This window comes from Desulforamulus putei DSM 12395 (assembly GCF_900129195.1).
In the GTDB taxonomy this organism is placed as follows: Bacteria; Bacillota; Desulfotomaculia; order Desulfotomaculales; family Desulfotomaculaceae; genus Desulfotomaculum; species Desulfotomaculum putei.
The window spans coordinates 1-115,343 of record NZ_FQUY01000002.1 but is presented as its reverse complement, the minus strand read 5'-3'; the positions used below and the strand labels follow the sequence as shown (position 1 = coordinate 115,343).

Below are 115,343 nucleotides of genomic sequence, written 5' to 3'. Positions count from 1 at the left end.
GACTTTATTAACGGGTTCCACGATACCGCAAACGCAATTGCAACCTCCATTTCCACCAAAGCCCTGAAACCAAAAACCGCCATTGTTCTGGCTTCCGTGATGAACCTGCTGGGCGCCCTGACTTTTACCGGCGTGGCAAAAACTGTTGGCGGCAAGGTGGCCAATCCTGCCAATATTGAACACGGGGTGTATGTTGTGGCGGCCGCGCTGGTGGCAGCCATTGCCTGGAACCTGTTTACCTGGTATTACGGTATTCCCAGCAGTTCTTCCCATGCGTTGATCGGCTCCCTGGCCGGATCGGTAATCGCCGCCGCAGGCTTCAGCGCGGTGAACTTTCATGGCTTTCTTACCATCATTGAGGGTCTGATTTTATCCCCCCTGCTTGCTTTTACCGTAGGTTATATCATTATGTCTATCATTCGACTAATATTCGCTAATTTTTCACCCCACAGGATCAATTCAAAGTTCCGCTTTTTGCAGATTTTTACGGCTTCCTTTCAAGCCTTCAGCCACGGTACCAACGATGCCCAGAAAACCATGGGGATCATCACCTTTGCCCTGGTGGCGGGGGGGTTTCAAGACACCCTGGAAGTGGCTCCCTGGGTGAAGGTCTCTGCAGCATTGGCAATGGCCCTGGGTACCTCCGTGGGCGGTTGGAGAATCATTAAAACCGTTGGTTCAAAAATTATAAAGTTTGAGCCTGCCAGCGGTTTTGCCTCAGACCTGACCTCCGCTCTTGTTATCATCGGAGCTACCTTGATTAAACTGCCTGTCTCCACCACCCATGTCATCAGTTCTGCCATCATGGGTGTGGGGTCTGCCAAGAGATTTTCCGCTGTTAAGTGGGGCACGGCCATCACCATGGTCTCCGCTTGGGTCATAACACTGCCTGTTACAATGATCTTGGCCGCCATTTCTTTTATTGTAGTAAGAATGCTCTTCCTATAGCAGAAACGCCTCCATAAACGGAGGCGTTTCTTGTTTTGTCCTGAAATAAAACGCTGCCGATGTCGAAAAACATATATACCAAACTTCTTATGAAAATACCTGTAAATCACTTGACAACTGTTCAAATTTTCTATATATTTAGATCAAGGGGAACGCCTTGGTTTAGCTGTAAGACTACGCGGTTTCTGTTTGATGGTACCCGTTAATAAAACAGTCCGTTATGTACGGTCCGTCAGTGGTTGTTAGTTAAGTCCTGAGTGATTCCCTGCAAATCGGTTGTTTGTTAAACAGGTGTGAACGTTCAGAAGTTAGGTTTTCATCCAAAGGTAGGTTGTGTGTTTGAATTACCCTATTCCCTGACAGGCGTTCCCCTTTATTTTTAGGAAACCCAGGTAAATACCTGGGTTTCCTATTTTGTAAGGGACCTTTAAACATATACGATGGCATTGATGGTACGGTGTTTTCATTAGGATAAAGATTTTAACATTTATTGCGAAAATTATATCAAAGTTAATTTTTGACAAAGGATTTTAACCTAACGGGTTTGAACTCTTATAAAGGAAAACCGGCCTGGCTAAATTCTTCTCTTTTTTGCTAATTAAGATGAGGGGATGGCTTGTATGTTATTGGGAGTTTATTCAGTCGAGGGAACAAGACCATTTGGCTTCCTATTGTGCCGAAACAGAAGTGGCACAGATCGGCAAGAAACATGGGAAAGTGTATGGTTTGGTAGTCCCGGAAAAATTTGAGCGACAGCAGAGAAGGGATTACGTGCAGAGTAAATATTCCACCACGGCACTGTTTACATCCATCTCTCAAAATACCAGTGTATCTACGGAAATATTTGATTTTCCGCAGGAGGATTAAAGGTTTTTGTCACCCCAGAAATTACTGGAAAAGGAAAGGGATTTTCGTGTAGTATTTGGGATTGACTCCACCGCGTTTTCCCTCGCGGCTACTTTGGTTTGGCTAAAACAAAAGGATGAAATATTATGCACCGGCTTTAAATTTAAAGATATCCATCCAAAGGACCCAAAATACTCTAATGGCCCTTGCCTTGAAATACTCAAGGGGCAGATAACTTAATATTACAGAAGTCAATTCTCATTCGGAATGCACAGAACCGAGCTGAGATTGGACCAGGGAGTTGTTTACGATGATTGAAACCTTAGAGATTTTGACCGTTAAGAAAGAAATTCTGATACAAGTCCCTCCTTTTTCTGAGTATAAAGCCGTCATCACAGATATTGAAGAAACCCTTTTCTGGATTGGTCTGCCTAGGCAGGAGGGTCAGGTCTTAGTTTTACAGAAGGACCAGGAAATTCAAATTCGTGTGCCGATGCGGTACGGATTATACAGTGCTGACAGTAAAGTGGTGGCAATCGGTCATGATAGCCAAAGGTTTTACGGCTTGTTAATACCGGAACGCTTCCAAATGCTGAAGGCAAGGCAATTTATGAGGGTGGAACATGCAACGCATGTTTTATTCTCCTCCGGCAACGATACCGCCCAAACAGCAATGCTTAATTTTTCTGAGGGGGGCTGCATGGTTTATGTAACCCCTGCCCTTGAAAAAATGCTGCAGGCCGCCAATGATTTTTCTGTCAGTTTTCAGGTTAACGGAGAACTGATTACAACCACCGCACGTTTGGCCTGGAGGAAAAATACCGATAACGTTCCTTACGCAGGTTTTAAATTCACCAACCTGTTACCCGCTCAACGCCAGAGGCTGGCTGACCTGGCTGCGTTATTCTCAAAAGATTAAGACTCACAGGGACGGTTCTCTTGAATCTATGAGTCACAAGAAAAAAGACTCAAAAGAACCGTCCCCAAGACTCACAAGAAAAAAAGACTCAAAAGAACCGTCCCTGTGAGTCCAGTGTCCCTGTGAGTCCAGTACAAAATAAATGGAGCGGGTGATGGGAATCGAACCCACGTACCCGGCTTGGAAGGCCGGTGCTCTACCATTGAGCTACACCCGCAAAATTTTATCATACAAATCTTTTATTTCGGAACAGATATTATTATATCAAATCAGTTACATTTGTCAATAAGGGGGAAATCAAAATTTAAACGGTAATTGCTTCCTCATTAACCCTGTGTGGCAAATATCATAATATCATACTTTCCCAAAAAAAAAAATGCACTTCTGATGTGCATTTTCCTTCAAACTCTGTTTTTAAGGATAGAAATAATCTATATAAATAATTTCCGCCTGTATATCGTCCCCGTGGATTTCGATTAAGCCAACGGAAGGTCTGTCTTTGCCCCTTGGATGTACCGGGCTACCGGGGTTTAAAATGATAATGTCATCCACCACCCGAAAATCGGCAATGTGGGTATGACCGTAGACGGCAACCCTGGCCCCCAATTGTTTAGCCCGTTCCAGAACGGCATTTGCGTCCCTCTTAACCCCGTGACGGTGGCCGTGGGTCATGTAGATTTTATGACCCGCCACCTCCAGCAGCTCCTCCTGGGGACCGTCGCCGGGGAAATCGCAATTTCCCATGACACCCCGGGCAGGAATTTCCAGGCTATAGGCCAGTTCGTCACAGTCCCGGTAGTGGTCGCCCGCATGCAAAATCAGGTCTACCTCTCCCAATTGCTCTAATACATGGTAAACGGTACCCAGCCTCCCGTGGGTATCCGAAACAACCAAAATTCGCAAAACTAACCCTCCCGGTTGACGTAAAGGCGGTTCAAGATCTCCACAGCCCTTTGCAGGGCTTTGCCCCGGTGACTGATGGAATTTTTCTGTTCTAAATTCAGTTCCGCAAAGGTTTGTTTATAAGCTGGTACGTAAAACAAGGGGTCGTAACCGAAACCACCCTCACCCTTTAATTCTCGCAAAATATTTCCCTCGCAGGTGCCCTCCGCAGTGTGAACCCTGCCACCGGGTTCAGCAATGGCGATGACACAACGGAACCGGCCGGTACGCTTCTCTTCCGGCACATCCTCCAGCAATTTTAGGAGTTTTCGGTTGTTGGCGGCATCATCCCTGGGCTCTCCGGCAAACCGTGCCGAGTGTACACCCGGGGCGCCGTTTAAGGCATCCACTTCCAGGCCCGAGTCGTCCGCCAGGGACAACTCCCCGGTGAACCGGGCTGCTGCCACCGCTTTCTTGATGGCATTGGCCGCGAAGGTGTCCCCGTCTTCCTCCACTTCCTGAAAACCGGGGTATTCCCCGATGGGAACCACCTGCAGGTCCAGGGGGTTTAACATTTCCGCCAGTTCTTTTACTTTTCCTTTGTTGTTGGTGGCCAAAACCAATTTCAACCCTTTACACCTGCCTTATTCTTGCAGATAACCTTTCCCCCAGCACCTGCCGCTGGACTTTATTTAACTCCTGAATACCCGCTGTGGCCAGGTCCAGCAGCCGGTTCATCTCATCCCTGGAAAAAGTGGCTTCTTCCCCGGTTCCCTGGACTTCCACAAAGCGCCCGGAGCCGGTCATCACCACGTTCATATCCACTTCAGCGGCAGAGTCTTCCGCGTAGCACAAATCAATCACCGGTGTCCCGTTGACAATTCCCACACTGGTGGCGGCAATAAAGTCCTTGACCGGTATTTCCTCTAGCATACCCTGTTCCACCAGTTTATTCAAGGCCAAAATCATCGCCACGTAAGCCCCTGTAATGGAAGCCGTTCTGGTGCCACCGTCCGCTTGAATGACGTCGCAGTCAAGTGTGATTGTGCGTTCTCCCAAGGCTTCCAAATTCACCACTGAGCGGAGGGCCCGGCCGATGAGCCGCTGGATTTCCATGGTCCTGCCGCCCGGTTTGCCCTTGGCGGACTCCCGGGTGGTGCGGACGCCGGTGGCCCGGGGGATCATGGCATATTCGGCGGTGACCCAGCCCTTACCCAGCCCCTTTAAAAAGGGCGGTACCTTGTCTTCCACCGTGGCGGTACAGATGACCCGGGTATCCCCCACTTCAATTAAAACTGAACCCTCAGCGTACTTGTTATAATGGGGGGTCATCAATACCGGGCGTATTTGGCCCGGCTTTCTTCCGTCAACTCTTTCCATAAAAAGGAATAGCCTCCTTATGTGATCTCTTTGGAACGCCGGCGGGCCCGACGTATTAACTGGAATTGATCCGGCGGATCTGCCGGGCTGTCGCCCTCCACCACTGGTCCCACCAGGCCCACCAGTACGTAAAGTTCATCAATGGGATCCCACATAAACTCTTTTACCAGTCGAAAATTGGTAATTTCACTGGTTCTTTTAACGTGCAGTCGGGGACCGGTACAGGGATAGGAACCCGCGCCAACCTTAATATGTGTCTCATCGTGATAGTAAATGCAAAGATCTTTGTCTATAATCTCTTGAACCCGTTTTTCCAGGGCATCCAGGTCAATGTTTGGCTTCTCATCAAATTCCAGCACAAAACCATGCTTAATGTCACTGTGTACTTTTGGCTTTTTGATCCCCATTTCATATTCCAGCACCATGCCGGTGATGTCTTCGGCCGTATGGGCCATCTTACGGTATATGAGAGATTCAAAAACAATGTCGGCAATTTCCTGGGGTTTCGGCCCGAAAATGTTGGGACGTGTCACGATCACCTCTTCGCCTATGCCGATGAGGATCTGGGCATTCATTTTCAGCATGGGATACAGCAGGTCGAAGTGCTCCACGATAACCCGCCGGTCATGTTTAATGGCCTCCTGCACCGCTTCAACAATGGTCCAAGGTTGGTTGAAGGCCATTTCAAACCGCATGTCCAGGTGATAGGTACGACTGCGGAAGTGTTTTCTTTCAAAGTCATCCAGCAGCGGCAAAGGCCGCACGTTAATCCCATCATCGTCGTTGGTTAATTCCAGCCCGGGAAACATCCCCCGGATCAGCAGCGATTTTCCCGCGCCGGCATCTCCCACAAAGCCGATCAAATGGTCTTCCGGGCTGAGGTAACGGTGGGCCAAGCTGCCCCCCAGGGCCAGCAGGCGGTAGCGTCCCCTGGGAGCAAAGTAAACCGCATGCATTAAATATTCATGAATAATTGAAACAGGCAAATAAACTCTCCCCTTTTTACAGCTCAAAGGTTGCCCCTTCCCGGGCCAGTTCCACCCTCTGGCCAAAACCTTCTTCCGCCTGTTTTTGCAGTTCAGAGAGGACATATTCGGGGTAGAAGTGTGTAATGATTAACCTTTTCACCCCTGCGGCCTTCGCCAGTTCCCCGGCCTGCCGGGCAGTCAGATGATTCTCCTGCAGGTACTCCGTATCCTGATCCAGCCCGCTGGCTTCACACAGGAATAAATCAGCACCGGTGGCCAGTTTGATCAGTTCCTCCTGGTAGGCGGTGTCCCCGGAATAAACAAACCGTTTGCTTCCCTCAATAGATATACTGTAAGCGGGCAAATTATGTTTACCGGGTGTAAATTTCACCTTGCATCCTGCTATGACGGCTTCCCTGGGCTCCGGCATTTCGTCAATGACGTGGATGGTAAAGGCTTTGGTAAATTCTCTGATCCGGTTGAAGTCCTCCGCCGGGCCGGTGGGCAGGTATAAGGGTACCCGTTTGTCCATGCGTCCTTCCCGGTTGGCGGATTCGATGGCATGTCGCAAAGAATAAATATCCATTAAGTGGTCCGGATGCAGGTGACTCAGCAACACCGCATCCAAGTCCTGAATGTCCATGTGCTGCAACAGGCGGCTCAATACCCCGTTGCCTGTATCAATGAGCAGGCTGCGGCCCTTTTCCTGCAGCAAATAACCGGAACAGGCCCCGCTGACCCTGGGGTAAGGAGCCCAGCAGCCGAGAACGGTGAGTTTCAATTTTTCTGCACCTCCGGTGGTGTTTGTTTAGATTGTCTTACCCCAAAGCATAGGCACAGCAGCCGATGGCACCGTTATACTGGGGATGGGCCGGTACCACCACGGGCACTTTCATTTCAGTTTCTATTATTTTAACCAGCGCCCGGTTGTGGGCAACCCCGCCGGTGAAGACGATGGTGTTGGTGAGGAGCTTCATCAGCATGGGTTTGATGCGTTTAAAGATGGTATAATTGACCCCGGCGGCCAGGGAGGAAACAGGATGCCCCTCCACCACTTTCCCGATGAGCTCGGTCTCCCCAAAAATGGCACAGGTGGAGTTCAGGTCCACCGGGTCTTTATAGTAACTTGCAAGTTCCTCCATGTTAATATCCAGCACGGCAGCCATGTTCTCCAAATAACGGCCGGTGCTGGCGGCACACTTGTCATTGGTTTGAAAATCAATCATTTTGCCCCGGGCAACCAGAACCACCTTGCTGTCCTGCCCGCCCAGGTCCAGCAGGGTAAAATCCTGCAGTCCGGTCTGGTGAATGGCGCCCAGCACATGGGCCTTGATTTCCGGAATGATTTCCGCTCCCTTCAGGTTAATGGTCTGCCGGCCGTAGCCCGTGGCCACCACCTGGGCCGGAACGCCCAGTCCTAGGGCGGCAAAATCCACCTGAAGCTGCCCGTCCACGCTCCGGCCGTGTTCCCGGTAGAAGGAGACCGTGTCATACCTGTGCAGTGTCAGGCTGCCGTCCTCCGCCAGCAAAGCCACCTTAACGTTCCGGCTGCCCAAATCAATACCACATAGCAAAGTCATCACCTCAACATGTCCAGAAAGGCATCCAGCCTCATGCGGGTACGGGCGTCCAATTTGCTGGGTTTATCCCCTTCCAGGGTCAGGATGGGGTATTTTAATTTCTGCCGCACAATCAAATCCTCGATTTGCCGGTAGCAAAAGCTCTGGGCATAGTGGATCACTCCGTCCACCTGCCGCCGCTCCAATTCCCGGCTGATATCTTCCAGGCGGTAAAAAATACCGTAGGGATAACTGTAGGTTCTGTATTGCTCCACAATATCTTTTATTTCAAAGGGCATGGTAAACTGTCGCTGGACTTCGTTAAAGACCACCCGTGCCCCCCGCTCCTCCAGGTAATCATAGAGGTCGTCCACAATGGGAGGAACACCGATATAAGCCAGCCGGAGCCTAGCTTTTATGGGTTCTTTACGGGGCAATGCCGCCAGGTAGGCCTCCGCTCTCCTGGCAAATTGTTCCGGGTCCCCGTCGAAGTCGCTGCAGCTGACTTGAAAAAGGTGGTTATCCCAACCGCTCACTTTATCCCCCTGCCAGGTAAGCCGGTCGATCTCGTGGACCTTGCGCCGGACCTGGTCCAGCCTTTCTTTGGTGCGACAGACTTCCTCCCAGGTGGTTCCCAGGGCCTCAACCAGTTTCTCTATTTGAAGTTTCAATAAATCGTAATCCCGGTCGAAGGGAAAGGCAAAGGGAATGACCTTTACCCCCGCCATCTCCAGGGTCTCCATCAGGGCATGGGTATTGCTGCAATCGCCCTGGGTGACCGCTACAATGGTCCGGATGTCTTCGTTCTGCAGGGTGGTGGCATAAAGGCCCTTGATCCAGGCACAGAGGTTGCGGGGATAGCCTGCCATTTCCGCCTCTTCCACCAGACCCTGGGGATTTTCATGGGTGATAAAAATGTTATTGAGATCCACCGGTATCATGCCGGCAGCGTATATTACCTCCACCGGGATGGTGGTGGTCATTCCTATTTTCTGCATGCTTTAGGCAAATACCCCCTTAGCCCGTAGCAACGCCAGGGTACGGCTCATTTCGTTATAGGTTATCATCAGGCCTTCGTCCACGCCCATGCCCGGTTTGGCCAGAATTTGATCCGGCTGGGTGGCAATGCCGATATGAACACAGACCTGGGACGAGCGGTCGGTTTCGTTGCAGGTCCCTCCCAGGTAAGCCCCGGTGCCCCGCTCCCTGGCATACAGCACTGCTTCGATGGTATTGTTGATGCCGCCCAAGTCGGGGGTTTTTATTTGCACCATGTGCCCGGCCTGGGCATCCACAAATTCCCGGATGTCTTCCAGGGTATTGCACCATTCGTCGGCCACAATCTCCACCCTGATGCCCCGGCTTTCCAGGAGCCGGCGCAGTTCCGCCAGGGCGTTGATTTGCGCCGGCTTGCTGCCCCGGTCCATGGGACCTTCAATGCGGAGCTTCAAAGGGGCAGCGGCCAGTTCCAACTTGGCCAGGTAATCGGCCATGCGATCGGAGTTGTCATCAAAGGCCTGTCCGATGGTTCCGTAAACATCAATATGTAAAATGGGATTGTAATCTTCGCCGCCCAGCCTGCGGGCCCGGTCCCTGAGCCAGGAAACATAATCCAGCAGCTTTTCCCCGTAACGTCCCAGCTTTTCCCGAACATTATTAATCAGCCCGTGGGGCAGCACATCGGCCCGTTTAATGATAATTTTATCGGCATTGGTATAGCGTTCATCGCCGGTCTGGCAAAAGATAGGCACCGGCTTGTCGATCAACTTGCAGTTATACTCCCGGGCCACCACCTCTGCCATGGTGCACCGACCCGCCCTAGCGGCGGCATCCAGCAGGGCCTGGGTGACGCCGTAACGAATGGCTGTGTGCAAGCGGTTCCCCTTGGCATCGGTGAGATGGTCAAATTCCTCCGCCAGTTCCCGGAAACCTGTTACCTCCCGGCCGATCAGCCTGGGCAGCAGGTCCCTTTCCAAGACCGGGATAAAATCTGAAGCCAAAAACAGGGGATCCCGTCCGCCGGCGCCGGAATATTGCACGGCAGCACAATCTCCGAAGGCTACCGTACCGTCCTCCAGCAGCAGCATGACGGAAATGGATTCTCCGCGCTGGCGAACGGCGGAAAAACCAGGGGTGGCAGGCTCGCCCAAGTAGGCAAACCCATCCTGCTCCCGTCCCAATTTAATGGCTTTCTGGTCATCAAAATAAAAGCCGGTCAGTCCCGGTGAAACAATTGCCGCCGTAATTTTCATGTTCTGCCTCCGGTTTGAGATGTGAGATTATTATCTAGGTTTTCCTACCAGCATACCCTTGCCGATGGCGTAAATATCGTCAATCACCATCTGGAAGCTGGGGTCCCTGCCTTCGGCTTTACCCCTTTGTTTTATTTTCTCCCGGTGGACTTCCTTTATTTCTTCCCCGAAGGGTAAGTTGCCGAAATCCAGTAAGCGCACCGCGCCTTGGTAGTCCCGGGCCGGCAGGAGGCGTCCCGCGTTATAGCGGCTGGGGGCAAAGGGCACATCGATAATGCCGGCCTGGAAGCCCCGGACGGTTCCCAGGGCAATGTCTCCATCCCCGAATTCCAGCAACTTTTCCAGGATGGCCCTAGTCTCCGCCTTAATTAACTCTTTTTCACTTTGCAGTTCCTTGAATTCCACCAGGGGCTGGTCCTTTAGCATATTTAAAACCTGCTTGGTGGCGCGGATTCCCGCAGCATTGGCCTCCTTGGTGGGGATGCCCATGGCCTCATGGGGGGTCTTGACAATTACCTTGGTGGCTTTGGCCATGGCGGCGGTGGCCGCTCCCCAGCTGATAACACCAAAGGCCTTGCTTTCATCCTGGGGGAAGCCACCCATCCACTGGTGAAAAACGGTGGTAATGACGACATCATGATAGCCAAAGCGCCCCAGGTATTCCTCTGCCAGTTCCTCCAGGGAACGTACCGCAGCCACATCCTGCGTCAGGTTGCCGCACTGGCCGTAACCCAGGGTCAGGCTTTTGACTCCCTGTTCAGCCGCCAGCAGGGCCTCAATAATGGCGACACTGTGGGAGATGCAAGGGGGTACCAGGGTGCCGGTCAGGGGGCCGAAGGGCTCCCGGTTAATGGAAATGCCCCGTTCCTCGTAATAACCCACCAGCCGGTCCACATACTGCCAGTCCCGGATGGAACGCTCCAGGGGTACATCCTTGGCATAGGGAATGTTATAGGAAATGCCCCCGCCTTCATAGGCCGTAAAACCCCCGGCCAAAGTAATTTCCGTCAGTAACCGGGCATCGGGCGTACCGTGACGGACCTGCACCGGCACCTTCACCGACTCCACCACTTCCCGGCAGGCGGCAACACCATGGTTTACGGCAGGGAAACCGTTCAGCATGGAACGTCCCACCGAGCGGCTTTCTTCAATACCCGACTGGGCTTCCTGGTAGCGGTTTTGCCGGGTGTAGCTGTCGATGGTGGTGGGCAGCAGGTCGGCGCCTCCCTCATCCTGCAGATAGCGCAGCAGTTCGATGTGTTCATGTACCAGGGCAACCCCCGCCCTGGGCTGGGCCAGGGTGATCCCCTCTTTTTTGGCCTGTTCTAACTTTTCGGCAAAACGACGATAGGCAGGAATCCTGGACTGATACGCAACGGCTTCCTCCAGGTCCACTTCCTGTCCCGTGGGCCAACTGTTCAAGACTTCCTGTCTTATTTGCAGGAACTGATCCCAGTCCAGTTTTTTATTGGACAATTGCAAGTGCTTTCATCTCCTTCTATTGGCCATTTATATTTCCACAATATACTTCTTGGCCAACCGCAGCGCCGCGGTTGGTTTTACCTCCGCCAGCAGTCCCACAGCAGCCAGGATATAATCTTTGTCCAGCATCATCCTTGGTGTTTGCGGTCGCAGTATGGTGGGCTGTTCTTGCCTGTACAGGGCCCCCTGTAATATTTCTCGGGGGTTGGGGTGATTCACAATGACCCCGCCGGTGCCGATCAGATAGGGCACCCGGGTCAGGTCCTTGCCATGTTGGATATACATGGCGCCCATGGGGGTCCAGGCGGTTTCCAGCGTGCCGGCGTGCCGTTCCATGGCCAAATCTGCGGCCACCCGAGCCATGGCAGTGTCGATTTTCCACTGATTTTCGTTGGCCGGCAGCAGTTCCACGTTGTCGTGCACTGCATGGACATAGGAAATGACTTCTTCTTCCGGCCGGCCGGCAATTGCCGCCAGTTTCCGGGCGCCCACCGTTTCCAGCAGGGACAGGGCGCTCACCCGCATACCCAGGTCTCCTTCCACCGTGCGCTTGGCAAAAGGTTCCGGCAGCCCTTTAAAGGTCACGCCGGACCGGGTCGGGTATCCTTCGGCCAGGGAGTGAACATCGGTGGTGGCGCCGCCAATGTCCACGATCACCAACTGGCCCCAGCCCGGCTCCTCCCCGGTGCCGGTGGCCAGCAGTTTCGCTGCATTCAGCACCGCCGCCGGGGTGGGCATCAGCACCCCCTGAATATATCTTTCCGCCCGGCGCAGGCCCTTGGCCTCAACAATTTTTTCCAGAAATGTCCTTCGAATGGTTTCCCGGGCGGGTTCCACGTTTAATTTATTTAATTCCGGCAGTACATTGGCAGTGACCCGCACATCTTTGCCGGCCTGGACCAGGATATCCCGGACTTCTTCCGCGGCGGATTTGTTGCCTGCCACAATGATGGTACTGCCGCACCGGGCGGCAGCCAGCATCCTGGCATTGTGCAGGATGGTATCCCTATTGCCGCCGTCCGTTCCTCCGGCCAGCAGGATAATATCCGGGCAGCCGGCATCGATTTGCTCCATCTCCGCTGCCGTCAGCTGGTGGGCAAACACCCCCAGCACCCTGGCCCCCGCCCCCAGGGCTGCCTGCCGGGCCGCCTCCGCTGTAAGTTCCTTGACCAGCCCGATGGCCACCATGCGCAGTCCCCCGGCGGCGCTGCTGCAGGCCAGGCGGTGTTGAAACTCGGGCAGGGCGCCTGCAAAGTGAGGTTTAATCCCCTCCAGGGCCTGCTCCAAGCCCTCCAATATGCTGGTCTCCACGGTGGTAAGCCCTCTGGCTGTGGCAATGACCTCGGCAGACTCCACATCCACCGCCGTGACCTTGGTATAGGTGCTGCCAAAGTCGATTAACAGGGCCAGTTCCATGCCGGTCCCCCCTTAACATTTCTGGGTAAAACCAAAGTCTCTCAACAAATCGTCAATGGCCTGCTGGGGCATGGTTCCGGGGGGATAAGCCCGGTCAAAGCCCATGGCAAGAAATTTTTTCTCCACTTCGGCCCAGTCTTGTTTTCCCACCACCAGGTTGCCGCCCACGTACATTTTAATATTGCCGATGCCTGCCTCTATGGCCTTTTCTCGCAGACCCCGGCAGTCAATTTCTCCGTGACCGTAAAGAGAAGACACCAAAATGGCATCAGCATCGGTTTCTAGCGCGGCGTTGATGAATTCCTCCTGGGACGCCATAACGCCGATGTTTACCACCTTAAATCCCGCCTCGGTGAGAGCATATTCCAGGATGCGGTTTCCCACCGCATGAACGTCCGCCCCGATAACTCCCAAAACTAAGGTTAATTGTTTTTTTTCTTCTTCCAAACGGCAGACCTCCCACGTAGTAACTTAACATAGACAAAGGATTTTTTTTAGTTTCTCCTATTTTGGAAATTGTTCCTCCTTTTAAACCAAATTTTTTTAAAGAGGGTCAGACCCCTTTTGGGAATAATTTACAAATGAACGACAGACCCGGCGAGCGTACTCACCGGGTCTGTTACACTATTGTCCGCTAAAATAAGCGCTGATGCCCCTGGCAATGGCCTCGGCGGCCCTTTGCCGGAAGTCCTGGGAACCAAGCAATGCTTCTTCCTCGGCATTGGAGATAAAGGCCGTTTCTATTAATATGCTGGGCATAACGCTGGTGCGCAGAACCGCAAAGTTGGCCTGCAATACGCCGATATCCCGGCGTCCCACGGCCTCCACCAGTTCCCTTTGCACATCCTCGGCAAGACGCCTGCGGTCATCCCTTTGCTCATACAACATCGGTATGGTAGCCGGTGCATAGTAGTAAGTAGAGGTGCCGCCAATGGCTGTGTTGGGGTTGGCATTGCTGTGAATGCTGACAAAGATATCGGCGCTCTGGTCGTTGGCCATGCGGGTTCGTTCATAAAGATCGATGAAGGTGTCGTCGGAACGGCTCAAGTAAACATTGGCGCCCTGCTTTCTGAGAATTTCAGCCACCTTCAGGGTGATATCAAGGTTGACATCCTTCTCTCTCAGACCATTCTTACCCGAAGCCCCGTTGTCGTAGCCGCCGTGCCCGGCGTCCAGGAAGATGTTCTTGCCTGCCAGCCCGTCACTGTATGAAATCTTACTGATATCCAGCGTCAAGGTCTTTTTATCCTGGGACAATTTGACCGCAACCCGGGCAGACTTCTTCAGGTCCACCACCAGCCGCGAGACGTAGGGGTCCTTGCTGAACCCCGTCCTTATCTGCTGCACCAGGTCGGTATTGGCCTGAATGACAGCCGGTGTTTTATCCAACTGAACATCTTTTAAATTTACCACATATCGGAAAGGATTGGACAGGGTGAATGTATTGTATTCAATGTCATGGTCACAGACGATATTGATGTATGTATGACCCTGCTGCTCGGATATTTGAACATCCACCACTTTGGCTTCAGGAACATAATCTTTGTTTGACTCCGGGGTTGTCCCCTGGTCACCCTCCGGTTGAGTCTCAGGTTGCGGTCCCGGCAGCCAGCTCTTATCGTTCTGCGGCTGGGAGGGTTCCGGTTGATCCACAAAAGAAACCAGCCAGCCTGCCACCCAGGCCGGGGTACCGTTTTCCCGGCGCACCTGCACCCAGTCGCCGGACCGGCTGATGACCGGCAGGCGGACGCCTCTGCTGACCTGTCCGGCAACACTGTGCTGGGTTCCCGGACCGCTCCTCAGGTTGATATTATCTCCGTTAATGACAACCATCTGGGCGCCGGCAACCGGAGCAGTATTGGCCGGCGGAGCGGTGGATTTGGCAGGTGTGTTCTGAGGGGCTTGTACAGATACCAGCCAATTGGCCACCCAGCCGGTGGTACTGCCCACTTGCACTTTAACCCAGGCACCGCTCTGGGCTAACACAGACATCCGGTCCCCTTTTTTCACTTTCCCGACAATACCGTAATTAGTGCCCGGGCCGCTTCTCACATTCAGGCTATCCGCTGTCACCACCGCAACCTTGCCGCTGCCTGCGGCAGCAGGGTTTGCCGGTGTTTTTACCGACGTCACGGGGGCATTTTGCACCTTGACTAACCAGTTAGCCACCCAGCCGGTAGCGCTGCCCGCCTGCACTTTAATCCAGTCACCGCTCTGGGAAAGAATGGGCAATTGGTCGCCCTTTTTTGCTTTCCCGGCAATACCGTAATGGGTGCCCGGGCCGCTTCTTACATTCAAGGTATCTGCTGTCACCACCGCCACTTTACCCTGGGTGTTGGCAGTTGCTGTTCCCCGTGAGGGATTGGTAACATCCTGAACCCCCACCAGCCAGCCTGCCACCCAGGCGGTTTTCCCGCCAACCTGAACCTGGTACCAATCCCCGCTCTTACTGATAACGGGTAACTGGTCGCCTTTATTTACTTGTCCTAGCAGTGCAGTATGGGTACCCGGGCCGCTTCTCAAATTAAGCCTGTCCACATTTACCGTGGCCACCCGGGCCGCCTCGGCCGGACCCGCGTCCCCGATGGGGTTAAAAACAAGGGTTAGCCCCAGCCCCACCAGGACAGTGTAATGAAAAAAACGCTTGCCAAAGTTTAATGTCATGATCCACCACCGCTTTGCCAAATTACATACCCAGAAAAATTTCTACTTAATTGACGAAAAACCTCTTATTTTTGTTACAGACCCAATCGGTAAAAGCAATAGGAAACTCTTCCGTAATTGGGTCTTAAATAATAATTACGATACCTTAATTCTCTTTTGTAGGTTGAAATTGAATTTGTTCCATGCGCATAAGACACTTTGTAAAGGTAAATATTTTTAATAATAACGATGGACCACTTCAACGGAGGGATTTTATTTGAGAAGACTCCTGAAAATCATAACAGGAATTTTTTTTGCCGCCATGCCGTTATTTCTTACCAGCATCCCCTGTGCCGCACAGGAAACAGTTTTAAATTGGTGTCCCTTCAATGAAGACCACGACCGCACGCTCATAACCGGCATCCCGCCGATGCAGGGGGAAGATGTGAAAAATCTGCAGGAGGAATTAAAGGCGCTCCATTACTATAACGGTCCCCTCGACGGCATTTACGGTCCCCTTACCCAAAAGGCGGTAAGGAAGTTTCAACAGGACCATCATTTGCAGGACAACGCGGTGGTAAACTGGGAAACCTGGCATACCCTGGCCCTCAGGATTGAAAAACCTGTGGCCGGTACTGAGAAGATGCCTCCTCCTACAGGAGAGATAGCCATTGTAGTGGACACAACCAAACGAAAGCTGACGGTGATGGCCGACGGCAAACCCTACAAGCAATTTAATGTCGCTTGCGGCAAACCTTCCACCCCCTCACCGGTGGGAACCTGGAAAGTGGTTCATAAGGCAATCAACTGGGGTACCGGTTTTGGCACCCGGTGGATCGGTCTCAATGTCCCCTGGGGTACTTACGGTATCCATGGCACCAACAAACCCTTTTCCATCGGCAGTTACGCCAGTCATGGCTGTATTCGCATGCACAACTCCAGCGTCGAGCAGCTTTATCCTTGGGTTTCCAAGGGAACTCCCGTGTATATAATCGGCAGCCCCTTCGGGGTGCCGGGACAGGGCCACAAAAAATTGGTCCGCGGCGACAGAGGTTCGGATGTTTTTGAAGTACAGCGCACTCTAAAAAGGCTGGGTTATTATGAGGGAGAGGTGGACGGGATTTTTGGCTACGGGATGGAAACAGCCATAAAAAAATTCCGTAAAGCCAACGGTCTGCCCATGGACAATTACGTAGACAGCAAAATGTACCAGGCCTTGGGACTATAAAACAAACCCCGGCGCGCAACCGGGGTTCTCATGTTTAACCCAATTTGTCTGCCGTTTCCGGTTCCGGCAAGAAGGTATCCTTTCTAAATTTTAAAATTTTAGGTTGCCAGTTCAGCTGCTTCAGCAGGCTGTTATAATCCTCCGCCGTGGCCGCCGCCCAGGGTTTGTTCAGCAAAGCCAGGAAGAGCGCCTCCATTACGTTGGTGCCAAAGGTACGCCCCTGAAATTCAGGGGTGGTGGTTACCAGCATACCGGCCCCCCGTTCCATCAGTTCCTCCACATCATCCCGGGTGGTGGTGTTGGTTAAAATTAATTGGCCATTGAGCCTTTCGGGCAGGTATTTCCGGATTAAGTGATAATCCCCCGCCACAACTTCGGCTTCCAGATAGTACCTGACAAACCTGTTGGACCCGGGACGGTGATGTTTCTCCTGCTGCTGGCCGGTGGGGTAAAGTAATTGGAAAGGCAGCCTGGAGACGATAGGCATCAGTTTGGCGGCAATGCTCCGGAGCTTGTCCAACCGGCGGATGGGGATGGGAATGCCAAGGGTAAACATCAGGTCTCCCAGGGTAAGGCGGCACCCGGCCTTCTCCAGGGCCTCGGCCATACCAAAGCGGTCCATGGCGCTGACCATCAAAACCCTGGTGCCATTTCTGATTAATCCTTGTTGGACCAGGCGCTCCACTGCCTGTCTTTCCAGGGTGCTTTTTAAACCGCTGCCGTCAACCACCGGCGTATTTTTCACCGTTTCCAGCAATCGCAAGCCGTCCTGCAATACATAGCGGGTGTTACCGGCATACAAATAAACGTCAATACCGCCCAGCCCGATGGCGTCTACCCGGCCATCCAACTCTTTCAAAATGGAGATGGCCTTATGAATGTCGCCGTCGGTTCCCAGGCGACTGATTTCAAATTCCTCTCCCAGCAATTCCACCCGAACCATATGATTTCGTTTGGATGAACCAAGACTGACGCTGACAACCTTTTTCACGCAAGTCCCTCCGTAATCAAACTTTTAAAGTTCAGTGTAACCAAAATTATAGACAACCAAACCAAAACCTCAATACTGGGATATGCTGGAAAAAGGGGTCTGACCCCCCAAAAAAAGACCGCATTTAGCGGTCCTTCCACTTGTATTTGCCCTTTGTCACAGTGATGTCATGTTCCTCCAGCAGGTCCAGCGCCTCATCATAGCTGTCGACGTACTTTGAGTTAAAGGCAGCTGCCTGCAGGTCCGTGAAAGCGCTTCTGGGAAATCCTGTCCGGGGCGCTGTGGCTTCCACAAGGTCTCTGACCTGATCCTTTTCCATCACGACACCTCCCTGGATTCAAAGTGTTAGAGCGAGCCGCCGTGCTTTGCCAGCACCCGGGCAGCCTTATCACCCATCTCATCGGTGGTTACCACCGTCACAAGAAAGGCTTTGCCCCCGGCCACCCCGTAATCGTCCGCTGCCATTGCGTAGTTGGAGGGATCGGCAGACATCAAAATCCTGGCATCCGCATCCATCAGCCTGCTGGTGTTGGCGGAAAACAACGTCAACCCGGTCAAGGTTTCGGCATCATTGACGGGATTGTTCAGCGCCGCATTGGCTGTGGCGCCATATCTGGAAACTCTGTCCAGGGAAACTTCACTGATGCCCATCCTTTTCAGTTCCTGAACAGCCGCCTCCGCCCTGGTACTGGAAGGAAAATAAGCGAGCAGGGAACGCATCCCCCGGGGTAATGTCATGCTGAGACCCCCTGTCATTGGTTTTCTCTATTATTTCCTTATGCATAACATTTAATGCTAAAAATATTCTTCTTAAATATTTAAGTTTTTTGTTACAAATTCTCAGACAAATACGTCTAAAGATAAAGGGAAAATTATGGTTTTCCCGTCCTGGTGTGGGTGAAAGCCGCCACTGTGGAAAATTATGTTAAAGGAGGACTTGCAAGGTGTTAAAACGCAGTCTGGTATTGTTGCTTTCTCTCTCTATCCTGCTGACTTTGTTTGCTTCTTCAGTCTTTGCCGGGGAATTGCAAAAAACTCTGCTGGATAAGCTGCCACAGCCGGGCGACAAACTAACCCGGGCGGAATTCGTTTCAATGCTGGTGCAAGCTGCCGAGCTGCCTGCACCAGCCAAGTCGGTGGCTTTACCCCTGGATGTACCCGCCGACGCCTGGTATGCCGGCGACATGAAAACCGCCCTGGCAGCCGGTATCATCAGCGGCACTGCCAAGAATACCGTCAACCCGGACCAGCCCGTTACCCAGGCTCAGGCAGCGGTTATGTTGTCTCGGGTTCTTCGTACACCGGACGTTGAGGCCCCCGGCCCGCTGCCCACCCCGGTACCAAACAGCCACTGGGCCTTTGTTCCCTTTACCTGGTTGGTTAAAGAGGGTATTGTGGAACCCACCGTCAAACCCGATGCTTTCCTGACCCCCGCCGAAGGAGCGGCGCTGCTGGATAGGGCCTTTGGCACAGCCAAAGAAGCCAAAGAAATTATGGAAAAAAGCCAAGCTGCCCAGGCTGCCGTTAAAACCCTGCGTGGTACCGGCGATATGTCCATGAACATGAAAGCCAACCCGGCCGTACCCGTGCAAGGCGTGCCGTCCTATATCGGTATGAAAGCCAATGTGGCCTATGAAATGAACCTGGACCAGGGCCTGCACCAGCAGTTTACCATGACCATAACCGGTCTGCCCCAGACCATACCTCCCATGGAAGTGGAACAGTATATGGTGGCCGACGGTATGTACATGAAAATGAAAGACCCCATGTCATCCCAAGTAAAATGGGTGAAAATGCCGGCGGGTTCTGTACCTGATTTTGTCGAACTGATGAAACAGCAGACTAAATTTATGCAGCTTCCCAAGGAATTTGATAAGTATTTCCACTATCGTTTGCTTGGGGAGAAAAAGATCGATGACAAAACTTTCTATGAGCTTTCCTTCTTTGGCAACATTCCAAACCTGAGCCAGTTTATGAACATGGTGGGCTCTCAGGCAGGACTGAGTCAAGATATGCTCAAAAGCCTTGAACAGTCCGGCAGCATGGTTCGCGGCATCAGCATGGTAGGTAAAATCCTGATTGATCAGGAGAAATTTTATGCAGACCAGTTAAATGCCTCGGCAGTGATTGTCTTTGCTGACAAATTTGAGGGTAAGCCCTTCCCCATGAAGTCCCTGACCGCAACATTTAACTTCTTATATAAAGATTACGGGACAAAGATTGACATTAAGCTGCCTGCTGAAGCAGCCAGGGCCGAAGTGTTACCTTTGGGCCCCTAGGGTACGTTGCCGCCAGCCAGCGTCAACTAATTGAATGCGAACAATCAAAAGAGTGCCGGTACACCTCAGCACTCTTTTCATATGGATAGCCCAGGGTAAATTATGGTAAACTGAAGGTAAAATTTGCCGGAGGTGATTTTTTGAGCAGCGAAGTCAGGCCCACTCCTTCACTGGAGCAGTATATTTTGGTAGCGCTCATTGATATTTACAGGGGGTTAAAGGTAAACCTGCCGGTGGAACTGGACAAAGAAGTACAAAAGAATGTACTGCGGGATGTCCTTTCCTCTGCCATCAGCTTTGCGGAGAAACAGGAAAGCATGCAGGTCATCAGCAATGAATTGTTCAAATGCGCCAAGGAAGGTTGTACCCTGCAGGATCAAATGGAGGTCATTGAAAAACAAAGCCCGGACGTGATAAATGCCAAAATATCCGCAGCGGCTTATCTATTAAAGCTTGTGAATAAAGAAAGGAATTTGCATTAATCACCCTTGTAAGCAGATTACTACAGAGAGACACCCGTCCAAGCAGGTGTCTCTCATCTGTTAATTAACCATTAAATTCTTGCACAAACATCTTGCCGTAAGGGCCGCCGTTTACAACACCGATGCCCACCCTGGTGTATTTATCGCTTAAAATATTGGCCCGGTGAGTGGGGGAATTCATCAGGTTGGTGTGGGCGGTATTGACATCCGGAGCGCCCGCCAGGTTTTCCCCTGCATAGCGGTAGGTGATGCCGTTATTTTTCATCATATCGAAGGGTGAACCGTAGGTGGGAGATTGATGTGAAAAATAGTTTTTGTCAATCATATCCTGGGCTTTCATGCGGGCAATTTGGGTCAGTTTGGCATCCAGCGCCAGGGGCTTAAGGCCCTTGGCAGCACGTTCCTTGTTAATCAGGTTCAACATGGCCTGCTCGTCCGCCGTGCTGATACCGCCGGAAGGCTGGTTGGTTTTTACGGTACTGACAACGGGTTGGACGGTTTTATTGGTAGAAGTTGTTTGGGTGTTGTTGTAATAGTTGTAAGTCCTGTAATTGGTGGTTTTTTCTTTTGTGTAATCCCGGTAGTTTGTGTAGTTGTAGTAATTCCTGTAATTGGCGGCGGCTGGTTTGTAACTGTAGGAATTATAATACTTGCTGCTATAATTGGCGCCGTTACTTTTGGTGTTGTCGTAGCTTACATAGGCTTCGGCGGAACCGGTACCCGGTACAGCGAGGGCCAGCACAAAGGCAAAAGCGCCCAGGACCAGGCCTGAAAACAATTTCAGTGCTGTTTTCATGTTTCTTCTCCTTTCGCTATTTAAATTTGCACTAAAAAAGTGGACTAGCTACGCTATATATTAACTTGTATCAGGCTTCAATGACAACCAATCATATACTGTCTTATATGGGCTTAACCCTGAATACCTTGCCTGGCAAAAAAGAAACCTGTCATATTCATCAAATAACTGACAGGTGGAAATTTTTTTAAATTTTTTTACTTCTCCTGTTAGACTGGCAAACTGTATCAAAAAATCCCCGCCCCGGCCAGCTGCTGCAGACGCTGCCAAAAAGCACGCTGCTGGTGGGGCGGCATCTCCCGGAAACGGGTCAGCAGCCCCTCTACGGCCAGGTCGTCCAACCGCTGCTGCAAAAGCCCCATCGCTTCCCGCACCTCCTGCTGCTGCTCCGGTGTGAGGTAGGCCGGTCTCTTCTGCAAAGCCTGCAACGCCCGGACACAGCGCTCGGCCGACCACTGCTCTATCACAGCGGTTTCCGGCAGGTGGCGCGCCAGCCAGTCCGCCGCCCGCCGCCCCCGCTCGGCCATCAACAGATCCAGCATACTGCTGTATATGGATTCGCTGTCCAGAGGCGGCACGTCACCGGCAAAAGCCTCGGCCAACTCCTGGCGCAGTGACTGACACAAAGCGCGCAGTGCACCATCATCCAGTTGCTCCTGTTCCTGTTCCAGGCGTCGGAAGTGGTCTGCCATCAGCTCGGCCTGGCGCTGCACCAGTTCCAAATCCTCCAGATCCCTGGGGTTGCCGCTGTACAAATGACACAGCGCCGTGGCTTCCCGCACCAGGTTGTACAGGTCGGTCATGCCCTTAACCACGCTGAAGGCAAAAACCTTATTCGCCCGCTCCTTGATGGCCTCTATTTGCCGCAAACAATTCCTTTGAAACTCGGCCAGCTGGCACCTGGCTTCTTCTATTTGGCGCCCGGCAATGTCGGCGCGGCACCTGGCCTGCTCCAGCCGCCCGGCCAGTTCCTGCACCCGCTCCAGCCAGCCCCGCAGGGTGACCACCGTTATCTGGTCGTCAATCTGTTTATCCACCAGACGGCTTATATCCTCCCGCACCCGCTTAATTCTGGCCAGTTCGTGCACATGCTCCTCCACCTGCCGCATATGCTGGACCAGCTGCTCCTTTTCTTCGTCCAGGTCAATACATTCCAAGTTTGCCTTCACATTTTTCATTTTGCTCTTTAACTTCTCTAACTGTACCTCACTGCTGGCGCTCTGGCCGCGCAGCCAGTCCGGGAAAAGCTTCTGCACCAAAAAACGCGCCGCAGTATAGTGCTTGGTCACTTCATCCAGCCGCTGCTGGCCCCAAAAATGCTTGCTGCTGCCCAGCAAGTTGAACAACCCGGCCAAATCGGCGGCTGCCCAAGAAATCTGACTCACATCCTGGCGCTGGCGTCCCTTTTCCAACTTCTCCAGAGCTGTATTCAGCGTGTTCTCAAATTCCACCAGCCTAGCTTTCTGGCGCCTTGTTTTGTCGCGCAAAAGTTCTAACTTATAGAAAAGCTCCCCCGGTGGCGAGGCTTTCTGCTGCAGCTCGACTGCCCGTTGCTCATATACCAGCCAATCATCGAGCGCCTCCACCAGCTCCCAATCATTAAGCAACTTTTCCCATTCAGAAATGTCCTGCTGGGAGAAGCGGCAAAAATAGGTATCCTCCAGCACAACCAGATCGAAAAATTTGCCTGCAAAGGCCCTTGAAAGCCAATCTGCCACTTTCACCGGCTGGCCTTTGTACAGAAGCTGCAAGCTGGTAAGGCGGCGGCTGAAATATAAACCCAGCACCAGCCCGGCCGAAGCCAGATTTAAGCCAAAGGGCGGCGCACAAAACGCCCGCACAGCCTGGCCCAGAGATAGTAAGCCGCCGGTACCTGCACTGTCACTGCCGACCGTCCCCTCCCGTTCACAGGGTCCCACCGGGTCCAAAGACGCCGGGCAGTCCACCTCCCCCTTTGCCAACCAGTTATCCAAACAGTCAAAAAGACGACGCAATGCGGGATGCCCCGGCTTTAATCTTACCTGGCCGGCATCGTCCAACGCCTTCCAAGTTTGAACAAACAGCGTCTCTGCTCGGTTTTTACTATGTCTGACCAAAGCAGCAATCCAATCCCGATTAAAATTGCCTTGAAAAAGCTGGCGGGTAAAAGTAAAGCTGTCGTTGGCCGCATTACCGCGCACCGTGGCAAATCCGTCAAAGGGAAAAGGAATGCGAGCGGGGTAGACGGCAACGAACAAATTGCTCAAGACCTGGAACAAACTGTTTCCAGGCACCGACTCACTGGTAGCCGTCAAAAACTGCCGACACTCCACCAGCCTGTCAAAACAACCGGTCATCTCCTGCAGCAAAGAAGCCTGCCTTTCCCGGATAAAGTGGCCGTAACGGTTCATTTCCTCCGAGCTCATCTCTTCCTGCAAAACCCAGTATTCGGCCATCAGGCGTCCCAGCTCGCCCTGGCTGTCGGGCAAAAATACCACCGCCAGCGGCGCGCCGTAACCGCCGGCGGCACCTGCCCGGGCCAGCAGGGCGTTCAACTGCCGCTGTGCTTCCTGGCGTACCAGTTCCAGATTGCTTTCCGGCCCTACATAACAATAAATCAACCGGCCCTTGCTCTTGTCCGGCGCCAGCGCCTCCTGCCAGGATCCAAAAGCAAACTCTAACTGGGCCCCCAGCAGGGTAATGCTGCTAAACACCACCTCGTACTTAAATTCCGGCGTGGAAATATTGTTTTCCAGGGCGAAATCCACCGGAAGCTCTTTTTTGTCCAGCCAGTTAGCCAGATGACGGTGAAAAATCTCCACCTGCCGCTGCGCCCCCACGGCCTGCGCCCGGCGGGCCATGAGATCCAGAAATGCCTGGCGCGGCACGGCGTCGGCCACAATATCATACTGGCACAAGGCGGCATTCCAGCTCAAGACGCCGTACTCGCCCTGCAGCACCGCCAGCGCAGCCGTCAGCCTTTCCTCTGGCAAGCTGCAGCACTGAGCCAGCAGCGCCAGGTAGTCGGCCTGCTCCACTATTTGTAAGCCTAACCGAGTCACCAGCAGCACGGCCTGCAGCGCCGCGTTTTCTTCCGCCGTAAAGCGCTGCCCATACTTGTGGCAAACCTCCTGGTAAGCTTGGGCCGCCGCTCCCCGTCCGCCTAGGCGCTCGCCGGCCACAAACTCGGCCAGCAAATCCTCGGTGAGCAAATCCACCGGCCGCAGCAGCGCTTCCGCTGGCTGCTCCTGCCCAGCCATAGAGCTATAAGCTCCGGCCAGCAGCGTGATGGCCGAGCGCTGCTGCAGTTCCTTGCCCGCCGCCAGGCGCTGTAAAAGCCAAGTAGAAAGGGGATGCAGCGGCCAGCAGCCCTGGCAGACTACCCGGTAAAAGTCTTCCTGTTCCCGCCAGAGAGAACGGCTAATACCACCCGGCAGCGTTTTTTGCAACAGTCGCCAGCATTGCTCATACACCGCCTGATTCAGGCCCACCCGCCGCTTTAGCTCCGCCTGGTCTTTCTTTTCCAGCAAACTGGCAATTAATGTTTCCAGATTGCTGGAAAGGCGGTAGCGGGACACCCCGTCATAGCGGGTCACATAGCGGTCCAGCTCATCCCGCAGCTCGGGTGCCACGCGGGAAATATAGGCGCGCAACTCATACTGAATGAAAAGCACCAGAAAAACCCGCTCACCGTGAGCCTGCACCGCTTCAAAAAGCTGCTGCAGCACCCCGGAACCGGCCACGTGGGGTTTTTGCACGGCAAACTCCAGATAGCGACCAAACTCGTCAAACATAATCAACAAGCCAGCGTAGGGGCGACCTGGCCCGCAGTAATGTTCCTGCACCACGCGGATGAAATCGGGCAGCGATTCCTGACCCACCGTGTGAATGGACGCCCCCATCTTTTGCTCGTATATCTCATTTACCCGGCGAAAAGCCAGCTCATCCTGTTCCTGCAAAAGAGAAATAATCTGCTCCGCACTGCCACAGGCACCAAAATGAGCGGCAAAATCCTCTCGCAGGTGGATATAAAAAGCCCGCACGAAATTTATGGCGCTCTTAAAGCGGGGCCGCAGATTATCCAGCACCGACGTGCTGATGCCGTCCCGCTGTAAAGCGCGCAGCACCTGGCGGATGATCTCCTGGCCCAGGTCAAAATCGCGCATGCCGTTGATGGCCACCACCAGATAGGGCTGCGCAAGTTCAGCCAGCTGTCTTCTCACCCGCAAGGCCAGCTCCCGGTCTGCTACCTCCATATTGCGCAGGATTGACCCGGCCAGGGACCCCTGGGGCGCAGTCAGCAAAGCGCTCAAGGTTACCGCCAGGTGGGACTTACCAGTACCGTAACCGGCCACGGCCATCATAAATGGGTCGTCGGCTCCACCGCCAGTCAATCGTTCCAGCAACTCGGCCGTAAAACTGACTGTATCGGTAAGGCCGGCGGCGCTGTCGGCCGGACCGTGGAAAATAAAATGCCGCGCTGCCTTTTGGGCTAAAGATGGGTTTTCCTCCCGCCAGCTTAATGCCACCGCCCCGTTAAACAACAGATCCTGCCGTAATAAAGCAACATCCTGCCAGGGCACCACCATCACATCCTTAACACTTTACTTTCCGAAAAAAAATTACTAACCGCCTGCCGGCGCCGCTTCCTCCAACCAGCGGCCCAGCTCCTGCCAGGCTTCTGTGGCAGTCGCCCGCTTTTCCAAAATCCAGGGCCGCCGCTGCCTGTCCAGGGCTAAAAGCCCGGACTGCTCCATCCATTCCAAAGCCTGCTCCAACTCCTGGCAGCTCCACAGGCAAATATCCGGCCAGCCCGTTTCTGCTACCAGCTCATCCACCGTTATCTGCCCCCGGCCGGAGAAAAACCTTTCCCACAGTTCCAGTACAAAGGCGGCATAGGGCAGGGCACACTGAACGTCCAGCGGTGCCCGGCAGCGCACCACCTCTCCCTGGCGCTGGCTCAGAACTCCGGCCCGGCCTAGGGCGGCATCCTCCAGGTAGGTGCGCAGGAGCGGCCCGGTGCGGCTGCGTCCCGGCCCGAAATGCTCCACCAGGTACTGCTCCACCTGGGCGGCAGAAAAGCGGCTGCCCAGAGAAGCGCGCCCGCTGACAAATACCAGGTGCCAGGCCGCCGCTCCACCCCGCGGCAGACAGAGATGCATGTGCGCCAACCACTGTACCAAGGGACGTCCTAAATGGCGGTCGCCGGTATACACCGCCTGACCAAAACCGGTAAGCCGGGGCTTTTTTTTGCCAGACCCGGAAGACCTACCCAGTGTCACCAAATTCATGCCGCGGGCGTAGTCCAAAATAGCCGGCACCTTGCCCGTAGACCGCCCCATGGGTATGCTGGTAGCCTGGGAAATTTCCTGGTAACTGCCCTCCCCGCCTAGTGCGGCGTACTCCAGCAGGGCGGCCAAAAGGCGCCGCTCCGGTAAAAAGGTTTTGTGAAAGTTAATGGGCAACATCCGGCACACCATCATCACCCCTTGCCAAACGCTCCGTCAGAGCGGTCACCTTGATCTTGACATAATGGTTACCCTTCAGTTTACCGTCGCTTTCACGCCAGACATAGCCCAGCGAATAGCACTCGCCCCGGCCCAGGTTGGCCAGCCTGTCCACCCAATCCTCCGGCCGCTCGCCAGTGGCATGGGCAATAATATTTGCAAAAGAGCGCAGCTCGGTATCGGCCGGACGGAAGAAAAGCTTGTGGGCGGCCTGGAACAGGCGGTCGCGCTCCTCCTGCTTCAAGTTGCTCAAAGTCTGGGTGGCCAGCAGCAGAGAAAGGCCAAACTTGCGCCCCTCGCGCAGCATACCGGCCAGCGAACCACCCTCGGCGTGGTCCAGGTTCTGCACCTCGTCCAGCACCACCGGACGAGGCCGGGCCTCATTGCCGCAGGAACGGTAATACCAATACAGATCCAGCAGCACAAATTCCGTGATCAAACGGGCCATATCGGGAGCAAAGCCTACCAGTTGTATTACATGGCAGCGGTTTTGCAAATCGGTAAAAAGTTCCTCCCAGCTGCTGCTGCCCGCCCCCAGTGGATTGGTATCCACAAAGGGACGCAGTAAATTCAACAGGGAGAGGCAATAATTAGCGCCCGTCCCCCCGGTGGCATAGAGTTCCTCCAGCTTTTCCAGTAAACGGGCCAGAGTGAAATTATCCCCTTCCTGCTGCACACCTTCCCGGATCACACTGTGCAAAGTGGCCTTTTGCTGTTCCCCTAAATTGCTGAACAGGGCGGCAAATAAATTAGTGATGCGCTGGGCCACATCGCCGGGGGTATCAAATAACTCAATGCCGTCCATCAAGTAACGCTGGCGGCGGAAGGGGTTGATGGCCAGCGGCTGATGGCGCACCACATGCTGCCGGGGGTTAAAATACTGTACAAAAAGCTTATCCAGCTGGGCATTGGTAAAACCATTGGTATAGTCCACAATCAAACTGCTTACCCCGCACCGGCCCAGTTCGGCCAGCAGACACTGGATGGCATAAGTTTTACCTGTGCCCGAAGCGCCAAAAATCAACATGTGCCGGTTGGGCAAGCCCGGATGGCCGTACTCCCAATACACAGGTTGACCGCCAGCCCTGGTGCCCAGCAATATACGCTGCGGCACGGATGGCTGGTCATATGCCGGCAGCACTTCTTCCCCGGGCACAGCGGGGCTATCCGACGAAGCAGCCACCAAAACAGCCGGGGTTGTAAAATCGGTATATTGGTCGTTATCTACTGCCCCTGCCACCGGATGGCATTCAGTCCCGGCTTTCCTTTCCTGCCCGGAGGATGTTAATGCAGTGTCGGCTTCCATCCCCGGTGGAGCAGGGGGAGCATTCATCCCATCATCCGGAAGCGGGGAAGCCGGGACAGCTGACTCATCAACCGCTCCCGCATCATCCTGCAACGACCGGCCTATAAACCGGCAGGCCGGCCAGTCTGCCAGCTCCGCAGGCCGCTCTCCCTTAAGGCACAGCCGCTGGATGAAATCCCGCCCGCACTGGAAGGCGAGTACAGGCAATATATTGCTGCCCGGCAGTTCCACCTCAAAGAGCACTTCGTGCTGCATTACATCTCCCGGCCGATCGGTCCAAAAAGTGAAAGCAGCCGCCTGCCATTCTATATCAAAAGAACCCTCACTTAAAAGCTCCAGCGCCGCCAGCACTTCATTGTACTGTTCGCCGCTGACCCCGTGACTGGCAATCAAGCGGTGCAACTGCAGCCACCAGTAGCGCTGGTCGGGCCTGTCCTTCACACCCGCCTTCTCACCCGGCGGACATGGCATAAAGCGGCTTACCAAGCGCTGCAAACCATTTCTCAACTGCTCACGGGCCTTAAGTAAATGCTCCTCACTTTCCCCGCCCAGTTTACACTCCAGCAGGCGGGCCCGCACCAACACCCGGCCATTCACAAGACAGGCCCGCAGGTGAAGAAAATCCGGACGCCGGTCATTTTGGGCAAACCAATGATGAAAGGCATCCAGCGAGACCAGAACATCACTGAAAAATCCTTCATCCTGTCGCTTCAGCAACAACCGCACCATACTGCCGGCAATAAACTCGCGGAAAAACTTTTCCGGCCCGGTGGACTTGATTAAGGAAAGCCCGCTCAAATAAGGCCGCTCTTCCGGATCCCGCCAGCATAGAGCCCTGGCTATTTGCCCGGCCTGGATCTCTGTTAAGCTGCCGGGAAACAGCTTCATCACCCAGCGGGCAAGTTTCTTTTGAATTTCGCTTAAATAAAAGCGGGTCGTAGAAATAGTAAAATTTGCTTCGCCGTGCGAACCCACACCGGTGCCAAAACCGATGATATCCGGGCTATTGCCACTGTCGTTCCGCAGAGTAGTAATCACATACTCATCCATGGCCGGGTCAATACATACCACCCACACACTGCAGGTGTGAGCAGTCTTCAACACCTCCTGAAAACCACCGATACGGCGTGTTTCCAATAGCAAAAATCTATCACCTTTACCTCCAAGGTTTTGCAGCCGGGCTACCAACTGACTGTGAGCCGCACCTCGTTTAAAGCGCAGGTTGGTCAGCACCCGCTGCCGCTTATAACCGCTTGCGGCACTCTTGTTCCGGCAGCACACTTTCTCCAAAACTGGAAAAAAGCGGTAGTTTTCCAGCGGCATAGATAATCTCCGGGGCAAAATCAAAAACTCGCTCTCACTGTCCTGGAAAAAGTCACTCAACAAGACTAAATCGAAACTATTCTGCGCCAGCATATTCTTCAAATCTGTGTAATTCTCATCCTCGCCCACCATGCGGTAGTGCAATGTCAAACGACAACGACTTAAATGGTCGCCTTCTTCCTCATCGGCACCCTGATGCCAGCTCTCCTGCCAGGCCTTCAACCAACACCGCACCGCCCAATCGCTGCGCGTGCTGGCAAAAACCGTAATCCGCAAGGCGTACTGCTCCAGCCCATTCTCTTCCCGCTCTTTTAGCAGATCCCGCAAAAAACCGTCCACACCGGCAATGATCTGCTGTAGCGAGTGACCGGCATAAACCGCTAGGGACAGTCCATCACCGGCATAAGGATGCATTTCCCGGTAATCCATTAAAACGCGTTTTATCAGCTCTGCCAACCGGCCCCGGCGGAAAAGCTCTATTTTGCTCTCTTCCTCCTCCGGTATCTCCTCTTCTACAAAATCCAGCAATTCCAGCCCGGCACTGTCCGTACCCCCCCGGCCCAACACCTGTAAGTAAGCAAAATCACGCCCCGCGGTCTCCAGCCGCCGCTGACTGAACACCGCGCCCAGCGGCCGCCGCACCGCCGCCAGCTCCACCATGCGTTCCCAGGTTGCACCCTGCAAATCCACATCCTCGCTGCCGGCAAAAACCTTTTCCATTAGATAACACAGACTTTCCAGTAAAAAACTAAACTGATAATAAAGCATTTCCAGCATCACCGGATGCAGTGGCGTAACCAAGGCGGCAGGCAAATCCTTTTCCCACACCGGATCGGGCTGCTTGAGAAAAGTGCTGTCCACTATTAAAAAAGCCTTGAGTAACAAGAGTGCCGCATCCTTACCGACTGCACTTTCGGTCTCCATACATTCCTCCAGAGCCTGGAGGTAAGCTTTGGCCATGTTTTCATATTCCATGGCCTTTTCTCCCCGCGCGGCCAGCGTGGAAAAAAGTCCCCTCTCATAAGTGGCCACTATAAACCGCCAGTACTGGAGCACCAGAGCTTTCACTTCCTGCCAGGGCTTACCATTTAGCTCCCGACCAACCCCGGCAAGTAGATCATAAACCTGCCTTTGCTCGTGCTGTAGCGCCCGCATCAACATGCGGCAGGCTTCCTCTTCCTGGCGAGCCCGGCCCAAACCGTTTGCCCCCGGCAGAACAAACAGCGGCAGCCCCTGCGCTCGCTCCAAATGTTCATAAGCCCACTCCAGCAGCAATACCAGCAGGCGGCAGGGATGGGTTAAGGGCAACGGCCAAAAAAATTCCCGCTTAAACTCTTCTCTGTCCTTGCTTACAAAAGTACAGGAAAACTGCAGCCCCGGCTGGCCGGTAGCATGATATAGATAGGTCATATGCTGTTCCGCTTTACCGGCCGGGCAAAGGCTGACATCCACTTTCAGTTCCTGGCCGCCTGCGCTCACCTGTAAGCTGTTGGCCAGCCACCCATCTATCCCGCCCAGTAAGCGCTGCAAAAAAGTCTTGGCGCGCCCATCGGTATCTTTTTCTTCCTCATCTTGGGCCGGGGCAAATTCATGCTTAAAGAGCACACTTTGCAAGCTCAATTTATCAATATCCTCCAGCTGAACACTCGGCCACTCTTTTTTCAAATCCCGCAAGGTCAACCAGATAGCGCGCAAAAATACCTCCGGCAAAAGGCCTTCCACCCTGGTGGGCGTTTTCTTCTTGGGAGGTTCAAAAGGCCCCTCTCCATCCTCATCAAGTTTTTTGGCTCTGGGTTTATACTTCAAAATTCCATCGCACAACAGAACAAAGTCCACGCGGCGCAGCTTATCCGCCAGTTCAGGTGAAGGCTCGCCAATGTATTGCGCCACAGCCTGAACCAGCTCTTCTACTTCAGCAAATGCACCCAGTTGCCATTCCTGGACCTGCAAACTCTCCATATCATCCGGCCGGGCCAGCAGCTTTTGAATATTTTCAAGACACTTTTCCCTTTCTGCAGGGGACAAAAACGCCTTATAGCTGAAAAATTCCTGTGCCTGCCGAAAATAAAACCCACACTGCTTACGCCAATCCTGCCGTCTCTTGGACTTCAACCTGGCTTTTAACACCAACCCAGACAGGGCGGGCAATTCAAAATGGGACAAATTGCTAAGCAGCAGCCGACAGGCTTCCTGCCCGCTGCTGGCAAAACTTAAATCCAACCCATCAAGATAAGCGCTGATGCCCGGCAAATCGGCCAGGCCCCGCTCATACATATAGTCCAGTACAGCGCTAGCCAGTTCCTCCCAGACCACCGCCTCGTCGCCCAGACTGCGCGCAAATTTTTCTTCCACCCAGGGGCGGGTACTTTTGGGAAGCGCTTCCCGCCACAACGCCTGCTGATCCAAGTGGTAAAAATCCTGCAGGCTGTGCCGGTCGGTAATATGATCCGCCCCGGCCAGAACAATCAGCAGCAGTTCTTCTGATCCGGGCAACAAATTGCGCTGCTCGGTCAAATTGTCCCCCTCGTTGTACCAGTTCATCTTCCTTATCTGTTCCAGGTCGCTCCGCTGGGCGGGTGTACCCTGTTCCCATTCCTTACCTAAGCGGCAGGCCACGCTGTACTGCAACCGAATGGAACGGGGCTGGCGGGCAACCAGTTCTGTTAGTTGTCTGCCCAAATAAAACAACAAAGAGCTATCCCAGGAAGGTAAAACAAAAATTAACTTATTTTGCTCCGCCGTCACAGCGGTTAACTGCCTTTCCAACCAGTTTAGAACGGTTTTTACCAAAAAATACATGGTCTTTTCTCCTTTTCCCAACGGCTTGACTAAAAAGGATTTACCACCAGCGAAAAAGCATCCGACAGCTCCTCCAAAAAGCCGGCCGCCCGCAGCATGGCTACTGGCCAGTCCTTATCCTGGCCGGCAAAATCATGGCCCACAAACTGGCCTGTAAAACGCAGCGCTTCCAAAAGCTGCCTGCCTTCCAGAGCTATGCCGAAGTGCAAATACACTTGCTGCAAAAATTCCGGATAAGTGCAGCGCTGTCCGGGCGGCAGCACAGTGAGCACCAGCAGGCGCAAAAGCCTCTCCCCCAGCACAAAACGTGCTCCCGGGCCGGTACGGGGCACAATAATGCCCGACTGTTTGCCCAGCGAAAGCAACAGCTTGTAGCCATATTTGTCATCGGCTTCCCGCCACAGCTTGTTCTCTTCTTTCTTTAAAGCTTCCTCATCTTTTTTGCCCATCACTTCTTTAACCGCCCGCTGCACGTATTGCTTAAGAGCAGGATGACGCAGGGCGGTGTAAATCATGGTCTGCACAACTTGCAGGTTGCCCGCCGCCGCCAAACGTAGGGCGGGCGAAGCTCGGCCCGGAGTGAAAAGCCAGGCATAACCCAGAGGGTTGCTGAGGGAAACAGTCTGCCCCTCCCTCCCGCCATAACGGGCACTCTGAGCGCACAGGGTGCGCAGCACCTGCAGAACACAGAGCAGCATGAGCATGTCCAAACGTTCAGCCGGATCCAGAGCGGCCTGCAGCAGGCGATAAAGCTCCACAGCAAACAAGTAGGTTTCCGGCCAGGTTTCAGCCGCACAATATTCGCACTTCAGTTCGGATTTGGAAACTTTCTCCGTCACTTTGCGGCTGGTTGCCGGATCCAGATTTTCAATGTAGTCGGCCAGCTTATGCAGTATTCTGCTCACCCGGCCTTCGCCCAGCTTTTTCAGCTCGCGGCTTAGGTTTTCATGCAGCTTTTCCAGGTCGGCCTCCTCGGGCCGCAGTATCATCAAGGCCCGCCATTCTGCCAGCCAGGTGGCAAAAACGTCCGGGTCGGTGCGAAAAAGGTTGCATAATTGTAAATAAAGCAATTCTCCACCGCGGGCAAGGAAACGGTGTTTTGACACGCTAAAATAGATATTGAAATAATCAATAATATCTTCCCATCCATTAACTTTCTTGGATTTTGCCGTCGAAAAATTAAAAAGTGTTTCCTGCATTAACAGAGCCGGCGCTAAGGGATAAAAGGTGCGGGCCGACCAGACGCGGTCAAAACCTGCCCCCTGCAGTCCGCCCAGAAGTTGTTTCAGTATCTCCACCGCTTTATCCACTTTGCCCCCTTCGGCCAGCCCGGGCTTTTCACGCAATCTGCGGCCCAGCTCTCTGTACTGTTCCTCATGCACCGGGTGGCGCTTATCCGGCGGCGTGAGCCGGAAAAAGGCAAACAGCTTTAAATTCAGGTACACCGGCAGCCGGTAAAAAAGCGCGGCCGCCGCAGGCCAGCTGCGCAAGTCCGACAAAGGAGGCAGCGCGTCAGCGTTCCAGAGCGGCGTCCTGCCTGTTTTCTCGCCTTCCGCTGCAATTTTCTTTTCCGCCAGCGCCACCGCCAAAAACTCAACCAGTAAGTCCATGGCCCGCTGGTCAATAAAAAAGCGTTTGCCAAAAAGGCGCATGGCCGGGTTTTTATTCTCTTTCCACTCACCTTTATCCATCTCCGTTATGGACAGGGTACCGGGAAACAGGGGTGGTAATCCACTCATAAAGACACCTCCAACTCACCGGCCGCAAATTCCAGCCGTACCCTGCGGGTTTTGCCAGCCAGCAGGTACAAAAGCTCGCCCACTTCTAATTCGTCGTCCTCCTCCGCCTGCTGCTCCTGGTAATAACTGATGAGCTGGGATTTAAAACGCTTCAGGCGGTTGGCATAAAAAGCGTGCAAATCGGCCGTCATTTCTCCCCGGTAGCGGCGGGCCACATAATCCAGAAAGGGCAGGCTGAGCTCCAAATCTAAATTCTTGTTCCTTTTCAAGCAGAGGTAAAGGGCTTTTCGGTTTAAAAAATGGTCCGCCCGGAAACCCTCACGCGATTCCACTTCAAAATCGGCCAGGCGAAAACGAGCCAACAAAAACTGCACCACAGCAGCCTGATCGGCCCGGCTTAAGGGAATATACAACCTCTCTCTGTCCCTTTTTTCCAACAAGGGCAGGCCGGCAAAATACTCCTGTAAAACATGCACAATTTTCTTCTTATAATCCACCATTAAGTGATCTGAAGTATTTTCCAGCATATGCAAATAATCAAACAGAGCCGGAGAATCCAGAAAATCGCAGATAAAGTTCTTGTCCGCTTTTTCCTGCTCACCCACCTCACTAAAACAGGTACCCCAGAAATACAGCAGCCTGCGCAACTGTCGCCGGTAGGCGACCTTTTCTCCCTGTTTATTGCTTTTTAATTCTTTGCACAGACTTTCCGCCAAAGCATAATCGGACCATCTGCCTTCCTCCGTCAGCCAGAGTCGTTGTTCCACCGCCGGTTGCAAAACCTGTCCGTAACCGGCCTGACGCACCTGGCGCACGGCATAGAGCTGGCTGGCCGCCCCATCCTCCTGCCAACCGTCATCACCGAAAAAGCGGTTGTAAAAAAGCGCGCGCCAAAGCTTATTCTGACCACTGCCCACCGTCATTTTTGCCACCTGGCGGCAATTGCATCCACCGGTAAGGGCATAGGCCAGGTGGGCAGTCATCTGGCGCATGGTCAGGCGGCAGCCGTATTCATACATGTGCCGGTAAAGCAACCAGAGGCGCTGCCGCACCGTTTTCCAGCCTTGCTGCAACAGCTGCACATTGAAATAAATGGGGCAATCCTGCGCCAGGGCACACCGGCTGCATTTTTGCCAGTTTTCTTCTTCAATCATACGCTGCAGCACCTGCAGCGCCGGCTCAATATTGTTGATATTGCCCACATTAATCAGCAGCAGCCGCTCACCCAGCAGGCCCGGCTCGCCGGCACGCATGGCCGAGAGCAGCTCCTCCCATATGCCGGGCTGGGAATTTTTCAGCCACTGCATTGCTTCCAACAGGGTACCGGTATTGGATACCAGCAAATAGCGCCAGTGTTCATTTTGCCAAATTTCCCGCATCACCTTGCCCCGCTCGTCAGCCGGCAGTTCGCTCATGTCTTTAATCACTGTCAGCTTTTTTTCGGGCAGTTCTATCCGCCAGGACGGCGTGCCTGCAAAACCCAGTTTTTGCAGCACCGCAAAGGCAAGGGTGGTTTTACCGTCACCGGCATTGCCCGTCAGCACAACTTTGCCGCAGCCATTCATTAACTGGTTGTATATATAATCCTCCAGGGGATGTTTCACCTGCACCCTGGGGAAAAAGCGGCTGTTAAGCTGACTTTCCGCCAAGGCATTTTCATTGGCTGCCGTGGTATTGCTCAGAGTATTAAGGTAGTCCACAAACTCATTAACCATATTATAGGACGCAAATGTTTCCGCTACCCCGACCGCAGGGTGGGGCGGCGCGCCGGACAGGTCTGCTTTGGCCTGATCATAAGTGGTCTTATTGCCCATGGGCACCTTGGGACTGTCAAAAGCATGATGTGTAATTAGGGTGGATGCTGGATGAGTTGTCTGTTTTACCAGCGAGGTAGGCGCTGGATCGCTCTGACAAGCTGTTGGCATAATTGAGGGGTCATAGAGCGTGGCTGGTTGGGAAACATTATGAGCATTGTATGCTTGTAAAGCTGGTTCTTTCGTTTTGCTACATAGTATCTTGTACCTCTCAAGAATATTTACAATTCTTTTCTTTAACAATTCCGACTTTATTTGGTCAATAAAATCTCGAAATACAGCTTCATCCAAATAAGCATGCGATACATTTTGAGTCAGTTCATTAGGCCCACCAATTTTTTTCACATCTACAAAATAGGCTTCTCGTCCTTTTATAGGCATTAACTTCCAAAACCCGGTGGATTGTAAATGAAAAAATGGGTTATAAGGCCTGTTGCGGTCGCTTTCATCAGAAAATAAATTGAAATAAAAAGTAAACCTGCTCTTTAGATAGTCATCATAATATATTTCATTAACACGCTTTTCTTTAAGCAGGTCAAGCACAACCAGAAGCATAATTAACTTATGTGGTTTAAAATTACCCCTAATTAATTGCATTTCCATATCATTTAAAAATTTATCTATACCCATTGCAACACCCCTCTTTCAACCAATACTTTTCCCAAAATATTGGATAATTTTTCCACTGACTTATTGTCAGTATCATCTAAGGGAAGCTGACGTAATATTTCTTCTCTTCTCTCCAATAATTCACTCAAACTCATGTCATCACACCATGTGAAACGCACTCCCGCTTCATGTATAACTGTTTCGTAACTCATTGCCTTATAATAAAGTTCCGGGTGATGTTCATATAGCCCCAACCATTCACGTTTGGTTTGGTAAAAACAAAAATAACAACCGGAACGCTTTCTCCATTGATAATAAGCTGGAAAACCTAAACCAGATTTCTCTAGTAAGTGTTTAATATCATCATAAGTTAACCCATCTTCAATAAAAGGGAAACAGGTAAATATTTTTCTATTTTTTGATATCAACCCTTTTCTCTCTCGTTTTTCATCGGCTCGCAAACCAACATAACTTATAATGTTACAACCGGGATAACTACTTTCTATCCACTTTTCATAAGGAATCAACTTTAAAACCTCAGTACACCAGCGCTGTTTCGGCGAAGGTAAATAAGTAAAAACACCGGCTGGTGTTTTCTTCACCTTTACCAACGACCAGTAGCTATCCCAGCTCTTCTCCGGCCTAATCACTGTTATGTCAATATTAAGTACGGCTCGGATGCGGTCCAGGTACTCGTAGGTTTCGGGCAGTTCACAACCGCTGTCGGTAAAGACATATTCCAGGGGCAGGTGGGGATACTTTTCCCGCATATACACGGCTAGGGCCGCGCTGTCCTTGCCCCCGGAAAGGGCCAGAATATGGCGCTCATGGACATTCTTTATCAGCATTTTAATCACCGCTTTCTACTGGCAAAATTTGCTCGGCCAGAGCCAGCAACACGGCCCGGGCCTTTTCCGGCGGCAGGGCCATAATTTCGGCTACTCGGCGCTGCACTTCACCGTCACGTTGAGAGGCGGCAGAAATGAGCTGGCGCCGCATGCCGGAGGGAGTACTTATGCTGAGCAGCACCTGGCCGCAGTGCTGGGGCCGGTCAGCGGCACGCAGCAGTTTCAGCTGCTCCATCCGGGTCGCCAGGTGGGGCAACATTTCGGCAAAGAGCAGCAAATCCTGGTCCTGCCAGCTGTCCAAGGGTTTTTTCAGCACACTGCCGGCAATGCCCCGCGCCCATTTTTCCGGGTCTTCCGCCGGCCGGAGCAGGGCCGCCAGCAGGGGCTTTAGTTCCGGATCCCGGCAAATATCTACCAAACCAATAACTTTTTCCTTCATTATAGCACAAAGTTGCCCTAAATTTTTTGCCGGCCAGGTTTGCAGCAAAATATCCTGCACTTTTTGTTGCAAAATATCGTCGGCCCGGGCCAGTTCCTGCAGGGCGGCCAGCAAACGCTGCTGCAGTTCTTCCACCGCCTGTTCATAGTCATCCTGCCAATCAATTTGCAGGGCAGCAGGCAGTTCATGAAAGAGCAGCTCTAAAGGGTCAGCAGCATTTTGCAGGGCCAGCAGCACGCGGCGGGCGGCGGGGGAAACCTGTCGGGTCTGACGGGCATAGGCCGAAAGACCCTGGGCAAATTTCATCAGCGGTGTCACCACGGTGAGCAGGGACTGGTTGCGCAGCTTTTGGGCGCCGGTTATACTGGCCTGGCGTAAAATATTCCGGTAGGCGGTGAATATACTGCGCTGCAGTTCGCTTACAGCAATTTTTTTCAAAATGAACAGTTCGGGCCGTTTGCTGAGCAGGGACAGAGTGGCGCCGCTCAAGTAAGGCATGTAGTTGTTTTCCCGGAAAACCACTATTTCATCGGCCTTCACCAGTATGTAATGGCAGAGAAAAACGACAGCCGGCCCCTGGCGCAACCCAAAGGGAGGCTGCTGCAGACGCTCCAGGACGGCCGAGGCACTGATGCCCTGAGGATCACCGGATAACATATGTTCTATTTCTTGCCAGAGGGGATACAGGCTGGGGTCGCTGCCCGGCAGGGTGAGCTGCCAGCCGCCTGAACCCAACGGGGGAACGTGCAGGCCTGTGCTGAAAAGCAGGGAGCGGTACAGGGCCACTTCGGGGCCAAATCCTTTCATTCCCAGGTTTTCCAGCTCGGCCTTTTCAACCATGGCTTCCAGCAGTTCGCGGCGGGCTCTGGCCGCGGCGCTGGAAAGTTTGTTATAATTGATCATCTCATTTCTGATGTGCGGGCAGCTGTTGTACACTTTATCGCAGAGGCGGGAAAGCTCCCGGCCCAATTCCCGGCTGCTGTTCAGCGTCACCGGCCGGCCTTCGCTCAGCCACTGGACATGGGGCGAACCGGGAGCATAAGCCTTGGTTACCAGCGTGCGAAAGGCGGTTTCGGCCACCTGCAGGCGGTATTTTATTTCCCGCCGGGCCACGGCGTCGTGGGCCAGTTCTTCCCTTTCCGTCAGCAAGGTTTGCAGGGCGCTGATTTCCAGCGCCTTTTCTTTTATGGCGTTTTTGACGGGGGCGTAGGCCACCAGCAGGGGCCGCCCGTCCCGGCAGCGGGCGGGTAACATTGGAGGCGCCGTAGCCAGGCCGTAACAATACAGCAATAAACCGTCGCAGCCGTCAGCCGGGACCGGTTCCTCATGAACGGCCGCCTCCTCCAGCCAGCGCCGTTCAAAGCAGCGCACAGTGCCCTTTTCCAGGGCATGGCGGGCGGCCACCAGAGGAGAAAGAGGCAGGTGCTGTTGCAGTATTTGCTCCAGGGGTTTTAAGGCCAGGCGCTCTTTTTGCCGGCGCAGAGCATCAGTAATATCAATATCGCTGCCTTCCCAGAGGCGATACTCCGCAGCGTAGGTGCGGTAGAGAAGTTTGCCCGCCGCCACCAGCATGTGCAGGGCTTTTTGCACCTGGGCCGGGGTGGCCTGGCCGGATAATTCCAAGAGCGAGTTTAGGACCTCCGCACTGGCCGGACAAACCGCCCCTTTGCCCAGCAGGTTGAGCAGGCCGATGCTTTTGAGCAGGGCTTGTTCCAGCGGGGGCAGGTCGCCGGCGTTGTTGATCATGTCTTGAATTTCCAGCCAGCGCTGGGCTTCCGGCCGATCCAAAGATGGCAGTGTGGCGCTGTTGATAAAATAGTCATAGAGCGCATCCAGCCCCACGGCAGGCAGAGGGCCGCTGTCCGACAGGGGGGTGCGGTTTAACAGGGCGGGCAGGGCCAGATGATGGCCACTGTTCAAAAAGGAAAAAAGGGTACGGTTGTACTGGGCTAGGCGACGGCAAAGCTCCGCCAGGGCCAGGGCGGTTACGGGCTGCAGCGGGTAAAGCTGCTCTAGGGTGTCCTGATCCTGCAGGGCGGGCAGGTGGGGGGCAAACCGGCGGGCCTGCCCGGCCGCTTGCTGCGCCCATTGCCGCACTCTGTCCGCCAGGTCAGGCGGCAGTTCTTTCTGCAAAGCACGCCGCATGAGCAATAACAAATGGTCGTTGTTTTCCACAAAGGATATGTCTTCAAAGCGTCCCTGGATTTTAGCCCACTCCCGGCGCTGGGCGGGGGAAAGGGCAGCGGCGTATTCTTCAAAGGCCTGGTGCAGGCACACCATGATAAATATGCCGGGGGTTTCGGCCAGTTGTTGCAGAATAAAGAGGTCGCCCCGGTCGGGGTGGTAGGACAGGTATTCTAAGTTCTTGCCGAATTCATCCAGCACCAGCAAAATGGGACGACCGGCCCGCTGCTGCAGTTGCCGGTAACCGTCCAGCAGAGCAGATGGCGCAGCGGCGTTTTGTTTGACCCGGCTGGTTTGGGGCAGGCCCCGTTGCAGAGCAGCCGAGACTGGTTCGTACCCTGCGGTGATGGCTATGGTATAAAGGCCGGCGTCTCCGCATACATTTTGCAGACCGCAGCGCAGTTGGTCTGCCAGGGACGGATGACTGGCACGCAGCCGCTGCCAGGCCACGCGGCCGGGTTCACTGGCGGCCGGACCGCACAGGGCCAGCAATAAGCTGAGCAGAGCAGATTTGCCCATGCCGTAGGGGCCGGTGAGCGACCAGGCGTTTATTTTTTCACCCTGCAGGGCGGCTGCCAGGCGGCCCAGCACCTGCTGACCGGCCGGGCCCAGTTGGTAATTTTGCAGCAAGTTGACAGCTCCGTTGTCCCGCTCTATGTGCACGGAGCGGGCTGCTGCTCCGCCGGAACGGATGTAGTTGCTGAGGAAATTGCCGGATAACGACATTTACTTTGACTCCTTGTAGTATTTTTCCAGGGCCAGCCAGTAGAGCTGGGCGGGGGTGAGATTTTTCTCCCGCAGGTGCAGTTGAAGGTTTCCAGCTATGTGTTCCAAAGAAAAGAAAGGCAACGCCTCTGCCGCCTGCTCCAACAGGCTGCCGACTGCACTTTCGGGTATTTTAAACACCACGCCGGGAGAGTTAAAATCGTAGCTCAGTTTTGCCAGGGTGACGGTGCGCACACCCTCCCCGGCATAGTGGTGCATATAGGAAAAACAGGCGGCGGCAAAGATGAGCGGTGGCAGTTCGGGTTTTTCCGCTATGTTGAAGGTAAAGTGATTGCTTTCCGGCACCCGGCAGAGCAGCCCCAACCGGGTAAAAGGGCTGTCTATATCGCCGTTCGCCCGGTCGTCGGCATACATGCGCAGGATACAGGAGGCATCACGCTCCCAAGTATGGGAGGATATCTCCTGCCAGCGTTCATATGCCTGCCCGGCCTGGTGCAGGAAATGAGCCAGTTGTTTGATGTCAAAGCTGGCGAGCCGGCATTTGTTGAAAGCCAGCGGCCAGGCTACGGCTTCCAGCCGGGGTAAAAAAATTTGCCAGTGCAGCAGCCAGAGGGTGCCTTCGTCCTCCAGATAAGGGTCGTAGGCTTTGGGGCCAGTGAACAGCTTTTGCCCCAGCTCTGTGAGCTGGTAGGCACCACCGTTCGCCGGCTGGATCAGTTTACAGCACAGACACCAGAAGCGAATGGAGGCGACCATGTTTTTACCCACCCCTAGGCGCTCTATGGCGTTGGATGCTTTGAAGATGTGCGGGTCTTCCTGCACGGCCCGGCAGCCCTTCACCAGCCAGCCGTAACGCGGGGCAAAGGTTTCGTGCCGGCCCATGTTGCCTTGCTGCAGGTATTCCGCGGGCGAGAGTATTGCTGCGTTCATGGAAAAATGCTCCTCATAAATATAATTAGGTAATTAGTTTGCTATCCAAACGCATTTTTCCTGCAATGACAACGGACATCTCACAAGAGCAAGCGGTACATTTCTTCTAAATTTTTTAAAATCTTTTTACTTCTCCTGTTACATTTTTTATAATGCAACGTCTATTATTTACCAAAGTGTTCCACCGTTGAAAAATTGTTTTGGGGGGGATTTAATGGATCAAAACGGCAAGGGGAAATATTTTGTCATTTCAGCAGCCCTGCTGGCAATTTCACTGGTTATCTGTTCTTTTGTACTGGCCAAGCCTCTTTCTTATTATGCCGCCAGCAAATCTTCCATCACCGTCACAGGTTCCGCCAAGAAACAAATCTTATCGGATCTGGCCGTCTGGCGGGGTTCCTTTTATCAGGAATCTGCTGCTTTGCCGGAGGCTTACAAGAACTTGAAAAGTGATTTGGAAAAAGTGAAGTCTTATCTTAAAGAGAAAGGCATCCCGGAAGATCAAATTACAGTTTCCTCTATCAGCACAATGCCACAGTATATCTATCATCCCAACGGCACCAGCACCGGCCAAATTGCCAGTTATCGACTTTTGCAAACCGTGGAAATCAAATCCACAGATGTACAGAAAATTGCCGGCATTGCCCGGGAGTCCACCGAGTTGATTGAACAGGGTGTTGTCTTTGAATCGCAGCCCCCGCAGTACTTTTATACCAAGCTCAACGACTTAAAAGTAAACATGCTGGCCGAGGCCACCAGGGACGCCAAACTGCGGGCAGAAAAAATGGCCGCCAGTACCGGAAGCCGCATCGGTGCACTGCGGTCCGCCAAAATGGGGGTTTTCCAAATTACCCCGGTCAACTCCAACGAGATCTCGGACTACGGCATCAATGATACCTCCTCCATAGAAAAAGAAATCACCGCCGTGGTCAATGTAGAGTTCAGTATAAAATAAATGAGGGCAGGCTTAGCCTGCCCCTTTTGTTTTTAGAACACCACGGCCACTTCATCCCGGTCAATGACCCGGCGAATTTCCCGTACCCGCTCCCGCAGGGACGGGTTGCTGTGGCTGGCATCATCGATCTGGCGGAGTAAATCAATGAGTCGCCGGATGATGGACACAATGTCGCCCTCCTGCAGGCTGGTATTTTCCAGCAGGTAATCCAGCCCCTGGCCGGTGTACCAGGCATGGGCCACAAAGCCCGGGGCGCTGGACCATACCAGAAATTGCGGCGGTACCCCGGCTGCCAGCAATTCTTCCCGCAGTTCGTGGACGGGGGTGGGGTCATAGGGAGGGGCCGGGACAAATTCCCGGCGTCCGGGAATATAATCCACCCCGGCCAGGATGCCGGCCACTTGCTCCGGGGCTAAATCCTCCAGGATCCCGGCAAAGGCCAGCTCCGTCACAAAGATTTCCTGCACGTGCAGTTCCAGCGCAAAGTTGCCCCGGGCGAAAAATTCCCGTCCCTTAATATACCCCAGGTTTTCCAGAATACCTTTCACAAAATGATACTCATGGATGTATTTTTGGGACTGCTGTTGAACGGCATTTAGCTGTCCCAGCAGCCCGGCCCGCTGGTATCCCAGGGCCTCCAGCCGGTCCCTGGCATCCGCACACACCTCGTGCAGGCAGCGCTGGCTCTGCTGGTTGGCCAGGATCTGTTTGATCTCCTCAATTCTCTCCCTGGAACCGGGCCGGTTTTTATACTTGGAGGAACGCAGGCGTTTTTGCTCCCGGATCAGTTTGCGCCGCTGCAGGGGGCAGGAGGCTTCGCCCCTCAGTTCACAAAAGATACTTTTGACCTGTTCATACTGCCGGTTTAACTCCTCCAATAACTGGTTGATTTCCCGCTGGGCCCGCCTTTCCTGGTAAGCAGAGAAGTTCTGGGTCAGGAACCGGTCTATCTCCTCATCGGTTTTCCATTTCAACAGGCTCAGTACGGTATTGGGGGAAATGGTCAGCCGGCCATACACCGACTCCACCTGGGACTCGTCAAAAAAACCGGTTTGTTCGGGGAATTTATCATCAATTCGAATGTAAACATGTCCCACCCGGTCAAAGCCCCGGCGCCCGGCCCGGCCCGCCATCTGGAAAAATTCTCTGTTCATGAGGGTTCTAAATTCCTTACCGTCCCACTTGCGGCAGGAATGAAACAACGTGGTGGCGGCCGGGAAATTGACCCCGGCGGCAAAGGTTTCGGTGCAGAACAACACCCAGAGCAGGCGGCTTTCATAAAGACGTTCCACCAAATTTTTCAAAACCGGAGACAGTCCGGCATGGTGATAACCAATACCCTGCTGCAGCAGTTTCCGCAATACCCGGCGGTGGCCCCGCTGAAATATCTCCGGGTGCTCCTTTTCTGTCTCCAAAATGGCCTTGAGGACCATTTCCTTTTCATCCGGGAATAAAAAGTCCCATTCCCGTCCTAACTCGGCCGCCAGTTCCTCGGTACGGGCCCGGCCAAAGACAAAGTAGAGGGCGGGCAGGTGATCCTGCACAGCCTCAATGGCGATCGAGGGGTTTTCTGCTGCGACGCGCTCCACGTCTGTTCCACCTCCTGCTTCTTAGTTCAAACTCCTCTTCCCTGGCAGCCAGACGTTCGGCCTTCCGTTCCTCGCTGCGTTTTTTTACGGCCTGTTCAATATATTCCCGGGCTTCATCTTCATCCAGGATGATGCCCTCCGAACTCAGCCAATTGATGGCCAGCGGTACTGCCCGGTTGGTTTCCACCACCACCTCCACGGGTTCGCCCCGGACCTCACTCATCCAATCAGCAATTTCCTGAATGTTGGGTACAGTGGCTGACAGCCCCAGGAATTTCACATGGGGCGGCGCAAAGATAATACTTTCCTCCCAGGCCGTTCCCCGCTCCGGGTCATCCAAGTAGTGGATTTCGTCAAAGACCACACAGGCCACGTCATCCAGCCCTTCCGGCTCGGAAAAACACCGGTTGCGGAAAATTTCAGTGGTCATGATCAACAGCGGCGCGTAGGGGTTGATGGAAATATCCCCGGTGACCAGACCCACCATCTCGTCACCAAACACATTGCGAAAATCCACAAACTTTTGATTGCTCAGGGCCTTCAGGGGAGAGGTATAAACCGCTGCCTTCCCCCTTTCGATGACTGCTTCAATTAATCGCTCGGCAATCACAGTTTTGCCGGTTCCCGTAGGGGCCGCCACCAGGACATGGCGGCCGGCTAGGGCGGCCCTGACAGCCTGTTGTTGGAAATGATCCAGTTCCAGCGGACCGGCGGGCGGGGGCGGCGGCGTGACGGCCCGGCGGGGGCGTTTTTTACCCGCCGGTGGTTTTTCACGCCTGGCAGCACTTTCCCGGGCGGCCTCCCGCCTTTGTTGCTTGGCGGCCAGGGCCCATTCATGCTCAATGCTGGGAAACCTCTCTTTAATGGCCTGGATATCCCCCCGCCGCACCAAGATGCCCATCCTGCCATCTTCTTTCTCGATTTCCCCGGCAGGGTTGATGTAACCCTCTCTCACCAGTCTGCGAATCCGATCGGGGGTGGTATCCAGCAGGTCCGCTGCTTCCAGGGTGGTTATTTTGCTGGCCCGCTTAACGATCTTATGTAAATCAGGGCGATATTTAATGGCCTTCACTTCATCCCGCCATACTCTGGTGCTGCCGGCCATGCGGAAGGAAGTTAATTCCTCCAGTTCACACAGATTTAAAATATCCTCCATGCCCAGTTTTAATTTATCTGCTGCTTCCTGCACGGTCATGGAACGGGTGGCAATCCATGTCAAAGGCAGGACATCCGGCCCTTCCCGGGCTTCCAGGTGCATACCGGTGAGCCTTTTCAACTCTTGAACAATGAATTTGGGTGAATGGGGATAGGGAGACGTCCAGAGACCTACCCCGTTCATATTGATTCGGTAGGAACCGTCCGATTGAATCATCCTGACAGCCATTTCCCTTTGCTCCGGTGTCTCAAGGATGGAGCCCAGATTGAAAAAGGGTTGCTTCCGGTAAATTTCCTCCAGCTTTTCTTGCAATCCCCGGCTGGCTTGCCGCCGGGCCAGCTCCCCTTGCCCCTCGGGGGTTGTGGAGGTGGTTATGGTACCGTCAGGTAAAATAACAAAGGGAGGGATTTCCTTACCGGCCCGCAGGGCCGCCACCAGGCTGCTGTGTATTCTAAACTTCCTGACAAAATCATCCAGGGTTAAAGGACCGTGCCCGGTCAGGTAATTGGCGGCATCCTCCCAGGCTGCCGGGCTGTCCGCCGGTGCGTAGTGACCGCTGACCAGCCGCACCACCGGAAACTTCACTTTGGGGAGCAGGGGCCCCCCTAGGGCCCGCTCCAGCTCCTCTTTGCCAAGGGAGCGGCCATCGGCAAAAATCTCCCGCAGCTTTTGCTCCTGCCAGGCATGTTTTTCTTTTAACATCTGTTGTTTTTTAAGCTGTTCCTTGTCTTTGACGACCAAGTTTCACACTCCCCACTGCCAATCTCCAGCCAAAATATTACCGCACATAAACTTTACCATATCAGAAGGATTTCGCCAATGTTCCAAGAATTATCATACCCGAATGTTACCGAAATAAAAAATCCCGGGAATACTTTTTATTCCAGGGACAAGGGGCTTTACCCACTTACTCACAGCAGTCATAACGGTTGCGCCCCCGCCTTTTGGCCAGATACAATGCTTCGTCTGCCCTCTGAAGCAACCGGTCGGGGGTATCCCCTTCGTTTAATTCCGCAACACCAATGCTCACCGTAACTTGAACAGGTTCTTCTATGCCGGCCAGCGAAAACTCCGTTTTTTCAATGGACCGGAGCAGTCTTTCCGCCACCACCGCTGCTTCCTTAAGCGAGGTCTCCGGCAAAATGACCGCCAGTTCCTCCCCGCCGTACCGGCAGGCAATGTCTTCATCCCGCAGGTTCACAAGAACTAATTCAGATACTTTACGTAACACAAAATCACCGGATTGATGGCCATAGAAATCGTTTATTCTTTTAAAGAAATCCAAATCAATCATTAGAACACTGAGCGGACGCTTAAATCTTCTGGCCCGGTTAATTTCCTCTTCCAGTCTTGCTTTCATATACTGGTGGTTAAACAATTTGGTCAACCCGTCCAAATACATGGGCTTGCTTAAAACACGGGATGCCCGGTAAAGGATAAATCCTCCCAGGAGAACAATAATGCCAAAGCTTATTATAATGATATTTCTGACATAGTGAACATGCCTGGTAAATTCATGACCGGAAATATCTACGCCCAAAAAACCGACAAACTGACCTTTTTCATTGTACAACGGGGCGTAGCCGGTTATCAGATTGCCCCACTTGCTATTCAAAGGCCGGTCGTAAAAGGGTTTTTTCTCGGCATAGGCCCTTTCCCGCAAAGGGTCGGAAACATCAAAGCGGTCCCGGTTGGTGTAGCTGCTTTCGTCCTCACTGGTCAAGACATAAAAATATTCCATCGGGGTGCCCGGCGGCTGCCCGAATACTTTCTCCTCCTCCGGGCTGACAAAGTAGCGGATTTGATGCCCTTGCAACCTGGTTTCCACATAGATATATTTAATATCATGTTGTTCCAGCAGCGGGGCCATCTTCTTCTTAAATTCCAGGGCAGCCGGGTGATTACGGGAGCTTTTAATATCCAGCCCCAGCATTTCGTCAATCAGTTTTTGGTCAATCTTTACTAAATTAGCTGCCACCTGTGCTGTGGCCTGGGCCCGCAGCCCAAGGTTCTTTGCCAGCAAATCATAACAGGCCTGATAGGCCGCATAACCCAGGGTACCATGGCCACTGTCATAGCAATAAAAGAGACCATAAATATTTGCATTGGTGACGAGATCTTTATTTGGGCCATATTTTCCCCACGCACTTTCACCGTTTTTAATATTTAATATATTTTAATATTTTAACAGATGAAAAATATCAATGACAACGTATAATTTTTTGTCTATCCACCGAAAACATTGTAATTGTTATAAACAGTCTAATTAAAACACACCTCGGATAAATAACAAATAAGAGGAAATCAGCCCGTACATGGTACAGGAGATTTCCTCTATTTATTCTTTCTTTTCATGATGATTTCCCGTAAATGATGCAACAAAATACCGTTTTCTTCCTGACAGCGGACCGCTACCCTGAAGTAATTGCCGTCCAAACCTGCAAAGTTATCACACTGCCTGATAAGAATTCCTTTGGGCCCAAGGCAGCTTTGAATTTGTGCGGCGGTCAAGCCGCTTTCACTGCAGTCAACCAGAATAAAATTGGCTGCGGCAGGCAAGGGCTTCAGGCCCGGGATGGCTGCCAGGCCGGCGGTCAGAAAGAGTCTTTGCAGGTTTATTAATTGCAATGTCCTTTCTATATATTCCTCGTCCTGCAGAGACGCCAACCCTGCCACCTGGGCCGGCACATTCACACGCCAGGGGGGCAGTACGGCAGTCAGGTCTCTGATTATTTCCGGTGCGGCGGCCAGATAACCCAGTCGCAGTCCGGGAATGGCAAAGAATTTCGTTAAGGACCGCAAAACAACCAGAAACGGATTTGCAGGTACATGCGGCAGCAGGGACTGCTGAGGCCGGACAAAGTCCATAAAGGCCTCATCCACCATCAACCAGGCCCCCACTTCCCCGGCCCCCCTGACCAGCGGGTCCAGCTTATGCCGTTCAACCAAACAGCCGGTGGGGTTGTTGGGGTTACAAAGGATCATTAAATCTCTGGGCTGCAGCAGTTGCGCCAGTTCCCCGGGTTCTAATCTAAAATCATTTTCTTTACGAAGAACGACCTCAACCCGTTCAAAGTCCGCAAAACCAACGGCATATTCACTGAAGGTGGGAACCGGCACCAGCACCCGTTGCGGTTTGATCACCCTCCCCAGGGCATAAATCAGTTCCGCAGCGCCGTTGCCAAGGATGATCATTTCCTCCGGCAGTCCCGTTAACCGTGCGATCTCCCGGCGCAGGGATGCAGCCTGGGGTTCCGGGTAATGTTTTATGTTAACCAGTGACTCCTGCAATGCTTCCATCGCCCTGGGGGAAGGCCCCAGGGGGTTGATATTGGCGCTGAAGTCCAGAATACTTTCTTTTTTTATCCCATACATTTGCTCAGCCAACCATATATTGCCGCCGTGCTGCATCACCGTCACCCTTTTAGCGAAGGCCGCCGCTGATCATGGACGTATGCCAGACTGTCCATTCAGGCTTTTTGCGCCGGACAAAGTCCGCTGCTTCCCGGGGGTCCACCCCGCCGGGTCGCAATATCATCCCCATAACAGTACCGCTGTGGGCCACCAGCACTCCCAGGGCCCGCAGTTCCGCAGCCCACTGCCTCCACAGGGCCAAATGCGGTTTTGGCAGTACCACCTGATTGGCCTGGGCGCTGATGGTGGCGCCCCGTCCCATCATCTCCCAGTCCTCCGTCAATAATCCACGGGCCACCAATTCAATGGCCTGCTTTACCATGGGTTCCTTCTGAAAGTTTTTACTTGCCAGGTCCTTCCGGCTGTTAAAAATAATGGTGTCCACCGAGCCCCCGGGGTCAGCAACCACCAGGTCCAAAGGAGGCGCCTGGCCCAGGTACTTCTTTGGTTCACCGGTTAAATGATTGATAATCATAATACCGGGGAACATTTGCCCGTCGCTGGGTTCAATTTGGGCAGCAATTTTAGCGATTACTGCCGGCTCAAGTTCCCGGCCAACAGCCCTAGCGGTGGCCAGGCAGGTGGCGGCGATGTCTGCGGTGCTGCTGCCCATACCTTTACTCTCCGGTAAGACAGAAACCCTTTTTATGGATACGCAAGCATATTCCAACCCCAGGTATTGCAACGTCAGCCTTGCTGCGCGGCAGGATTTGTCCAAGTCTGCACGGGGCTCTCCATAATGGCTAAGCTCAACGGATACTTCGCTCCATAAATCAACCGGACAGGTGATCAGGAAAGGTTCTCCCTGGAGGGTTCCCTGTACAAGCTCACCGCAGGTGCCCGGAGCAGCAGCTCTGCCGCGGAATACTACAGCAGGCCGGCTTGCTGACCCAAAAGGATTATAAATAACGTCCACGTTTCTACCATCTCCCCGGTGGCGCCGTAGGTATCGCCTGTCATGCCACCCAAACTCTTAACAATCATACCCGTACAAACCATCGTAACCAAACCAACTGTCCCCAGGATCACCACCCCCTGCCACCCGACCAGCCAGACAGCGGCTGCCGTCAGGGTTACGCTGGCGATGGCCAACTGGGTGAACCCGGCTCCCTGAAGGCCGGCCCCCAATCCACCGGCCGCCCTGGCATAGGGATAGCGGACAATGCCAAAGGCCATCGCCCAGCGCCCGGCGGCCGGCGCTAAAATAAGGGCCGTCAGTTTTAGCCCCCAATCCAACTCATAAAGAAAGGTTAACTTTAGAAGCATAACCGTGCCAAAGGCCATAACTCCCATGGCTCCTACCCGGCTATCCTTCATGATCTCCAGCTTTTTTCCCCGATCACGTCCGCTCAAGAGGCCGTCAGCGGTATCCATCAGCCCGTCCAGGTGCAATCCGCCGGTGAGTGTGATCATTGTCACCAGGGCAACCGCATCGGCCGCCAGGGTTAAACCAAAAATGCGCAGGAGATAGCACACCCCTGCGGCAGCGGACCCCAACAGCAGTCCCACCAAGGGATAATACGACACCGATCGGGCTAATTCCTGGTTGTTTGCCATTTTTTTGTAGAGAGGAATGATTGTTAGGAAACTAACGGCCAGGCGGAAACCGGTGAACAAGGGGGTACCTCCGTGCATTTAGGATATTATTGGGCCATTGGCCTTTGGCTGTTGGCCATTCTCTAAAACCTGCTTTCAAGTACGAACCTTACTAACACTCCTGCCAGCACCGTCAGGGCAGTCACGCCGTAAGTAAGATGCAGCGCCTGTTGAATGTGACGGTATGTCAGGGGATATTTCTCTTTCCCCATGAAGGGACGGTGTGAAGCTTCACCCCGGTAATAGTTGGTGCCTCCCAACTGAATTCCCAGGGCACCTGCCACAGCGGCCTCAGGGATCCCGCTGTTGGGGCTGGGGTGGGCCGGAGCGTCCCGCAGGACAGCCCGGACAGTGGAAGTAAACCCGCCGGGTGAGCCTATGGAAAGAAAGGAGTAGAAGACTCCCGCCAGCCTGGCGGGAAGATAATTGGCCAGGTCGTCCAGCCTGGCGGCGGCCCAGCCGAGATATAAATAATCCTGATGCCGGTGCCCGATCATACTGTCCATGGTGTTAATGGCTTTATAGGTCATGGCTAGGGGAGCGCCGCCGATAAAGGCATAAAAAAGCGGTGACACGATGCCGTCCACCGTGTTTTCCGCTACCGTTTCCACGGTGGCCCGGGTAATTTCCCGTTCATTTAAATTTTCGCAGTCCCGCCCCACGATGAGGGACACCTTCTGACGAGCGGTGACGATATCCCCCCGGGCCAGGGGTTCTGCCACTGCCCTGGCGTGCTGGTGCAAACTCTTTACGGCCAGGGTGGTGGATAACAGCCACAGGTGGACAGCCAGGCCCAGCCATGGATGGACAGTTCCTGCCAGCCAGATCAGGCCCTGGGTAATGAAATATGTCACCGTGCAAACCGCAATCACCAGCAGAACCCCACCGATCCTTAATGCGGTGGCGTCGGTGGCAGTTTTTCTTATTAGCGCTTCGCATTTTTGAATCAGGGAGCCCATCAGGACCACAGGATGAGGAAGGCAGCGGGGATCTCCCACCAGCAGGTCAATGAGCAGGGCTGCCAAAATGAGCACACTCATGCCTTGATTTCTCCCAAACCCATAATTTTATACAATGTGCCCATGTCCAGGTGCCGGCGAACGGTTTCTGCCAGCCGGTCATATTTTTCATCCCGGTGTACCGGTAGCTGTCCTGCTGTTAAGGGAGAAAGGCCCTTGCGGTTTCTCAGGTAGTTCACCCAATCCAGCAGCAGGCCGCTGTTATCAAAAAGCCCGTGCAGGTGGGTGCCGAAAATCTGTCCTTGTTCAGCCACCGCCCCATCCGCCAGACAGGTGGCAATCCCGGAACGGCTGGTAATATGCAAAAGCGGCTTCGCCCCTTCGCCTAGTTTTACCTGCCCGGTATGGATTTCATAACCCTTTATTTCCCGTTCGGTTTTACACCAGCCAAGTTCCGGGCAGGTGATTCTGGCGCTGCAGCGGTGGGTCTGTTTTGCCGCCGCAAAAGTGGTCTCGATATCCAACAAGCCCAATCCGGGCACATTGCCCAGGCCGGCTTCGGTACCCAGGGGGTCATAGAGCATTTTCCCCATCATTTGATAACCGCCGCAAATGCCCACCAAGGGGACGCCCCTTTGGGCCAGGACCATGATTTCTTTGTCCAAACCCTTCTCCCTCAGGTAAAGCAAATCCGCCACGGTATTTTTGGTGCCGGGGAGAATCACTGCGTCCGGCTGACCCAGGGCATCTGCGGGGCCCACAAAGCGGAGGGCCACACCCGGTACCCGTCCCAGAAGGTCAAAGTCGGTAAAATTTGAAATCCTTGGCAGCTGAATAACGGCAATATCCAGTTCGGCCCCGGCCGGGTTTTTGGGTGTCCCGGCCAGAGAAACGGAGTCTTCCTCTTCAATACCGTGCCCATGCAGATAAGGCACGACCCCCAGCACCGGTATGCCGGTGCGCTGCTCCAAAAATTCCAGGCCCGGCCGCAAAAGTTCAAGGTCGCCGCGGAATTTATTGATGATAAACCCCGCCACCTTTTGACGCTCCCAGGGTTCCAAAAGTTCCAGGGTTCCCACCAGGGAAGCAAAAACACCTCCCCGGTCGATGTCGGCAGCTAGGAGCACCGGCGCCTCCGCCAAAAAAGCGGTCCGCATATTGACAATGTCCCGGTCCTTTAAGTTTACCTCAGCGGGACTGCCTGCCCCTTCGATAACCAGCACGTCATATTGCCGCCGCAGGTCCTCCAAGCATTGTTTCACCAGACTGACCGCCCGGGGCAAAAAATGCTGCCGGTAGTCCCTGGCGCTCATATCTGCCAGGGGTTTCCCCAGTACCACCACCTGGGCATTTAAATCCTGCTTTGGTTTTAACAAAATAGGGTTCATTTGCACCGTGGCCGTTACACCGGCAGCCTCCGCCTGGGCCCCCTGGGCCCTGCCGATTTCGCCCCCGTCCAGGGTGACATAGCTGTTAAGGGCCATGTTTTGGGCCTTGAAGGGCGCCACCCGGAAGCCATCCTGTTTAAAAATCCGGCAAAGGGCGGCACAAAGCAAACTCTTTCCCACATGGGAAGAGGTGCCTTGAATCATAATTGTTTTTGCAAGAGCCAAGGAGGGTTCCCTCCCATCAGGAATGGTTTTTATTTAGTCAATATACAACAAGGCATTAATAGTGGCGGCCGCCAGGGGGCTGCCCCCTCTGGTGCCCCGGATGGTGATATAGGGGACGTCCGCCTGCATTAACAATTCCTTGGACCGGGCCGCCCCCACAAAGCCCACCGGCATACCCACCACCAGGGCGGGTCGCAGCCCCCGGCGGATCATCCCCAGGAGGACGAACAGGGCCGTCGGGGCATTGCCGATGGCCACCACCTGGCCGTTCAATTTTTCGCCAAACCTCTCCATGGCCACGGCGGAACGTGTGATTCCCCTGGCCTTTGCCTCCGCCACCACTGCCGGGCTGTGCACGGCACAATGCACAGCCCCGCCCCACCGGCTCAGCCGGCTGCTGTTAATGCCGGCCCCCAGCATGGTGACATCGGTATAAACATGAGCGCCCCTTTTTAAAGCCGCCACCCCCGCTTCCACCGCCCGGGGATGAAAACGGACCTGCTTTGCCAAATCCGGGTCGCCACTGGTATGTATGATGCGGCCCACCACCGCCTTCTCGCCCGGTGACAGCCGCAAAGGCCGCAAAAATTCCTCCACCAGGCGCATGCTTTCACGTTCAATTTCCCTGGGATGCCAGAGAACACCTTCAAAAATATCCAATGTTATATTTCACTTCCTTGCTCCATGCGGTCTATGACAATTTCGGCGATCCGGCGGTCAGCGCCCAGGTGAGGCGCTAAAACAAACGTAATATGGGGGTAAAGTTTTTTTTGCTGCCGCAGCAAGGCCGGCAGGTCCGCCTGAATGTGGCTGCCCACCACCAGCAGCAGTGGAATGACGGTTATTTTTTTCACACCGGCCCGGTTCATTTTCTCAATGGCCCGGGGCAGGTCAGGTTCTCCGAATTGTAAAAAGCAGGTTTCATAAAGAGCCTCCCGGCCTGCGGCCTTGACCTGCTCGGTAATCTCAAAAACCTCCTGGTTGGCCTCCGGGAGACGGCTGCCATGTCCCAGGATAATAATGCCTTCCTGCATGAACACCCTCCTTAAGAACCTTGTGCCGCTGCATTACCCCTTTGGTAGATGGTTTAAGCAATATTGCAGCACCTCTTCCGGCCTGTGCAAGACCAGGGGGTAGTCCAGCCCCGGCCTCTGCCACACCACCACAGGTATGCCCGCTTCAATGGCCGCGGCAACCTTTTCTTCCACACCCCCCGTACTGCCGCTGTCCTTGGTCAGTACAACTTCCGCCTGATACTGCCGGTATAAGGCAATGTTTAATTCCACACTGCAGGGTCCCTGCAGGGCAATGATTTCGCCGGGGTTTAAACCCAGTTGCAAGCAGTGCAGGATAACCTTGCTGTCCGGCAACACCCTTGCGACCACCTTCGCCCCGGCCTGGCGGGCGGCTGCCAGCAGGGAGGACAGGGATTTGCTGCCCAGGGTGGAAAACAACACCTTCCCCAGAGACAGGGCCTGGCCGATGGTACTTTCCAAATCCTTCGCCCTGTAAACCAGGGGATGGGCCGGCAGTTCGGCGGCCGGTCTTTCCAAGCGCAGGTAAGGAACCCCCGCGGCCCGGGCCGCAGCCATGGCAGTACGGGAGGCCAGGGCAGCAAAGGGATGGGTGGCATCCACCAGCAGCCGTATCCCCTGGCGAAGAATGCCGGTTAACGCGGCTTCATCCAGGGCGCCTGTCAGGATGCGGGTCAGCCCCTGTTTTTGCAGCAGGTGGCAGCCATAGCCGGTAACCGCCGAAGCCGTTACGTTAAATCCCGCCCGCTGCAGCAGGGCGGCGGTATCTCTTCCTTCCAGGGTGCCCGCCAGCACCAGGATCACAGTCTATACCCCCTGGGTGTTACCATAAAATCTCCCTCCGTCCGGGTCTGGGCATTGCCAATGATGACGGTGGTTAACATATCAATTTCATGGTTTAACATGTCCCCCAGGGTGGTGAGGGTTTTTTGCTCCTGGCCCCGCCGGGCCTGGCGCACAATCCCCACCGGGGTCGCAGGTGATTTATATTTTAGCATAATCTCCCGGGCCGTCTTGATATGGTCCGGGCGCCCATGGCTGCGGGGATTGTACAGCACGATGACAAAATCCCCCGCTGCCGCAGCTTCAAGCCGCTTCAGCATGGTTTCCCAGGGGGTCAGCAAATCACTTAAACTGATGACGGCAAAATCGTTCATCAGCGGCGCCCCCAGGCTGGCCGCCGCCGCCGAGGCTGCGGTTATGCCGGGGATCACCCGGACCGGCACACGGCCCCCAGCCGCTTCAATGATAAGGCCCGCCATACCATAGATGCCCGGGTCGCCGCTGCTGACCACCGCCACGGTTTTCCCTGCCGCGGCCAGTTCCACCGCCTGCCGGGCCCGCTCAACCTCCCCCCGCATAGGAGTGGCTACTTTTTCTTTATCCTGGATTAAATCGGGTATTAAATCCAAATAGGTATGATAACCCACCACCACCTGGGCAGATTTTATGGCCGCCAGGGCTTCCGGGGTAAAACAGTCCCTGTTGCCGGGTCCTAATCCCACCACCACAATTTGGCCTCCGCGATGGCCACTGTAACGGGTCCCAGCTTCTGTTTTGCTACCTTCAGCCGCCCCATGGCACTGGCTGTTATGGCAGCCGGTTCGCATACGCCACCAACTCCTATCCGATCCTTCACAAAATCTGAGGGTGTAAATTGCCCGGCCAAACGTTCTATTTGCTGCCGGGTCACTTCCACCAGGGGAACGTTAAAGTATCTGGCCGCCTCCAGCAGCCCCGGTTCCCGCATTTTGAGATCCACTGTGGCCAGTGACTTGAGAGACAGCAGGCTAAAGCCTCCCAGCTTGCAGGCTGCTTTTACCGCAGACACCACCTGCTGCCGGCTGACCCCTTTGCGGCAGCCCACACCGGCCACCAGGTTGCGGGGCCGCAGCATCATCCTGGGCCCCTGCGTTGGCTGCACCAATTGATTGGTTATGTAAACTACAGGCCCGGTTACCCCTGCTTTTTCCCCCTCTATGTAAGTAAATCCCACCCTATATTCGGGCTTCAGGCGCCAGCGGGAGCAAAGGGTTACCCTTTCTCCCTCTGCCAGCAATCGGTTAAACAGCTTAATCCCTTTCGCCGGATAAATTTCGCAGTCCAATTCACGGGCCAGCAATTCCACCGCCGGCACACCGTTCACATCGGTGGCGGTGGTAATGACCGCCGTCCCCCTTAAAAGCCCGGCCACCCTTTGGGCCAACTGATTGGCCCCACCCAGGTGTCCGGCAAGCAAACTCACCGCAAACCGCCCCTTCTCGTCCAAAACCAGCACCGCGGGGTCGGTTTTTTTAGATTGGACCAGCGGCGCCAGTGTCCGCACCACAATACCGGCGGCCATGATAAAAATTAACCGGTTATACCGCTGAAAGGCCTCCGTTGCCGCCTGCTGCCAGTTGTCAAAATAACGGGTGTCAGGCGGCAGGCTTGCGCTGTACAGCCGCCCGGGAATATACAGTTGAACATCCCCCAGCAGCTTACATAAAGTACCGGCCAACCGGGCGCCTCCTTTTGTAAGGGCCAGTATGGCAACCCTATTCTCCCTCACGATATCCATGTACAAACCCCGCATCATAGAGTAAAGACCGCCCCCGGGAGACAAGAAAATCCCCCACCAAAATCAAAGCGGTGCGGGTAATGCCCGCCTCCTCAATCAGCCGGGCCAGCTGACCCAGGGTTCCCTGAACAACCCTTTCTTCCGGCCAGGAAACCCGTTCCACCACAGCCACCGGCGTCGCCGCATCATATCCCTGCAGCAGTTCCTCCTGCACCCTCCGGGCCATCCCCACCGACAGAAAGATGGCCATCGACCCTCTGTGCCGGGCCAAACCGGCCAGCGACTGTTCCGGCGGCACCGGCGTACGGCCCGCCAGCCGGGTGATGATCACCGTCTGAGACCCGCCGGGCACCGTATACTCCCTTTTCACCGCCGCTGCCGCCGCCAAAAAGGAACTGACCCCCGGCACAATTTCATATGGCACCCCCAGCTTATCCAAAGCCTCCATCTGCTCTCCAATGGCCCCGTACAAACTGGGGTCCCCGGTATGCAGGCGGACTACCAGTTTACCCCGTTGGTGATAGTCCGTCATCATGGCCACAATATCCTCCAACACCATGGGAGCGCTGTCAACCTTCACAGCATCCTCCCGGCAGCAGTCCATCACCTGCAGCGGCACCAAAGAACCCGCGTAAAGCACCAGATCCGCCTGCTTCAGCAGCCGATGGGCCTTTAATGTAAGCAGCTCCGGGTCTCCCGGCCCGGCACCGATAAAGTAAATCATGCAAAACCATCCCCAAATCATAATAAACAAAACGAACCTTAACCAACCTGAAATCACTAGCCTTTCACGCACGGCATACCCTAGGGGCCAGGTGATCCTTAGCGAACGACTTCGCGCAGGACCTCTGTGCAAACCGCAATCGCCTACCCTATTCCGGCTTCTGCCCACTAACCACAACCACAGGATTCTGCCCCTGCCACATATGAGCCTTGCCCGCCTGCCTGGCCTCCGCCACCGTAACGCTGACGGCCTCCACCTGCTGGTACCCCTGCTCCTCCAGGAACTTCAGCACCAGCGGCCCGGTTTCCAACGTAACGGCAGTGGCCGCCAGCCACCCCCCGGGCTTTAATTTCCGGTCCGCGGTCTGCAAAATCTCCGGCAAAGCCCCGGCACTGCCACCAATAAAAATCCGGTCCGCCGCCGGCAGTTTTTCCATGGTGGCCGGGGCCAATCCCGGCACCAGCTTAATGTTGTTCAACCCGAACCGGCGCACATTGGCCTCCACCAGTTCATCGGCGCTGCCGTCCTTTTCCAAAGCATAGACCGTGCCATGCTTGACCTGCATGGCGCACTCCACGGTAATACTGCCGGTCCCCGCTCCCACATCATAAACCACCGCACCGGGAAAAAGCCTCAGCTTCCCCAGCACGATCATCCTGATTTCCTGTTTGGTCATAGGAATCCCGCCGGCTCTTTTAAACAGATGATCCGGAATCCCCGGCGTAACATAGGGCCAATCTATTCTAGACACCGATAACCACCACGCAGTTGAGGAATTTTTGTTTACATTCTTTTAAGGAACGCAAAGTTCCTCTATAAAGCACTTCATCAGCATAAGAAAGATTACAGCCCACGGACACCGGCAGGTCGGAACAGCCGGCCGCCAGCAGTTCCTCTGCCAGACCCTGCGGATTGTTTTTCGCATCCGTCAAGACTGCAACCACCAACCCTGCCCGCACAGCTCCCAGCAAACGATTGTCTTCTCTGCCGTGGCGGCTCAGCACCACCGCATCCTGCCAGGGTATTTTTAACCGGGCAAACATCAATTGGACCGAACTGATGCCCGGGATAAACTCCAAGCGATCCCCGGGGAATTTGCCGGCCAGATAGGAGGCAAAACTGTATAGACCTGTGTCCCCGGACACCAGGACCGCCACCTGTCTTTCTTCATAACACCGGCGGATAAACCGAACGGCTTCCTCGAGGTCCGGTCCCAGAGGAAAAACCTCCTGGTGGGGACGGGCAAAATCCTGCAGCAGGCGCCGGGAACCCACCAGTATGTCGGCTTCCTGCAGCGCGGCAGCCCCGGCAGCGGTTAAAAAATCGGGGCTGCCGGGTCCAACCCCGATTATTTTAATTCGATTTGCCATCCCAGTTGCCCCCCGATCTGCCTGGCCCCTTCATCGTACCCCACAATCTCCCCGCTCAGTGCATACATCAGGGTGCCCACCCTGAACTTATCCCGGACATACCAGGCGGCCCGCCGGCTGGCAGCGGCGGCCAGCCGGTGGAACACCCGGGACAGGCCGCAGTTTTTCAGTATTTCCACCGCTTCGTCCGCCGTATTCATGGTCATCAATGCTTCAATAACATGCCGGGGCGCCCCCTGCAGGGCCGCATAGGCGGCAATGGTCTCCCGCCTGGCGTCGGCCAGCCTGCCCAGCGTATGAAAAATCCCTGCCGCCACCTTTACCAGTTTGCCCAGATGACCCAGTAACAGGACCGCCTCCACCGGTCTTTGGGCACACTCCTCCAGCATGGCGCCAATAAAATTGCTGGTTTCAACGACGGCTGCCGGGGGTAACCCCAATTCCCCGGCTTTATTTACACCCAGCCGGCCGGGTGTTAATACCAGCCGCCGGTACCCCAGGGCCAGGGCCTGGTCAATCTGGGGAACCAGGGAACGGCGGTACGCTTCCTCGGACATGGGGCGCACAATGCCGCCGGTGCCCAGGATGGAGATGCCGCCCACAATGCCCAGCCGGGGATTCATGGTTTGGGCCGCCACTTCCTCCCCGCCGGGGGCGCTGATCACCACCCTGGCACCCCTGCCAGGGCCCAGTACCTCCCGGACCTCCCGCTCAATCATCTGCCTGGGTACCGGGTTAATGGCCGCCTGCCCGACGGGCACCGCCAGGCCGGGTTTGGTGACGGTACCAACCCCCGGCCCCCCTGTAATAAAAATCTCTCCCTCTTGTAAACTAACCTCCGCCGCAATGGTCAGGCCGTGGGTGACATCCGGGTCATCCCCGGCGTCTTTGATAACCTCTGCCCGGCAGCAGTGTTCCCCTATTTCCACCCGGGATACCTCCAGGGTCACCCGCCCTCCCCGGGGCAGGGATATGGTTACATGATGGGCCACCGTGCCGTAAACCAGGGCCAGGGCCGCTGCTTTGGCGGCTGCGGCAGCACAACTGCCGGTGGTATAACCGGTCCTCAACTCAGCGTTCATTTGACTTGTCTCCCAAACTCTTTATAGTTTGCACAGGCAGCAAGCAAATTCCTTGCCGCCTCCTGGTTGTACCTGAAATGCAGGTGCACGTAAGAGGCCAGCAAATTGTCCCTGGCATAGCCTTCGGTGCGACCGTCCTGGCCCCTCCCCCCGCTAAGCCGGTAGGCCGAAAACTCCTCCGGAAAATCCTCCGGGCTGGACCAGTGAAATTCATGTCCTTTAAGTTCCAACCCCGCCCCTCCCAAAATGCCGGGACGGATTATTGTGGCCCTGACATACCCCAGGGCAGCCAGCCGGTTCCCCATCCTGACCCCGGCCGGCACCAGTCCCACGCCGTCATACCGTTCCCCGGATAAAGTACAGACGCTCCGGCAAAGGTACATCAGTCCCCCGCACTCCGCATAAACAGGCATACCGTTCCGGCAGGCCAGGTAAATCTGTTCCTTTATTGAACGGTTGGCGGACAAAGCGGGCAAAAACTGTTCCGGAAAACCGCCGCCGATATAAATGCCGTGTATATTTTCGGGCAGAGCCGCATCCTTCAGGGGGCTGAAGAATTGTACCTCCGCTCCCAGTTCCGTCAGATAGTCCAGGCTGTCCTGGTAGTAAAAGTTAAAGGCCTCATCTCTGGCCACGGCCAGGCGAACCCCGGTAAAGGGTCCGGCCGCAGGCAAAACGGCCCCTGCATCCAGGTCCGGCGCCTGCCGGGCCAGCTGCAAAAGGGCATCAATATCAATTTGTTCCTCGATGATGGTGGCCAACTGCCGGAGTATGTTATGTAAATCGTTGTTTTCCTCTGCCGGCAGCAGGCCCAGGTGGCGCTGGGGCATGACAATTTCCTGCCGGTTGTCCAGGGCTCCCAGCAGAGGAATCCCCAGTTCCCCTGCAATGGTTTCCCGGATCAACTGCCGGTGCCGTTCACTGCTGACGCCATTGGCAATCACTCCGCAAATATTTAACTCCGGGTCAAAGGTCCGGTAACCCTTGACCAGCGCCGCTGCACTGCGGGCCAGCCCTTTGGCCGAAAAAATCAGCACCACAGGGGCCTTTAATACTTTTGCCACCTGGGCGGTGCTGCCGGCCTCCCCCTGCCCCCTGGCGCCGTCAAATAACCCCATGACCCCCTCAACAACCGCAAGATCACTTGCCAGGGCATGCTTGAGAAAGAGCTGCCGGACTTCCTCCGGGGAGCCCATCCAGCTGTCCAGGTTATGGGAAATTTGCCCGGCTGCCGCCCTGTGCAAACCCGGGTCTATATAATCGGGCCCCACTTTAAAGGGCTGCACCCGGAGCCCTCGCCGGCCCAGGGCAGCCAGCAGCCCCAGCGTCAAGGTGGTTTTGCCGACCCCGCTGTGGGTCCCTGCCATCACAATTCTGGGTATTTTCATGGCTTACTCCTGCTTTCAACCTTCTTGCCCCCGGAAAGGGGTCAGAGAAATTATAGTACAACCAAACTGGGAATACAAGGAAGAAATCAGGTCAGCCATGACAATCTTCCTGCTCGTTTCATTGGCAAAGGTACTCCACCGAAATATAAATGATATATTCTTGAGAAATTAGTCTGGAGACGGTTAAAATAAAAGACATGACAACCTGTGAAAGAGCGGTGAATAATATGACCTACTCAGATATCAGCCCGTATATTTTCACCTGGGGCCCCATCACCGTGCGCTGGTACGGCGTGTTGATGATGGTGGCGGTGCTGCTGGGCACCTGGCTGGCCCTGCGGGAGGCCCGCCGGCTGGGAGTCAGGGAAGATGACATCATCGACATGGTATTAATCTGCGCGCCCATTTCCTGGCTGGGGGCCCGGCTGTATTATGTAATCATGGAATGGGACTACTACGGTCAAAACCTCACAGAAATCCCCAAACTGTGGCATGGCGGGCTGGCCATCCACGGGGGATTGATCACAGCCATCCTGTGCGGCTATATCTTCACCAGAGTCCGGGGGTTAAGGTTCTGGCAAGTGGCCGACATCGTGGCCCCCAGCTTCCCCCTGGGACAGGCCATTGGCCGCTGGGGCAATTTTTTCAACCAGGAGGCCTACGGCTATCCCACGGATCTGCCCTGGGCCATGTATATCGACGGGGCCTACCGTCATCCCACTTTCTTATATGAATCGTTGTGGAATTTGCTGGTTTTTGCCATCTTACTGGTGCGAAGAAGAAAACATGCCGAGGGGCAGTTGTTTATGATCTACCTGGCCCTCTATTCCCTGGGAAGATTCTTTATTGAGGGGCTGCGTACCGACAGCTTGATGATCGGCCCCCTGCGGGCCGCCCAGGTGATGAGTGTCCTTCTCATCACCGTTGCTGTGATCGGTTATATCTACCTGGGCAAGCGGACCCGCAACAAAACACAATAGTATAAAACCCTGTGCAGCTCAACCGTCACAGGGTTTCCTTTACTTCCAGCATACAATTATATGCCCAAAAGCGAGTGGTTTCCAGCATTGTCAGAGACATCCTGAAGTTAGATAGGTTTCAATATCTGCCACCAGGCCTTTAATCAAATGCTCTTGGTAAGCGGCCCTGCGCTGCTGCAGCATTTCATTCTTTACCGGGGCCAGCTCTAAATTCGAAATCCCCTGCAATTTCTTTAATCTGGCGTCATCCAGCTCCACTTCCGATATAGCGCCCGTATAATCACGCAAACTATAATGCCAGAGTTTTACCCTTGAACCATAGCGGATGAGCAGTCGTTGCGCCATGAAAAGCCCCTCCGGGTCAAAATCACCGGAATAATATATCATGGCACCGTTTTGGACAAGTTTATCCAACAAAATCAAGGTTGCCAGTTTAATTTGCCCGTGGGTGCAAAGAATCGGCGGCGTTTCCCTGGTCGTAAAATGATCTAACAATTGTGAATAGACACCGGAATTTTCCGACACGAACACAACTTCCTCTTTGTCCGGGTGGTAATAGGAGATGCCGGGCATGAACCGTTCCATTTTAATGATTTCCCGCAAGGGGGCATTCAGCACCACCCCCTCTTCCATGGCGCATCGCCAAAGTAACGCCGGTTCTGTTTCATGTTCCCGAAAACCCAGGATACCTGTGCAGGTAGCAAAATTCAGCAGGTCATCTCTGACGATGCCAAAATGCCCCAGCAGCTCCGTTTTATCCTCGGAACTGAGGGACGGCTGGATGGGGTAGTCCTTATTTTGCTGCCAGCGCAGAAACTGTAACCCGGACAGTAAAAGCCTGCCCTGGTCGGTGTCCAAGTCAAAACCGTGGGGATCGCCGGTAATGCGGCTGGCAAAAAAGGGCAGTCTTTCGTAGCGGACCTCCTTACCGTCCCCGGGCAGTTGGGCCAGCGCCGTTAACACAGCTGCCAGCTGGCGTTTTAACAGCATCGCATCTCGGTCATAGACCCGGTGAATGCCCCGGGTTCCCTTGCCTTTATTTTCAATGTGTCTCAGCCACAGGCGGCAGTTTTCATGGCTATGTTGATCATAGAGTTCTTGCCAGAATTGTTTCTTTTGGCTTTGATAACGAGTTTCCATGTCTTCCCGGGTGAGGATGTCTTGCCCGAAATAACCTTCCAGCAGTTCCTTCAGGCCTACGCCGCTGAACCTTGTTTTTTGCAGGGCTTGCTCAAAATCCTCCAAAGTTACGGTGACAGAATCTTGTTTGCCAAAATCCCGACGCAGCAAGGAAGAAAGGGCCTCTCTTTCTGCCCGGGTTAAGGAGTCAAGCCTTACACTTCCCCCAATTCTGCCCAAAGATTGATATTTTTTTGTAAACAGGTCCAATAACCGGTGAAACCCCTTTTCCTGTTTAAAGTAGGCAACTGCCTGCTGCAGGTTCATAGATTACTCTCCCGTTTGTGCAACAAATGTCTTGCCCTGCCATCCCAGTAATAACGGACTACGCTCACATAGGGAGCGTTTTTGGGCCGCACCAATTCGCAGATGGACAGGGAGGACACCGTGTCGTAGTCGCCCCAGAGGGCCTGGGAGTTCATGATATAGTCGAACCCCAGTTTTTCCACCAGGTCGAACATATCCCGGATATTGTTTTCATCTACCCCGGCAAAGGCTTCATCCAGGGAGATGATGTAAGGGGCGTCTTCCCGGGCCTCCAGGTAGCGGGAGTAGGCGGCGGAAAACAGCGGGATGTACATGGCCATGGCCTTTTCCCCGCCGCTGAAGGTATAAAAAACATTGTTGGTCAGCTCTTTGCGGGGTTCTCCCTCCCGACGGTAGTAGAGGGTAAAAGAAAACCACTGGCGGTAGTCCAGCATTTCTTTAATGATCTGGTGGAAGGATTCGCCGTATCCCTTATCGGCCAGCACTTCTTTGGCCCGGTTCACCTTTGAGCGAAAATGCTGGGTAACCCGTTCCACGTCCTGTTCCTTTAAAAGGCGCGGGTCTGAACGCAGCAGCTCCACCAGGTCCCGGGTGTCCATTTCTTCTTCGTGTTCTGCGGTGCGGGGCTTCCACTGAATGGAAAAGGTCAGCCCGCTGGAGGTATCCCTTTGCTTCATTAATTCGTCAATTTGCCTAACCCATTCTTCGGCCCGGTTTATCCTGCGCTTAATCACCCGGCCCACACTGTTCAAGATGACCTCTTCGTACAATTCCCGATCCTTTTCGTTGAGGATCATTTTCTGCAGATCAATATCTTTGTCCATTTGTTGAAGGACGTAATAAACACTGACCTTTTTACCGTTATACTCCATCAGGAGTACAACCCGGCGGGACTTCTGCCGCAGTTGTTCAAACCGGACCCTCAGCGACCCATCTTCCACTTCCGGAAGGTCTGTAACTTCCAGGCTTTCTTCCTGGGTCAACCGGTATTCCACCAGAACCCCTTGCTCCTGGTAAAAGACTTGATTTAACCGGTTTTCAACTTTGCCCCGGTCGATGGTTTTATCCTGCAGAAGATGCCCGTAGGCCTGCAGGACCTCCTTTGCTTTTTTCATCAGTCCCGCTTCCCCGGTGTCTGTTTCTGCTTCGGCTTCCGTCACATAGCCCAGTTTTAAATCTTCCAGGAATACCCTTTGCCAGGCGCTGTACAGCCTGTTGGTGTAAGACAGGGTTTCCCCTATGGTCGCTATCTCCTTTGCCGCGTCTTCCATATCACGCCGGGTTCCTTCAATCTGCCGGGCCAGCTGCATCAGTTCATCAGGGATTTCCTGTAAACGCTGCAGCACCTGTGCCATGCGGGCGCGAATTTCCTCTGCGCCAAGTTCCTGCAGGCGCTCCAGCACCTGCTTGAGTTTGACTTCATTTTTCTTCAGGTCCCCCTCCAACACATTGAGGTCGCCCTTCAGTTCATCCACATCGGCCATCAGGTCATGGAGTTCCCCTTGCAAGTGGCCGATGTTTTTTTGCAAGTTCATGTGGTCTTTGTGAACCAGTTCCAAATTATGTAGCAGATTTATATAATTTTGCATACGCTGCCAGGCAATTTGATAAGCTTCCTCCGTGGTTGGCAGGTTCATTTCTGCCGTTAACCGGCGCAGCGTGTTTTTAATGTCCTGCAGCTTGCCATAGGCTTTTTTGACCAGGTCATTTTTTCGCTCTACGTCCTCCTGCCGCAGTTTCACCTGCCGGGACATGTCCTGCCGGGTATCGTAAGCGGTTCTGGCATCTCGGAAGGAAGGAAATTGACGGTTCTCTGCCACCAGGCGCTGTTTCCGTTCCGCAAGCTGTTCCTTTTGCTCTATCAGTTTGTTTAATTCCTGCTCCAGTTGAAGAAGTTGGCTTTTTAATTCTTCAATCACTTGCGCGCGATAGCGGCGTCTGGATTCCTGACCGATGTAGATGGATTTAGCCCCGGGGGCATGGCCCTGCAGCAGTGAAAGTTGGTAAGAGCCGTCCTCCCGTACCACGGCCGCTCCCTGGCCGGTATCATCTATTAAAATGCTGCGCAGCACATTGTCAATGTCCTCGGCCCTGACAGCGCTTCCCTCCACCGGGGTGGGGTACAGGAAGTCTGCCAGGGTATAGGCAAAGATATGGGGGGAAGGTTTGATGACCCGGTCATACTCACCCACCCGGTCAAGATAGGCTTCCGGCACAATGAGGGCATCCAACAGACCCATATGAGTAATGGCTGCCTCAATCCGTTCCCGCTGTGCAGGCTGGATATGGTCGTGAAACTCCACCGCTGCGTAGAAGGGCACATGGGGAATTTGTGCTGCCGCCAGTTTCTCCCGTGACGCTGCAGTGTCCGGGTGCCGCTCCGGCTCGGGGTCTTTCCTTTTCTTCCATTCATGTAGTTCCTTTTCTTTGGCGGCAATTTCCTCACGCAGGACGGTAATCTTATGGTCTTGCTGGCTAAGCTGCTCCTGGAGGGCGCCAAACCATTTTTCATAGGCCCTTTGGACCGGCTCCTTGACTTCCTCCCCCTGGTAGTATTCAAATATTTGCATGATCCGCTGGGAAACCACTTGGATTTCTTCCGGGGACAGCAAAAACTCACTGTTTTCCTTTACCCACCGGTGGAACTGCGCCAGCAGGTTGTCCTTTTCTTCCTCAAAAAGCTGGGTCCACTTTCTTTCCTCTTCTTTAGCTAAATCCAGTTTTTTACTGGCTTCCGCCAGCTCCCGCTCGGCCTCTTTGTATTTTTCGCCGGCCCTGGTTTGTTCCCCCAGGGTTTTCAAGATATTTTCCAAAAGATTTTTATAAGCACGGGATTCTTGCTTCCAAAGTTCAAAGCCATAACCCTTTTGATAGTTTTTCTTAAATTCCTCCGCCAGCGGCGGGTGACTGGTAAAGTCAGCCTCCGCCGCGTCCAGTTCCAGTTCGTCCAGCAGGTTCTCCATGTCCCGCTCGGTTTTCTGTACCTGGCTTGTCAGGCCAGAAAGGTTTTCCTGATACTGCCGTTCTTTCCGCTGCTTTTGTTCCAGGCTGTCTTTCTTTTGCTGGATGTTTTTTTGCAGGGAGGATATTTTATTCTCAATGGCTGCCCGTTCTTCTTCGGCATTAAAGGCCTCATGCTCCCGGAGACTTTTTTCTTCCTCCGTCAGGACATCCCTTTCCAGCTTGACCTGCTCCATTTTTTCGTTCAGCCGGTCCAATTGATCCTGCTTTTGTTGCAGGGCTGTTTGCACTTCTTGCCGGCGGTTGAGAAGTTTATCCAAGTCCCGCCGGGCTCTCTGGAGACCATCGGCCTTTTCAGCCAAAACATACCGGTTATACTGATCGTACTGGTGACAAAGCCTTTTTAAAGACCGCTGTTCCCGCATCAGCTGGTCCAACTGCTGCTTGGTTTGATCCATATTCTCAATGGTATCCGTCAGGGGACGTAATTCCTCATCGGAAAGGGGAGGCAGGGCATCGGTTAAAATTTCATAGATGACCGTGGGCTTAAAATCTTTGGACAGTTTGGGACTGCGCAATTGAATTAACAGTTTGACCAGTTCTTCAAAGGCATCGGGGTTTTCAAAGCCAAAGAGATGCTTGTTGACCAGATCCAGGTATTCTTGCTGGGTCTTAACCACCCGCCCGCCGTTCCCCACCCGGTTTTCCAGCTGTCTCCGTGAAAGGGGTATCTTTTGTTCTTTGCCGTCCTCCACACTGAAGACCGTTTCATATAAAAGCAAATCCCGACCAATCCGGCGGTTGTCGAACAAAACGAAATACCAGGATTCCAGGTTGCTGTGCCTTTTGGCCCGAAGACCCATGCCGGTGGTCAGATATTGTTCCAATCCTTCCCGCTTATATTCCAGGTAGAGGTAGCCGGTCCGTTCTTCCCGGTCCACCACTCCTTTTTCACCTAAGAGGTAATCCTCCATTTTTCTTGCCTTGGAGCCAAAGGGGTCCAAGCGGTCGGGGCTTTTTTTACCATCCAGCAACACCGGGATGAGGCTCTGCATGGTCACAGATTTCCCTGACCCGTTGCTCCCTCTGAGCAGCAGTTTGCCATTGGCAAAGGCAAACTCCTCTTCATCGTAGTACCAAAAATTCAAGACACCTGCCCGGTGTAAATGCCATTTATTCTTCTTCATAGAATACCTCTCCTTCCGCTGCCTCGGGCTTGAAGTCCCCGGGGTAGCTGCCGGTGGTTCTTACCAGCAGAGGGTAGAGATAAATGACACCTGTCTCCTCATCCTCCGCGGCCATTTTCCATTCCACCAGCAGTTCCAGCAGTTCCCTGCCCACCTCGGCAATATCCATCTCCCGATATTGTTTGCTCCAACCCGCTCCATACCGGTCCCGGCAAAGGCTCAGCCAATGCAAAAATTCCAGCGGGGTCAGATAGATGCTGCCGTCAGGCAGCAGGGAAAACTTTTCTTCCTCCTGCTGCCGGCGCACCACAGAGGCAAATTGCAGGGCAATGTCACAGATGGCCCGGTTATCGGGAAACAAGGTATAACGTGACTTGCGCTCGGTCAAGGTAAGCATGGCCGTGTTTTTATAGAGTTCAAACTGAAAATCCGTATGCTTCTCAATATCCTCCCGGATACGATGGCGGTAATTGCGCAGGTATAAAAAGTCGGCATCCTCTGCCCCTTTCATCATCATGGCCGGCGATAAGAACAACATCCGGTAAACCCGGTGCCTTCTGGAAGCCCCGGTGGTTTCCTCTTGTCCCATGGTTTCTGCCGCCAGAATTTGCTCAACAGTTTGCAATTGAAATAAATCCCTGGGAAAGGAGCGGAGAAAATAGCGGGCGGTTATGGGAACTTCGTAAAGCACTTCATGGGTCTCGGTATAGCTGAAGTCGCTCACGTCCCCCTCCACCACCTTTACAACATCGTGTTCGGTGGCAAACTGCAGCACCCGCACCAGGGATTTGCGGTGTTCGTAATGGGTCCAGTCCAACCCTTCTTCACCGGGATAAAGCCCCTGCAATTCTTCGCACAGGTTGGAAAGCAAAAATTGTTCTTCCACTGCTTTATTCTCAAGGCAGGCCATCAAGCAGCAAAGAAGGACATAATCCCTGGTATCCTTAAAGGATTGAATGCCCATCCAGGGCTCCGGTTCGGCGGGTACTTTTTCCAGTTTGGCGAAGTGCCGGTGTAAAATTAATCGAAAGCCCATTTTCTCCAGAAAGTAGGTGCGCAATACCTGTTCCCGCTGCCGAACCAGTTGGTATTTGTCCGGTTCTTTATCCCGCAAAATCCAGAATTGCTCCAGCAGGTGTTCCGCCGCTTCTTTGGCTGTTTCATCAAAGGTGTGGTCCCGTTTATCAATTCGCACAATATTCACCCATCACTTGTTTAGTTTAAAAATTGGATCAAGTAGTTTGGCATCCGTAAATCCCCGTCCGGGGACCGCAGGGTGATTTCACGGTCATCGATCAAAGACAGACGGATCAGGCGGCCGTTTTCCGTCTTTCCTGTCAGCTGGGGGTTGGTCATACACTTGCCAATCCAGTTCAGCAAAGTCTTTCTGATAAAGGGGTCTATCTGGGGAAGTTCGGCCGGCACAATGCGGTCCCCCTGGATGATCTGGTCTATCAGCCTTTGTTCCGTTTCCTTTTCCCGCAGGTATTGTTCCAGCAGTTGTTGTTTTTCTTCCTGATGACTCTCCACTGCGCCGGTTTTTGTTTTTTCCCGGTAGGTTCTGACCCTGGGCTTCAAGGTGAGTTCAGTGGGCTTTTCATGCCATATCTCGGCGTAAATATTCTCGGTTTCCTTTACCCCGGCATAGAGATGGCGGCTGTGAAACACGCCAAAAACACAAGCCGAAAGTTTATGGGCTTCTTTTAAATCCCGGCACCTGTTAAACCATTCTGCCAGGTGAAGGTAGTCCCGGCGGCGGCTTTTAAAATTATGGTGTCTTTCCCCCAGCCGCTGGGCAAAGCGCGTAATGCGGCGGATGGTTTCGGTGGTGGCATTTTGCAGGAAGACCAGGTCGCCGTCCCGGCCTTCCCGCCCCAAAAACCAATTTTTAAATCCCTGCCACTGCAAAAGATAGTTTTGTACCAGTTTATCCCTGGACGGTTGTTCTTCCAGCCGCGGGATGCTTAAATAGTGGTCCGCCAGGCGGCCGGCAATTAGTTCAATTAATTCCGCCGGTATACGTTCCAGAAGTACCTCGATGCGAAAGGAGGTGCGCTGTAAGACCGTCATAAAATTCCGGAGATACTCCGTAAGGGCGTCTTTGTAAGCCAGGAACGCCTCCGTCATCATCATTTCTTCTATTTTTTCACTCTGCAGGTAAGCCAAATAGTCGGCGGCATTTTCCGTCAGGTTCTTAAAGTTGCCCTGCAGGTCATCCCAAACCATATTTAATTCTTCATTCGATAACTTGTTAATCTTCCGGTAGATATCTTCACCGGTGTCAGGGGTTAGTTTCAGGAGGGCTTCCAGAATGCGAATAAAGAAGGTCTTTTCCAGGGACCCGCCAAAGGACTGGCCCATTTGCTCCAACCTTTGTACCATCCGTTCAATTTCAATGGTGTAGGGGGTACACTGATAGCGGAATCTTTTCTTTTTAAAATCCTCAATGCTGTATACCTTTCCCGTATCCTGTCGGGGAATAAGGTTCTTCCAATTGACCAGCTGGTTTAAATCCTGCTGCAGGTTTTCTTCGGTGTAATCAGCAAAATGCGGGCTCTCCTTAAGGTATTCCAGCACTTCTTCGGGAAACAAGTAATAGCGTAGCTGCTCATGCTGTAAATAAAAATAGCGGAGTATGGCCCGGTATCGCCAGGCGATGTTCGATGTTAAATAAGTAACTTCCGGTACAGGTTTTAGTAAATTGTCGTCCATGATCATCTCCCCCGCCAAGTGTCTTCTTTAGTACATTTTTGTCATATTTCTACTGTTTCCTGCCGGCCACGTCAACAGACCTGTTGAAAAATTTTGGTTATAAAAAATCGAGGCATTCACCTCAATTTGCAAGATCTGTCTTTTTTTCTAACCGCTTGAGGCGGGTAAACAACAGGCCGGCGGCCAGGGAGGTAACGGGAATGGCCAGGATTAATCCGATGCTGCCCGTTAAGGCCCGGACAATTTCCGTGGCGATCAGGTCAAGGTTAATGACTTTTAAAAAGGGCATGTCGTAGGCCATGAAGATAAGGATTAACGGAATGGCTCCCCCGGTGTATGCCAGGATCAGGGTGTTGGCCATGGTGCCCATGACATCCCTGCCCACATTAATGCCCGCCCGGATCAAGGCCCGGGTATCCAGAGAGGGGTTGGCCCTTTTTACTTCCTCCACAGCGGAGGCAATGGAGATGGCCACATCCATCACGGCACCCAGGGCGCCGATAATCATCCCGGCAAACAACAGGCCCTGGTAATCAAATTTTACCTGCTGCGGGATGTACAACAGCATTTGCATTTCTTCGCTGCTAAAGCCGGTAAGTTTGGCCGCGGTACCTACCAGCATGGCCAAAAAACCTGCCGTTATGACACCGCTGGTGGTGCCGATAACCCCCGCCAGGGTTTTGCGGTTAAAACCATGCACCAGCACCATGGTAACGGTGGTCATGACAGCAGCCACCAGCACCGTCATTAAAAGGGGACTGTGTCCCTTAAACATGAGGGGGAGCAGCACATAAAAGATGCCCACCCCTGTTAAAGCCAGTGACAGAACCGATTTGGCCCCCTTGATCCCCCCCACCGCAACCATCAGCAGGGCAAAAGCACCGGCCAGGTAATACAGCTTTTTGTCCCGGGCATGGTCTGCAACAAAGGCATTGGTAATCTTGTTTCCCTCAACTTCCACCGATAAAATCACTTCATCACCGGGCTTAACGTTTACTGCCATGCCGGGCTGGTCCGGCACCACATGAAAAAAGCTCACTTCCTGTCCTTTGTAAGGGCCGCTCAGCACTTTGGCCGTAACCAGCTGCTCTTTTCCCTGGACCCAGCCCTCCAGATCCGGCGCATGGTCCTTCCCTTCCGTTACTTCCAATATCCGGGCCCGGACGATAATTTCCTTGCCCGCCTCCATGCCGCCCGCTGTATCCGTTTCATTGGCGAAACAAGCTTGTCCGGTAAAAAGCATTAATAAAACGGCCATCAGCCACAGGATAAATCGCTTCATCTCTCCACCTCTTTTCATATTCCTTTAAATTGTACTTTAACCGGACATTTTTCGGCAATACCATACCACAAATGGGGTCTGTTTCCTTTTTGGCCCTCGGACCAAGTTTTTTGTAACAAAGAGTTACCGCCGGTCATAGCATGATGGTAGAACCCGCCTGACAGTTAGCCGGCTCTAACTATGGGGCTGCGTTTCATCACCGATCCCTTTCTTCAAAATGCTTCACTGATGCCTTGGCCTATTGTTAGTCGGGACTAATTTAGTTAAACACTTCTAACTTACTCGGGGGGAATCCTTATGCAAAGTGACCGGGGCATTTTTTCGGCGGAACATATCATTTCCCTTTGTGACTTGCCGGTGGGGAAATCAGCCGTTATCAATTCCATTCAGGCGGAGGGGATGACACGGCGGAGGATGATGGATCTGGGTCTGGTGCCGGGAACCCGGGTGGAAGCCCTTCGCATCAGTCCTGCCGGGGACCCCAAGGCTTATAAAATTCGGGGGACAGTGATTGCCTTTCGGCGGGAAGAGGGATCAAAAATACTGGTGAACCTTAAGGAGGATTAAACATGGGCTTGACACACCAGTCCTGCGGCAGCGGTGTAAACCGGGAAATTTTTCAGCGGGGTATGGTTCCCGGGGCGGCCTACGTAATTGCCCTGGCTGGCAATCCAAATACCGGCAAAAGTACATTGTTTAATGCCTTGACCGGCTTAAACCAGCATACCGGCAACTGGCCCGGAAAAACCGTCCTGCGGGCCGAGGGCAAATTTATTTTTCAGGGACGGGTTTATAATTTAATTGATCTGCCCGGAACCTATTCCCTGTTAGCCCATTCGGCAGAAGAGCAGGTAGCCAGGGATTACCTGTGTTTTGGCAAACCCGACGCAACCATTGTGGTTGTAGATGCCACTTGTTTAGAAAGAAATCTTAACCTTGTCCTGCAGGTTCTTGAAATCACTGCCAAAGTAGTCGTTTGTGTAAATTTAATGGACGAAGCAAAAAGGAAAAACATCGAAATTAATATTGAGTCCCTGTCTGCCGAACTGGGGGTACCGGTGGTGGCTGCCACCGCCCGGGAAGGCGCAGGCCTGGCAGCATTACAACAGGCAGTTGCAGGAATAGCCGACGGCACTGTAAAAACCTCGCCATACATTGTGAAGTATGATGAGGCGATTGAGCACTGCATCCGAAAGCTGGAGCCAAAACTGAAGGAATTGGTGGGAGAGCAATTCAACAGCCGCTGGTTGGCCTTACGGTTATTGGATGGTGATGAAACCGTCATTCGTTCCCTCAAAAAATGGCTGGCGGAAGGGACGCGTGTCAGGGCCGCAGCAGGAGGTGAAATTCTTGCATGAGACAAAGGTCTCAATTGAATGGTCTGGATTATATTTTAAGGGAAGTAAGTATCCTGAACCCCAACGGTTCGTTGAAAATTAACGATGCCGTTGTAAGCAAGATCTACCATAAGGCGGAAGAAATCACGCAAAGGGTTGTTACCCGGAGGGAAAAACCAGGAGTCGATTGGGATGAAAAACTGGATAATATTCTAACCTCCAGGGTGTGGGGATTTCCCTCCATGCTGTTGTTACTGGGGGTGGTATTCTGGCTTACGGTGGCCGGCGCCAATTATCCTTCGCAGGTCATTGCATCGGCGCTTTTCTGGGGCCAGGACCGCCTGAGCGATTTTCTTTACTGGTTACAGGCGCCCGCCTGGGTAAAGGGTTTTTTTGTGGAAGGTATGTACCGTTGCCTGGCCTGGGTGGTTTCCGTAATGCTCCCGCCAATGGCCATTTTTTTCCCCTGCTTTAGCTTACTGGAAGATCTGGGATACCTGCCAAGAGTCGCCTTTAACCTGGACCGTTTTTTTAAAACTGCCGGCGCCCACGGAAAGCAGGCCCTTACCATGAGCATGGGGTTTGGCTGTAACGCCGCAGGGGTGGTGGCCTGCAGGATCATCGAATCGCCCCGGGAACGTTTGATTGCTATGCTGACCAACAATTTTGTGCCCTGCAACGGACGTTTTCCCACCCTCATAGCGCTGGCCGGACTCCTGGTTTTCGGACTGGGGAATTCCCTGGCCACCACAGCCGTCGTGGTAGGGGTTGTCCTGTTTGGGATCGCCGTTACACTGGCAGTGTCCTGGGTTCTCTCCCAAACCCTGCTGAAGGGAGTTCCCTCTTCTTTTACTCTGGAGCTGCCGCCTTATCGAAAACCCCAAGTAGGCAAAATCATTGTTCGCTCCATCTTCGACCGCACCTTGTTTGTCCTGGGCCGGGCGGTGTGTGTGGCAGCTCCGGCCGGTGCGGTCATCTGGCTGCTGGCCAATATCCGTATAGGGAATCTGAGCCTCCTTGCCCATGGCGCCAACTGGTTAAACCCTTTGGCCCAACAAATGGGTTTGGACGGTTTTATTCTGATGGCCTTTATTTTGGGATTGCCGGCCAACGAAATTGTGCTGCCCATCCTTATTATGGGCTATCTGGCTGCCGGCGCCATGACTGAATTGGAGAGTTTACAAGATTTGTACCATCTTTTTGTGGTACAGCACGGCTGGACCTGGGTAACCGCTGTTTGTATGATGCTGTTCTCCCTGCTGCACTTTCCCTGCGGCACCACCCTCTGGACCATTTGGCGAGAATCGGGAAGTGTCAAGTGGGCTTGTCTGGCTGCTTTCATCCCCCTGGGTATTGCCTGCACGGTTTGTTTTATAGCAGCCCAGACGGCAAGGATTCTGGGTTTGGTTTAAATGAGCGGCAGGGATTCAGCCCTGTCCTTTTGTTTGGCATCTTCCTTCCTGCAGTATGTTTTAAATTCGTCCAGCCAGGAAGGGTGCTGCTCCGTGAATTTAACAAAGTTGATGATGGCCGTCAGGGTTGGCAAAGAAAGATAGTGTTCCATGGCCTCGGCCTCCGCCGCCACATCGCATTGGGAACCGATCAAACGCAAAAATTCCCGTATAAATCTATTCCTTTCTACTAAAAAATGGCCCAACTGCTTCCCCTTTTCGGTTAACACTATGTCTTTATAGGGACGGTAATGAATATGCTGGCTTTCGTTTAACTTTTGCAGGGCCCTGGTTACCGAAGGCAAGCTTACGTTTAAGCAAGCAGCAATATCTGTCACCCGTACGGCTTCACCGCTCCGGCTCAGCCTGTAAATTTCCTCCAGGTAATCTTCCAAACTGGGAGACAGCATCCCTAACACCCCCTTTATTCAACATATAAAGGACAGCGTTTTTTATTACCTCTTTGATAGGTTGTGGTTAAAAAATAAAAAGGTTTTTTGTCCCAATCAGATAGCGCTGTTTGACAGAGGTGAAAAGAATGGAAGATGATTTACTGGCCCTGTTGACTTCCATAAGTCTCTTTGTCTTTAATCTCTCCTTAAAAAGCTATTTAAAAAAACACTTGTTAACTAAAAAACCCGAGGGTGAAGTTTAAAAACTTCACCCTCAGGTTTTATTCTCCCTGGCTGACTCCTGCCTCAGCAAAGGTGGCCATTTCATTGATGATGCAGATGGCCGATTCAATGATGGGGAAGGCCAGGGCCGCCCCGGTCCCCTCGCCCAGTCTCATCTCCATATGCAGAATCGGTTTTAACCCCAACATCTCCAACATGATACGATGACCCGGTTCCTGGGACAGATGGGAGGCCAGCATATACTCTCGACTCAGGGGGGCCAGGGAGTGGGCCACCAGGGCTGCGGCCCCGGAGATAAAGCCGTCCAGCACCACCGGGATCCCCTCGGCGGCACAGCCCAAAATGATGCCGGCCAACCCCGCAATTTCCAGGCCCCCCACTTTGGCCAGGACATCCAGCCCATCCCGGGCATCCGGCCGGTTCACCTGCAGGGCCCGGGTCACCACAAAGGCTTTATGCTGCCGCCGGGCTTCATCAATCCCCGTGCCCCGCCCGGTCAATTGATCAGCGGGCAGCCCGCTGAAAGCAGCTAAAATGGCAGTGCTGGGCGTGGTATTGCCGATCCCCATTTCGCCGATGCCCACCAGGGCCGGTCGTTCCTTCACCTGTTGCTGCAGCAGGGCAATTCCTGTCTCCACTGCTTTTACAGCTTCCTGCCTGCTCATGGCGGGGCCCAGCACAAAATTTTCCGTACCGGATTTGACCCGGCAGGCAATGAGCCCTTCCTGTTCCAGAGGGGGCCCGGCTACACCGATATCTGCCACCACCACCCTGGCCCCCGCCCGGCGGGCCAGCACATTGATGGCTGCCCCGCCGCGCAGGAAATTCAGCACCATCTGGGGGGTTACTTCCTGGGGAAAAGCGCTGACTCCTTCGGCCACCACCCCGTGGTCGCCGGCCAGCACCAGGGATACTTTCTCCCGGGGCAGTTCCGGCAGGGGTTTTCCCTGGATGCCCGCCAGCCTGCGGGCAATGTCCTCCAGCACACCCAGGCTGCCCGGAGGTTTCGTAAGGTTATCCAACCTCTGCTGCGCCAAACCTTCACATGCCCGGTCAGGGGGCGTAATCTTTGCCAGTGTTTGATGAAGTAATTCCATTGATATCCTCCTAACTTTTAATAATCTCATCAAAAAATGATGGATTTTGATTGATAAAATAAAAAATCCCAGCCCAAACAGGCTGAGAACTTTACCATCATCCTCAGATAATAAAACTTCCTACAGGCAGGTCTCCTGGCTTACGGGTCACTGCCTTAATACCTGCCTTCCCAACCTGCCGGCCAGTGGCTTAGAATTGGTATCGGCTCACCGTTTACAGTGGCGGGACCGCTCGGGACTTGCACCCGATTCCCTATTCTCCCCGGGGGGCACCTGTAAGAAGATTTTATGATAAAAAATATTGTAATGCTAAATGAAACAACTGGCAATATCACTTAACATATTCATGCTCAATAGGATTTTGTATAGACATTATACCTGTTAAATGGTATTATGGCATAAGAACTACATATATTTGGAAGTGTCAGGTACCCCTTGCCAGGGGGGTTTAAAAGGGAATCGGGTGCAAATCCCGAACGGTCCGGCCACTGTGATGGCTAGTTAGTTTCATTTACACCACTGGTGATACCGGGAAGGTCGAAACTAGCGCTTACGCCTCAGTCAGGAGACCTGCCTGACGCTTAACTGATCACCTCCCGAGGAGAGGCAAGCAGTTACCAGAGGCATACTCATGTCTTTTTTGACCTGTCACCTTAACGCTTGCCCGTTAAGGTTTTTTATTTTGCATGAAAGGTGGGAAATGTACAATGGCTGAAAACAAAGCAATCCTGCTGGTCACCTTTGGCACCAACGTTACCAGGGCCGCAGCATCTTTTAACAACCTGGAGAACAAAGTAAGAGAAGCATTTCCCGGCGTAGAAGTACGCTGGTCCTATACCGCAAAAACCATCCGTTCCGCCCTGGCAAAACAGGGAAAGGCGGTGGACAGTCCCATCACTGCTCTGGCTAAACTGCAGGATGAAGGTTACACCAGGGTAGCCGTACAGTCTGTCCACATTTTGCCGGGCCAGGAATTTTATGACCTGGTTAATGTGGTGGACAACATGGCCCGTTTTCATGGTTCTGCGGGCAAACATTTTCAAACCAGGATCGGAAAATTTGGTTTTCATAAATTAACCCTGGGTACACCCCTCCTATATAAACCGGCGGATTACAGGGCAGTGGTAGAAGCATTAAAATCCTATGTCCCGGCCGATGAAGATCATGCCCTGGTTTTGGTGGGCCATGGCAGCGGCCACCATACTTTCAGTTCCTACGGCTGCCTCAATGATATGCTCCGGCAGTCCTTTGAAAACGTCTTTCTGGGCACGGTGGAAGGCTACCCCTCATTGGATGAAGTAAAATCCGATTTGGCAAGGAAGAATTTCCACCGGGTTACCCTCATGCCATTTATGAACATCGCCGGGGACCACGCCATTAACGATTTGGCAGGTGACGAGCCGGATTCCTGGAAAAATGAGCTGGCCCACAGGTACACGGTTTTCACCGATCTAACAGGCCTTTTGGATAATGAGAAAATTATTGAAATATATATAAAACATTTGCAGGAAGCTTTTGCCAAGTTAGATACCGATTAACCTGATTGCTTTCATAGTTGTATAAAACATGAGTTAATCAAGGAGTGAATGAAATGACCTTAAAGAATACAGTATTTTGGGCCTTCATGTTATCCTTTTTCCTTTTGACACCCGATACAGCCTACGCCATGCACATTATGGAAGGCTTTTTGCCCGCCAAATGGTGTCTCCTTTGGTTTGTTCTGTCTGTCCCCTTTATTATCCTGGGACTGATTTCCATCCAAAAAAACATTAACAAAAACCCTCAAATAAAAATGCTTCTGGGTCTGGCCGGGGCCTTTGCCTTTGTCCTTTCCGCCCTGAAGATTCCCTCGGTGACCGGCAGTTGTTCCCACCCCACCGGGGTAGGACTGGGAGCAATTCTGTTTGGCCCCGTCACCATGAGTGTACTGGGCTGTATTGTATTGGTATTTCAGGCCCTTCTGCTGGCCCACGGCGGCCTTACCACCCTCGGGGCCAATACCTTTTCCATGGCTGTGGTGGGACCCTTTGTATCCTACGGTATTTTCAAATTGGTCAAAGGGCTTGGCGGTCCCAGGTGGTTGGCAGTTTTTCTGGCAGCATCACTGGGTGACCTGCTTACCTACGTTACGACTTCTTTCCAACTGGCTCTGGCCTTTCCCGCCGAAACGGGAGGGGTTATGGCTTCTTTAACAAAGTTCATGGGTATCTTTGCCTTAACCCAGGTACCCCTGGCCATCAGCGAAGGCCTTCTTACGGTATTAATCTTTAACCTTTTGACCGTTTACAGCAGCAACGAGCTTAAGTCACTTTATCTTTTATCTGAGGAGGAGAAATATGAGTACAATAACTAAGGGGCATTGCTCTAAAAACAGACTCGTAATCAACCTGTTGTTGTTAGCAGTGGTGGTAGCCCTTTCTGTCTTACCCTTGTTTATGACGCATGATGCAGAATTCGGCGGCGCCGACGGCCAGGCGGAAGAAGCCATTGCTGAAATAAACGCTGGTTATCAACCCTGGTTCCAACCCCTGTGGGAACCACCCAGCGGTGAAATCGAAAGCCTGCTGTTTGCATTGCAGGCCGCTGTGGGAGCAGGTTTTATCGGTTATTATTTCGGTTTCAGGCAGGGGAAAAGGAGCGGCAAATAATTGACGTAGCCGCATGGCTATCTGCCTGAAGGCAAACTCTCACACAGTTTCAGTAATTGTTATACTTCTTATGGTTGGGGTATCTGTACGCAAAGGCAGCATACCCTTCCGTTTTTATGGGCAACCGATTCTTATCCCTGTTGCGTATGTTCAGCAGGAGTCCTGCCACGGAACCAGAATATCTAATTCTGAATAAAGCGCTCATAATAATACATGGCTTACAGGAGGTACAAGTGAAAGGAACATTTTATGGTATCGGCGTCGGGCCCGGTGACCCGGAGCTTATTACTCTTAAAGCTGCGAACCTGTTAAAAGACATTGATGTGGTGATCGCTCCCCGCACCGGTAACAAAGCCAACAGCACCGCCTTGCACATCGCCCGGCCCCATTTAAGACATGACACAGAGATTCTGGAATTAACTTTTCCCATGGTGGATGATAGCGATGAATTAAACAGTGCCTGGGAAAATAATAAAAAGACCATTCTGTCTTTATTGAAGCAGGGCAAGCGGGTGGCCTTTCTCACCCTGGGGGACCCGATGCTCTACAGCACTTATATTTATATGCTGCGCCTGCTGGCCAAACACCGGGTAAATATGCAAACCATACCGGGGATCACTTCCTTTTGCGCTGCAGCCAGCCGGGCGGGCTTTCCCCTGGCGGAGGGAGACGATATCCTTACCATTATCCCCGCCACCTGTGACCGGGATAAATTAAGCCAGGCCCTGGCTGTTTCAGACAATGTGGTACTCATGAAGGTATCCAGAAATACCCCTGAACTTATTAAACTGATGCAAAGCAAGGGTTTATCTGAACATGCTGTAATGGTTAGCAAGTGCGGGCACCCCGACGAATCCATCCATTATAATATAAATGAAGTGTCAGATTTAAAACCTGTTTATCTCTCCACCATTCTGGCCAGAAAACACCCCACCGGGATGTGAGAACATGATTATACTGGACCGAGTCACGAAACTGCACGGGGACAAAGTGGCCGTCGATCATTTGAGTCTGCATATTAAACCGGGGGAGTTTTTTGGTCTGCTGGGACCCAACGGAGCCGGCAAGACAACCACCCTGCGCATGATTACAGCCCTGACTCCCCCCTCCGTGGGTCAGATCACGATCAACGGTCACCCGGTCAGCAGAAACAACACGGTCTTTAAAGGGCAAATCGGACTGGTTCCCCAGCACGTCAATCTGGAACCGGAACTGACCGTTGAGGAAAACTTGCGGCTGCACGGCATGTTGTATAACATGAAAAGGGATGAGATCAACCGGCGGCTTGCAGAGTTGCTGGAGTTTACGGAATTAACGGCAGAAAGACATGCTCTGGCCAACACCCTGTCCGGCGGCATGAAGCGCAAAGTGTTGATTGCCCGGGCCCTGATGCACAATCCAAGTTTACTGCTGTTGGATGAACCGACGGTGGGACTGGATGTTTTTTCCCGCCGCCGGGTCTGGGATTTGATTAAATCCTTAAATACCCGAGGCATCACCATCCTGTTAACCACCCATTACCTGGAGGAGGCGGAACATCTGTGCTCTAGGATCGGCCTGCTGAAAAAGGGCAGGTTAATCATGACCGGCAGTGTGGAGCAGCTGCGCAATATGGTGGGGCCGGTGGTGGTGGAAGTATTTGCCCGGGATCGGACCCGGCTGTATTTTTTCAGGGATCAAGCAGGGGCCCTGGATTTTGCTTCCGGCCTGACGGAGGAGTTTACCATCCGGCAGACTTCCCTGGAAGATGTATTTGTTAAAATGACCGGCGAAAGAGTGGAAAACCATTGAACGGTATATTGGCGGTATTGTGGCGGGAGTATTTATACTTCAAAAAAAGGATTTGGTCCATTACAGGCAGTTCACTGGTAGCCCCCCTGCTTTACCTGACTGCCTTTGGCTGGGGCCTGGGGAGAGCCGTTAACATGGCCGGGGTTGCCTATATTGATTTCATTGTGCCCGGTATCCTGGCCCTCAGTACCATGAATGCCAGCTTTAACGCCGTATCAACGCCCCTGTCCATCGCCCGGTTGTATGACAAAACGCTGGAGGAATATCTGGTGTCCCCCATCACCCTCTATTCCTTTGCAGCGGGAAAAATCCTTGCCGGGGCCCTGCGGGGTATGTATGTGGGCCTTTTACTTTTGGCCGTGGCCTTTGTCCTGGGAGCCAATTGCAAGCTGAGCGGGCTTTTTCTGCTGCTGGCCTTTTTAAACTGCCTGGTTTTTGCCAGCCTGGGCTACCTGGTGGCGCTTAAGATACAGTCTCACCCGGATATGACCCGGTTCAACAGTTTCGTCATCACTCCCATGATTTTTTTATGCGGCACTTTCTTTGCCCCGGAGCATACCCCGGCCCCGTTACAGTTGTTGATTAAAGCCTTACCCCTGACGCCGGCCAGTCAAGGGCTGCGTTCCCTGGCCCTGGGACAAGAATTGTCCTGGTATGCCCCCGCACTGCAGTTACTTTATCTGGTTGTATTTATTGTATGGGGCCTGCGGGCCAGCCATAAGGTTGAATAAAAAACAGCAGCCCCTGATTGACTCAGGGGCTGCTGTCTTATTTTTGGATGATACTTTCGTTTCTGGGGATGGGTTTGTCATAGATGGCATGGCCGGTGGTGAGGGGTTTGCGGTCCACCAGCAGCTTTACACTCTTGTACTGGGGCAGTTCCGTCAGGGTATTGACCAGGGAGTTGATGGCAATAAACTCTCCGGTGGAACCCTGCAGGTTGCCGAAGGCCTGGTTAAAATTGAGCACCAGGGTATCCCCTTCGGTCTTATAGAAGACCAGCTCGGTCCCTTCAGGCAGTACCGGTGCATAATTTCCGGGCTTATTCAGTTCCTGAATTAATGCCACCACCATATCATTGGGCTTATCAATTTCTCTCACCACCGGCACCAGGGCATCGGCCTTTTCATTGGCAAAATAAAGGGTTACCTTGACCTTTTCCCGGGCCGGGGTTTGGACCTGAGTTTCCGCCTGGCTCTTTGGCTGTTCTTGCTCCTTGAGGACGCTGCCGGTACAGCCGGTAAAGGCCAGGGACAGGATCAAAATTAAAAACAATACAGCTCTTTTCATGATTTACCTGTTTCAAACCTCCCTTTGTTAAACTTCACAAACAAGTCACAGTTTAACATATTCCTGGCAAAATGGCTATAGTCGTTGTCCAGGTCAATATTTTCGATAAAATTTCGCGACACCTCTGTTCATTTTCTAACTTCAGCACCCTCTAAATTTTATTTAGCCGCACGTAATAGAGAGTATAAACCAAGAAACCCATTATTGGAAGGCGCCCCAATAAATGGCTTCTACTTTGGATTCCATGATCTTTGAAAGGAGAATACCATGAAAAAGATAACCAAACTAATGATCACCTTACTTTCCGTGTGCCTGCTTACCGCCCTGTTGGCAAGTGCGGCCTGGGCTAGCCCGTCCCGGGCGAAAGAAAACCGTTGGCCGCCGGGCCTGCAGAAAAAGCAGCAACTCATGCCTCAGATGACCTTTGTCTATGGTTTTGTCGATATTCAAAATCACTGGGCTAAGAAAGAAATCGAAAAAATGCAGTCAAAGGGAATTATGAAAGGCTATGAAGGCAAGCAATTTAAACCCCAACAACCGGTAACCAAAAACGAAGCCATCGCAATCATTATGCGAGTGGTTGACCACAAAGAAACTTCAACCGATAAGGCCGGGCTTATTAAAAAGGTCTTTCCCGGCTGGATGGGCGCAGCCCCGCTGCAGGCCTATGATGCCGGCATTATCGCGGACTGGGAGCTTATGGCATGGAACGGCAATAAACCCGCCACCCGTATTGAAGTGGCCATGTGGTTGTGCCGTGCCGCCGGTGATAAAAATGTTTCATTAAAAGAGATGCTTTCTTTTGCCAAAGATGCTAATCAACTGAGCAAGGACGAATTAATATACGCTGCGGCCATGTACAACAGAGGAATTATGAGAGGCACTCCCGACGGTTATTTAAATCCCTTCAAGCCCATCTCCAGAGGCGAGTTTGCGGTAATGATTTCCCGGTTCATCGATTCTGCAGACATGGACGACAACAGGGATGATGTCAACAACGGCGAAGAATTTATTGAAACTTTGAACCCTGCCAGCAACTCCAGGGTAGCTGTGGATACCGATGAGTTTACAATTAAGTTTAAGGAAGCAATGGTCTTTGTAGACGGCAAAGACATGGAGGATTTACCTGAAGCCGTTAAGATTTTCAAGTATCAGAACAGCAAATGGGTAGATGCCGGTCTGGAATATGCTATCGTCTTTAAGGAGAGCGATGATGAACTGACAGTTAAATTGGATAGCAGCGCAACCCTGGACCATAACGCTAAATACTGCATCACCGTGGCCGGCGGCATTCTGCAGAAAGATGATGATGACAGCGCCTTTTCAGGAATTGATAAGGGCCAGTGGACCTTCATCACCGAAGGGGCGGCGCTGGCGGTGGACGAGGTGAAAGCCACCGGCGCCACCACCGTGGTGGTCGCGTTCAATCAGAATATCAGCAAAGGGGAAGACTTTGACGCCAGCGGCAACGGCATTCATGTAGTGGACGGAGATCGCGAGCTGGATGTTGACGCCGCCACCGTCAGTGGCAATAAATTAACCGTTACCCTTGATGCCGATGACAGCCTGGAAGACGGGGAAGTGTATACAATATGGTTCAGTGATGATATCATTAAGGATTTCACCCTGGATCAAGATAAAGCCATAGCATTTAAATACCAGAATTAATCCTAAATGTTTTCCCAATTCAAGTTGGGGACGGTTCTTGACTTGAATTCAAAAATCTGGAATTCAAGTCAAGAACCGTCCCCAACTTGAATTGGCAAGTAAAAGGACCCTATAAAAAATAGGGTCCTTGCACAACACTATAGAATTCTGCCGGCTCCCCGGTACCTGGCGCTCCAGTAACTGTCATTTAGAGAATCAATCTTAATTCCCCTGGAACTGGAGGCGTGAATAAATTCATTATTCCCGATATAGATACCGGAATGGTTGATACCATGACCGCCGGTATTAAAGAAAACCAGGTCGCCGGGGCGCAACTCATCCTTTGCAATGGCAGTGCCGGCACTGTACTGGCCTGCTGCGGTATGGACCAGGTCAATGCCAAAGTTTTTAAATACATACCGTACATAACCGGAGCAATCAAAACCCGCAGGGCTTTCCCCGCCGGCACGATACCTTACGCCAATATATTGTTTGGCATAATCCAAAACCGCCATGGCTCTGTCTGCAATGCCCCTGGAAACATTTGGAGAGGCGGTTAAAGGTCTTGCTGCCTGGTTGGTTGGTTGATCCGGAATGGTTAAAACTTGACCGATTTGCAAGTTATCACTGGTTAAATTATTTAATTTTTTAATAGTTTCTACGGTGGTGCCATTTTTTTGGGCAATGGCCCACAGTGTATCTCCCTGGCCCACCGAAACCTGAGCCGCCTCGGCAGAACCGGTCCATACAACGGCTGTCAGGCAAACCGATGTGACCAGCGCTGCCAGTTTTCTCCCAATGGACAACTTCACCTTCCCCACTTTCTACGCCTACGGAGTTAGCTGACGGGTTCGGACCGAAAGTTAGCCCGCTACCAATGGTAGTTCACCCCAAAAGAACGGTTCCCCCGTTTTCATTTGGAAATTAGGCGTTTTTATTTTAGCCTATTACCAAATTCGCCGAAAGTTTCCATTTTCCTGCTCAAAAAGAGATTTTCTTCGCAATTACAAGGCAATTTGAGACAAAAGCCCATTTGATTTTCTGCTCATAATTTATCCTGTTTTTGGCAATAATTTTTGATGCTTGACTTATAACTTTGTACCGTTCACATAAAGGAGAACCTTCAATGACCCTCACCCAGGCCACATGGAACTGTGCCAAAGTAATGCTGGCCCTGACCTCGCCTTTGCAAGTGATGATTAAAACCCGTCGACCAAGAAACACCCATCACTTTTGTAACCGGCAGGCCGTCCAGATCCTGAGACGGGATGGTCTGCAAAGCGAGGCGCTGTTTTTTCAGTCCTATTTGGATGTTTTAAACCATGGTTCCTCCTGGAGTGACAGGGGTTTTAAAAATATCAGCCATTATTACAACTACCGGGAGAATACCGGACTGTGGCATGGCCCGGATGCTCCCACCGAATGCCGGTACTATTTTAACCGGGCCATTAAACATTGGCGCCGGGGCAGACGGGAAAAAGCCATCTTTTACCTGGGCGCCGCCGGTCACATCTTGCAGGACCTATGTGTACCCCATCATGCCGGAGGTCTGGTGTTTAGCGGCCATAAATACTTTGAAGACTGGGCCAGGGATCACTATGAAGATTTTGCCACCAGCCTTGGGGGCCTTTATGATCTAGGCGGCTGCGCCGGCGATTGGGTAAAGCAAAATGCCATGGTTGCAGCCGGTTACCTGCCGGAAGTCATGGAAGATAATGCCCCGGCTGTTGAAAAGGTGTGCGGGTTACTTCTGCAGAGGGCCCAAAGAACCACCGCCGGTTTTTTGCATTTCTTCATACAAAGGGTTAAACCAAATTAAAACCCCACCGGTTCAGTTAATGCCGGTGGGGTTTTAATTAGCATTTAAAGTTTAATAAAGCCCAGCCCGTTTAACAGTACAATGATTATGGCAATGGGCACCACATACCTGACCACAAACAAGTAATAGCGCACAGCGAGGGCCCTTTGTCGGGACTGAAGTCAAAGGCAAACACAGCCGGAAAGATGGCCATACCGGCCAGCATCGAAACCAGTGTGTCCGCCAGCACTACCTTAACGCCTGTGCCGATAAGACTTTCGTCTTTGCCAATGTAACTGCCGTAGGTGGTCATGGCGCCCATGCCTACGGACAGTTTAAAGAAAGCCAGACCCACGGCGGAACCCAGGGTGGCTGCAATAACGCCCAAAGTGCTGCCCACTGTCAATAAAACTATCTAATAATTTGTTTGCGCCCGTGGCGAAACACTTTGTAAACAAGAACGTCTTTCTTTATGAACCTACCAACAATCGAAGGAGCATAAATGTCATGAGAAAAATAACCTGTACCCTTTTGGTCCCGGTCTTTGTACTCTCTCTTCTAGCCGGCTGCACCTCTTCTCCTAAAGCAAAAGAAGAAACCGGCGCCTTCAAAACCCAACAGATACAAACCTTTGTAGAAACGGAAAATACACATGTCTTACAAACCCTGGAACAGGACCTTGTGGGGGACCCGGTAAAGGAAAAGGTAGTATTATACGCGGAGCAGTCAAAGGACGGCATGCCCTTATCCTGGTCCTTGGTGGTCAACGGCATCGAAAAGGTGAAACTGTCTCCCGAGGACGGTCTTTATTCCTTTGCTGAAGTCAAATTTGCAGACGTAGACGGGGATCAAAAAGAAGAGGTTCTGTTGTACCGGCAGTCCAGCGGCAGTGCGGGAGCCAGGGGATTGAACATTTATAAAACCACCGGCGAGAACTGGCAGGAGTTGTTCTCAGTTAACAATACCACGGAAGCGGATGATAAAAGATTTGAAGTGAAGTACATGGGTAATTATTATGCCGGTTTCGAGGATAAAGAGACCGGTTTAAAGTCAACCATCCAGCTGGACAAAGCCCGGTATAAAGGCATTGAACACATGCTACAGGGCATCTCCACCTGGATCGACCCCATTGTGGATTACAGCCTGGTGGATCACAACGGAGACGGAGTCAAAGAAATTGTGACCATCCAAAGGGTGATTGGCGTAGCCCATGCGGATACCATCGGCCTGTTGAAAACTACCTACAAAATGGAAAGGGGCCGGTATAAAGCCGTGACCCTGACCCTGTGCGATAACAATGACAAACCTCTGGCCGAGGTTAAGTTATAAATCAAAGGGTTAGTTCCGCCCCGTGATCCTTTAGCCACTGCCGGTGGATCCGGTAGTCCGGGCAAATGCTCTCCACCAGGGTCCAGAATTTTTTTGAATGATTCATTTCCACCAGGTGAGCCAACTCATGGGCCACCAGGTAATCGATCACCGGCAGCGGGGCCATCACCAGGCGGTAATTAAAGTTCAGATTCCCCTGGCTGGAGCAACTGCCCCAGCGGGTTTTCTGATCTTTAATGAAGACCTGGTTATAATTGATTTTTATTTTCCTTCTTGCCCTTTCCAATCTCTCGACGATAATTTCTCTGGCCTGCTGTCTGAACCAGTTTTCCAGTATTTGAAATATCTTATCTTTATGATCCTGTGGCAATATCACCAGGATTTTATCCCCTACCGGTTCCACCACAGGAGGCCCTTCTTGAAATACGGTAACCAATCGATAGGATTTGCCAAGAAAGCTGACAGCCTGCCTCTCCACCAGGCTGTTTTCTTTTCTCTGCCGCGCTTTTTGACTCATCAGGTCTAATTTTTGCAGGATCCATGTCTCCCGGCTTTTTAACAGCGATTCGATGCCGGACAATGGATACTTTGAGGGCACCACAACCTCCAGCCCCTTGTCCGGGCTGATTTTTAGTAGGATGTTTCTGGCCCGATTACTTTCTTTCACCCGGTAAGAAACCATTTGCTCGCCCAGTTTCACTGAATCTTGTTTCGGTTGTTTTTTCATTTCCGCCCCCTCCTGCCAATGAGTTCGTTGCATAGAATTCTGCAAGGAAGGTCAATTTCCTTTTTATACCACAAAGGATACAGACCTCTTAATTTTCATAACCCGGGGCTTAAAAAAGAACCCTGCTGTTAAGCAGGATTCTCAGTTTGCTTTACTGACACTTTGTTGTTTACCGCTGCCGTTTACTTCCCACATTTCGGACGGAGGGGTTAAAATCAGGGCTTCGTCATGCCAGGTACAGGAAACTTCATCCGTCAGGGCCATGGCAATATTCTTTAAGTGCTCGCTGATCCTCAGGTAGGCATTAATGACATCCATGTGAATGAAGCTGGTATTTTCTGTTTCCTGAGTCCCCCTTTGCATACGGGCAATATGGCTCATCCGCAAACGAAACTCCAGATCCACGATATCCTCCTGCAGCGTTTTGGCCTTCTCGGCCAACATGCAACTGTTGGTGGCAAAAGCGGTATTAACAATATAAAGCAATTCAACGATTTTGTTATGCATGGTAATGATGTCTTTATGGCCTTCGGCAGAAAAATCCAAATTGTTGACGTATTTGCTTTCTGCTTTATACATCAGGTTTTTCTCGATGATGTCGCCAATATATTCATAATCCCTGACAATATGCACAAGGCCCATGGTTTTGTTAAATTCATCCTTGCTCAGTTGCTGTCTTAAAAGGTGGGTCAAGTATTTATTGGTCGCCGAAGCAAGGGAATCGATATGATTTTCCTTTTGGTGCATTTTTTCCGCCAGATCGGGGTCGTAGGACTTCAGCAGGGAATAAATATCCTTTGTCATGTCGGAAACAAGGTCGGAAATATGCATAATTTCCTTGGTAGCCATGCCAATGGCCACTTCCGGAGTGTTAAATAAGGTTTCATCCAGGTATTTGGGCGTAACGTCGGCATCCGGTTGTTTCTTTTCCGGTACAATAAACTCCAGCAGCCGGGCAAACTGGGAGATAAAGGGCGCAAAAAGCACTGCAATGGCAATGTTAAAGAAAGTATGCACGTTGGCCACCTGAAAACCTGCATTGGACGTCAATGCAGTCATTACCTTGGCCAGGGGACCGACAAAGGGCAGGAATAACAGCACACCCACCACTTTAAAAAGCAAATGTGCCGTGGCCACCCGTTGGGATTCCCGGGACGAACCGAGACTGGATAAGACCGCCGTAAAAGCAGTGCCCACATTGGCGCCGAAAAGCAGGTAAATGGCAGGCTCCAGTGCAATCATATGTTGCATGGCCAGCAGCATAATGATACCGATGGTGGCAGCGCTGCTGTGCACCAAAAAAGTAAAAATAGCTGCCACAATCATAGCCAAAAGGGGTTTGTCGCTCATTTGCAGCAGCAACTTCCCAAACATGGGATCATCCCGCAGGGGATGCATGGTATCTGCCATAATTTTCAGCCCCAGGAACAGCAGGCCAAAACCCATTAGCACCTGGCCAATTCGCTTGTGTTTATGCCTCTTGGAAAAGAAAATGATGGTGGCCCCGATACCGACGATGGGCAGAGAAATTTCCGTGGCCTTTAACGCAATCAGTTGGGCGGTTACGGTGGTGCCAATGTCCGCCCCCAGGATTACCGCCAGGGTCTGCCTTAAGCTAATAATTGAAGCGCTGGTTAAACTGACTAAAATCACAGTGGTAGCCGTACTGCTCTGAAACAGTACTGTTACCAGAGTCCCTAACCCCATGGCGACAATTCGATTCTTGGTCAATTGAGTCAGGGCTTCCCGAAGTCTTTTCCCTGCAATTTTTTGCAGACCATCGCTCAGCACATACATGCCGTATAACAACAGGCCCATGCCACCAATCATACTTAAAACAGCTGATTGCCAGGACATCTTGCCTCCTCCACCTTTCTCCGCAGGAACTTAAAAAAAATTTCACAAGCATTTGCAAAAAAAGTAGTAGCAAAACGCTACTGTCATTTTTTATTCTTTCTTAACATAAATTTAATACTTGTATTGTAATTCATTCGTTAATTAGTGTCAAACAGTAGACATTTGATTGTCAAAAAAAGTCACCAATCCGCCGACTTTGTTGTCCTATTGGTGGTTTGGCACCATTCCTTATAATAATTATAACCTCTAACCCTTATAATTTAAGAGATTAGAGGTTATTAACTGGTGCGCCCGACAGGAATCGAACCTGTGCACCCGGCTCCGGAGGCCGGCGCTCTATCCCCTGAGCTACGGGCGCGTATTTGTTTACGCTATTTTATTATAGCAATATTTTAGATTTTTGCAAGTGTTACAAAGTCAGATACCCTGAGTCAACTTTTATATAATAACATTGTTGCCCATTAAAAATCAATATTCTTTTTTTGGTTAACTGATCAATACCTGCCAAATGCACCAGCCCATCGTATTATGTGAAACGATGGGCATTTTTGTTCTCAAAACCCCGCCTGTTGTATAGCCTGTTTTAAAATCTGTGCGGAATTTCTCAGGGCATCTTCCTCTTCCACCGACATTGGAACGGCCAGCACTTTGTCCCTGCCGGAGCCGTTAACGATACAGGGGAGGCTCAGGCAGACGTCCTGAATGCCGTAAATACCATTCACCAGACCGGATACAGTCAGGATGGAATTCTCGTCTCGTAATATGGCCTCACAAATTCGTTTAATAGACAGGGCAATGGCGTAGTAGGTGGCCCCTTTACGCCGGATGATTTCATAGGCTGCGGTGCGCACCCGTTTGGCGATTTCCTGCCTGTCTACGGGCTCAAGGCCCTTTAGTATGGAAAACTGTTCCATCCCCATGCCGGCAACACTGGCGGTACTCCACAGTGCTACCTCGGAATCACCGTGCTCACCGACGATATAAGCATGGATATTACGGGGGTCAACCCCGCAGTATTCCGACAATTCTGCTTTGAACCGGGATGTATCCAGCACCGTACCGGAACCGAAAACCCGGTTGGTGGGCAGCCCGGAAATTTTAAGAGAAACATAAGTTAAAACATCTACAGGGTTTGAAACCATTAAATAGATGGAGTCCGGGCTGTGTTTCAGCAACTGGGGCAGGCTCTCTTTTAAAATGGCCACATTTTTGTGAAGCAAATCCAACCGGGTCTCCCCCGGTTTTTGGTTGGCGCCGGCGGTGAAAATGATGATATTGGAATCCTTACCATCTTCATAGGTTCCGGCAAAAATATTAATGGGTTTGATGAAGGCCGCGGCGTCCCCCAGATCCATGGCTTCACCCTCGGCCTTCTCTTTATTGATATCCACCAGTACCAGATCGCTGGCCAACCCGCTGGACATGATGGCAAAGGCAGCGGAGGCTCCCACCACCCCTGTGCCGACGATAGTTATTTTTACCCCTTTCTTTTGTTCCAACTTGTTCACTCCCCGGTTATTTTTCTTTTGCAGCACAAAAATAGTATTTCCTCCAAATAACATACTATGTCTCGCATTTTTTTCCAGAATTTATGAATGGACGAATTAGTGAAAACCTTGTACAATATTGCATAAGTCTATCAAAAAAGGCCGAATCTCCGGTGGCACCGGAGTACGGGGGACCAATTTTATTTTGGGGTGAATCCGCCAACCTTTTTGGGGGTGTCAAAAGGTGCGGTAGGGGTACCCTTCAACCCGAACCCGTCAACTAACCTCGAAGGCCAAAGGAGGGTAAAAGTAAATATGAAAATGTTTGTCCGTTTTCGACGGGCCATTGTATTGTTGTGTCTTTTAGGGACGCTGTTACCGGCGACGGCCGTTTGGGCCTACAATTACACAGTGGTCCCGGGTGATTCTCTCTATTTCATCAGTAAGAAAACCGGTGTGGGAATTGATAAAATTAAGGCTGCCAACAATCTTTCCGGGGATATGATTTATCCGGGTCAGGTCTTAAACATTCCCGACGGAAAACCTGCAGCCACGGCGCCTCAAACGGCTAGGCCACAGGGGAATACCACCTATACCGTAAAACCCGGGGACAGCCTTTATGTGATCGCCCAGAAATATAATATCAGGGTGGAAGCATTAATTCTTGCCAACAGTCTCAGCGGAACTTTAATTTACCCCGGACAGCAATTAATTGTTCCCATTGCCGCCACCCGCAGCGCCACATCCATGGCTGTAGAAGTAAGCCGCAGCGCAAAGCGACCGGTCATCCCCTATACCGATGAGGACCTGGACCTGCTGGCACGCCTGGTTAATGCCGAGGCAGGCGGGGAACCTATGGAAGCACAGATAGGGGTTGCAGCGGTGGTCATTAACCGGGTGAAAAGCGATCTTTTCCCGGATACCATCCGAGATGTTATCTACGCTCCCAATCAGTTTACACCTGTTCGTAACGGTTGGATCAATCGTCCTGCCACAGAATCATCCATTCAGGCAGCCAAAGCGGCCCTGTACGGCAGTGATCCTACCAACGGAGCGCTGTATTTCTATGATAACTCTACAAGAAACTCTTTCCTGCGTTCCTTGCCGGTTTCCGCTACCTATGGTCAGATGATTTACGCCAAACGCTAGTTAACCAATGTAAACGCACTGGCTGTTGCCAGTGCGTTTATTGCTTCCTATAAAAGTTTAATATTATTATAGTTTTCATCATTCTCCCAGGCCGGCTGCAGTTCCGCCAGTACAGGCAGATGGTCCGATGCGTCTGATTTTATTGGAAAGATTGATAGAACCTGCCATTCCGGGGAAATAAAAATAAAATCAATTTGCTCCTCCGGCCGGTTGGCGGGATAGGTTCCAAAACCTCCCACAGCGCTGGTGGCATCCAGTAATACAGAGGTTAAGAGATTGTATTCCGGGGAGGTAGGTACGTCATTAAAGTCCCCTGCTAAAATAACAGGACAGGGAGTTTGCGAGATAACGCGGATAATCTCCTGTGTCTGTTCCAACCGTTCTTCCCGGTTAAGTCCCAGATGGGTGCAAAAAAAGCTTATCCTGCGATGTCCCATTTGAATCTCCGCTTCCAACAGTCCCCTTTGTTCACCCTTGCTGGGCAGCAAATACTGCTTATATTGAAGAATAGGCCAGTGGCTTAGTACAGCATTGCCGTACTGGGCTGCTCCCCAGTGAAGATTGGGAGCAAATGCCCAAAATTTATTTAGAGTACGGCCCAGGATTTTTGTCTGGTGTTGGAAATGACTGCGGGGCAAGTATTTATCCACTTCCTGGAGACCTATTAACTGGGCGTTGCTACGGCAAAGCACCTCCGCTACCCGGTTCAGATCCACCTTATTATCCAGCCCCCGGGCATGACGAATGTTGTAACTGACAACCCTGATACTTTGCAAACCCATCCCCTCCGGTCAGCTCAAAAAAAGGTCCCTGCCGGTTTTTCTGGCCACGTTCAAAATATCGCTGAGGTATGTCATCAAACCTCGAACATTTAAATCCGGGGATATATTGGCCGCTTTGTTGGCCAGGCTGACCAGTCCCTTATCAATTCCTTTGATTAAAAAACCTTCCTGGGCAGCCACAGGGCTGATCAGGTTGTTATCCTCCCCGATCAATCCCCGGTCCGGTAACAAAAGCAGGTTACTAAAATGCATAAACTGGCTCAGTTGATCCCAGGTTTTCGAGTGAAAGCCTATGACGGTAATGTTCCCGTCATCCCAGAGGATATCCAGCGTGATTATACATATCTCCAGGGATCTGACAATTACAAGATTCCAATCGATTCGGTAGCCCACTTCTTCCCCTAGGGCACGGCGCTCCGCATAACGGGCCATTTCTTTTTTTAGGGCCGGAACTACAAGAAAACAACTATCTGCCAGTGTTCCGATAATCTCGGGATAAATAATTACTCCACCCATAGCGCTCCCCCATAAGATCGGGATCCATTCGGTAACAGTATGGTTAAGATATGCTATGCGTGCATTTGCCCGGCTGCTACATTTTCTGTTTTATGTAAAATCCTGCCGGCCACGTCGGTTAAAATTCTGGGCCCAGTCATTGTATTCCCGGAGAAGTTCCAATACCTGTAAGCAAACTGCTTTTTCCGGCGCCAGCAGGCGTGTAGCAAAGCCAAGGCCGGATACAAAACCGGCTATCATACCCCTGTGAAATTCCGGTCCGTGCCGGTGTTCTTCCGCTGCCTCCTCACTATGGTTTACAGTGTTTTTCAGTTCATTGAGTTTACGCTGCAGCACTTCTACCAAATAGTTTTCTCTATCCTGTTCTGTCATTTTCAATAAATCGTTATGGCTCACCATCGACAAAAACACTCCCTAATTGTATTATGCATCATTTGCGATTATAACAAATTTGAAATAAAAATAAAAAAAATTTGGGATTAACTTCCCAAATCATCGGAAGAATTCTATGCACCTTTAATCCTGCGTAAGGCCGCATACATCTTGTACGCGCAACCCGTCTTAAGCTTCTTTTCACCTTCACCGATCCGAATCAGTTCAACCTTCCCGTTTACTATTTTAATTTTACCGATTAATTTTGCCATTATTGCCACCCCCTGGTTCTCTTGCTTGAGAAAATTATAACAAACCCCGGGGATCGGTTCAATATCTCCAACCCTAATCAAAATTGTAAAATAAGTCATCTAATTCGGATACCGAATTGTTTTTATTTTTAATATTTTTTATTTTTCTGTACTACCGGTTAACCATTGGTAATAAACATTAACAAGTAGGACAAGGAGGTGTTCTGATGAAAGTTGACAGACAAATTTTTCAATGCTTGGTAAAAGATTTTTCCTGGAGAAAACTGAAAAAAGCAATTTTCCTTAATAAAACCCGTGATCATGAATTTACCCTGGAGAGGCAGATTGAGCAGGCAAAACAAGCCTGGCTCATCGCCCAGGAACAGATGCAATGGGCGGACAAAGACCTGCTGGAAGCAGCGATTTTAAAGACCACCGCCTGCGAAAAACGCTACATTGCCTTGCTGCAGAAGGCTAAGAGCATGCATTATGTGGCTTGGGAACCCGCCAAAATAGCCCCGGTGGTAGCGAACAATCGGTAGCTCCTCCGGGGCTATTTTGGTGGATTTATAAATTTATCCCTGTGGTTTTTCTTTTTCTTTTGTTTCCGCCGGCTCAAAAACATCCTCCGCCCGGTAAGAACTCCGTACATAGGGCCCGGCTGCCACCTGTTGAAATCCCATGTTGCGTCCTTCCCGGCAGTAAAAGGTATAGGTGTCCGGGGTCACGTACTCCTTCACTGCCAGGTGACCGTCCCCCGGTTTAAGGTACTGTCCGATGGTCAACAGGTTACAATGAACCTTCCTTAAATCCTCCATGACCCCCAGCACTTCTTCTCTGGTTTCGCCCAATCCCACCATGAGTCCGGATTTCGTCAAAATACGGGGATCCGTTTCCTTGACCAACTTCAAGAGCTCCAGGGAACGCCGGTAGTTGGCCTGGGGACGCACTTCCGGGTAAAGCCTAGGCACTGTTTCCACATTGTGGTTGTAAACTTCCGGCCTGGCCCGGGCCACGTGCAGAATGGCTTCTTTGTTGCCCCCAAAGTCCGGTGTCAGAACCTCCACCGTAGCTTGCGGCAACCGATGCCGGATGGCCCGGATGGTCTGCACAAACTGGTTTGCCCCGCCGTCGGGCAGGTCGTCCCGGGTGACCGAGGTGATCACCACATGTTTTAATCCCATACGGTAGGCGGCTTCCGCCACCCGTGCCGGTTCCCCTTCATCCACCGCTCCCGGGACCCCTTTCTGAACCGCGCAAAAACGGCAGCCCCGGGTGCAGGTGCCTCCTAAAATCATAAACGTGGCAGTACGGCGGGAAAAACACTCGGACAAATTGGGGCAGCGGGCCCCCTGGCAAACCGTATGCAAGGACAAGTCCTTTAACAATTCTCGGGTACGGGGTAGATCCGCCGTGTAGGTTACTTTTCGCCGCATCCACTCAGGAAACTGACCTGCCATGGTATTCCTCCGTTTAGATATGTATGGCCCGCCCGTGCACCGCTTCGGCGGCCTCCAAAATGGATTCCGCCAGGGTGGGATGGGCATGGATAACCTGTGTCATTTGCTCCACTGTAGCCCCCAGTTCCATGGCCAGGGCAGCTTCAGCAATCAGGTCGGTGGCATGGGGCCCGACGATGTGTACTCCCAGCACCTTGTCCGTTGCCGGGTCCGCCAGGATTTTGACGAAACCGTCGGTCTCTCCCATGGCAGCGGCTTTGCCGGAGGCCATAAAGGGGAATTTTCCGACCCTGGGTTTGATGCCCTTCTCCTCACATTGTTGAGTGGTCAGCCCCACGCCGGCCACTTCGGGCATGGTGAAAATGCAGTTGGGAACTACATCGTAGTTCATTTGACGGGGCTGCCCCATGATGTTGTCCACAGCCACCAGGGCCTGGGCGGAAGCCACGTGGGCCAGTTGGATCTTGCCTGTGATGTCCCCGATGGCATAAATGCCGGGAACACCGGTGGCTAAATGTTCGTCCACCAGCACCTCACCCCGCTGCCCCAGCCGCACTCCCGCTTCTTCCAGTCCCAGGCCGGAGGTGTTCATAACCCGGCCGATGGAAATAAGAATTTTATCTGCCTCTATGGTCTCCCCGCCCTCCAAAATGGCGGTAACCTTATCCCCAGACTTTTCCACCTTCTCGATCTTTACTTTGGTTTTAATGTTAATGCCCTTGCGTTTGAGCAGGGTTTGCATCTGCCGGGAGGCATCCCGCTCTATCAAGGGTAAAATGCTCGGCATGGCCTCTGCAATGGTCACTCGGCAACCCATTTCAGCAAAGATACAGGCAAATTCACAGCCCACCACCCCGCCGCCGATGATCAGCATTGCACCGGGAATTTCTTTCAGGGACAGGGCTTCGTTGGAGGTGATAACCCTATCCCCGTCATAACCAAAGGCGTCAATTAAGGCCGGCCTGGTACCGGTGGCCAAAATGATATTTTCCGCAGCCAGTTCAGCGGTACTGCCGTCCTGTAAGCTCACAACCACTTTTCCCGGACCGGCCAGTTTGGCCGTTCCGCGGATGAATTCAACTTTGTTCTTTTTTAGGAGATAGTGAACACCGGATACCAGTTTATTTACAACGGCGTCCTTGCGCTCCACCAGCCTGGCGTAATCAATGCTCACTTCCCCGACCCGGATGCCGAACTCTTCGGCCCGGCGAATCCTATGCAGGATCTCCGCTCCGGCCACCAGGGCCTTAGTAGGAATGCAGCCCCAGTTGAGGCAGGTGCCCCCTACCTCGTCCTTTTCCACCAGGGCTACTCTGGCCCCCATTTGAGCAGCCCGGATGGCGGCTACATAGCCCCCTGGCCCGCCGCCGATGATAACCACCTTGTAACTCAAGAAATTACCCTCCTTTTGAGAAGTGGGATGTAAGAGGTTGGAGGCGAGAAAAAAGCGTAAAACCTCATTTTATGAAGATAATTTGTCCGTTAATCTTCTTAACAAAACATAGGAATGCAACCTCTGCTCTTGTACTTCGACTTAATGGCCGCAAAACCTTCCTGAGGCTGGATAAAGTATAACGCTCCCCATTAAAGGGAGCGTCCATAATGTATTCGCATTTATTTAAGGTAAGTTCGTAAAACCCATCAAATAACGATCGCACTCACGGGCTGCCCCGCGTCCTTCATTGATAGCCCAGATAACCAGGCTTTGACCCCGGCGCATATCCCCGGCGGCAAATACACCAGGCACATTGGTGGCAAATTTGCCGTATTCAGCCCTGACGTTGGTGGACGGGTCACGTTCCACGCCCAATTGGTCAAGCAGGGTATCCTCGGGGCCGACAAATCCCATGGCCAGTAGCACCAGTTGGGCGGGCCAAACCTTTTCGGTGCCGGGAATTTCCCTGGGCGCAAAGCGTCCCTGGTCATTCTTTATCCACTCAACATTGACGGTATGCACTTCTTTGACGTGCCCCTGATCGTCTCCCACAAACCGCTTGGTCATGATGCAATACTGCCGCGGATCCTCTCCATAAAGGGCTGCCGCCTCCTGCTGGCCGTAATCCACCTTGTGTATTCTGGGGTACTGGGGCCAGGGGTTATCGGGAGTCCTTTGCAAAGGAAGCTGTGGCATAATCTCCAGCTGGACAACACTGCGGCACTGATGTCGCAAAGCAGTGCCAACACAGTCTGTGCCGGTGTCACCGCCGCCGATGACAATGACATCTTTTCCTGCTGCGGAAATAAAATTACCATCCCGGTGGTTGGAGTCCAGCAGGCTTTTGGTATTGGCGCCGAGGAATTCCACCGCAAAGTGAATGCCCTTGAGGCTGCGTCCTTCCACAGGCAGGTCACGGGGTTTGGTGGCGCCCCCGCAGAGAACCACAGCGTCAAATTCTTTCAGCAGTTGTTCAGCAGGCACATCCTTGCCCACTTCGGTATTGGTGACAAAGGTGACACCCTCTGCGGCCATGAGATCAACCCTTCTCTGCACGATCCGCTTGTCAAGCTTCATGTTCGGGATGCCATACATCAGCAGCCCGCCAATGCGGTCAGCCCGCTCAAAGACCGTGACCCAGTGGCCGGCTTTGTTCAACTGGGCCGCGCAGGCCAGCCCGGCGGGACCCGAGCCCACCACGGCAACTCTTTTGCCTGTGCGTTGGGCAGGGGGCTGCGGTACCATCCACCCCTCTGCAAAGGCCCTGTCAATAATGGCGCATTCAATGCTTTTGATGGTTACCGGCGCACCAACAAGTCCCGCAGTACATGCCCCCTCGCACAAGGCCGGGCAGACCCTGCCGGTGAACTCCGGGAAATTGTTTGTTTTCAACAGACGCTTGAGGGCTTCCTGCCACAAGCCCCGGTACACTAAATCATTCCACTCCGAAGGCACATTATGGTTGGGACAGCCGGAAGCCATCCCGTTAATGATCATGCCGCTGTGACAAAAGGGCGTACCGCAGTCCATGCAGCGTGCTGCCTGCTTGATAAGTTTTTCTTCCGGTAAGCGATTATAAAACTCCTGCCAATCCTTTACCCGTTCCAGGGGTTCACGATTGGCGGCCAGTTCCCGTTGATATTCCATGAATCCGGTAGGTTTACCCATGTCCTTTACCCCCCAACCAATGTTCCCGGTTAGTTGCCGCTGACCCGGGATTTGTCTTTTTTGTTTTCTTCAAAAGCAACCAGAATTGCTTCTTCACCGCTTAAACCCATCTCATAGGCCCGCGCCAAGGCTTCCATCATGCGTTTGTAGTCCTTGGGAATCACCCGTACAAACTTTGGCAGCAGGTGATCCCAATTATCCAATACCCTTTGAGCGACCTTACTTTGGGTATAGTTCAAATGCTGCTTGATCAGGTCTTGAACCTCTTTGATTTCCTCAGCATTTTCCAGCTTTTCCAGAAGAACCATTTCCATGTTGCACCGGTTGGGGAACGTTCCGTCTTCATCCAGCACGTAAGCAATGCCGCCTGACATACCTGCTGCAAAGTTCCTGCCGGTGGGACCAAGGACAACCACCCGCCCGCCGGTCATATATTCACAACCGTGATCGCCTACACCTTCAACAACTGCCCGGACACCGCTGTTCCTGACGCAGAACCTTTCACCCGCCACACCGCGGATATAGGCTTCGCCGGAGGTTGCGCCATAAAAGGCTACATTGCCGATAATGATGTTTTCCTCGGGTACAAAGGTAGACCTGGCCGGCGGGAAAACAATAATTTTGCCGCCAGAAAGACCTTTGCCGATGTAGTCGTTGGCATCGCCTTCCAGGACCAGTGTAATTCCTTTGGGAACAAAGGCTCCGAAACTTTGCCCGGCGCTGCCTTCAAAGGTCAGCTGAATGGTATCTTCAGGCAGGCCTGCCGCTCCGTAACGCCTGGTGACCTCGCTGCCCAAAATGGTGCCTACCACCCGGTTGATATTGCGAATGGGTAATCTGGCCCGCACAGGTTCTCCACGCTCCAGGGCAGGCCGGCAGATGTGCAAAAGCTGCTGCATGTCCAGGGATTTTTCCAGCCCGTGATCCTGGGCGATGCGGCAGTATCTTCCCACGGTTTCGGGAACATCCGGTTGGTAAAGCAGCGGTGAAAGATCCAGCCCTTTTCTTTTCCAGTGGTTAACGGCATCACTGACCTCAAGGACGTCGGTCCTGCCCACCATTTCATTGACGGTGCGGAATCCCAGTTGAGCCATAATCTCCCGCATCTCCTGGGCAATAAAACGCATGAGGTTTATCACATGCTCCGGTTTGCCGCTGAAGTTCTTACGCAATTCCGGGTTTTGGGTGGCAATACCCACCGGACAGGTATCCAGGTTGCAGACCCGCATCATAACGCAGCCCATGGCAACCAGGGGGGCGGTGGCAAAACCGTATTCTTCAGCGCCCAGCAGGGTGGCAATGACCACATCCCGCCCGGTCATCAGCTTGCCGTCGGTTTCTACCACGATTCTGTCACGCAGTTTGTTCAGCACCAGGGTTTGATGGGTTTCCGCCAAACCTAACTCCCAGGGCAACCCGGCATGCCTTATACTGGTCCGCGGGGATGCGCCGGTGCCGCCATCATAACCGCTGATCAGCACCACATCGGCCCGGCCCTTGGCGACCCCTGCGGCAATGGTGCCCACACCCACCTCGGACACCAGTTTGACGTTAATTCTGGCCCGCGGGTTGGCATTCTTAAGATCGTGGATCAACTGAGCCAAGTCTTCGATGGAATAAATATCGTGGTGCGGCGGGGGTGAGATCAGCCCTACGCCGGCTGTGGTACCCCGTACCTCCGCAACCCAGGGATATACTTTGCCGCCGGGCAACTGACCGCCTTCACCCGGTTTAGCCCCCTGGGCCATCTTGATTTGAATTTCATCCGCATTGACCAAATAGTTGCTGGTGACACCAAATCTGCCGGAGGCCACCTGCTTGATGGCGCTGCGCCTGGAGTCCCCGTTGGCATCGGGAATAAAGCGGGCAGGGTCTTCCCCGCCTTCGCCGGTATTACTCTTGCCGCCGATGCGGTTCATGGCAATGGCCAGGCATTCATGGGCTTCTTTGCTGATGGAGCCGAAAGACATGGCCCCGGTTTTGAAACGGCGGCAGATGGATTCCACCGATTCTACTTCATCGATGGGTACGGGCTGCCTGTTCGATTTAAAGGCAAACAAGCCCCGTATCGTACAACTCCTTTGCGCTTCACGGTCCAATAGAGTCGAGTATTCTTTAAACAGGCCATAGTCGCCGTTGCGGCAAGCCTGCTGTAAATAGTAGATCACCTTGGGGTTATACATGTGGTCTTCGCCGTCATGCCGCCACTGGTGAGCAGACCCTGAATCAAGGGTGTTATCATGACCTGCATAGGCCCGCCGGTGACGAAGTTCCACTTCCCGGGCAATGGCATCCATGTCAATGCCGCCAATACGTGAAGGTGTCCAGGTAAAATATTTGTCAATAACTGACTGATGAATCCCGACGGCCTCAAAGATCTGTGCGCCGCAGTAACTTTGAATGGTGGAAATGCCCATCTTGGACATAACCTTAACGACACCCTTGGTGGCTGCCTTGATGTAATTCTTGACAGCATCTTGGGGGCTCAGACCACTGATATATCCCTGGCAAATCATGTTTTGCAAAGTCTCAATGGCCAGGTAAGGGTTGATGGCGCTGGCGCCATATCCCAGCAAAACAGCAAAGTGGTGTACTTCCCGTGGTTCTCCGGATTCCAACAACAGGCTTACCCGGGTACGGGTCCCTTCCCGGATCAGGTGGTGATGGAGGCCGGATACAGCCAGGAGGGCAGGCATGGCAGCATGCTCCTTGTCCACGCCCCGATCCGACAGTATCAGCAGGTTGGCACCGTCCGCAACGGCCAGGTCTGCTGCCCGAAAGAGGTCATCCAGCGCCTTTTCCAGTCCCGGGGCCCCCTCTGAAACGTTGTACAGGATTGGCAGGGTGACGGCCTTAAATCCTTCTTTCTGAATGCAGCGAAGTTTGGCCAGGTCTTCATTGCTTAAAATGGGTGTTTTGATCCTGATTCTCCGGCAGCTGTCAGGCTCCGGTTTAATAAGGTTCTTTTCGGAACCAAGGGTGGTTTCCGTGGCGGTGACAATTTCCTCCCGGATGGCGTCAATGGGAGGATTGGTAACCTGGGCAAACAACTGCTTGAAATAGTTATACATAAGCTGTGGTTTTTCCGACAGCACTGCCAGTGAAGCGTCATGGCCCATGGCGCCCACCGGGTCAACGCCGTTTTTGGCCATGGGTTCCAGGGTTTTCACCAGGTCCTCATGGGTATAACCAAAGGCCTGCTGCAGCTGGGTAAAGTTTTCACAGGCCGGCTGCGGAACTTCGGGAGCCTCCGGCAGGTCTTCCAGGCTGACCATATATTCATTGATCCACCGGCGGTAGGGATACTCGGTGGCAATACGCTGCTTTAACTCTTCATCCGAAACAATGCGGCCCTCCTCGGTATCCACCAGCAGCATTCTCCCCGGCTTTAGACGATCTTTATAGGCCACCTTCTCCGGCGCTATGTCCAGGACACCCACTTCGGAAGCCAGGACAATCATGTCATCCTTGGTTACATAGTAACGGGAAGGCCGCAAACCGTTGCGGTCCAGTACCGCGCCGATGATTCTGCCGTCGGTGAAGGCAATGGCGGCGGGGCCGTCCCATGGTTCCATCAGGCAGCTGTGGTATTCATAAAAAGCTTTCTTTTCATCACTCATGCTTTCATGGTGGGACCATGGCTCGGGAATCATCATCATAGCCGCATGGGGCAGGGAACGTCCCGCCAGATAAAGGAACTCCAGGGTGTTATCAAACATTAAGGAGTCGCTGCCCTCCTGGTCAATCACCGGCAGAATCTTTTTAATATCTTCGCCAAACAGTTCCGACTGGCACATGGCCTGGCGGGCATGCATCCAGTTCACATTGCCGCGCAGCGTGTTAATCTCACCGTTGTGAATTAAGTACCGGTAGGGGTGAGCACGTTCCCAACTGGGAAAGGTATTGGTGGAAAACCGTGAATGCACCAGGGCAAGGGCAATTTCTATATGCGGATCCTGCAAATCAAGGTAAAACCGGTCCAACTGTTCGGGGGTCAGCATTCCCTTGTAGACGATGGTCCGGGAGGACAGGCTGGCAAAGTAGAAGGTCTCCCCGTCATTTAACAGGGAACGGCGAGCTTCCTTCCGGGCACGTTTTCTGATTACATAAAGCTTACGCTCAAAGGCCAGGCTGTCTTTTAAATCAGGATTTGCCGCAATAAAAACTTGAAATATTGAGGGCTGGGCCAGCTTTGCTGTTTCACCGATCATAGAGTCGTCAACGGGGACTTCTCTCCAGCCCAGCAAAGTTTGGCCTTCTTCCTGAACCACCCGCTCCAAAATACGCCGGCAGCCTTCCCGTTGACCACTGTCATTGGGCAGAAAAAGCATACCAACAGCATATTGGCCGGCAGGCGGCAGTTGAATATTTAATTTCGCACATTCTTTTTCAAAGAAAATATGCGGTATCTGCATCAGAATTCCCGCGCCGTCACCTGTATTGGTTTCGGCCCCTTGCCCACCGCGGTGGTCAAGATTCACCAAAACGGTCAGAGCCTGACGCAAAATATCATTTGATTTTTTTCCTTTAATGTTGGCCACAAAACCAATACCGCAGGCATCATGCTCAAATTTTGGGTCGTACATGCCTTGTTGGGGGGGCAATCCATAAAGACTCATTGCGCAAACACCTACCCTTTCCAATAAGCTAAACAAATAATTTTTTTGGAATATTCTGTCTATATTTAGAGACAAAAATAACCCGGGTTAAGGCAAACCCTTTTTCGAAGCAGCGCTACCCGGGCAAAACCTTCACATCTATATCAATGGAGGGGTATTAGAATTTTGTCAGGTATTCTTCCAGTTCCCAGGGGCTTACTTGCATGCGGTAGCGATCCCACTCGATGGTTTTTGCCTCCATATATCTTTCGAAAATGTGGGGCCCCAGAGCTTCTTTGATCACTTCATCGGCAGCCAGCGCCTTTAAGGCTTCGGCCAGGTTCTCCGGCAGGCTGCCGATGCCCAGCGCCTGACGCTCCGCCAGGGTCATTTCGTAGATATTTCTGTCACAGGGCGGCGGCGGCACCATCTTTTTCTTGATGCCGTCCAGACCGGCCTTCAGACACACCGCCAAGGCCAGGTAGGGGTTGCAGGAAGGGTCCGGACTGCGTAATTCAATCCGGGTGGACATACCCCGCTTGGCCGGAATGCGGATCAAGGGACTGCGGTTCCGGGAGGACCAGGCTACATAGACCGGGGCTTCGTAACCGGATACCAGGCGCTTGTAAGAGTTTACGGTGGGGTTGGTGATGGCAGAAATGGCATGGATATGGTTCATCAACCCTGCAATATAATGCATGCTCACTTCACTCATGCCGATGGGGGCATTGGGATCATAAAAGGCGTTTTTGCCCTCCTTGGTAATCAAGGACTGGTTCAAGTGCATCCCGGAACCTGCCATACCAAAGACCGGTTTGGGCATAAAGGTGGCATGCAGACCGTGGCGCTGGGCAATGGTCCGTACCGCCAGCTTAAAAGTTACAATTTTATCCGCTACATCCAGGGCATCGGAATACTTAAAGTCTATCTCATGCTGTCCCGGAGCCACTTCATGGTGAGAAGCTTCTATTTCAAATCCCATCTGTTCCAGGGTTAAGACCATGTCTCTGCGGGCATCTTCCCCCAGGTCGATGGGAGTCATATCAAAGTAACCGGCCCGATCATGGGTTTTGGTGGTGGGGCGTCCGTCGCTGTCCACATGGAACAAGAAAAATTCAGCCTCGGGCCCAACGTTCATGATGTAGCCCATTTCTTCCGCCTCGGCAATGGCCCGGCGCAGGGCATAACGGGGATCACCGATAAAAGGTGTGCCGTCGGGATTGTAGATATCACAAATCAGACGAGCCACCGCACCTTCCCGGGGTTTCCAGGGGAATACCACAAAGGTATTGGGGTCCGGACGAAGATACATATCCGATTCTTCAATGCGTACAAATCCTTCAATGGAGGAGCCGTCAAACATCAGCTCTCCTTCCAGGGCTTTATCCAGCTGCTCAACGGTGATGGCCACATTTTTTAATACCCCAAAGATGTCGGTGAACTGCAGTCGGATAAACTTTACATGGAGTTCCTTGCATAATTGCCTAACATCGTCGTTAGTCAGTTTAGCCACAATAACACACCTTTCTTCTGCTGAAATCTACAAGAAGTATTATATCACAGAAACAAAAAAACCTACACGCAAGGTACCAAAAATCTTACCCGCTGCAGGCCTCGTCGCCCAATAAGTAAGCACGCCATTGTGCTTTCTGTTGAATTGTAATAACAGTATAGCAAATTCTCAACAGAAATCCATACCTTAGCCCGAAGAATTATGTATACTTTTAAAAAAAGCAAGAAAAGGCAAACCCTACCCCTTGCGGAGTAAAGTTTGCCCTGTTAGAACCGGTTTTAACTTAAATCCTAGTACATGGTCAGGTACTTCTTAATTTCCCATTCGTGTACAGTGGTTCTGAACTCATCCCACTCTTCCATTTTGCCTTCCACAAAGCGGCTCAGGATATGGTCGCCGAGAACGGATGAAATAACCGGGTTGGCCTGAAGTTCCATAACAGCCTCATGCAAGCTGGCGGGCAGGCTCACAATACCTTCCGCCGACCTTTGAGCGGCATCCATATGGTAAATGTTGCTCTCTGTGGGGGCAGGCGGCGCAATTTTGTTCTTAATCCCGTCCAGACCAGCCTTCAATGCGGCAGCAATGGCCAGGTAGGGATTGCAGGCCGGGTCGGGGTTGCGCAGTTCCACGCGGGTGGACATGCCGCGTTTGGCAGGAATGCGGATTAAGCAACTGCGGTTAGCTAAAGACCATGCCACATAGCAGGGAGCCTCATAACCGGGAACCAGGCGCTTGTAGGAGTTTACGCTGGAGTTGGTCAGAGCGGCAAAGGCCCGGGCGTGCTTGATCAGACCCCCAATGTAATATTTGGCAGTTTCGCTCAGTTGATCCGGTGTGCTGGGGTCGTAGAAAGCATTCTCACCGTCTAAGGTAAACAGGGACTGGTTCATGTGCATACCGGAACCGTTGATGCCGAAGATGGGTTTGGGCATAAAGGTGGCATGCAGACCGTGCCGCTGGGCAATGGTACGAACCACAAATTTAAAGGTCATGATTTTATCGGCCACATCCAGGGCCTCGGAATATTTAAAGTCAATTTCGTGCTGGCCGGGCGCCACTTCGTGGTGGGAGGCCTCAATTTCAAAGCCCATTTCCTCTAAAGTAAGCACCATGAAACGGCGGGCGTTTTCACCCATATCAATGGGAGTCATATCAAAGTAACCGGCCTGGTCGTGGGTATGGGTGGTGGGATTGCCGTCTTTATCAACATGGAAGAGGAAAAACTCACACTCGGGACCGACATTCATGGTGTAACCCATTTCCCTGGCTTCGGCCAGAACCTTTTTCAGGGCATAACGGGGGCAGCCTTCAAAGGGAGTGCCGTCGGGATTATAAACGTCACAGATCAAACGGGCAACTGCGCCTTCACGGGGCCTCCAGGGGAATACCGCAAAGGTAGAGGGGTCCGGACGGAGGTACATGTCGGATTCTTCAATACGGGTGAAACCGTGAATAGAGGAACCGTCAAACATTAACTCGCCGTCCAGGGCCTTTTCCAGTTGTTCTACGGTAATGGCTACGTTTTTCAATACACCGAAAATATCCGTGAACTGCAAGCGGATAAATTTTACCCCCATCTCCCTGGCCTTTTCTAATACTTCCTTTTTAACAGCAGCGTCCATCATGATCCACCTTTCCTTGATTAATTTGGGTGTTTTTTAAAATAAAAACGCCTTTTATAAAAAAGGAATAGAAAACCCCCTCATAAAAGGCGCCATTGCCTGAACGGACATCATTGTACCGGTTATCATTCAGTTGTCCCTTCCGTTAGTCTTGGTTAATATTGTGAGCAAGTATGACCGCCTCGGCCACCGCCCGCATAGAAATGCGCTTGTTCATGCTTTGCTTTTGGATGCGTTTATAGGCTTCTTCTTCGCTTAGTTTCATGGTCCTCATCAAGATGCCCTTGGCCTTTTCCACCAGTTTCCTGGTTTCCAGGGTATCTCTCAATTCTTTGACCTGCTTTTCCAATTTAATGATTTCTTGATAATTACCCATGGCCAGTTCCACCGCAGGCAGCAAAGCATGTTCTTCCACCGGCTTCAGGAGAATGCTGAATACCCTAGCTTCCCGTGCCTTCTCAATTAAGTCCTGCTGCATGTAATCGGTGGTTATGATGACCGGCCCTAGTTGATCTTCATACATAATACGGGCTACCTCCAGACCGCTGAGGCCAGGCAAATGATCCTGGATGATCAGCAAATCCGGGTGGCGGGTACGCACCAACTTCAGCGCGCCGGGGCCGTCTGAGGCATCTCCCACAACAAGATAGCCCAGTTTACCTAACATGGTCTTTAAATGCTTGCACCACGCCTCATCCGCATCGACGATGACGATACGTGGATTGGCCACCGGGATCACCTCACAAATGCAAAAAACCCAGACAGGTACACTACCTGTCTGGGCAACATTGCCGTGATAGGATACATCATTGTATCCTTTTGTATTCAACTATAGCTGTATTATAGGGTACCTTTATCAACCAGTCAATAGGTTTTGGCAAGTATACAATATATACCTGGTTAACTAGCCAAGAATTTTCTCCACTTCATCGGCATCTGCTTCCATAATGTATTTGATGCCGCTTACCCGGGCTGCTTCCGGCGTTAAAGCCACCAGGTCGTCACGGGTGATATATTCCAGACTGAACTTGCGGGCGCCGCACATAAACTGGCGCAGACCCTGGGATAAACGTTCGAAGTAGGTGTAAACGCCGATGGCGCCTACCGGCAGAGCAGCAAAACGATCCCCCAGTTTATCCTTCAGCACCGAGGCGTTAATGAAGATTTGCTCCAGGGTTTCACCGTATTTTTTGTACTCATTGGGCACCTTGCCGCTCTTTATCATTTCACCGATGTTTTTGCCCACCATGGCGGCGGTGAGAGCGGAGCGGGCCATACCAATGGCCTTCACATAGGGAGCGCTCATGGCAAAGCCCTTAAACATATGATCCTCCAGGGTGAAGCCGCCGGCGATGGCAATAGGAGGCACATATTCACCCCTGGCAGCCAGCTTGTCGCAATATTGGGTCAGCAGGGACTGGATGTAAACGGTGGGCACACCCCATTCATTCATCATCCTCCAGGGGCTCATGCCGGTGCCGCCGCCTGCGCCGTCAACGGTCAGCAGGTCGATCCTGGCCAGGGAGGCAAATTTTACGGCCCGGGCCAGATCAGCAGGGCGGTAAGCGCCGGTCTTCAGGAAAACATATTTGGCTCCGGCGGCCCGCAGTTCTTCTACCCGCTTGAGGAAGCCTTCTTCGGTGACCATGCCGATGCGGGAGTGACGTTCAAACTCCTTAAAGGCGCCGGCTTTGTAAGCTTCTTGAACCTTCGGATCTTCCGGGTTGGGCAGTACGATATAGCCGCGGCTCTTTAGCTGCAGGGCCCGCTCCAGGGTGTTCAGCTTTACTTCACCGCCGATGTCCTTGGCGCCCTGGCCCCATTTTATTTCCACAGCCTCGACGCCCAGTTTTTCCAGAGCATATTCCTGAACGCCCAGGTTGGTATCTTCAACGTTGGCCTGCACGGCGATAAAACCGGCGCCCTGGGACCATTCCTGGAAGTCCTTCACCCTTTTGGCCAGGTTGGGGGAATGAACCACACGGCCGTTTTTGATTTCCACATTGGGGTCCATGGCACAGACGTTCTCGCCGATGGCGATGCCGGCGCCGGAGATGGCACAACCGGCAGCCAGGTGATCCCAGTTGTCTGCAGCAACGTTGGTGGAGCCCATGGCAGCCACCACGATGGGAGTGGTCAGCTTCAGGTCTTTATTGGCGCCCAGGTAGGTTTCCAGGTTTACTGCCGGGAAAATGGCTTTATCGGGATCTGCTTCGATACCATGGGCCCCTACGGCAGTACCCATGATATTGAAATGGGAGTAATCAATGGGGTAATCCTTTTGGGAAGCGGAAGTGGTTTTGCCAAAGGGCTGGGGATAAAGAACTTCCTTGCCCCGAACGGCGGACTTACCGATTTCACAGAAGCCCGGGCAGCCGTCCAAACAGGTGGCGCACATGCCGCTGAAGGGGCAGTAGCTCTCGGGGGTGCGCAGTTTTGTCAGGGTGGCAGTGCTGGCGTTGGTGCCTTTACTGAATGTCATGACAAATTACCTCCTAAATGGTTTATTTTCTGAGAAGGTTAAACCTTCAGATCCTGCTTAGTAATTGGTAAGGTATCTTTCCAATTCCCAGGGATGAACATCATAGTGAAACTCATCCCACTCCTGTCGTTTTATTTCCATGTAGCGTTCAAAGATATGGCTGCCCAGAACTTGTTGGACAAACTCGTCCTGACTGAGGGCTTCCAATGCTTCGCCCAAGTTTCTCGGCACCCGGTCCTGAATAACATCCTCATCCAGAGAAACCGGCAGGGGGCGTCTCTGTTCCATCCCTTTTAACGCCGCCTGCATAATCAAGGACAAGGTCAAATAAGGATTACAGGTGGCGTCAGGGCTGCGCAGAATAATGCGGGTCTCCTGGCCCCGCCGGGCCGGTACCCGGATCATGGAGTTTCTGTTTCCTTCGGACCATCCCTTTAACACCCGGTCCAATTCGGAGTTGCCCAGGCGCTTGTAGGAGTTTACCAGCGGGTTGGCCACCGCCGTAATGGCAGAGGCATGATCGGTGATGCCTGCAATAAAACCGCCCGCCAGCGCGCTCAGCCCACAGGGGCTTGCCGGGTCAAACAGGGCGTTTTCTCCCTCCCGCCACAAACACAGGTTTAAAGCCATACCGGAACCACTATGCTTCGGCAGTGGTTTGGGCATAAAGGAAGCATGCAAACCATGGCGCTGGGCAATGGTCCGGACCACAAACTTGAAGGTGGCAATTTTGTCTGCCATACTCAAGGGGCTCTCTTCCCTTAGCACAATTTCGTGCTGGCCCGGTGAATTTTCATGGTGACTGGAAACAATTTGAAAGCCCATTTCCTCCAGAGTCAGCACCATATCCCTGCGGGCATTCTCTCCCAGGTCCACCGGGGTCAAATCACAAATCCCCCCGTTGTCATGGGGCTGGGGAAGGGGGCGGCCCTGCTGGTCGGTATTAAAAAGAAAAAATTCTATTTCAGCGCCTACGGAAAGCTCCAACTTTGTTTTTTCAAACACCTGCAGGGATTCCCTCAGTTTACTGCGTACGCACCCCGGGTAAGGCTTGCCGTCCGCCCCAACCACATCGCAGATCAAGCGGGCCACTGCGCCTTCCCGGGGACGCCAGGGAAATACCTGAAAGGTCATGGGGTCCGGCTTTAAAAATACATCCCTTTGCCGGGGACCGTATTGACCCTCCAACACAGCGCTGTCAAAGCCTACCTTAGCGTTCAAAGCCCTTTCCAGTTCCTCAACGGTAACTGCAACGTTTTTAAAAGAGCCCTGGATGTCGGTAAACTGCAGGCGCACAAATTTTACATGGTATTCCTGGGCCTTTTCCATCACTTCCTGGGCGGTAACAGGCTGCATCTTAACCCTCCTAAGTGTACCGTATTAAAACAAAAACGCCCCAACCGGATCCTTGGTGTTTCCCAAAGATCCGGTTGGGACGCCTTTGCCCCTGAAGATATTTACCTGACAATTAATATACTTTTTCGCGGTTAATCAGTCAATAAACCGACAGTAGATATATTGTATACATTTTATTGGCATTCATTGATCTCTGGACAGGGAAATGATAATTCGATGGGCCACTTTGGCCAGGGAACTGCTGTGATCCATACTTAATTTCTGCATATGGCGGTGGGCCGCCTGTTCGCTAAGCCCCTTTTTTTCCATAAGCAGCCGCTTGGCCTGGTCTATTAGTTTCCTTTCTTCCAACATTTTTTTCAGCTTGCGGTTCTCCTGTTCCATTCTAACCAACCGTTTAAAGGTGGCCTGGGCCATTTCCAGGGTAGGTATGAGGTTTACGTCGTCAATGGGTTTGGTCAAATAACCAAGCACCGAGGAAAATTTGGCTTCTTCAATAAGTTCCCGGTGGCAGTGGGAAGTTACCAAAACCACCGGCGCCAGGTGGTGCTCCTCAATCACCCTGGCCACTTCCAGCCCTTTGCAGCCCGGGATTTTCCCTTCCATAATAATGATATCGGGCTGACTCTGAAAGGCAGCCTGCAGGGTGCTCCTGCCATCCTCTGTTTCAGCAACCACCAGGTAGCCATGCTGTTGGAGCAAATCTTTCAGTTTTTTCCTGAACTCCGGGTCCGGATCCACCAGCAGGACGCGCCTTCCAAACAATTTTCATACCCCCAAAACTCTATTGAATAATAATTGTAAAACCATTCACAAGGAAAGTCCAGAAGGCGATCCTTTTTCTAACTTTTCAATCAATACTGTTGAGTGCCATAAATTGCCTTGGCAGGTTGCATGACATTTTCACAGCCGTAAGCGTACTATGAAGTAAGACAAATGAAAACCGTCACCGGAGTGTAACACCAGGGCAATGGCGCCACTTGGTTAAAGATGTTCTTCTCTTTAACGGGTGGCGTTTATTTTTGTTCCATAATATACCTTTTCAAGGAGGATGACAGCGTATGTGTGGTATTGCCGGATGGGTAGACCGTGAAATTCAGCTGCCCCGGGACCGTGTCCTTTTGGAAGCCATGACCGCCACTTTATCCAATCGCGGGCCTGATGCCGAAGGATACTGGTATTCTTCCCGGGCTGCCCTGGGCCACAGGCGCCTTTCGGTGGTTGACCCTGCAGGCGGCACTCAGCCCATGGTCCGAACCCAAGGGGATAAGACCTATGTCATTGTTTATAACGGCGAGCTGTACAACACCCCGGAACTGCGCCGGCAATTGGAATACCGGGGCTACATCTTCCGGGGGCATTCGGATACCGAGGTGCTGCTGACCTCTTATATTGAGTGGGGTCCCGCATGCGTAGAGAAATTCAACGGCATCTTTGCCTTTGGCATTTGGAGCGAGGCGGAGCAAAGCCTGTTCATGGCCCGGGACCGCATGGGCGTAAAACCCCTGTTTTATGCCCGGCGGGGCAATGCTTTTATCTTTGGCAGCGAATTAAAGGCCCTGCTGGCCCACCCCCTGGTGAAACCTGAGGTAGCTGCGGACGGTCTGGCAGAAATCTTTGCCCTGGGCCCCGCCCGTACCCCCGGCCACGGGGTGTTTAAGGATGTCTACGAACTGCGACCCGGGTATTCCCTGATGTTTAAGGATGATACTCTTTCCATCCGCCGCTACTGGAGTCTGGTCAGCCGTCCCCATGAAGATGACCTGTACACCACCGTTAACAAGGTGCGGGAACTGTTGGAGGACTCCATTTCCAGGCAGTTGGTGGCGGACGTACCGGTTTGTACCTTTTTGTCCGGGGGGTTGGACTCCAGCGCCCTGTCAGCCTTTGCCGCCGACGCTTATAAAAAGCAGGGCCTGGGGCCCCTGCACACCTACTCGGTGGATTATGTTGACAACGACCGTTATTTTAAGGCCAGCGCTTTTCAACCCAATGCCGATGCCCCCTGGGTAAAGCGCATGTCCGATTTCCTGGGCTCCCAACATCATTATGTTTTCCTTGATACGCCCAAACTGGTGGAGTCTTTAAAAATCGCCATGCTGGCCCGGGACCTGCCCGGGATGGCCGATGTGGATGCCTCCCTGTACCTGTTTTGTCGGGAGATTAAAAAAGGCGCCACCGTGGCCCTGTCCGGTGAGTGCGCCGACGAAGTATTCGGCGGTTATCCCTGGTTCCACCGGGAAGAAGACTTAAATGCCAACACCTTCCCCTGGTCCCAGTCCATCCGCGAGAGAACTCTGCTGCTCTCCCCCGAACTGGCCCATACCATCAAGCCCGAGGATTATGCAGCCGCCCGCTACCGGGAAACCCTGGCGGAGGTCCCCAAACTGCCCGGCGAAGACCCCTTGGAGGCCAGAAGGCGGGAAATGTTTTACTTGAATATGGTGTGGTTTATGCAGACCCTGCTGGACCGCAAGGACCGCATGAGTATGGCCACCGGCCTGGAGGTAAGGGTTCCCTTCTGTGATCACCGCCTGGTGGAATATGTGTGGAACGTTCCCTGGTTCATGAAAAACTTTAACGGCCGGGAGAAAGGACTATTGCGCCTGGCCCTGGCCGGCGTGCTGCCGGAAGATGTGCTGGAACGCCGCAAGAGTCCATACCCCAAAACCCACAACCCGGCTTACCTGTCGGCAGTGCGCAACCTGCTGCTGAATATTTTAAACGAACCTTCTTCCCCCATGCTGCAGCTCATCAACGTTGACGCCGTCCGGTCCATGGCCCAGTTTACAGATGACGGTTTCAGCAGGCCCTGGTTCGGTCAACTGATGACCGGCCCGCAACTCTTTGCCTACCTGTACCAGGTCAATGCCTGGCTCAAGGCATATAACGTGGTAATAAAATAGGCGTTCTTGAAGTATTATGTATTTTTCTCCCCAAACTCTTCCACCATGGTTAGACTATGGTATTATTATCTTTGATACAATGACGTATCGTTTAAGCTAAGGCACTGGCGCCTGTCTCCTTCGGGAGATGGGCGCTTATTGTTTGGGGGTGAAAACATGGCAGTTTATGAATTTGTTTGTGGTTTTGCCTTGGCATCCATCGGTGGCGCCGCTGCTTTCCACCGGCTGAAAAAACGCTATGCCACCATAATTACCAGGATCGAAGAGGAAACCGCCCACTGGCATCGGATGGAACTGCCTCCCGTCTGCCGGATTGACAATACAAAGGAATTCTCCCGGTTAAGTAATGCAGTTTGCGGTTTGACCGGTAAAGTAAGACACCTGGCCCAGGAAATTCAATTGACATCCCAGCAGGTACGGGCCGCCTCCAGTCAATTGGATGTTTCGGTTCGCTCCGCTTCAGATATTTCTTCTGCCTTTATGCAAATACAGGACATCGCCGCCACTGTGCAAACCACCGGTGATGTTTTGGAAAAGGACTTCCTGGCCAGCGAAAAGGCGGTGCAAGAAAGCATCAATGCCATCGAGTCAGTAAATAAAGCCATTGGCGGTATTACAAGCAGCAATAACCGGCTGAATCATCAGATTAGCACATTAAAGGAAGCAGTGGAACAAGTGAGATTGATCTCCCAAAACATCGGTGAAATATCCGGCCAGACCAAACTGCTGGCTTTAAATGCCGCCATTGAGGCTGCCAGGGCCGGCGAGCATGGCCGGGGATTCGGTGTGGTAGCGGAGGAAATAGGAAAGTTGTCCGATCTGACGGCCGGTGCAGTTAAACAAACTTCCGATGTTTTAGAACAAATCAAACAAGATGTGGCAACCGTAGTTGGCAGTATCACCGAAAGCATGGATTCTTCCCAAACCGCCGCTGACCAGTTAAATAACGTTCAAAAGGTTTTTACCCGTAGTTTTGATTTTATCTACAAAGTAAACAACACCGCCCGGGAAACATTGTGTGAGATTAACAGCAGCCTGCAGCAGGTGGCGTCCGTCTTGGAATTAAGAAAACGTGATCTGGAATCGGTGGTTAATACGGGAAAACTCATGGCCAACCTGGCCGATGACCTGGAAAAGGCCGCCTCGGGCAGTCAATTAACCTACGTCATTCAGCAGGAAGCGGTTTCCCGCATCGAACACATTAAATCCCAGCTCACTCAAACAGCCGGCCAACATCACATCATCAGTCTGGATCCGGCCCGGCATAAGAGTGTACTTTCCCGGTTAAAAGGGGACAACCCCGATATTGAAGCCATTTGGTCCAATGATACAGAAGGTGTTTTTCTCTTCTCCGAACCGGCCGCCGGTCTCGCCAACGCCAAAGTCAGGGAATGGTGGCAAAGGGCCATGAAGGGTGAAACATTTATATCACCTGTCTATATATCGGCCATTACGCGGCAACCATGCCTGACGGTGTCGGTGCCTGTTTACCGGGGCAAGGAGGTCATCGGCGTATTGGGAGCGGATGTTAGTTTATCCTGATAACCCGGTACAAAAACTCCCCTGAAAATATATACATGTCCTTTATACCGCTCCCAAGGCAATTTTTAAGTTCTTGAGGTTTTCCCGCATAACAGAAAGATAATCTTTGCCTGCGGCAATATCTTGTTCGGATAAACTTCCCAGAGGGTTCAGCACAAGGGTTTGACCCTGCAGTTCGGCAGCAATGGCCTCGGAAACTTTGGGGCTTACCAGTGTCTCAAAGAAGATATATTTGATATTTTTTTCTCTGGCCAGTTTTACGACAGCAGCCATATCGGCCGGGCTGGGTTCACTTTCAGCTGTAAGTCCCCTGACCGGTACTTGGATCAGATTGTATCGTTTGGCCAGATATCCAAAGGCTGCATGGGACGTAACAAATTCTTTTATCTTTGCAGTGGCAAGGCCCGTTTGATATTCTTCATGGAGCTTATCAAGTTCTTTTTTGTAAGCCTCGGCATTGGACTCGTATATGGCCTTGTTTTTCTCATCTACCTTCACCAGGCCGGCTAAAATGTTATCCACCATAGTTTTGGCATACAGGGGATCAAGCCAAATATGCGGGTCCTTGCCGCCATGATTATGTTCTTCATGTTGTATTCCCTCAATTAATTCAATGTTTTGACCGGCATAGATAACTGTAACCTTGTTCTTATCTATTACACTGAGTACCTTGTCGGCCCAGGCTTCCATGCCTGAGCCGGTAAGTATCAAAATATCAGCATTACTAATATCTGCCACATCCTGTGGGCTGGGCTCCCAGCCGTGTGGTTCAGCCCCTGCGGGTACAATATTTTTAACAAAGATTTTGTCTCCACCAATATGCTTGGCAAAATCATAGAGTGGGTAAATACCGGTATATACCTTTAGCTGTTCTTTGGTCTCAGAACTTTGCTCAGATGCAGTACCACAACCACCGATAATCAAAGTAATGAAGAATATGAGAGTAACCAGTAGCGCTGACTTTCTCAAGGTTTTACCTGGTTCAAAAAAGTTCACAATACCTAACAATAAGTTAGATTTTTGTAAACCCGGCCCCCCATGACCAGGCTTTACACCTCCATGGAAAATTTTCCCTGGGGTGACAGGGGACCTCGGCCCCGGGAGTCTCACCCGGACGGAAAAACAGCGCTTTACGGGCGCAAAACGCGGCCATATGGAAAACCACGGGGGTTTCCGTCTTGCGTTGACCGTCCAGCGAAAGCCTTGCGGCTCTGCTTCCCGCGATCTGTTAGATGCGGCCTACCGGTTGTTCCCGTACTCCGGCTAAACGGGGTCACCTACTTGATAAAGCAAGGTGCTTCAAGTCATGCCA

Annotated in this window: 93 protein-coding genes, 2 tRNA genes, 1 pseudogene and 4 riboswitches (1 of these 100 running past the window's edge); of the genes and pseudogenes, 24 read left to right on the top strand and 72 right to left on the bottom strand. The window is 52.5% G+C overall.

Translation table 11 applies throughout. The features are described 5' to 3' along the window. The 3 genes from BUB67_RS02705 to BUB67_RS02690 form a co-directional block, all read left to right on the top strand. Positions 1-948, top strand: the 3' portion of a protein-coding gene (locus tag BUB67_RS02705) for an inorganic phosphate transporter (protein WP_073235351.1). Its footprint begins 51 nt before the window's first position; the window shows 948 of its 999 coding nt (coding positions 52-999); the start codon falls outside the window, past its left edge; it ends in the stop codon at positions 946-948. A 660-nt stretch (positions 949-1,608) separates the two neighbouring features. Beyond that, positions 1,609-1,815, top strand: coding sequence for a hypothetical protein (locus BUB67_RS16705; RefSeq protein WP_073235348.1), 207 nt, complete (start codon positions 1,609-1,611; stop codon positions 1,813-1,815). A gap of 289 nt (positions 1,816-2,104) precedes the next feature. Beyond that, entirely contained in the window at positions 2,105-2,713 is a 609-nt protein-coding gene (locus BUB67_RS02690) for a PilZ domain-containing protein (RefSeq protein ID WP_073235344.1), read from the top strand. A gap of 143 nt (positions 2,714-2,856) precedes the next feature. On the opposite strand, the gene BUB67_RS02685 is transcribed toward BUB67_RS02690, so the two are convergent. The 13 genes from BUB67_RS02685 to BUB67_RS02625 all read right to left on the bottom strand — a co-directional run bounded on the left by BUB67_RS02685 (position 2,857) and on the right by BUB67_RS02625 (position 15,316). Then, a tRNA-Gly gene (locus BUB67_RS02685) sits at positions 2,857-2,930 on the bottom strand. Positions 2,931-3,127: 197 nt separating this feature from the next. Then, complete coding sequence (locus BUB67_RS02680; protein ID WP_073235342.1) at positions 3,128-3,616, bottom strand: metallophosphoesterase family protein; 489 nt, start codon at positions 3,614-3,616, stop codon at positions 3,128-3,130. A gap of 2 nt (positions 3,617-3,618) precedes the next feature. After that, the gene (locus BUB67_RS02675; protein WP_073235340.1) at positions 3,619-4,224 is read right to left on the bottom strand and encodes an XTP/dITP diphosphatase; all 606 of its coding nucleotides are present in this window, start codon (positions 4,222-4,224) and stop codon (positions 3,619-3,621) included. 4 nt (positions 4,225-4,228) lie between these two features. Beyond that, a complete protein-coding gene (gene rph, locus BUB67_RS02670; RefSeq protein ID WP_073235337.1) occupies positions 4,229-4,975 on the bottom strand; it encodes a ribonuclease PH in 747 nt (248 codons plus the stop codon). Positions 4,976-4,992: 17 nt separating this feature from the next. Continuing rightward, on the bottom strand, positions 4,993-5,961 hold the full coding sequence (locus tag BUB67_RS02665; protein WP_073235333.1) for an alanine-tRNA synthetase second additional domain-containing protein: 969 nt from the start codon (positions 5,959-5,961) through the stop codon (positions 4,993-4,995). Positions 5,962-5,977: 16 nt separating this feature from the next. Beyond that, positions 5,978-6,724: an MBL fold metallo-hydrolase gene (locus BUB67_RS02660; RefSeq protein ID WP_073235330.1), complete on the bottom strand. Its 747-nt coding sequence runs from the start codon at positions 6,722-6,724 to the stop codon at positions 5,978-5,980. 37 nt (positions 6,725-6,761) lie between these two features. Next, complete coding sequence (locus BUB67_RS02655) at positions 6,762-7,517, bottom strand: acyl-CoA dehydratase activase (RefSeq protein ID WP_073235327.1); 756 nt, start codon at positions 7,515-7,517, stop codon at positions 6,762-6,764. Between the two features lie 5 nt (positions 7,518-7,522). After that, positions 7,523-8,500 carry a 2-hydroxyacyl-CoA dehydratase family protein gene (locus BUB67_RS02650; protein WP_073235324.1) on the bottom strand — a complete coding sequence of 326 codons (978 nt, stop codon included), beginning with the start codon at positions 8,498-8,500 and terminating at the stop codon, positions 7,523-7,525. Between the two features lie 3 nt (positions 8,501-8,503). Beyond that, a complete protein-coding gene (locus tag BUB67_RS02645; RefSeq protein ID WP_073235321.1) occupies positions 8,504-9,754 on the bottom strand; it encodes a methylaspartate ammonia-lyase in 1,251 nt (416 codons plus the stop codon). Between the two features lie 30 nt (positions 9,755-9,784). Further along, positions 9,785-11,236 carry a methylaspartate mutase subunit E gene (locus BUB67_RS02640; protein ID WP_073235318.1) on the bottom strand — a complete coding sequence of 484 codons (1,452 nt, stop codon included), beginning with the start codon at positions 11,234-11,236 and terminating at the stop codon, positions 9,785-9,787. A 27-nt stretch (positions 11,237-11,263) separates the two neighbouring features. Beyond that, on the bottom strand, positions 11,264-12,652 hold the full coding sequence (gene glmL, locus BUB67_RS02635) for a methylaspartate mutase accessory protein GlmL (protein WP_073235315.1): 1,389 nt from the start codon (positions 12,650-12,652) through the stop codon (positions 11,264-11,266). Positions 12,653-12,664: 12 nt separating this feature from the next. Next, the gene (gene glmS / locus BUB67_RS02630; protein WP_073235312.1) at positions 12,665-13,099 is read right to left on the bottom strand and encodes a methylaspartate mutase subunit S; all 435 of its coding nucleotides are present in this window, start codon (positions 13,097-13,099) and stop codon (positions 12,665-12,667) included. A 177-nt stretch (positions 13,100-13,276) separates the two neighbouring features. After that, a complete protein-coding gene (locus BUB67_RS02625) occupies positions 13,277-15,316 on the bottom strand; it encodes an N-acetylmuramoyl-L-alanine amidase (protein ID WP_073235309.1) in 2,040 nt (679 codons plus the stop codon). 256 nt (positions 15,317-15,572) lie between these two features. Between BUB67_RS02625 and BUB67_RS02620 the strand changes: the two genes are divergently transcribed. After that, entirely contained in the window at positions 15,573-16,523 is a 951-nt protein-coding gene (locus tag BUB67_RS02620) for a L,D-transpeptidase family protein (RefSeq protein ID WP_238456922.1), read from the top strand. A gap of 34 nt (positions 16,524-16,557) precedes the next feature. Here the strand turns inward: BUB67_RS02620 and BUB67_RS02615 are convergent, their stop codons facing one another. From BUB67_RS02615 to BUB67_RS02605, 3 genes are all read right to left on the bottom strand, one after another. Further along, entirely contained in the window at positions 16,558-17,514 is a 957-nt protein-coding gene (locus BUB67_RS02615) for a quinate 5-dehydrogenase (protein WP_073235307.1), read from the bottom strand. Between the two features lie 124 nt (positions 17,515-17,638). Beyond that, positions 17,639-17,833, bottom strand: a complete 195-nt coding sequence (locus tag BUB67_RS02610; RefSeq protein WP_073235304.1) for a hypothetical protein — start codon at positions 17,831-17,833, stop codon at positions 17,639-17,641. Between the two features lie 26 nt (positions 17,834-17,859). Continuing rightward, positions 17,860-18,252, bottom strand: a complete 393-nt coding sequence (locus tag BUB67_RS02605; protein ID WP_073235301.1) for a hypothetical protein — start codon at positions 18,250-18,252, stop codon at positions 17,860-17,862. Between the two features lie 206 nt (positions 18,253-18,458). Here BUB67_RS02605 and BUB67_RS02600 point away from each other — a divergent pair, with 206 nt between their 5' ends. After that, positions 18,459-19,793 (top strand): DUF6612 family protein, encoded by a 1,335-nt coding sequence (locus BUB67_RS02600; protein WP_073235298.1) that lies wholly within the window; start codon positions 18,459-18,461, stop codon positions 19,791-19,793. Between the two features lie 140 nt (positions 19,794-19,933). Further along, on the top strand, positions 19,934-20,275 hold the full coding sequence (locus BUB67_RS02595; RefSeq protein WP_073235295.1) for a hypothetical protein: 342 nt from the start codon (positions 19,934-19,936) through the stop codon (positions 20,273-20,275). Positions 20,276-20,339: 64 nt separating this feature from the next. Here BUB67_RS02595 and BUB67_RS02590 read toward each other — a convergent pair whose 3' ends face one another. From BUB67_RS02590 to BUB67_RS02550, 9 genes are all read right to left on the bottom strand, one after another. Next, entirely contained in the window at positions 20,340-21,071 is a 732-nt protein-coding gene (locus BUB67_RS02590; protein ID WP_073235292.1) for a CAP domain-containing protein, read from the bottom strand. A 227-nt stretch (positions 21,072-21,298) separates the two neighbouring features. After that, positions 21,299-25,633 (bottom strand): hypothetical protein, encoded by a 4,335-nt coding sequence (locus BUB67_RS02585; protein WP_143156985.1) that lies wholly within the window; start codon positions 25,631-25,633, stop codon positions 21,299-21,301. A gap of 42 nt (positions 25,634-25,675) precedes the next feature. Beyond that, a complete protein-coding gene (locus tag BUB67_RS02580; protein WP_073235620.1) occupies positions 25,676-26,518 on the bottom strand; it encodes a hypothetical protein in 843 nt (280 codons plus the stop codon). Continuing rightward, positions 26,505-31,985 (bottom strand): ATP-binding protein, encoded by a 5,481-nt coding sequence (locus BUB67_RS02575; protein ID WP_073235286.1) that lies wholly within the window; start codon positions 31,983-31,985, stop codon positions 26,505-26,507. Before BUB67_RS02575 ends, BUB67_RS02580 begins: the two co-directional genes overlap by 14 nt. Before the next feature lie 29 nt (positions 31,986-32,014). Continuing rightward, complete coding sequence (locus tag BUB67_RS02570; RefSeq protein ID WP_084127623.1) at positions 32,015-33,724, bottom strand: hypothetical protein; 1,710 nt, start codon at positions 33,722-33,724, stop codon at positions 32,015-32,017. Continuing rightward, on the bottom strand, positions 33,721-35,538 hold the full coding sequence (locus tag BUB67_RS02565) for a hypothetical protein (RefSeq protein WP_143156984.1): 1,818 nt from the start codon (positions 35,536-35,538) through the stop codon (positions 33,721-33,723). The genes BUB67_RS02570 and BUB67_RS02565 overlap by 4 nt, the downstream gene beginning before the upstream one ends. A gap of 620 nt (positions 35,539-36,158) precedes the next feature. Beyond that, positions 36,159-36,995, bottom strand: a complete 837-nt coding sequence (locus BUB67_RS02560; protein ID WP_073235280.1) for a phosphoadenosine phosphosulfate reductase domain-containing protein — start codon at positions 36,993-36,995, stop codon at positions 36,159-36,161. A 1-nt stretch (position 36,996) separates the two neighbouring features. Continuing rightward, positions 36,997-40,344, bottom strand: a complete 3,348-nt coding sequence (locus tag BUB67_RS02555) for a hypothetical protein (protein WP_073235277.1) — start codon at positions 40,342-40,344, stop codon at positions 36,997-36,999. Then, positions 40,345-41,274 (bottom strand): DUF4007 family protein, encoded by a 930-nt coding sequence (locus BUB67_RS02550; RefSeq protein ID WP_073235274.1) that lies wholly within the window; start codon positions 41,272-41,274, stop codon positions 40,345-40,347. A 214-nt stretch (positions 41,275-41,488) separates the two neighbouring features. Between BUB67_RS02550 and BUB67_RS02545 the strand changes: the two genes are divergently transcribed. Further along, positions 41,489-42,229, top strand: coding sequence for an SIMPL domain-containing protein (locus BUB67_RS02545; protein ID WP_073235271.1), 741 nt, complete (start codon positions 41,489-41,491; stop codon positions 42,227-42,229). Between the two features lie 32 nt (positions 42,230-42,261). Here the strand turns inward: BUB67_RS02545 and BUB67_RS02540 are convergent, their stop codons facing one another. The 18 genes from BUB67_RS02540 to BUB67_RS02455 form a co-directional block, all read right to left on the bottom strand. Then, positions 42,262-43,818 (bottom strand): helicase-related protein, encoded by a 1,557-nt coding sequence (locus BUB67_RS02540; RefSeq protein WP_073235268.1) that lies wholly within the window; start codon positions 43,816-43,818, stop codon positions 42,262-42,264. Continuing rightward, positions 43,778-45,715: a DEAD/DEAH box helicase gene (locus BUB67_RS02535; protein WP_238456921.1), complete on the bottom strand. Its 1,938-nt coding sequence runs from the start codon at positions 45,713-45,715 to the stop codon at positions 43,778-43,780. Before BUB67_RS02535 ends, BUB67_RS02540 begins: the two co-directional genes overlap by 41 nt. Positions 45,716-45,881: 166 nt before the next feature. Further along, a complete protein-coding gene (locus tag BUB67_RS02530) occupies positions 45,882-46,997 on the bottom strand; it encodes a GGDEF domain-containing protein (protein WP_238456920.1) in 1,116 nt (371 codons plus the stop codon). Positions 46,998-47,308: 311 nt separating this feature from the next. Further along, entirely contained in the window at positions 47,309-48,385 is a 1,077-nt protein-coding gene (gene cobD / locus BUB67_RS02525) for a threonine-phosphate decarboxylase CobD (protein ID WP_073235265.1), read from the bottom strand. Positions 48,386-48,398: 13 nt separating this feature from the next. Next, positions 48,399-49,304, bottom strand: coding sequence for a GHMP family kinase ATP-binding protein (locus tag BUB67_RS02520; protein ID WP_073235262.1), 906 nt, complete (start codon positions 49,302-49,304; stop codon positions 48,399-48,401). Then, positions 49,256-50,005 carry an adenosylcobinamide-GDP ribazoletransferase gene (gene cobS / locus BUB67_RS02515; RefSeq protein WP_073235259.1) on the bottom strand — a complete coding sequence of 250 codons (750 nt, stop codon included), beginning with the start codon at positions 50,003-50,005 and terminating at the stop codon, positions 49,256-49,258. The genes BUB67_RS02520 and cobS overlap by 49 nt, the downstream gene beginning before the upstream one ends. Positions 50,006-50,067: 62 nt before the next feature. Beyond that, a complete protein-coding gene (gene cbiB / locus BUB67_RS02510) occupies positions 50,068-51,024 on the bottom strand; it encodes an adenosylcobinamide-phosphate synthase CbiB (RefSeq protein WP_073235256.1) in 957 nt (318 codons plus the stop codon). Next, complete coding sequence (locus BUB67_RS02505) at positions 51,021-52,556, bottom strand: cobyric acid synthase (RefSeq protein ID WP_084127622.1); 1,536 nt, start codon at positions 52,554-52,556, stop codon at positions 51,021-51,023. Before BUB67_RS02505 ends, cbiB begins: the two co-directional genes overlap by 4 nt. 33 nt (positions 52,557-52,589) lie before the next feature. Further along, complete coding sequence (locus BUB67_RS02500) at positions 52,590-53,222, bottom strand: precorrin-8X methylmutase (protein WP_416358817.1); 633 nt, start codon at positions 53,220-53,222, stop codon at positions 52,590-52,592. Further along, a complete protein-coding gene (locus BUB67_RS02495) occupies positions 53,219-53,590 on the bottom strand; it encodes a sirohydrochlorin chelatase (protein WP_073235250.1) in 372 nt (123 codons plus the stop codon). Before BUB67_RS02495 ends, BUB67_RS02500 begins: the two co-directional genes overlap by 4 nt. A gap of 33 nt (positions 53,591-53,623) precedes the next feature. Further along, positions 53,624-54,394 carry a precorrin-6A reductase gene (cobK, locus tag BUB67_RS02490; RefSeq protein WP_073235247.1) on the bottom strand — a complete coding sequence of 257 codons (771 nt, stop codon included), beginning with the start codon at positions 54,392-54,394 and terminating at the stop codon, positions 53,624-53,626. Next, positions 54,391-55,101 (bottom strand): precorrin-3B C(17)-methyltransferase, encoded by a 711-nt coding sequence (cobJ, locus tag BUB67_RS02485; RefSeq protein ID WP_073235244.1) that lies wholly within the window; start codon positions 55,099-55,101, stop codon positions 54,391-54,393. Before cobJ ends, cobK begins: the two co-directional genes overlap by 4 nt. Then, the gene (locus BUB67_RS02480) at positions 55,086-56,168 is read right to left on the bottom strand and encodes a cobalt-precorrin 5A hydrolase (protein ID WP_238456919.1); all 1,083 of its coding nucleotides are present in this window, start codon (positions 56,166-56,168) and stop codon (positions 55,086-55,088) included. Before BUB67_RS02480 ends, cobJ begins: the two co-directional genes overlap by 16 nt. Further along, positions 56,128-56,874 (bottom strand): precorrin-4 C(11)-methyltransferase, encoded by a 747-nt coding sequence (gene cobM, locus BUB67_RS02475; protein WP_073235238.1) that lies wholly within the window; start codon positions 56,872-56,874, stop codon positions 56,128-56,130. Before cobM ends, BUB67_RS02480 begins: the two co-directional genes overlap by 41 nt. Before the next feature lie 148 nt (positions 56,875-57,022). Beyond that, positions 57,023-57,625, bottom strand: a complete 603-nt coding sequence (gene cbiT, locus BUB67_RS02470) for a precorrin-6Y C5,15-methyltransferase (decarboxylating) subunit CbiT (protein ID WP_073235235.1) — start codon at positions 57,623-57,625, stop codon at positions 57,023-57,025. Further along, a complete protein-coding gene (cbiE, locus tag BUB67_RS02465) occupies positions 57,618-58,244 on the bottom strand; it encodes a precorrin-6y C5,15-methyltransferase (decarboxylating) subunit CbiE (RefSeq protein ID WP_073235232.1) in 627 nt (208 codons plus the stop codon). The genes cbiT and cbiE overlap by 8 nt, the downstream gene beginning before the upstream one ends. Beyond that, positions 58,223-59,326 (bottom strand): cobalt-precorrin-5B (C(1))-methyltransferase CbiD, encoded by a 1,104-nt coding sequence (gene cbiD, locus BUB67_RS02460; protein WP_073235229.1) that lies wholly within the window; start codon positions 59,324-59,326, stop codon positions 58,223-58,225. Before cbiD ends, cbiE begins: the two co-directional genes overlap by 22 nt. After that, positions 59,323-60,714: a cobyrinic acid a,c-diamide synthase CobB gene (locus tag BUB67_RS02455; protein ID WP_073235226.1), complete on the bottom strand. Its 1,392-nt coding sequence runs from the start codon at positions 60,712-60,714 to the stop codon at positions 59,323-59,325. The genes cbiD and BUB67_RS02455 overlap by 4 nt, the downstream gene beginning before the upstream one ends. 227 nt (positions 60,715-60,941) lie before the next feature. Here BUB67_RS02455 and lgt point away from each other — a divergent pair, with 227 nt between their 5' ends. After that, on the top strand, positions 60,942-61,694 hold the full coding sequence (gene lgt, locus BUB67_RS02450; protein WP_073235223.1) for a prolipoprotein diacylglyceryl transferase: 753 nt from the start codon (positions 60,942-60,944) through the stop codon (positions 61,692-61,694). A gap of 90 nt (positions 61,695-61,784) precedes the next feature. Here the strand turns inward: lgt and BUB67_RS02445 are convergent, their stop codons facing one another. The 5 genes from BUB67_RS02445 to BUB67_RS02425 all read right to left on the bottom strand — a co-directional run bounded on the left by BUB67_RS02445 (position 61,785) and on the right by BUB67_RS02425 (position 71,282). Beyond that, entirely contained in the window at positions 61,785-63,140 is a 1,356-nt protein-coding gene (locus BUB67_RS02445; protein WP_073235220.1) for a TIGR02679 family protein, read from the bottom strand. Beyond that, positions 63,137-67,288 (bottom strand): TIGR02680 family protein, encoded by a 4,152-nt coding sequence (locus tag BUB67_RS02440; RefSeq protein WP_073235218.1) that lies wholly within the window; start codon positions 67,286-67,288, stop codon positions 63,137-63,139. The genes BUB67_RS02445 and BUB67_RS02440 overlap by 4 nt, the downstream gene beginning before the upstream one ends. Further along, the gene (locus BUB67_RS02435; protein ID WP_238456918.1) at positions 67,275-68,483 is read right to left on the bottom strand and encodes a TIGR02678 family protein; all 1,209 of its coding nucleotides are present in this window, start codon (positions 68,481-68,483) and stop codon (positions 67,275-67,277) included. The genes BUB67_RS02440 and BUB67_RS02435 overlap by 14 nt, the downstream gene beginning before the upstream one ends. 20 nt (positions 68,484-68,503) lie before the next feature. Next, entirely contained in the window at positions 68,504-70,000 is a 1,497-nt protein-coding gene (locus BUB67_RS02430; protein WP_073235215.1) for a TIGR02677 family protein, read from the bottom strand. 121 nt (positions 70,001-70,121) lie between these two features. Next, a complete protein-coding gene (locus BUB67_RS02425) occupies positions 70,122-71,282 on the bottom strand; it encodes a YibE/F family protein (RefSeq protein WP_073235212.1) in 1,161 nt (386 codons plus the stop codon). 297 nt (positions 71,283-71,579) lie between these two features. Here BUB67_RS02425 and BUB67_RS02420 point away from each other — a divergent pair, with 297 nt between their 5' ends. Genes BUB67_RS02420 through BUB67_RS02410 form a run of 3 tightly spaced genes read left to right on the top strand, consistent with a single transcriptional unit; the run spans position 71,580 to position 74,031 of the window. Next, positions 71,580-71,849 (top strand): FeoA family protein, encoded by a 270-nt coding sequence (locus tag BUB67_RS02420; protein WP_073235209.1) that lies wholly within the window; start codon positions 71,580-71,582, stop codon positions 71,847-71,849. A gap of 2 nt (positions 71,850-71,851) precedes the next feature. Continuing rightward, positions 71,852-72,640, top strand: coding sequence for a FeoB small GTPase domain-containing protein (locus tag BUB67_RS02415; RefSeq protein ID WP_073235206.1), 789 nt, complete (start codon positions 71,852-71,854; stop codon positions 72,638-72,640). Next, the gene (locus BUB67_RS02410) at positions 72,637-74,031 is read left to right on the top strand and encodes a nucleoside recognition domain-containing protein (RefSeq protein ID WP_073235203.1); all 1,395 of its coding nucleotides are present in this window, start codon (positions 72,637-72,639) and stop codon (positions 74,029-74,031) included. The genes BUB67_RS02415 and BUB67_RS02410 overlap by 4 nt, the downstream gene beginning before the upstream one ends. Here BUB67_RS02410 and BUB67_RS02405 read toward each other — a convergent pair. Together BUB67_RS02405 and cobT are read right to left on the bottom strand one after the other, a co-directional pair. Then, positions 74,028-74,480 (bottom strand): metal-dependent transcriptional regulator, encoded by a 453-nt coding sequence (locus BUB67_RS02405; protein ID WP_073235199.1) that lies wholly within the window; start codon positions 74,478-74,480, stop codon positions 74,028-74,030. The two genes, BUB67_RS02410 and BUB67_RS02405, sit on opposite strands and share 4 nt — an antisense overlap. A 263-nt stretch (positions 74,481-74,743) precedes the next feature. Then, a complete protein-coding gene (cobT, locus tag BUB67_RS02400; protein WP_073235196.1) occupies positions 74,744-75,802 on the bottom strand; it encodes a nicotinate-nucleotide--dimethylbenzimidazole phosphoribosyltransferase in 1,059 nt (352 codons plus the stop codon). 108 nt (positions 75,803-75,910) lie between these two features. After that, positions 75,911-76,094: riboswitch (cobalamin riboswitch) on the bottom strand. Between the two features lie 117 nt (positions 76,095-76,211). Beyond that, positions 76,212-76,394: riboswitch (cobalamin riboswitch) on the top strand. Between the two features lie 115 nt (positions 76,395-76,509). Between cobT and BUB67_RS02395 the strand changes: the two genes are divergently transcribed. The 6 genes from BUB67_RS02395 (at position 76,510) to BUB67_RS02370 (ending at position 80,972) form a co-directional block, all read left to right on the top strand. After that, entirely contained in the window at positions 76,510-77,340 is an 831-nt protein-coding gene (locus BUB67_RS02395; RefSeq protein ID WP_073235193.1) for a sirohydrochlorin cobaltochelatase, read from the top strand. Positions 77,341-77,393: 53 nt separating this feature from the next. Further along, positions 77,394-78,155 carry an energy-coupling factor ABC transporter permease gene (locus BUB67_RS02390; RefSeq protein ID WP_073235190.1) on the top strand — a complete coding sequence of 254 codons (762 nt, stop codon included), beginning with the start codon at positions 77,394-77,396 and terminating at the stop codon, positions 78,153-78,155. Continuing rightward, entirely contained in the window at positions 78,139-78,450 is a 312-nt protein-coding gene (locus BUB67_RS02385; RefSeq protein WP_073235188.1) for an energy-coupling factor ABC transporter substrate-binding protein, read from the top strand. Before BUB67_RS02390 ends, BUB67_RS02385 begins: the two co-directional genes overlap by 17 nt. Before the next feature lie 233 nt (positions 78,451-78,683). Continuing rightward, positions 78,684-79,394: a precorrin-2 C(20)-methyltransferase gene (gene cobI, locus BUB67_RS02380; protein ID WP_073235185.1), complete on the top strand. Its 711-nt coding sequence runs from the start codon at positions 78,684-78,686 to the stop codon at positions 79,392-79,394. A gap of 4 nt (positions 79,395-79,398) precedes the next feature. Further along, complete coding sequence (locus BUB67_RS02375) at positions 79,399-80,241, top strand: ABC transporter ATP-binding protein (RefSeq protein ID WP_073235182.1); 843 nt, start codon at positions 79,399-79,401, stop codon at positions 80,239-80,241. Then, positions 80,238-80,972: an ABC transporter permease gene (locus tag BUB67_RS02370; RefSeq protein ID WP_073235179.1), complete on the top strand. Its 735-nt coding sequence runs from the start codon at positions 80,238-80,240 to the stop codon at positions 80,970-80,972. The genes BUB67_RS02375 and BUB67_RS02370 overlap by 4 nt, the downstream gene beginning before the upstream one ends. A 37-nt stretch (positions 80,973-81,009) precedes the next feature. Here the strand turns inward: BUB67_RS02370 and BUB67_RS02365 are convergent, their stop codons facing one another. Continuing rightward, positions 81,010-81,531 (bottom strand): GerMN domain-containing protein, encoded by a 522-nt coding sequence (locus BUB67_RS02365; protein ID WP_073235176.1) that lies wholly within the window; start codon positions 81,529-81,531, stop codon positions 81,010-81,012. Between the two features lie 267 nt (positions 81,532-81,798). Here BUB67_RS02365 and BUB67_RS02360 point away from each other — a divergent pair, with 267 nt between their 5' ends. Continuing rightward, positions 81,799-83,199: an S-layer homology domain-containing protein gene (locus tag BUB67_RS02360; RefSeq protein ID WP_073235173.1), complete on the top strand. Its 1,401-nt coding sequence runs from the start codon at positions 81,799-81,801 to the stop codon at positions 83,197-83,199. 137 nt (positions 83,200-83,336) lie between these two features. Here the strand turns inward: BUB67_RS02360 and BUB67_RS02355 are convergent, their stop codons facing one another. Further along, entirely contained in the window at positions 83,337-83,990 is a 654-nt protein-coding gene (locus BUB67_RS02355; protein ID WP_238456917.1) for a C40 family peptidase, read from the bottom strand. Further along, a riboswitch (cyclic di-AMP (ydaO/yuaA leader) is annotated at positions 83,990-84,119 on the bottom strand. It overlaps the preceding gene by 1 nt. A gap of 185 nt (positions 84,120-84,304) precedes the next feature. Between BUB67_RS02355 and BUB67_RS02350 the strand changes: the two genes are divergently transcribed. Continuing rightward, positions 84,305-84,997 (top strand): zinc dependent phospholipase C family protein, encoded by a 693-nt coding sequence (locus BUB67_RS02350; protein WP_073235167.1) that lies wholly within the window; start codon positions 84,305-84,307, stop codon positions 84,995-84,997. 121 nt (positions 84,998-85,118) lie between these two features. On the opposite strand, the pseudogene BUB67_RS02345 reads toward BUB67_RS02350, so the two are convergent. Further along, positions 85,119-85,337: pseudogene (locus BUB67_RS02345) on the bottom strand (sodium-dependent transporter); the annotation flags it as partial. A 146-nt stretch (positions 85,338-85,483) separates the two neighbouring features. Between BUB67_RS02345 and BUB67_RS02340 the strand changes: the two are divergent. Further along, positions 85,484-86,305, top strand: a complete 822-nt coding sequence (locus BUB67_RS02340) for a hypothetical protein (RefSeq protein ID WP_073235164.1) — start codon at positions 85,484-85,486, stop codon at positions 86,303-86,305. A 1-nt stretch (position 86,306) separates the two neighbouring features. On the opposite strand, the gene BUB67_RS02335 is transcribed toward BUB67_RS02340, so the two are convergent. The 4 genes from BUB67_RS02335 to BUB67_RS02320 all read right to left on the bottom strand — a co-directional run bounded on the left by BUB67_RS02335 (position 86,307) and on the right by BUB67_RS02320 (position 90,424). After that, positions 86,307-87,032, bottom strand: a complete 726-nt coding sequence (locus tag BUB67_RS02335; protein WP_073235161.1) for a M48 family metallopeptidase — start codon at positions 87,030-87,032, stop codon at positions 86,307-86,309. Between the two features lie 141 nt (positions 87,033-87,173). Further along, positions 87,174-88,889, bottom strand: coding sequence for a Na/Pi cotransporter family protein (locus BUB67_RS02330; protein ID WP_073235158.1), 1,716 nt, complete (start codon positions 88,887-88,889; stop codon positions 87,174-87,176). A 283-nt stretch (positions 88,890-89,172) separates the two neighbouring features. Continuing rightward, a tRNA-Arg gene (locus BUB67_RS02325) sits at positions 89,173-89,247 on the bottom strand. A gap of 196 nt (positions 89,248-89,443) precedes the next feature. Continuing rightward, the gene (locus BUB67_RS02320; protein ID WP_416358816.1) at positions 89,444-90,424 is read right to left on the bottom strand and encodes an L-lactate dehydrogenase; all 981 of its coding nucleotides are present in this window, start codon (positions 90,422-90,424) and stop codon (positions 89,444-89,446) included. A 102-nt stretch (positions 90,425-90,526) separates the two neighbouring features. Then, positions 90,527-90,685: riboswitch (cyclic di-AMP (ydaO/yuaA leader) on the top strand. A gap of 6 nt (positions 90,686-90,691) precedes the next feature. Here BUB67_RS02320 and BUB67_RS02315 point away from each other — a divergent pair. After that, positions 90,692-91,525, top strand: a complete 834-nt coding sequence (locus tag BUB67_RS02315) for a cell wall hydrolase (protein ID WP_084127619.1) — start codon at positions 90,692-90,694, stop codon at positions 91,523-91,525. 47 nt (positions 91,526-91,572) lie between these two features. Here BUB67_RS02315 and BUB67_RS02310 read toward each other — a convergent pair whose 3' ends face one another. From BUB67_RS02310 to BUB67_RS16540, 4 genes are all read right to left on the bottom strand, one after another. Then, positions 91,573-92,301 carry an endonuclease/exonuclease/phosphatase family protein gene (locus BUB67_RS02310; RefSeq protein WP_073235155.1) on the bottom strand — a complete coding sequence of 243 codons (729 nt, stop codon included), beginning with the start codon at positions 92,299-92,301 and terminating at the stop codon, positions 91,573-91,575. A gap of 15 nt (positions 92,302-92,316) precedes the next feature. Further along, a complete protein-coding gene (locus tag BUB67_RS02305) occupies positions 92,317-92,823 on the bottom strand; it encodes a hypothetical protein (RefSeq protein WP_073235152.1) in 507 nt (168 codons plus the stop codon). A gap of 90 nt (positions 92,824-92,913) precedes the next feature. Continuing rightward, positions 92,914-93,222, bottom strand: coding sequence for a hypothetical protein (locus BUB67_RS02300; RefSeq protein WP_073235149.1), 309 nt, complete (start codon positions 93,220-93,222; stop codon positions 92,914-92,916). A gap of 107 nt (positions 93,223-93,329) precedes the next feature. Next, complete coding sequence (locus BUB67_RS16540) at positions 93,330-93,467, bottom strand: hypothetical protein (RefSeq protein ID WP_200798109.1); 138 nt, start codon at positions 93,465-93,467, stop codon at positions 93,330-93,332. Between the two features lie 206 nt (positions 93,468-93,673). Here BUB67_RS16540 and BUB67_RS02295 point away from each other — a divergent pair, with 206 nt between their 5' ends. Then, positions 93,674-93,988 carry a DUF2508 domain-containing protein gene (locus BUB67_RS02295; RefSeq protein WP_073235146.1) on the top strand — a complete coding sequence of 105 codons (315 nt, stop codon included), beginning with the start codon at positions 93,674-93,676 and terminating at the stop codon, positions 93,986-93,988. A gap of 33 nt (positions 93,989-94,021) precedes the next feature. Here the strand turns inward: BUB67_RS02295 and lipA are convergent, their stop codons facing one another. The 10 genes from lipA to BUB67_RS02245 form a co-directional block, all read right to left on the bottom strand. Then, entirely contained in the window at positions 94,022-94,906 is an 885-nt protein-coding gene (gene lipA / locus BUB67_RS02290; RefSeq protein WP_073235143.1) for a lipoyl synthase, read from the bottom strand. 13 nt (positions 94,907-94,919) lie between these two features. Then, the gene (gene lpdA, locus BUB67_RS02285; RefSeq protein WP_073235140.1) at positions 94,920-96,299 is read right to left on the bottom strand and encodes a dihydrolipoyl dehydrogenase; all 1,380 of its coding nucleotides are present in this window, start codon (positions 96,297-96,299) and stop codon (positions 94,920-94,922) included. 225 nt (positions 96,300-96,524) lie between these two features. Continuing rightward, a complete protein-coding gene (locus BUB67_RS02280; RefSeq protein WP_073235136.1) occupies positions 96,525-98,009 on the bottom strand; it encodes a glutamate synthase subunit beta in 1,485 nt (494 codons plus the stop codon). 29 nt (positions 98,010-98,038) lie between these two features. Continuing rightward, positions 98,039-102,628, bottom strand: coding sequence for a glutamate synthase large subunit (gene gltB, locus BUB67_RS02275; RefSeq protein ID WP_073235133.1), 4,590 nt, complete (start codon positions 102,626-102,628; stop codon positions 98,039-98,041). 157 nt (positions 102,629-102,785) lie between these two features. Further along, positions 102,786-104,120 carry a type I glutamate--ammonia ligase gene (gene glnA, locus BUB67_RS02270; RefSeq protein WP_073235131.1) on the bottom strand — a complete coding sequence of 445 codons (1,335 nt, stop codon included), beginning with the start codon at positions 104,118-104,120 and terminating at the stop codon, positions 102,786-102,788. Between the two features lie 290 nt (positions 104,121-104,410). After that, entirely contained in the window at positions 104,411-105,745 is a 1,335-nt protein-coding gene (gene glnA / locus BUB67_RS02265) for a type I glutamate--ammonia ligase (protein WP_073235128.1), read from the bottom strand. Positions 105,746-105,890: 145 nt separating this feature from the next. Beyond that, a complete protein-coding gene (locus tag BUB67_RS02260) occupies positions 105,891-106,475 on the bottom strand; it encodes an ANTAR domain-containing response regulator (RefSeq protein ID WP_073235126.1) in 585 nt (194 codons plus the stop codon). A 174-nt stretch (positions 106,476-106,649) separates the two neighbouring features. Next, complete coding sequence (locus tag BUB67_RS02255; protein ID WP_073235123.1) at positions 106,650-108,227, bottom strand: FMN-binding glutamate synthase family protein; 1,578 nt, start codon at positions 108,225-108,227, stop codon at positions 106,650-106,652. 57 nt (positions 108,228-108,284) lie between these two features. Further along, complete coding sequence (locus BUB67_RS02250; protein ID WP_073235120.1) at positions 108,285-109,583, bottom strand: glutamine synthetase family protein; 1,299 nt, start codon at positions 109,581-109,583, stop codon at positions 108,285-108,287. Positions 109,584-109,766: 183 nt separating this feature from the next. Continuing rightward, positions 109,767-110,348, bottom strand: a complete 582-nt coding sequence (locus BUB67_RS02245; protein ID WP_073235117.1) for an ANTAR domain-containing response regulator — start codon at positions 110,346-110,348, stop codon at positions 109,767-109,769. Positions 110,349-110,644: 296 nt separating this feature from the next. Here BUB67_RS02245 and asnB point away from each other — a divergent pair, with 296 nt between their 5' ends. Both asnB and BUB67_RS02235 read left to right on the top strand, forming a co-directional pair. Then, positions 110,645-112,489 carry an asparagine synthase (glutamine-hydrolyzing) gene (gene asnB, locus BUB67_RS02240; RefSeq protein ID WP_073235114.1) on the top strand — a complete coding sequence of 615 codons (1,845 nt, stop codon included), beginning with the start codon at positions 110,645-110,647 and terminating at the stop codon, positions 112,487-112,489. A gap of 156 nt (positions 112,490-112,645) precedes the next feature. After that, entirely contained in the window at positions 112,646-114,031 is a 1,386-nt protein-coding gene (locus BUB67_RS02235) for a methyl-accepting chemotaxis protein (protein ID WP_073235111.1), read from the top strand. A 42-nt stretch (positions 114,032-114,073) separates the two neighbouring features. Here the strand turns inward: BUB67_RS02235 and BUB67_RS02230 are convergent, their stop codons facing one another. After that, positions 114,074-115,000 carry a metal ABC transporter substrate-binding protein gene (locus BUB67_RS02230; protein ID WP_073235602.1) on the bottom strand — a complete coding sequence of 309 codons (927 nt, stop codon included), beginning with the start codon at positions 114,998-115,000 and terminating at the stop codon, positions 114,074-114,076. Positions 115,001-115,343: the final 343 nt, after the last annotated feature.

Excerpts from the sequence above, each read along its gene's own strand:
- BUB67_RS16540 (WP_200798109.1), bottom strand. The coding sequence starts at position 93,467 with ATGGCAAAATTAATCGGTAAAATTAAAATAGTAAACGGGAAGGTTGAA.
- BUB67_RS02350 (WP_073235167.1), top strand. The coding sequence starts at position 84,305 with ATGACCCTCACCCAGGCCACATGGAACTGTGCCAAAGTAATGCTGGCC.
- lgt (WP_073235223.1), top strand. The coding sequence starts at position 60,942 with ATGACCTACTCAGATATCAGCCCGTATATTTTCACCTGGGGCCCCATC.
- gltB (WP_073235133.1), bottom strand. The coding sequence starts at position 102,628 with ATGAGTCTTTATGGATTGCCCCCCCAACAAGGCATGTACGACCCAAAA.
- BUB67_RS02650 (WP_073235324.1), bottom strand. The coding sequence starts at position 8,500 with ATGCAGAAAATAGGAATGACCACCACCATCCCGGTGGAGGTAATATAC.
- BUB67_RS02625 (WP_073235309.1), bottom strand. The coding sequence starts at position 15,316 with ATGACATTAAACTTTGGCAAGCGTTTTTTTCATTACACTGTCCTGGTG.
- BUB67_RS02555 (WP_073235277.1), bottom strand. The coding sequence starts at position 40,344 with ATGTCGTTATCCGGCAATTTCCTCAGCAACTACATCCGTTCCGGCGGA.
- BUB67_RS02425 (WP_073235212.1), bottom strand. The coding sequence starts at position 71,282 with ATGAAGCGATTTATCCTGTGGCTGATGGCCGTTTTATTAATGCTTTTT.
- BUB67_RS02315 (WP_084127619.1), top strand. The coding sequence starts at position 90,692 with ATGAAAATGTTTGTCCGTTTTCGACGGGCCATTGTATTGTTGTGTCTT.
- BUB67_RS02570 (WP_084127623.1), bottom strand. The coding sequence starts at position 33,724 with ATGAGTGGATTACCACCCCTGTTTCCCGGTACCCTGTCCATAACGGAG.
- BUB67_RS02415 (WP_073235206.1), top strand. The coding sequence starts at position 71,852 with ATGGGCTTGACACACCAGTCCTGCGGCAGCGGTGTAAACCGGGAAATT.
- rph (WP_073235337.1), bottom strand. The coding sequence starts at position 4,975 with ATGGAAAGAGTTGACGGAAGAAAGCCGGGCCAAATACGCCCGGTATTG.
- BUB67_RS02455 (WP_073235226.1), bottom strand. The coding sequence starts at position 60,714 with ATGAAAATACCCAGAATTGTGATGGCAGGGACCCACAGCGGGGTCGGC.
- BUB67_RS02590 (WP_073235292.1), bottom strand. The coding sequence starts at position 21,071 with ATGAAAACAGCACTGAAATTGTTTTCAGGCCTGGTCCTGGGCGCTTTT.
- BUB67_RS02375 (WP_073235182.1), top strand. The coding sequence starts at position 79,399 with ATGATTATACTGGACCGAGTCACGAAACTGCACGGGGACAAAGTGGCC.
- BUB67_RS02250 (WP_073235120.1), bottom strand. The coding sequence starts at position 109,583 with ATGCAGCCTGTTACCGCCCAGGAAGTGATGGAAAAGGCCCAGGAATAC.
- BUB67_RS02545 (WP_073235271.1), top strand. The coding sequence starts at position 41,489 with ATGGATCAAAACGGCAAGGGGAAATATTTTGTCATTTCAGCAGCCCTG.
- BUB67_RS02335 (WP_073235161.1), bottom strand. The coding sequence starts at position 87,032 with ATGAAAAAACAACCGAAACAAGATTCAGTGAAACTGGGCGAGCAAATG.
- BUB67_RS02550 (WP_073235274.1), bottom strand. The coding sequence starts at position 41,274 with ATGAACGCAGCAATACTCTCGCCCGCGGAATACCTGCAGCAAGGCAAC.
- glnA (WP_073235128.1), bottom strand. The coding sequence starts at position 105,745 with ATGGACGCTGCTGTTAAAAAGGAAGTATTAGAAAAGGCCAGGGAGATG.
- BUB67_RS02495 (WP_073235250.1), bottom strand. The coding sequence starts at position 53,590 with ATGCAGGAAGGCATTATTATCCTGGGACATGGCAGCCGTCTCCCGGAG.
- BUB67_RS02560 (WP_073235280.1), bottom strand. The coding sequence starts at position 36,995 with ATGCTGATAAAGAATGTCCATGAGCGCCATATTCTGGCCCTTTCCGGG.
- BUB67_RS02235 (WP_073235111.1), top strand. The coding sequence starts at position 112,646 with ATGGCAGTTTATGAATTTGTTTGTGGTTTTGCCTTGGCATCCATCGGT.
- cobM (WP_073235238.1), bottom strand. The coding sequence starts at position 56,874 with ATGATTTACTTTATCGGTGCCGGGCCGGGAGACCCGGAGCTGCTTACA.
- BUB67_RS02340 (WP_073235164.1), top strand. The coding sequence starts at position 85,484 with ATGAGAAAAATAACCTGTACCCTTTTGGTCCCGGTCTTTGTACTCTCT.
- BUB67_RS02255 (WP_073235123.1), bottom strand. The coding sequence starts at position 108,227 with ATGACATTCAGTAAAGGCACCAACGCCAGCACTGCCACCCTGACAAAA.
- BUB67_RS02440 (WP_073235218.1), bottom strand. The coding sequence starts at position 67,288 with ATGAAGAAGAATAAATGGCATTTACACCGGGCAGGTGTCTTGAATTTT.
- asnB (WP_073235114.1), top strand. The coding sequence starts at position 110,645 with ATGTGTGGTATTGCCGGATGGGTAGACCGTGAAATTCAGCTGCCCCGG.
- BUB67_RS02305 (WP_073235152.1), bottom strand. The coding sequence starts at position 92,823 with ATGGGTGGAGTAATTATTTATCCCGAGATTATCGGAACACTGGCAGAT.
- BUB67_RS02575 (WP_073235286.1), bottom strand. The coding sequence starts at position 31,985 with ATGTATTTTTTGGTAAAAACCGTTCTAAACTGGTTGGAAAGGCAGTTA.
- BUB67_RS02300 (WP_073235149.1), bottom strand. The coding sequence starts at position 93,222 with ATGGTGAGCCATAACGATTTATTGAAAATGACAGAACAGGATAGAGAA.
- BUB67_RS02565 (WP_143156984.1), bottom strand. The coding sequence starts at position 35,538 with ATGGGCAATAAGACCACTTATGATCAGGCCAAAGCAGACCTGTCCGGC.
- glmL (WP_073235315.1), bottom strand. The coding sequence starts at position 12,652 with ATGGAACTGGCCCTGTTAATCGACTTTGGCAGCACCTATACCAAGGTC.
- cbiD (WP_073235229.1), bottom strand. The coding sequence starts at position 59,326 with ATGAACGCTGAGTTGAGGACCGGTTATACCACCGGCAGTTGTGCTGCC.
- cbiE (WP_073235232.1), bottom strand. The coding sequence starts at position 58,244 with ATGGCAAATCGAATTAAAATAATCGGGGTTGGACCCGGCAGCCCCGAT.
- BUB67_RS02395 (WP_073235193.1), top strand. The coding sequence starts at position 76,510 with ATGGCTGAAAACAAAGCAATCCTGCTGGTCACCTTTGGCACCAACGTT.
- BUB67_RS02430 (WP_073235215.1), bottom strand. The coding sequence starts at position 70,000 with ATGGACGACAATTTACTAAAACCTGTACCGGAAGTTACTTATTTAACA.
- BUB67_RS02445 (WP_073235220.1), bottom strand. The coding sequence starts at position 63,140 with ATGAACCTGCAGCAGGCAGTTGCCTACTTTAAACAGGAAAAGGGGTTT.
- BUB67_RS02295 (WP_073235146.1), top strand. The coding sequence starts at position 93,674 with ATGAAAGTTGACAGACAAATTTTTCAATGCTTGGTAAAAGATTTTTCC.
- lipA (WP_073235143.1), bottom strand. The coding sequence starts at position 94,906 with ATGGCAGGTCAGTTTCCTGAGTGGATGCGGCGAAAAGTAACCTACACG.
- BUB67_RS02605 (WP_073235301.1), bottom strand. The coding sequence starts at position 18,252 with ATGACATTACCCCGGGGGATGCGTTCCCTGCTCGCTTATTTTCCTTCC.
- cbiB (WP_073235256.1), bottom strand. The coding sequence starts at position 51,024 with ATGAGTGTGCTCATTTTGGCAGCCCTGCTCATTGACCTGCTGGTGGGA.
- BUB67_RS02365 (WP_073235176.1), bottom strand. The coding sequence starts at position 81,531 with ATGAAAAGAGCTGTATTGTTTTTAATTTTGATCCTGTCCCTGGCCTTT.
- cobT (WP_073235196.1), bottom strand. The coding sequence starts at position 75,802 with ATGGAATTACTTCATCAAACACTGGCAAAGATTACGCCCCCTGACCGG.
- BUB67_RS02390 (WP_073235190.1), top strand. The coding sequence starts at position 77,394 with ATGACCTTAAAGAATACAGTATTTTGGGCCTTCATGTTATCCTTTTTC.
- BUB67_RS02280 (WP_073235136.1), bottom strand. The coding sequence starts at position 98,009 with ATGGGTAAACCTACCGGATTCATGGAATATCAACGGGAACTGGCCGCC.
- BUB67_RS02610 (WP_073235304.1), bottom strand. The coding sequence starts at position 17,833 with ATGGAAAAGGATCAGGTCAGAGACCTTGTGGAAGCCACAGCGCCCCGG.
- BUB67_RS02690 (WP_073235344.1), top strand. The coding sequence starts at position 2,105 with ATGATTGAAACCTTAGAGATTTTGACCGTTAAGAAAGAAATTCTGATA.
- BUB67_RS02645 (WP_073235321.1), bottom strand. The coding sequence starts at position 9,754 with ATGAAAATTACGGCGGCAATTGTTTCACCGGGACTGACCGGCTTTTAT.
- BUB67_RS02480 (WP_238456919.1), bottom strand. The coding sequence starts at position 56,168 with ATGATGCGGGGTTTGTACATGGATATCGTGAGGGAGAATAGGGTTGCC.
- BUB67_RS02420 (WP_073235209.1), top strand. The coding sequence starts at position 71,580 with ATGCAAAGTGACCGGGGCATTTTTTCGGCGGAACATATCATTTCCCTT.
- BUB67_RS02360 (WP_073235173.1), top strand. The coding sequence starts at position 81,799 with ATGAAAAAGATAACCAAACTAATGATCACCTTACTTTCCGTGTGCCTG.
- BUB67_RS02580 (WP_073235620.1), bottom strand. The coding sequence starts at position 26,518 with ATGTTGCCCATTAACTTTCACAAAACCTTTTTACCGGAGCGGCGCCTT.
- BUB67_RS02385 (WP_073235188.1), top strand. The coding sequence starts at position 78,139 with ATGAGTACAATAACTAAGGGGCATTGCTCTAAAAACAGACTCGTAATC.
- cobD (WP_073235265.1), bottom strand. The coding sequence starts at position 48,385 with ATGCAGCACGGCGGCAATATATGGTTGGCTGAGCAAATGTATGGGATA.
- BUB67_RS02405 (WP_073235199.1), bottom strand. The coding sequence starts at position 74,480 with ATGCTGTCTCCCAGTTTGGAAGATTACCTGGAGGAAATTTACAGGCTG.
- BUB67_RS02330 (WP_073235158.1), bottom strand. The coding sequence starts at position 88,889 with ATGTCCTGGCAATCAGCTGTTTTAAGTATGATTGGTGGCATGGGCCTG.
- BUB67_RS02410 (WP_073235203.1), top strand. The coding sequence starts at position 72,637 with ATGAGACAAAGGTCTCAATTGAATGGTCTGGATTATATTTTAAGGGAA.